Raw genomic sequence first — 115,343 nt, 5'->3', positions numbered from 1 at the left:
TAAGGTCATTTTTTTTGATTTTGAAAGAAATAAAAATATACCTTGAAGGGGTTGTAAAATGGATACTATATTGGATACAGATATTATAAGTGTTATAGAGAAAGCTGAAGCCTATTGTTTTAATGAAGACATAGAGATAAAGCTCGTTTATAAACTTTCTAATAAAACGTTAGAATTAATTTCAGAACGCTCAAAAGAGCTCTCTACATTATATTATGTAGATGTAGACATGCTAAGAACGCGTGCTGAAAATGGCTGTTTTATATTGAAGAAAGATGATAGAATTTATGGTCATATTTTTGTTCATGAGCACCAGGTAAAAGGGCATTCTGTTTACGAACGTACCTCGTTGTGGGTAGATCGCGACTGTCGAAATTATAACCTTGGGTTGTTATTAATGTCTAGAATGACCGAGTTGTTTTCTAATTCTTTTTTAATTTCGGTAGCACAAACTCCTAAAGTGCATCATTATAATGAGTTAATAGGGATGACTCATGTTACCTTAGCTAAAATGTCTGCGGGCTTGGTTGAGGAGCTAGAAAAACTGGGGAAATTAAGGGACGAGTTAAATTTCAAGTATTATGTTAATGAATGTTTTAAGTCTGAAATAGGACATTTAAAACAAATTTAAATTATAGAATAAGTTATACAAAATAATAAAATGAAAAAATTAGTAATAGCATATAGTGGAGGTTTAGATACATCGTATTGCGCAGTAAGTTTATCAAAAGAGTATGATGTACATGCTGTAAGTGTAAATACAGGTGGTTTTACAACTGAAGAAATTAAGCATATTGAAAGTAACGCTTATAAAATGGGCGTTTCAACTTATAAAAATATTGATGCCGTAGCTACATTTTACCAAAAAGTAGTAAAGTATTTAATTTTTGGAAACGTATTAAAAAACGGTACCTACCCATTGTCTGTTAGTGCCGAACGTATTATTCAAGCTATTGAAATTATTGAATATGCTAAAAGTATTGATGCCGAATATATTGCTCATGGTAGTACAGGAGCCGGAAACGATCAAGTACGTTTTGATATGATTTTTCAAACCTTAGCGCCAAACATTAAAATTATTACGCCAATTAGAGACCAAAAATTAACAAGACAAGAGGAGATAGATTATTTAAAATCTGAAGGTATTGATATGCCTTGGGAAAAATCTAAATACTCGGTTAATAAAGGCCTTTGGGGAACTAGTGTTGGCGGTGTAGAGACTTTAAAGTCTGAAAAACCTTTACCAAGCGAGGCTTACCCATCGCAATTAGAAAAAGAAGGTGAAGAAAAAGTAACGCTAACCTTTAAAAATGGTGAGTTTGTAGCGTTAAATGGCGAAGAAAATGCTCCGGAAGTTAATATAGAAAAGCTAAATAACATAGCTTCGGCTTACGCTATTGGTAGAGATATTCATGTTGGCGATACTATTGTTGGAACTAAAGGACGTGTTGGTTTTGAAGCTGCTGCTGCTTTAATTACAGTAAAGGCGCACCATTTGTTAGAGAAGCACACCTTAACAAAATGGCAATTACAGCACAAAGATTATCTGTCTAGTTTTTACGGCATGCATTTACATGAAGGTCAATATTTAGATCCTGTTATGCGCGATACAGAAGCCTTTTTACAAAGTTCTCAAAAAATGGTTTCTGGTAATGTTGTAGTGACTTTAAAACCTTACCACTTTTCTTTAGATGGTATTGTTTCAGATCATGATTTAATGTCTAGTAAGTTTAGTACTTATGGCGAAGAAAATAAAGCGTGGACTGCAGAGGATGCAAAAGGATTCATCAAAATTATTGGGAATCAAAATAAAATTTACAGACAAGTAAACTCATAAAACCTTGTAGGTCTCAAAAGAGAAATAAATTTCCAAAAAGACCGTCAGTTTTTTTAAGCGTTTAGGTCTAAAAGAAGTATAAAAAATGAAAAAAATTAAAGCAGGAATTATTGGTGGTGCTGGTTATACAGCAGGTGAGTTAATTAGGTTGCTAATTAACCACCCAGAAACCGAAATTGATTTTGTGTTTAGTACAAGTAACGCTGGCAATAAGATTAGCAAAATACATCAGGATTTAGTTGGGACTTTAGATTTAAAATTTACAGATACCGTAAACCCAAATGTTGATGTTTTGTTTTTATGCTTAGGTCATGGAAATTCTGTTAAGTTTTTAGAGGCTAATACGTTTTCTAAAAACACAAAAATTATTGATTTAGGTAACGATTTTAGGTTAGAAGCCGATAAGGTTTTTAATGGAAAAACATTTGTTTATGGCTTACCAGAGTTAAATAAAGATGCAATTGTAAGTGCTAATTATATTGCAAATCCAGGGTGTTTTGCTACGGCTATTCAATTAGGTTTGTTGCCATTGGCAGATGCTGGTTTACTTGGTAACGATGTGCATATTAATGCTGTTACAGGTGCTACGGGTGCAGGAACGTCATTATCTGCAACTACACATTATACGTGGCGAGATAATAACTTTTCGTATTACAAGCCGTTTACGCATCAGCATTTAGGAGAAATAAACCAATCGGTTAATCAATTGCAATCTAGCTTTAATTCCGAAATTATTTTTATGCCAAATAGAGGTAATTTTTCTAGAGGTATTTTTGCTACTATTTATACCGATTACGAAGGTACAGTAGAGGATGCAAAAGCGTTATACGAAGCATTTTATGCAGATGTTAAATTTACCTTTGTAGCTGATGATTTTTTACACATGAAACAAGTTGTAAACACCAATAAATGTTTGGTTCATGTACATAAACACAACGGGAAATTATTAATTACTAGTGTAATTGATAACTTATTAAAAGGTGCTTCTGGACAAGCAGTACAGAACATGAATTTAATGTTTGGATTAGAAGAAGCTTTAGGTTTAGGTTTAAAGGCAACTTATTTTTAGGGAGTTGATTTAGATTCAGTAAAAGGAAGAGTAGAGTAAAAGTTTGCGTTAATGCCTACGAGGTTTTTCTGCGTTAGGGATTGCAGTGGAAAGCCCATAGCCCGACGAAGGAGGTGCGAGGACTTGCAGCGTAAAGCCCGACCCTTGTGGTAACGCCATTATAAATTAAATAGATTCCCTTATTGAAGGGTGCGATAAAAGAGTTAATATGAAAGTAGCAATTATAGGAGCAGGAAGTTTAGGACAGTCTATTGCAAAAGGATTGGTAACGACAAATGCTTTAACAACGTTGTATTTAACGAAGAGAAATATAAGCTCTATTAAAGGGTTTGAGGAGTTTGATAAGGTTGAGCTTACTTCGGATAATGCTTTAGCTGTTAAAAATGCCGATATTTTAATTTTTGCGGTTCAACCGCGTCATTTTGAGGCTATTTTAAAGGATTTAAAACCGTTACTTAATAAAAATCATGTTATTATTTCGGTTATAACTGGTTTTGCAATTTCAAGAATTGAAGATATTGTAGGTAAAGATCGTTTTGTTGTTCGCGCTATGCCAAATACGGCGGCTTCTGTGGGGCAATCTATGACCTGTATTTCGGTAAATGACATGGCTAAGGCTAAAGTAGAATTAGCAAAAACTATTTTTGATTGTATGGGGCGATCTATGATAATTCCGGAGGAACAATTACAGGCAGCAACAGTTATTTGTGCTAGCGGAATTGCCTTTTGGATGCGTTTAATTCGCGCTACGACACAAGGCGCTATTCAGTTAGGATTTGAGGCTCATGAAGCGCATGAACTTGCTATGCAAACTTGTTTTGGGGCGGCTACGTTATTAAAAGAATCTGGCAAACACCCAGAGGAAGAAATAGATCGTGTTACAACACCTAGCGGCTGTACTATTGAAGGCTTAAACGAAATGGAACACCAAGGTTTAAGCTCGTCGCTTATTAAAGGAATTAACGCATCGTTTGAGAAAATAAACCAAATAAAAACCAAATAAAATGCCACTATTTAATGTTTACCCGTTATATGATGTAACGCCTGTTTCAGGAAAAGGTGTTTATGTTTACGATGAAAAAGGCACAGAGTATTTAGATCTTTACGGAGGTCATGCTGTAATTTCTATTGGACATGCGCATACAGATTATGTTGATGCTGTAGCATCTCAAGTCGCTAAATTAGGGTTTTACTCTAATGCAGTTCAAAATCCGTTACAGGTAGAGCTTGCCGATAAATTAGAAGCACTTTCGGGTTGTAAAGACTATGAGTTGTTTTTATGCAATTCTGGTGCCGAGGCTAACGAGAATGCCTTAAAACTGGCATCGTTTAAAACGGGGAAATCTCGTGTGGTTGCTTTTAAAAATGGTTTTCATGGTCGTACGTCGGCCGCTGTAGCGGCAACCGATAACCCAAATATTATTGCGCCAATTAATGCGCAGCAAAAAGTAACTATTCTTGAGTTAAACGATATTGAAGGTGTAAAATCAGAATTAGAAAAAGGTGATGTTTGTGCGGTTATTGTTGAGTTTATTCAAGGTGTAGGTGGTTTGGATGAAGGTTCTGCTGAGTTTTTTGAATCTGTTGATGCACTTTGTAAAGCAAATAACACCATGTTTATTGCCGATGAGGTACAGTCTGGTTACGGACGCTCAGGCAAGTTTTTTGCATTTCAGCACTATAATGTAACGCCAGATGTTATATCCATAGCAAAAGGTATGGGGAACGGTTTTCCTATTGGAGGGATTTTAATTCATCCAAATATTGAAGCTAAATTTGGCATGTTAGGCACTACTTTTGGTGGAAACCATTTAGCTTGCGCAGCAGGTTTATCGGTTTTAAACGTTATTGAAGAGCATAAGTTAATAGATAATGTAAATGAGATGTCGTGCTATTTCATGAAATTAGCCAAAACCATTCCGCAAATAAAAAATATAAAAGGAAGAGGGTTGATGCTAGGATTAGAATTCGATTTTGAAGTTGGAGAACTTAGAAAGAATTTAATTTATAAACACCATATTTTTACTGGTGGAGCCGCAAATAAAAAATTATTAAGAATATTACCTCCGTTAACGTTGAGAAGAGATCATATTAATATGTTTTTTGAAGCGTTGGTTGAAGCGTTGGTTGAGATTGAAGAAGCTGTAAACGTAAGCTAGAAAAATGAAAAACATTTTTATTCTAATCACATTGTTTTTTTCTCTAGGTGCGAAAGCACAATTTGGATTGTCGAAAGGGGAACTTTATGAAAAAGCTATTGTTTATTTTACAGATGGTACTTCAGAAAAAGGTTTAATAAAGAGAAGGTCATTTGGAGGAATTAAGTTTAGGGAAAATTTAGATTCTAAACCTGAGACTTACGACTCTAGTAATGTAACTGGTTATGATGATTTAACTACAAATGAGAAATATCGTTATAAGACAGTTGGTGATTTCACAATGTTAATGAAGATTGTTCAATTAGGTGAATTAAATTTATTTGTTGTTTATAAGTCCAGTGGTTCAATGCCAATGGGTATGGGAGTGGGAGGTGCAAATACGGGAATGCCAATGATGTCTATGGGTTACGGTGGAAGTAATGTGTACTACATTGAAAAGAATGATAATACCATTAACATTGGACGAAAAATAAGAAAAAATGAATGGCACTTATTTGAGGATTGTCCCGTTTTACTAGAAAAATTAAAACAAAAAGAGTTAAGTAAAGGAGCTATTGAAGATATCGTTGATTTCTATAATAGCAAATGTAATTAAGTAACTAAAAATGAACAAAACACTAAGTATACATAAACGTAATGCCGTATTAAATTCCATGAAGGAATTGGTTAAAGAACACGCACAAACTATCCTAGATGCTAACAAAATAGATATGGATAGCTATGATGATAGTGATTTGGCTATGAGTGATCGTTTAAAAGTTAACGATGCCAAAATAGAAGGCATGATTGAGTCTTTACGCCAGTTAGCAGAATTAGAAGATCCTGTAGGTGTAGAGCGTTTTAGCTTTACACACGATAATGGCATGCAAATTTATAATCGCACAGCTTCATTTGGTACGGTCATGATTATTTATGAGTCGCGACCAGATGTTACTATCGAAGCCGGAGGCATTGCATTCAAATCTGGAAACAAAATTTTATTAAAAGGCGGTAAAGAATCTTTAAATTCTAACTTAGCTATTGTAGATTTATGGCACAAGGCATTACAAGATAACGATGTAAGTACAGAATGGGTGGAGTATTTAAATTATAACCGTACCGAAACACAAGCGTTTTTAGAAAATCCAACGCAAACTTTAGATTTAATTGTGCCACGTGGTGGCGAACGTTTAATCGAGTTTGTAAAGCAAAATGCTAAATGTCCTGTAATTGTTAGCGGACGCGGAAATAACTTCGTGTATGTGCATAAACATGCCGATGTAGCTATGGCTCTCGATATTATTGTAAATGCCAAAACACAAAAAGTGTCTGGTTGTAATGCTGTAGATAAAGTATTAATCGATAATGATTTGCCAAATAAAGCACAGTTTATTGAAGATTTATTAGAACGCTTAGCATCACATAATGTTGAAGTTTTAGGAGATGATTCTTTAGCCAATTATAAAACGGTTAAGCAAATTGAAAACGACGATATTTGGTATAAAGAGTTTTTAGATTATAAAATCGTTATTGGAAGTATACCACATACCTTAGCGGCTATCGAAATGATTAATAAATACAGTGGAGGTCACTCGGCATCTATAGTAACAAGTGCACAAGGTGCTGCCGAAAATTTTATGGCTAGTGTAGATTGTGGTGCTGTTTATCATAATGCATCAACACGTTTTACAGATGGTTTCGAGTTTGGTTTAGGTGGCGAGTTAGCCATTAGTACCGATAAATTACACCAACGAGGACCAATTGGTTTACAGCATTTAGTCACTAATAAATGGTACGTTCATGGTAATGGGCAAATACGCTAATTAGGTATATCTTAATGGGTGTTTTAAAATAAGCAGGTGAAGTTTTAAATAATGAAGAAAAAACGCATTTTACTAAAAATTGGCTCTAACACGCTAACTAAAGAAACCAATAATTTATCGCGTGGTAAAATTGAAGATATTGCAAACCAAATACAAAAGCTTCAAGATACCCACGAGTTTATTATTGTAAGTTCTGGTGCTATTGCTGTGGCAAAACAATTTGTAAAGCTAGAAAGTCAGCGCGAAGAAGTGTTTGTAAAACAAGCCTTGGCATCTATAGGGCAGCCGCATTTAATACGAATCTATCAAGAAATTTTTAGAGAATATGGCTTGTTGAGTTCGCAATGTTTATTGTCTTATTCAGATTTTGAAAAGCAAGAAAGTAAAACCAATATTGTTAACACTATTAACGTGTTGGTAAACAATAACTACATTCCTATAATTAATGAAAACGATACCGTTGCCACCGACGAAATTAAATTTGGTGATAACGATAAATTAGGCGCCTTAACAGCATCCCTTTTAAATGTCGATTTATTTATAATTGCTACCAATACAAATGGTATTTATACCAAGGAATCTATGGAGAATGGAGCGCCTAAAACCATAAAAGAAGTTATAGATTTTGATGCCTTAAGAGCTCAAGTTGTAAACTCGAAATCTACGCATGGTAGTGGTGGTATGGAATCTAAAATAGAAGCGGCTACGGTAGCTAAAGCAGCAAATATTGAAACATGGATTGTAAACGGATTAGAGGATGATTTTATGCTAAATGCCATGGAAGATAAGGTGGCGTTTACTAAAATATCCTGTAAGGTTTCAAAAACCTTGTAGTAAAAAATTAAAGTTAAATTAAAAAGATACCCGCATAGGCGAGCATAAAATGAAAAATTACACGTCAATTAACGATATAGATAATATTAATACTTGGATTGAAGAAGCCAAAAAACTTAAAGCAAATCCGCTAGAGCATCAAGAATTAGGAAAAAATAAAACATTGGGTTTATTGTTTTTTAATTCTAGCTTACGTACGCGCTTAAGTACTCAAAAAGCAGCTTTAAATTTAGGTATGGCTCCTATTGTAATGAATGTTTCTGGCGACGCTTGGGGAATTGAGTTTGGCGATGGTACCATTATGAATGGCAATACAGCCGAACATATTAAAGAAGCTGCAGCCGTAGTGTCTCAATACTGTGATATTATTGCAGTAAGAGCATTTCCTACTTTAACCGATAAAGAAAAAGATAATAGCGAGCAGGTTTTAAATGCGTTTAAAAAATATGCTTCAGTGCCTATTGTAAACATGGAAAGTGCTACAGGACATCCATTACAAGGATTAACCGATGCGATTACCATTTCAGAACATGCTAAGGTTAAAAAGCCTAAAGTGGTTTTAAGTTGGGCGCCACATGTAAAGGCTTTGCCTCATGCTGTGGCAAATAGTTTTGCTCAAGCTATGCAAAAAATGGATGTAGAGTTTGTAATTGCTAATCCAGAAGGTTACGATTTAAATCCAGAAATTACTGGAGATACGCCAATTTATCACAATCAAGAAGAAGCCTTTAAAGATGCCGATTTTGTATATACTAAAAACTGGAGCTCGTATCAAGATTACGGAAAAGTAATCAATACCGATCCTAATTGGATGATTACTAAAGCTAAACTTGGCGATGCAAAATTTATGCACTGTTTGCCCGTTAGAAGAAATGTAGTGGTTGAAGATGCTGTTTTAGATACCGATAGTTCTTTGGTAATACAACAAGCAAACAACAGAACCTACGCAGCGCAATTAGTGCTTAAAAAGATATTAGAAGATTCATAGAAACTATTAACTAATGACTGTATTTCCTGTTATAACTTCTACGCTTTCGGCAAAAGAATTGGGAGCATTTGTACAAGGTAAATATCCATTACATGGGGATTTTGATTGTAAATTGTTCCGTACAGGAATGAATCACACGTATTTTCTTTCCAATAATGAAACGAAATATGTTTTAAGAGTTTACAGTCATAATTGGAGGTCTAAACCTGAAATTTCAGAAGAAATAACGCTTTTAAAGTTACTTCAGGAGAATAATTTAAGTGTTTCTTTTCCTATTCCAGATAGAAAAGGGGAGTATATTCAAGAAATAGAAGCGCCAGAAGGTAAAAGGTATGTAGTGCTTTTTTCGTTTGCTAAAGGAGAGAAAATCCGATTTCTAAAGGAGGAAACCTGTTTTAATATTGGGGCACTAATGGCCAAAATACATACACTTACCGAAAATAAAATCTTAAACCGTATTTCATATAATTATAAGTCACTGCTAGAAGAGCCTTACACGTATTTAAAAACGTATTTTACTGAAGATTTACCAGAAATGGAATTTATCAAAAACATAGATAGTTATTATCATGATAACGATTTTGAAAACCTTCAAAAAGGTAGCGTTCATTTAGATATTTGGTATGATAATATGGCGGTTAAAGAAACAGGCGATATTACCATTTTCGATTTCGATTTTTGTGGTAATGGCCCTCAAATTTTAGATGTAGGGTATTTTTGTTTTCAGTTGTTTAACATCGAAACGGATAAGACGACTTACGAACAAAAAAAGAAGCAGTTTTTAGCCGGCTATCAAAGTGTTAAGCGTATATCGGATGCCGAAATGAATTTTATTCCAAAAGCAGGATTAGCTGTTTTAGTTTTTTATCTTGGTGTTCAAGCTAAAAGGTTCGATTGGTCTAACATTTTTCTATCCGAAAATTACCTTAAAATGTTTTATATAGGTCGCTTAAAATCTTGGATAACATATAATAATATTGAAAAAACAATTGTAGTTTAATATACATGAAAGAAAAACTATCCATAGTAAAAATAGGAGGAAATATTATTGAAGATGAAAACGCTTTACAGGCATTTTTAAAATTATTTTCCAATTTAGAAGGCAAGAAAATATTGGTTCATGGAGGTGGTAAACGTGCAACACATATCGCTTCTAAGTTAGGTATTGAGTCTAAAATGGTAAATGGTCGTAGAATTACCGATGCCGAAACTCTTGAGGTTATTACCATGGTTTACGGTGGTTTGGTTAACAAAAATGTGGTAGCAAAACTGCAAGCTTTAAATACTAACGCTATTGGATTAACAGGAGCCGATGTTAACAGCATACAATCAGATAAGCGTCCGGTAAAAGACATCGATTTTGGTTTTGTTGGCGATGTTAAAGCAGTAGCTCATAAATCAATCGATAAATTAATTCAAGCCGATTTCACACCTGTTTTTTGTGCTATAACACACGACGGAAACGGGCAGTTGTTAAATACCAATGCCGATACTATTACCTCGCAAGTAGCCGTTGGCATGAGTGCGTTATACAACACTTCAATTTATTATTGTTTCGAGCTTAATGGTGTTCTAGAAGATATAAACGATAAAAACTCGGTAGTAAAACACATTAACACCAAAACCTATCAAGATTTATTAGCTAAAGGGATTATTGCAGATGGCATGCTACCCAAATTAGAAAACTGTTTCGATGCTTTACGTGGTGGTGTAAACTCTATAAATATGGGAAATACATCTATGCTAACGCAAGAAAATGATAATTTTACAACCATAACCCTATAATATGCCCATACAAGATTTAACACAAGATGCTATATCGCTATTAAAAAAGCTGATAGAAACGCAGTCTTTTTCTTCCGAAGAGGACAAAACAGCATTGCATATTGAAGATTGGTTTACACGTTATAAAATCGATTATAAACGCACAAAAAATAACGTTTGGGCAGTCAATAAGCATTTTGATGAAGACAAACCAACGCTATTGTTAAACTCCCATCACGATACGGTTAAGCCAAATTCGGCCTACACTAATAATCCGTTAGAGGCCTTTGTTCAAGATGGTAAATTATATGGTTTAGGAAGTAACGATGCAGGTGGTTGTTTGGTATCATTAATAGCAACATTTACCCATTTTTACAATCAGGAAAATTTAAAATATAATTTAGTTATTGTCGCTTCCGCGGAAGAGGAAAGCAGTGGTCCAAACGGGCTAAATAGTATGCTTCCAATTATCCCTAAGGTAGATGTCGCTATTGTTGGCGAGCCTACTTTAATGAATCTAGCCGTTGCCGAAAAAGGTTTGGTAGTTTTTGATGCCGTTATTGAAGGTACACCAAGTCATGCAGCACATCCAAATAATAATAACGCCATTTATAATACAATTGATGCGTTACAATGGTTTAAAGATTTTAAGTTCGAAAAAGGTTCTGAAGCTTTAGGCGATGTTAAGCTTACGGTAACACAAATTAATGCAGGCTCACAACATAATGTAGTGCCAGCACACGTCGATCTAGTGATTGATGTTCGTGTAAACGATGCGTATAGCAATGCTGAAATTGCCGAAATTTTACAAGAAAAAGCACCCGTTACAAGCATAAAAGCACGTAGTTTGCGTTTAAATTCATCTAGTATTCCTGTGGAACACGATTTGGTAAAAGCAGGCGTTGCTATGGGACGAACCACTTATGGGTCGCCAACCTTATCCGATCAAGCGGTATTAACCTGTCCGAGTTTAAAGCTAGGACCAGGCGATAGCACACGCTCGCATTCGGCAAACGAATTTATTTACGTAAATGAAATTGAGGAAGGTGTACAGATATATATTGAATTGTTGAAGAACGTACTTTTGGGATAGTATTTTCAATAGCTCCTGCGAGGTTTTAAAAACCTTGTAGGTGTAAACTGAAAACATAAATTAGATGTGCTAGAATTTAAAAACTTGACGCATCTTTAAAACAAATAGATAAATAAAAATGAAAGCGGAGATTTCTGCTTTCGCGGAAATTAAATAAGATTCCCGTCTTCGCGGGAATAACAAAAATTTACTAAAATGAAACTCTGGGATAAAGGCATATCAATCGATAAAAAAATAGAACAATTTACAGTTGGAAACGACCGCGAAATTGATATTCATATTGCAAAATACGATGTTATTGCATCAAAAGCACATGCCAAAATGCTTCAGAAAATCGGAATTATTTCGGTTGAAGAATTGGTAGAATTATTGGGCGGATTAAAAGTTCTTGAAGAGCAAATTGAAAACGGAACTTTTGTTATCGATGCACAATTTGAAGATGTACACTCAAAAATTGAATTTGAATTAACAAAGTCTTTAGGCGAAGTTGGAAAAAAAATCCATACCGCACGTTCTAGAAACGATCAAGTTTTAGTGGCTTGTCATTTATATTACAAAGAGAACTTAGGTGTTATTAAAGATAAAACAAAAACACTTTTTGAAACCCTTTTAGGTTTAGCTGACACTTATAAAGACAAGGTTTTACCGGGTTATACACATTTACAAGTGGCTATGCCATCATCATTTGGGTTGTGGTTTTCTGCCTATGCAGAACTTATGATTGACGATGTGTTTTTATTGGATGCCGCTATTAAAACGGTAGACCAAAACCCTTTAGGTTCGGCAGCAGGTTACGGAAGTTCATTTCCAATTGATAGAGAATTAACCACCAAAGAAATGGGGTTTGCAACACTAAAATACAATGTAGTGGCTGCCCAAATGGGACGTGGTAAAAACGAGCGAACTATTGCAGTAGCATTAGGTAGTTTATGTAATACCTTGTCACGTTTTGCTATGGATACGTGTTTGTACATGAGTCAGAATTTTGGCTTTATCTCCTTCCCAGATGAGTTAACAACAGGTAGTAGTATAATGCCACATAAAAAGAATCCGGATGTATTTGAGTTGATTCGTGGTAAGTGTAATAAAATCCAAGCCTTACAAGGTGAAATGGTATTAATAACCAATAATTTACCAAGTGGATACCATAGAGATTATCAGTTGTTAAAGGAAAACATGATTGCTGCTTTTGAAGAATTAAAAGATATACTTGATATTTTTAATTACTCGATTCAGCAAATTATTGTTAAAGATGTTGATGTAAATAGCGATTTATATAAGTACTTATTTACTGTAGATAATATTAATACGTTGGTTGTTGAAGGGCAAAGCTTTAGGGAAGCTTATCAAAAAATAGGCGGACAAGTACAAGATGGTACTTATGTTCCTGATACTTCTAAAAAACATACACACGCTGGTAGTATTCATAATTTATGTTTAGATAAAATTCGCAATAAGTTTCCTAAGTAGTTAGGTGGTATCGGACCCTAGAAATTTCAAGGATGCAGAATATTAAGATTGATAAATTTGTTTTATCTATTATTGGCGTAATCATGTTAGCTTATTTTTTTCCTGAATGGGGCGTAAGCAAAAGCAAAATTCCTATCGATACGATTAGTACGGTAGGAATTTCGCTTATATTCTTTTTTTATGGGCTTAAATTGAGTCCGGCAAAGCTTAAAGCAGGACTTAAAAACTGGAAACTACATCTTTTAGTGCAGAGCGCTACGTTTTTAATTTTCCCCATGTTAGTTTTGGGGTGTCGTCCGTTAATACAAAATGAAACCCAAGAAACTATTTGGTTGGCTTTCTTTTTTTTAGCGGCGTTACCATCTACAGTATCGTCGTCTGTGGTTATGGTGTCTATGGCAAAAGGGAATATTCCTGCTGCTATTTTTAATGCGAGTATTTCGGGAATTATTGGTATTGCATTAACTCCACTTTGGATGGGACTTTTTGTTAATGATGAACAAGCCGATTTCGATTTTACCGCCATTTACATTAAGCTTATTGTTCAAATTATATTACCTGTGGTTTTGGGGCTATTGTTACAACGGTTTTTTGGCGCTTTTGTACAAAAACATAATGCTAAACTTACCCTTTTTGATAAGTCTATTATCCTGCTTATTATTTACAAGAGTTTTGCAGAGTCGTTTACAGAAAACATTTTTAGTTCGGTATCGATATTAGATTTACTGTTTCTTTTTGTTGCGGTATTGCTATTGTTTTTATTGGTGTTTATAGTGCTAGGGTTTTTATCTAGAAAGATGAATTTTAACAAGGAAGACCAAATTACTGCACAATTTTGCGGTACCAAAAAATCTTTAGTACATGGTACAGTGTTTTCGAAAATTATTTTTGGTAATATGGCTACTATAGGAATCATTTTATTGCCTTTAATGCTGTTTCATGCATCGCAAATACTAATTATAAGTGTTTTGGCAACACGGTTGTCTAAACGGTTAGATTAAACGTAAATATATTTTGAAGGTATAGCGCAACCTGAATTTGAGCTTAGTAAATATGCGCTTGCTTATTTTTTATACAAGAAGGTTAGCGGTTACATGCGTTAGGGATTGGAGCATTGTTGAAGCTCTTTTTGTGTTGTTGCACCTATGCAACACAAAAAAGCGACTGCGGAAAGCCCGACCGCCTGCCCTGAGCATAGACGAAGGGTGGGGTAACGCCAAAAACACTTTCTGGAAAATTGCAATTTGCGTTTAGATAAAATAAAGACTAATTTTCCTAATTAATTTTTAAACCTGTAATTGATGAAGTCTTATATCTGTTTATGTTTTTTGTTTTTAATTGCCTTTAGCACAACGGCCCAAAATGAGATTTTAAATTTATGGGAAACCATTCCTAACCATAAGTATACTACAGAAAATGAGGCTATAGAAGTTAAAGATGTTAAACGTGTTTTTTTGACTAAAACACCAACTATTAAGGTGTTTTTACCATCGGAACGCAGTGCAAATGGTAGTGCTGTGCTTATTTGTCCTGGTGGTGCATACCGCTATTTGGTGTACGATTGGGAAGGTACAGATGTTGCAAAATGGCTAAATAGTAAAGGGATTGCGGCCTTTGTTTTAAAAAGCAGATTACCACTTTCAAAATCTTTAATTACGCCGCATGAGGCGCCTTTACAGGATGCGCAGCGGGCTATACGGTTACTTAGGGCCAATGCCGAAAAGTGGCACATAAAACCTAATAAAATAGGGGTTATTGGGTTTTCGGCAGGCGGACATTTAGCATCTACTTTAGGAACTCAATTTGATGCTCCAAATACCTTTAAGGAGCAGCCTTTGGATACCATATCGGCTAGACCAGATTTTGTGGCTTTAATTTATCCGGTAGTTACCATGCAGGATAATTTTACACATAAGGGGTCGCAAACTAATTTATTAGGCGCAAATGCGGATGATGCTTTAATAGCAAGATATTCCAATGAATTGCAGGTTACCAAAAATACACCACCTACGTTTTTAGTGCATTCTGGTGATGATGCTTCGGTTCCGGTGGAAAATAGTTTAAACTTATATAAGGCCTTAAAAGATAATGGTGTTCCATCGGAAATGCATATTTATCCGTACGGAGGTCATGGCTTTGGTTTAGCTATTGGACAAGGGTATTTACAATCGTGGACTGATAGATTTTGCGATTGGATGACGCAGCTGTAGGCTATTTTAATTTACAATCGAGGTCGGAAATTATGATATTAAAAAAAGCGCATTGGTTAGATGCGCTTTTTACGTTTTAGGATTTTCCGGCCAAATGTTTAGTTTAATTTACTTTTTGGTGACTAACTCAAAAAATTAAATGATGGTGGATTGTCCTAAATGAATGTTAGTGAAGTTTAGATTTGTTTCGTCTGGATTTTGTATAAAATCCTCTATAAAATCGCCCACTTTTGTGGTGCTTATATTATCGTATTTGTTATTTAAATCTGGTGTTGTAATGTGTAATTTTAATGATTTGCCTACACCTTCTCGCACTATAGCCGCTTCTTCATCTAACCCAAAATGATCTAGCAACATAGCCGCCGATAGTATTGAGGCAATTGGGTTTGCAATACCTCTGTTTGCTGCTTTGGTATATGCGCCGTGAATAGGTTCGAACATGGCGTGCTTATCGCCAATAGATGCCGATGCTAATAAACCAATAGAGCCTACAATTACACTAGCCTCTTCCGATAGGATATCTCCAAACATGTTTTCGGTTAAAATAACGTCAAATTGCCTGGGTTTTATAATAAGTTCCATGGCCGCATTATCAACATAAGTGCAATTAACACGAACATCTGGATATTGCGGTGCAATTTCTTTAACTATTCTGCGCCAAAGACGAGAGGTTTCTAAAACATTAGCTTTATCAACCAAGGTTAATTTACGTTTTCTAGATTGTGCTGCTTTAAATGCAGAATGCGTAACGCGCTCAATTTCGAAACGTTCGTATTTACAAATATCGGTAGCAATGTTTCCGTCGTCACTTAAGTGTCGGTCTCCAAAATAAATACCACTTGTTAATTCGCGATAAATAAGAATATTGGTATCCTTTATTTGCTTTGATTTTAAAGATGATTTACTAAGTAAATCGTCGTAAGCAATTATAGGGCGTATGTTGGTGTGTAAACCTAACTCTTTTCTAATGCCTAATAAGCCTTGTTCTGGACGAATTTTAGCATCAGGGTCATCATCATACTTTGTGTTTCCAATGGCTCCGAATAGAACAGCATCTGCGTTTTTACAGATATTAATAGTTTCTTCCGGTAAGGGGTTACCTGTTTTATCTATTGCGCATGCGCCAACTAAAGCGTTCTGAAATGTAAATACGTGGTTAAATTCCATGGCAACAACCTTCAAAACCTTAACGGCTTGTGCTGTTACTTCTGGACCAATACCATCACCTGGTAAAACGGCAATATTTAATTTCATCAATTTAGCTTTTAGTTATTCCCGCTAACGCAGGAATCTATTTTTATTTATGCCGAAATAATTTCTTTATATACTTTACTGTTTTCTATAATGATATGGATGTCTTTATCGTCCACTTCCTTTTTCTTATCGGCAAAATCTAAGAAATTAGTATAGATTTCATCCAATTGAAGTTTAGTTAATTCGTATCCAACGTTTTTTGCTCGGTAAGCTAGTGCAGCTCTACCGCTACGTGCTGTTAATACAATAGCAGATTCTGTTACTCCAACATCTTTTGGATCCATGATCTCGTAAGTTTCACGGTTTTTAATCACACCATCTTGGTGAATTCCAGAACTATGTGCAAAAGCATTAGCGCCAACAATAGCTTTGTTTGGTTGTGTGTAAATACCCATATTGTCTGAAACTAATTGGCTAATACCGTAAAGCATTTCGGTATTAATTCCTGTATCTAAGTTCAGGTAAGGGTGCTGTTTTAAAATCATTACAACTTCTTCTAAAGCTGTATTTCCTGCTCGCTCTCCAATACCGTTTATAGTACATTCAATTTGGCGTGCACCGTTAATAACACCTTCAATAGAGTTTGCTGTAGCTAATCCCAAATCGTTGTGGCAATGACAAGATAAAATAGCCTTGTCAATACCTCTTACGTTTTCTTTAAGGTATTTTATTTTTGCTCCATATTCGCTAGGTAAACAATATCCTGTAGTATCAGGGATATTTAATACTGTTGCTCCGGCTTTAATTACAGCTTCGCAAACACGTGCTAAATACTCGTTATCGGTTCTACCAGCATCCTCAGCATAAAACTCAACATCTTCAACAAACGTTTTTGCATAACTAACGGCTTTAACAGCACGTTCGATAATAGCATCTTGGTTCGATTTAAATTTGAATTTAATATGAGAATCGGAAGTACCTATACCCGTATGGATTCTTGGGCGTTTAGCATATTTTAATGCTTCGCCAGCAACTTTTATATCATTCTCTACAGATCGGGTTAAACCGCAAACTGTAGCGTATTTTATTATTTTTGAAATTTCTTCAACCGATTTAAAATCTCCAGGACTAGATACTGGAAAACCAGCTTCAATAACGTCTACTCCTAATAAATCGAGCTGTTCTGCAATAACTAGTTTTTGGTCAGTGTTTAGTTTACAACCCGGGACTTGCTCGCCGTCTCTTAGTGTAGTATCAAAAATTTGGACTTTATTATCAGACATTTATTAAAATATATTTTCGTATTGTTACACGAATTTATATTTTGGTTTTCTAAATACAGAACTTCATATATAATTATTACGATGTTTAACTATGTTTATATTAGCTTAAACAACTATAAATCAAGTGGTTAATACTGTTTTTATGACTATGACGAAAGAGCAAAAAGATAATTTATTTGTATTGATTAAATCGTTGTCTAAATCCGAAAAAAGGCAATTCAAGCTTTATGTTGGGAGATTAGGCGTTAATGAGGAGTCAAAGTTTTTAAAACTCTTTAATATTCTTGATAAAATTAATGTGTATGATGAGGCGGCTATTCTTAAAAAAGGCATCGTTAAAAAACAACAGTTATCTAATTTAAAGGCGCATTTATACAAACAGATTTTAATTAGTTTAAGGTTAAATCCATCGCATCAAGATATTCGTATTCAAATTCGCGAACAATTAGATTTTGCAACTATTTTATATCATAAAGGACTTTACAAACAAAGTTTAAAGATTTTAGATAAAGCAAAAAATTTAGCCATTTTAAATGAAGAAAAAAACGCAGCTTACGAAATTGTCGATCTAGAAAAAGTTATCGAATCTCAATACATTACACGAAGTATTAGTAGTCGTGCAGACGAGCTTACCGTGCAAGCCAAAGAGCTGAGTATGCAAAATGTATTGGCTAGTAAACTATCTAATTTGTCGCTGCAATTATATGGTTTGTTTTTAAAAATGGGCTACATTAAAAATGATGAAGACTATCAAATAATAACAAAATATTTTAACGATAGGCTTCCCAAATACGACATAAATAAATTAGGTTTCAGAGAAAAGCTGTGGCTTTACAAATCGTATTTATGGTATAGTTTTTTAACGGTCGATTTTTTGTCCTGTTATAAATACGCCTCAAAATGGGTCGATCTGTTTTACGATAATAAAGATATGATTGCCTTAAATCCTGTCTTTTTTCTAAAAGGAAATAATTACTTGTTAGAATCTTTATTTTACCTAAACAAACACGAAAAATTCAAATTCTCATTATTAAAGTTAGAAGCGCTAACCAAGGAAAAATGGTTTCCAACAGACGATAATATCGAGGGTTTAGCCTTTTTGTATATTTACAATAATAAATTTAATCTGCACTTCATAGAAGGTAGTTTCGAAGCCGGTTTGCCACTTGTAGAGGAGGTTTTAGAGCGCTTAAAAAACTATAAAAACCGTATAGATGAGCATCATATTATGGTGTTTTACTACAAAATAGCAAGTATGTATTTTGGGGCCGGCGATAATAAAAAATGCATATACTATTTAGAGAAAATTATAAGCAATAAATCCTTGCAAATGCGCGAAGATTTGTTGTGTTTCTCACGAATTTTAAATCTTGTAGCACATTACGAGGCTGGTTTAGATTATAATTTGGACGTTTTAATAAAAAGTACCTACAAGTTTTTAATTAAAATGGAAGATTTGTACGAAGTGCAAAAGGAATTTATCAAGTTTTTACGTGGTTTGGGCGATATTTATCCGCACGAGGTAAAAGGCGAATTCATCAAACTTCACAAAAAACTAAAAACCTACGAAAACGACCCATACCAAAGTCGTTCCTTTTTATATCTCGATATAATTTCGTGGTTAGAGTCTAAAATCGAAAACCGACCAATTGGCGATATTATTCGCGATAAATTTAATAACGCAAGCACCTAATTTTTTTTGGGCGCAACCCACAAGGGGTCGGGCTTTCACTACTCGCTCCCTCCTAAGGTCGGGGAGCTCAAACAGGCCGTTCAATCCCTTGCGCGGGCGTGTTAACTAAAGTAGGTTATAGAAATGCCAACACGAGGTTTATTTGTTTTAAATCAAAAAATACTCTTAAAAATTTGGATATTAACGTTACAGGTTCAATCTTTGCATTCACAAAGTTCAAACACGTATTGAAATGTTATCAAGAAAGGTGGAGGGATTAGACCCTTTGAAACCTTAGCAACCCTTTAAACTTATTAAAGAAGGTGCTAAATTCTACTTAAATTGCCAATTCATTTATTGGTATTTGGATAGATAACTCACAAATTACAGTCTGTAATTTCACATCTCTTTTTAACATTTTTCTACTAAATGCACTTTTTATAAGTGAATTTTGACTTTATTAAACTAATAATATAAAAAACTAGAAAAATGAGTGATCTTAAATTAGCAACAAACGCATTACACGCAGGACATGATGTAACAGCAAACGGAGGAACAAGAGCTGTACCAATTTATCAAACTACATCGTATGTTTTTAACAATTCGGACCATGCTGCAAATCTATTTTCATTAAAGGAACTAGGTTTTATTTATACACGATTAAACAACCCTACAAATCAAATTTTACAAGATCGTTTAGCGGCCGTAGAAGGTGGTATTGGCGCTGTAGTTTTTGCATCGGGAACCGCTGCTATTGCAACAGGTTTATTAACCTTATTAAAAGCAGGCGATCATGTTGTAGCCTCTAGTAGTTTATACGGCGGAACCTATAATTTATTAAATGTTACATTACCAAGATTAGGTATTACAACAACATTTGTAGATGCTTCAAATCCAGATAATTTTAAGGATGCCGTACAAAATAATACAAGAGCCTTTTTTGTAGAGTCTTTGGGGAATCCTAAGTTAGATGTTTTAGATTTAGAGGCTATCGCAGCACACTCTAAAGCAGCCGAAGTACCTTTTATAGTAGATAATACCGTAGCAACACCAGCTTTATTAAACCCTATAAAACATGGTGCTAATATTGTAATACACTCGTTAACTAAATATATTGGCGGACAAGGAACCTCGTTAGGTGGTGCTATTATTGATGCAGGTACTTTTAATTGGGCAAACGGAAAGTTTCCTGAGTTTACAGAGCCATCTGCAGGATACCACGGTTTAGTATATCACGACGCTTTAGGTGCAGCATCGTATACATTTAAATTAATTCTTGAAGGTTTAAGAGATTTTGGTGGAGCTATGAGTCCAACAAACGCTTTTAACATTATTCAAGGTTTAGAGACTTTACCAGTTAGAATTAAACAACACAGTGCCAATGCTTTAGAGCTTGCAAAATGGTTGGAAGCACAAGATGAAATTGCTTGGGTAAACTATCCTGGTTTAGAAAGCAGTAAATACAAAGCTTTAGCAGATAAATATTTACCAAAAGGTCAAAGTGGTATTGTAACTTTTGGACACAAAGGTGGCTACGATGCTGCTAAAAAAATAGCAGATAATACAAAATTATTCTCTTTACTGGCTAATATTGGTGATACAAAATCATTAATTATTCACCCAGGAAGTACAACACACCAACAATTGGATGAGGCACAACAAGCTTCGGCAGGGGTGTCTGGAGATTTAATTAGACTATCTGTTGGTATTGAGGATATCGAAGATTTAAAAGCCGATTTATTAGAAGCTTTTAAAACTATTTAATTAAAATAAAGAAAACAGACCTACAAGGTTTTTGAAACCTTGCAGGTCTTAAAGCATAACAGTAAGTATTTCTCCCCGAGCCTGCATTGAGCGCAGTCGAAAGAGGGAGGTTAGCAGGGGCTTCTATATGAAACACGAATTACAACATATTGATATAACAAACTTTACTACCGAAAGTGGTGTGCTTAACCAAAATATTAAGTTAAGTTATCAGGTTTTTGGAAAGCCTTTGGGTAGTGCGCCCATTGTTTTGGTAAATCATGCCTTAACGGGAAATAGCGATGTGGCTGGCGAAAATGGCTGGTGGCGCGATTTGGTTGGCGATGATAAGGTTATTGATACCAAGCTTTATACGGTTTTGTCGTTTAATATTCCCGGAAATGGTTTTGATGGTTTTGTTATTGATAACTACAAGGATTTTGTGGCTCGCGATGTGGCCAATATATTTTTAACAGGACTTAAGGAATTAAATACAGGGAAAGTATTTGCAACTATTGGCGGATCGTTAGGTGGTGGAATTGCATGGGAAATGGCAGTTATAAAACCTGATTTTACCGAGCATTTAGTGGTAGTTGCTACCGATTGGAAATCGACCGATTGGTTAATTGCAAACTGCCAAATACAGGAGCAATTCTTGTTAAATTCTAAGCATCCGGTACACGATGCAAGGATGCATGCCATGTTATGTTACCGCACGCCAGAATCTTTTAAAGAGCGTTTTCATCGTTCTAAAAACGACGAATTAGAGATTTTTAATGTGGAGAGTTGGTTGTTGCATCATGGTAATAAATTGCAAGAGCGTTTTCAGTTGTCGGCCTATAAATTAATGAATCAGTTGTTAAGGTCGATTGATGTTACTAAAGGCCGTTCAAGTAACTTTAATGTACTTGAAAATATTGAAGCCAAAATACATATTGTTGGTGTGGATTCGGATTTGTTTTTTACAGCTGAAGAAAACCGCGAAACCCATAAACAATTAGCATTAACGCATCCTAATGTAACGTACAACGAAATACATTCGGTACACGGGCACGACGCGTTTTTAATGGAATACGAGCAGTTAGAAAAAATTATAGAAGGCATTTTTGTGCCACACTCTAAAAGAAAACCTATGAAAGTATTAAAATTTGGAGGAAAATCGTTAGCCAACGGAAAAGGTTTAGAAACGGTACTTTCAATTATTAAAAATAAAGTGATTGCTGGCGAGCGCATAAGTGTTGTGGTTTCGGCAAGGGGTTCGGCAACAGACGATTTGGAGGCTATTTTAAATAAAGCCTTAACGGGCGAACCGTATCAAGACGATTTAAATGCCTTTAAGGCCTACCAAGTAGAACCTTTAAAAAGTATAGATTTTTCGGAAGAATTTTTGGTGCTAGATAAGTTGTTTGAAGGGGTTAGTTTACTACGCGATTATAGCAAAAAGACAAAGGATAATATTTTAGCTCAAGGCGAATTATTATCGGTAAAGCTTATTGCTAGTTTATTAAATAACCAAGGGGTTAAAGCAAAAGCAACCGACTCGCGCGAGTTAATAAAAACCGATGAAACCTTTGGTAATGCACAGCCATTATCGAAAATATCAAAAGAAAACACCAAGAACTACTTTAGCAAACATAAAGATGTAGTTAATGTGGTAACTGGTTTTATTGCTTCTAATTTAAAAAATGAAACAACCACTTTAGGGCGTAATGGAAGTAATTATACAGCGGCATTATTAGCTAATTTTTTAGATGCCGAAGAGTTACAAAATTACACCCATGTTAGCGGTATTTACACAGCAGATCCTGTGTTGGTTCCAGATGCTAAACAAATTAGAGAACTCTCGTTTAGCGAAGCTAACGAGTTGGCTAATTTTGGGACTTCGGTTTTACATGCTAAAACCATTATCCCTTTAGTTGAAAAAAATATTAATCTGCGTATTTTAAATACCTTTAATTCTGATGATGAAGGCACATTAATTACCGCAAGACCAAGCACTAAAGAAGTGACATCATTATCTATTTTAGATAATGTGGCATTACTGAATTTAGAAGGGCGTGGTCTTTTAGGTAAAATTGGTGTAGATGCTAGAATTTTTGGAGCGTTAAGTAAATATGGTATTAGCGTTAGTATTGTATCACAAGGATCGTCGGAGCGTGGTATTGGGTTAATTATTGATGCCGACCAAGCTACACAAGCGGTTATTGCTTTAGAGCGTGAGTTTGAAAGTGATTTTTACTCGCAAGATGTTAATAAAATTGATGTTGTAGACGATGTGGCTGTAATATCAATTATTGGTATTGAGTTAAGCTCATTCCACAAGCCATTTAATGCACTTATAAAAAACCAAATTACACCGTTGCTTTTTAATAACACGGTTACAGGAAAGAATGTGAGTTTGGTGGTTAAAAAGGCTCAACTGCATAAGGCTGTAAATGTTATTCATGGTGAGGTTTTTGGGGTTTCTAAAAAAATTAATATCGCCATTTTTGGTCATGGAGGTGTTGGTGGCGCTTTAATTAACCAGATTTTAAAATCGAAAGGCGACATTGAAAAACGAAAAGGTATAAGCTTAAATATTTTTGCAATTGCAAACTCTAAAAAGCTATTGCTAGATAAAAATGGAGCAGAAGCTAATTGGGAAAATGCTATTGCATCGAGCTCGTTTGAAAATTCGATAGAAGATATTCTTACCTATGCTAATAATCATCATTTAGAGAATTTAATTGCTGTTGATAATACGGCGAGTTCTACATTTTATAAAAATTATATTCCGTTGGTAAAAGCTGGTTTCGATTTAGTGTCGTCCAACAAAATTGCAAACACGATTTCGCACGATTTTTATACGGAATTAAGAACAGAATTAAAAAACAGCAATAAGCAATATTTATACGAAACTACGGTTGGTGCAGGTTTACCTTTAATTGATACTATTAAATTACTGCACGAATCTGGAGAGAATATTACAAGAATTAGAGGAGTGTTTTCTGGAACGTTGAGTTATTTATTCAATAATTTTTCGACTGAAGATAAACCGTTTAGTGAAATTATTCAAGAAACGGTTGATAAAGGGTTTACAGAACCAGATCCACGTGAGGATTTTTCGGGAAATGATGTGGCTAGAAAGTTATTAATTTTGGCAAGAGAGTTAGATTTGCAAAACGAATTTGAAGATGTTGAGGTGTTAAATTTAATTCCAGAAGCGTATAGAGATATTTCGGTTTCGGAATTTTTATCGCAATTACATGTTCTGGATGAGCAATACCAAAAGATAAAAGACGAGCAAGAGGCAGGACATGTGTTACGATATGTTGGTGATTTATCGGGCGATTTATCGCAGGATAAAGGCCTATTGGAAGTAAAATTAGTGTCTATTCCGGAAGATAGTACATTAGGACATGTAAAAGGAAGTGACGCTATTTTTGAAATATTTACAGAAAGTTATGGTGAGCAACCTATAGTTATACAAGGAGCAGGAGCAGGAGCAGAAGTTACTGCAAGAGGTGTTTTTGGAGATATATTGAGGTTGTCGAAATTAAACTAGTAATATAGATGTCTCGTTTTTTCGAGAATATGCTTTCCTGTGAGGTCTTAAAAATCTTGCAAGTATAGGTTGAAAATAATAAAATAGACCTACAAGGTGTTGGAAACCTCGCAGGTCGGTTAGTAGATAAAAAGAAAGTTTGCCTTATAGACAGACTTTGGCAAATAAGTGCATTAGGGATTGTAGCGGTATCCTTTTTTTTGCTGCCATAAATGGCAAAAAAAGATATAGCGGAAAGCCCGACCCTTTTGGGTAATGCCATAATAAAAATGATTAAAAAGAATAAAAGTGAGTAAGAAATTTGAAACTTCGGCGATACGAACACAGAGTGAAACGACACAATTTTCGGAGCATTCGGTGCCATTATACTTAACTTCTGGTTTTGTTTTTGACGATTCGGAAGAAATGCGAGCATCGTTTGCCGAAGAGAAGCAACGCGACTTATACAGCCGTTATAGTAACCCGAATGTTAATGAATTTGTAGATAAGGTGTGCGCTATGGAAGGTGCCGAGGCTGGTTTTGCTTTTGCTAGCGGAATGGCTGCGGTGTTCTCGACGTTTGCAACGTTGTTAAATGCTGGCGACCATGTGTTGTCTTGTAGTTCGGTTTTTGGTGCTACTCATGGTTTGTTTACAAAATACTTTCCGAAATGGAATATTGAATGTTCGTATTTTAATATAAACGAGGTTGATGCTATTGAAGGTTTAATACAACCCAATACCAAGTTTATTTATGCTGAAACGCCAACAAATCCGGGTGTAGATATTCTTGATTTAGAATTTTTAAGTGCTATTTGTAAAAAGCACAACATACTTTTGGTGGTCGATAATTGTTTTGCCACACCGTATTTACAAAACCCAATTAAACTTGGTGCCGATTTAGTAATACATTCGGCTACTAAATTAATGGATGGGCAAGGGCGTGTGCTTGGTGGCATAACGGTTGGTAGTAAAGAACTTATTAGAGAAATATATTTATTTTCTAGACTTACTGGGCCATCGTTAAGTCCGTTTAATGCTTGGGTGTTATCTAAATCGTTAGAAACTCTGGCGCTGCGCGTTGAAAAGCATTGTGAGAATGCCATTAAAATTGCTACGTTTTTAGAGGAGCACCCTAAGGTAACTTGGGTTAAATATCCTTTTTTAAAATCGCATCCTAAATACGATATCGCTAAAAAGCAAATGCGTTTGGGTGGTAATATAGTGGCTTTTGAGGTTGAAGGTGGTTTAAAAGGCGGAAAGTCCTTTTTTGATAGTGTAAAAATGTGTTCGCTTTCGGCAAACTTAGGAGATACTAGAACTATTGTAACGCATCCTGCAAGTACAACGCATGCTAAGGTTGAGCCAGAAGTTAAAAAAGCTGCAGGAATTACAGATGGTATGGTGCGTATTTCGGTTGGTTTAGAGCATGTTGATGATATTATTCAGGATTTAGAGCAGGCTTTAGGTAAATAATTCTTAACTAAAATATTTAGGTATCGTTTTTGCAAGGAGTGTATATAAAATTGCGATATTAATAAGTGAATTTTAATAATGTTGCAAAATGGCTTGGTGTTAATATAATACGTATAATTTATGAAACTATTAAAAATGATATTTGTACTTCTAATTTTCACATCCATATTTAGTTGTGGTTCAGATGATTCAAATGAAGAAGTAAAAGCCGTAGAGTTGAGTTTATCTTCAGTTTCTGAATTTACTGCAAATCAAGAATCGAAATCGATAACGGTAACAGCTAATTCGTATTGGTATACCCAAAATAATAATGATTGGATTACCCTTACACCTACAAACGGAACCAACAATGGGACGATAAATGTTTCGGTTTCGGCTAACTTAACGGAAGCTAAGCGTAGTGGAGTAATTAGTGTGATAAGTGATGATGTTACAAGAGATTTAACCATAACTCAGGCGGGAAAAGAACCTGCTACAGTAGGGTTGGACCCTAATAAAACACCCTCAGAAAATTTCGATTTATCTACATGGAATTTAAGTATACCGGTTAATAAAGGTAATGGTACGGCAACTACAATTACGGTGAGCCAGATTAATAATAAATACACTAACAGTACTTATTTTTATACAGCCAATGATGGCGGAATGGTTTTTAAATGTCCTGTCGATGGCTTTAAAACATCTACAGGTACAAGCTACACGCGAGTAGAATTGCGTGAAATGTTAAGAGGAACTAATACGAGTATAAGTACACAAGGCGTTAATAAAAATAATTGGGTTTTTGGTACAGCGCCAACTGCTGATAAAAATGCAGCTGCGGGATATGATGGCGAAATGAGTGCTACACTTGCCGTAAATCACGTAACAACTACTGGCGATAGCGGGCAAGTTGGTAGAGTAATTGTTGGGCAAATACATGCTAATGATGATGAGCCTGTGCGAATTTATTACAGAAAATTAAAAAATAACACTTTAGGGTCTATTTATTTTGCTCACGAACCTACCGATGGAAACGGAAGTGAACAATGGCACGAAATGATAGGTTCCAGAAGTAATAGTGCTTCTAACCCTGCAGACGGTATTGCGCTTAATGAAAAATTTAGCTATACTATTAAAGTGGTAGGCGATAGTTTAACGGTTACTATTATGCGAGAAGGTAAGGATGATGTGGTTAAAACTGTTGATATGACAAACAGCGGGTTCAATGTTGGCGGTCAATACATGTATTTTAAAGCAGGTGTGTATAACCAGAATAATAGTGGCGATGGAGATGATTATGTACAAGCTACGTTTTATGCTTTAGAAAAATCGCATACAACAGATTAATAACAAGTTTATAAAACACTTATATTAGCGTCATGCTATCTAAAAAAACAAAATACGGATTAAAAGCTCTAACGTTTATTGCTAGGAGTGAAGATGATATGCCGGTTCAAGTGGGTAAAATTGCTAAGAGCGAGCAAATACCTCAAAAATTTTTAGAAGGTATTTTGTTAACCTTAAGAAAGGCAGGGATATTAGGTTCTAAAAAAGGAAAACACGGTGGGTATTATTTAAGGAGTGAGCCTTCGGAAATAAAAATGACCGATGTTATGCGCGTTTTAGAAGGACCAATAGCTATGGTGCCCTGTGTGAGTCTTAATTATTACGAAAAATGTGATGATTGTCCAGACGAAACCCTTTGTAGCGTGCATAGACTTATGGTTGAGGTGCGCGATAGCACGCTTAATGTGTTCAGAAATACCACTTTAGCAGATTTGTCTAGCGTCGATTAATGAAAATATCTCAAAATTATCTCCTATTTTAAATAAAAATCTTCCTTTTACCGTAAAATTATTCCATTATTCTAAAAAGTTGTTAAAACTGTTTTTTGTATTATAAAATGTTTTACATTTGTAATCCCTACTAAATTGATAGGATTAATATAACTAATAAGAAATGATAGCGCAAATGTTATTAAAAAGTAAAGAAAAATCTACTTATAAAGAGGATGCTGTTGGAGAAAAGCCAATTAGAAGTGTAGCAAAAGCTTTAAGTTGGAGAGTAATAGGTACTTTGGATACATTAATAGTTTCATATATATTAACAGGAGAAATGGCTGTTGCAGCATCTATTGCTTCGGTCGATTTTTTAACTAAAATGGTATTATACTTTTTCCATGAGCGTTTATGGAATTCAATTAAATGGGGAAAATAAATAAAGAGATTATGTTTACAGAAACTCAAATAGAAGAATTAAATAAAAGCTTTGAAAAAGCAACGCCTACTGAAATTATTCAGAAGGCTTTCGAGCTTAATAATAAAGCCGTAGTAACCACTAACTTTAGGCCATACGAGGCTGCTATTTTACATGCAGTTAGCAGTGTAGAATCTAGTATTCCCGTGGTTTGGTGCGATACGGGTTATAATACACCACAAACATATAAGCATGCAGAGCAAGTTATTAAAGATTTAAACTTGAATGTGTCTTTATATGTGCCAAAACAAACAGCGTCTCATAGAGATGTTGTTATGGGAATTCCAAGTGTTGATGCTCCAGAACACGCTTTGTTTACAGAGCAGGTAAAATTGGAACCTTTTAAACGTGCTATGGACGAGCACAAACCTAACGTTTGGTTTACAAACTTACGCCAAGGGCAAACAGCATTTAGAAACAGTATTGGCATTTTTAGTTTAAGTAAAGACGGTGTTTTAAAGGTGAGTCCTTTCTATTTTTGGTCTGATGAAAAATTAGATGCGTATTTAGAAGAAAACAATTTACCAAACGAATTTAAATATTTCGACCCAACAAAAGCATTAGAAAATAGAGAGTGTGGTTTACACGCATAACTAAGTTTAAGGTTAAAAGTTTAGAATTGTTATAGTTAAAATAAATCCTAACAACTAAAAACCAATAACCAACAACCATAAAAAATTATGAAGAAAGATACATCAAATATCAATTCACTAGAAAACGAAGCGATTTACATCATGAGAGAAGTTGCGGCGCAGTTTGAAAAACCTGTGTTATTATTCTCTGGAGGAAAAGATTCAATAACTTTGGTAAGATTAGCTGTTAAAGCATTTTATCCTGCAAAAGTACCATTTCCTTTATTACATATTGATACGGGGCATAACTTCCCGGAAACAATTGAATTTAGAGATCGTTTATGTAAAGAATTAGGTTTAGAATTGATTGTACGTAATGTACAAGATTCTATTGATGAAGGTAAAGTAAAAGAAGAATCTGGTCGTTACGCAAGTAGAAATATGCTACAAACAACTACGCTTCTTGATGCTTTAGAAGAATTTAAATTTGATGCTGCTATTGGTGGTGCGCGTCGTGATGAAGAAAAAGCAAGAGCTAAAGAACGTATTTTTTCTGTACGTGATGATTTTGGTCAATGGGATGAAAAAAATCAACGTCCTGAATTATTTGATATGTTGAATGGTAGTATTAACCACGGACAAAATGTTCGTGTATTCCCAATTTCAAACTGGACAGAACTAGATGTTTGGTCGTATATAGAAAAAGAAAATATTGAGATTCCTTCAATTTATTTTGCACACAAACGTAAAGTCTTTTTAAGAGATGGCATGATCTGGTCTGCTGAAGACGATGTGGTTTATAGAGATGAGAATGAAGAAGTGATAGAAAAAATGGTGCGTTTTAGAACGGTAGGAGATATGAGCTGTACGGCAGCTGTATATTCAGATGCGGTTTCTATTTCTAAAGTAGTAGAAGAAATTAGAGATTCTACAATTTCTGAACGTGGTGCTAGAATTGACGATAAGCGTTCTGAAGGCGCCATGGAAAAACGTAAACAACAAGGGTATTTCTAGAAATGGTTAATAGTTTTTGGTTATTAGTTACTGGTAGCCAATCACATATCAAAAAAAAATATTAAAAAATTAAGTTACTGAAGTTTTATTGGTGTTTAGGATAATCAAACAACTAATAACAAACAACTAGTAATCAATAACAGCAAAAATGGAAGTATTAAAAATAGCAACAGCAGGAAGTGTAGATGATGGAAAAAGTACGTTAATAGGACGTATTCTTTATGATACAAAATCATTAACTTCAGATAAGTTAAAAGCCATTGAAGATAAAAGTGAACAACTAGGATACGATTATTTAGATTTTTCTTTAGCCACAGATGGTTTAATGGCCGAAAGAGAACAAGGAATCACCATTGATGTAGCACATATTTATTTTTCAACTAAAAAGAAAAGTTACATCATTGCAGATACTCCAGGTCACGTAGAATATACACGTAACATGGTTACAGGAGCTTCAACATCTCAGGCTTCTATTGTTCTAATTGATGCTAGAAAAGGTGTTATCGAGCAAACAAACCGTCACTTCTTTATTAATAATTTATTGAGAATTAAAGACGTCGTAGTTGCCATTAACAAAATGGATTTGGTTGATTATTCTGAAGAGGTTTACAATAAAATTAAAGCCGATTTCACAGAATTAATGAGTAAAAGAGATTATCAAGACCAAAAAATCACTTTCATTCCTGTAAGTGCTTTAAAGGGTGATAATGTTGTTAATAAATCTAATGAAATGCCATGGTATAAAGGTGAGGCTTTATTGGAGCATTTAGAGCAATTAGATAAGGCAGATATATTTAACTCTGGTACTCCGCGTTTCCCTGTGCAATATGTAATTCGTCCTAAAACTGAAGAATTTCATGATTACAGAGGATATGCAGGAAAAGTTTATGGTGGCGATCTAAGTGTTGGCGACGATATTATTGTGTTACCATCAAAAACGAGATCGAAAATTAAAGATATTTATTTCTATGATGAAAAGTATGAAACGGCTTCAAGACGTTCGTCTGTAACCATTACTTTAGAAAATGATATTAACGTAAGTCGTGGCGACATGATTGTTAAAGAAAACGATATACCAACCATCGATAAGCAATTTACAGCAAATGTTTGTTGGATGGATACCGATCAATTAACACCTGGAGGGAAATATATCATTCAACATGGTGTAAATAAAGTATTGGCTAAGGTTGATAGAATCAATCATAAGATTAACCCAGATTATTCTGGTTTTGAAAAGAATGTAACAGGGTTAAATATTAACGATATTGCTTCAGTGTCATTTAAATTAAATAAGCCAATTTTTTACGATCAGTTCAAAAATCATAGAACAAATGGATCTTTTATTATAATCGATCCACAATCTAATAATACAGTTGGAGCTGGATTTATTCAGTAAAAACAACAAAAAGTTTTTTTCTAATTAAGAAAAGTCAGGTATAGCATGCAAAGTTTTGAAACAGAAATAGAAAATCCAATCGTACAAAAGGATATCATAGATTTAGCCAATAAAATTGAGCTTTTTCATAATGGTAAAATAGACGAAGAAAAATTTAGAAGTCTTCGTTTAGCACGTGGTGTGTACGGTCAGCGTCAAGAAGGCGTGCAAATGATTCGTATTAAAGTACCATACGGAAAGTTAAAAAGTAATCAATTACGAAGAATTGCAGCTGTATCAGATGAGTATTCTCGTGGGCGTCTACATATTACAACCCGTCAAGATATTCAAATTCATTATGTGGATTTAAATAGAACACCAGAGCTTTGGGCCGAATTAGAAAAAGATGAGGTTACCGTACGTGAGGCTTGTGGAAATGTAGTAAGAAATGTAACAGCTTCTGAAACTGCAGGTATCGATGTAAACGAACCTTTTGATGTGTCGCCATATGCAGATGCATTATATAAATTCTTTTTACGTAACCCTATTTGTCAAGAAATGGGACGTAAATTTAAAGTATCTTTCTCATCAACCGACGAAGATACAGGATTGTCTTATTTACATGATATAGGATATATAGCAAAAACACAAAACGGCGTTCGCGGTTTTAAAGTTTTAGTTGCTGGTGGTTTAGGGTCTCAACCCCGTCATGCCGATGTGTTATACGACTTTATTGAAACCGATAAAATCATTCCAATTATGGAAGGTGTTTTAAGAGTTTTTGATCGTTACGGTGAGCGTAAAAGTAGAGCTAAAGCACGTATGAAATTCTTATTAAAAGATATCGGTTTAGATGCTTTTAAAGACTTAATTGCTGAAGAGCAAAAAGCTATCGAATTTAAAAGCGTTGCTATTGATGCTGATGCATATGTAGCTTCAAAACCAGTTTCAGTTGAAGCGCCTACAGCCGAAATTAAAGATCAAGAAGCTTTCGAATTATGGAAGTCTACCAACCTTATTCCTCAAAAACAGGAAGGTTATGTAGCTATTGGTGTTAAAGTATTATTAGGTGATTTTTATACAGATAAAGCACGTTTATTAGCTAATTTAGTGGATAAATATGGTGCTGGCGAAGTACGTTTAACATTACGTCAAAATATTGTTATTCCTTTTGTAAAAGAAGATTTAGTGCCATTTTTCTATCAAGAACTTGAAAAATTAGGTTTTGTAGAAGCTGGTTATAATAAAGCCGTAGATATTACTGCGTGTCCTGGAACAGATACTTGTAATTTAGGTATAGCAAGTAGTACAGGTATTGCTGTAGAGTTAGAGCGTATGCTTAAAGCAGAGTACCCACAATATTTAAAAAACCAAGATTTGGTTATTAAAATTAGTGGTTGTATGAATGCTTGTGGACAACACAATATGGCAAATATTGGTTTCCAAGGGATGACGGTTCGTACACCTGAAAAACTAGTAGCGCCTGCGTTACAAGTATTATTAGGTGGTGGTAACCAAGGTGATGGTAATGCAACTTTTGCAGATAAAGTAGTAAAAGTACCAAGTAGAAGAGGACCAGAAGCGTTACGCAGAATTTTAAATGATTTTGAAGCTAATGCAAACGGAAAGCCATTTGTAGAATATTATCAAGAAAAAGGAGAAAAGTATTTCTATGATTTCTTAAACGATTTACAAGATGCTACTAACTTAACTCAAGAAGATTTTATTGATTGGGGTGAAGAAGAAAAGTATGTAAAAGAAATAGGAATTGGAGAATGTGCTGGAGTAGTAATCGATTTAATTGCAACTTTGTTTTTTGAAAGTGAAGAGAAAATTGATAATGCAAAAGAAGCTTTTGAAAACGAAGTATATTCTAGTGCTATCTATTATGCTTACCAATCTTTAGTTAATTCGGCGAAAGCGTTATTATTAGCAGAGAATAAAAAGACGAATACGCATGCTGGAATTATTTCTCAATTTGATGAAATATTTGTTGAAACAGGAGGTATTGAATTAGGAACATCGTTCTCTGAGTTAATCTACCAAATCAATAAAAATGCGCCAACTAAAGAGTTTGCTTTAAATTACATATCTAATTCAGATAAATTTTTAGCAGCGGTTAGAGCATTTAGAGCAGCGCAACAAGAAGCATAAATTTTAAAATATTACATGAATATAAACACCCCAAAATTAACAGTAGTAGGTGCTGGTCCAGGCGACGAAGATTTAATAACCCTTAAGGCAATTAAGGCTATTGAATCTGCAAATGTTATACTGTACGATGCGCTTATTAACGAGTCGTTACTTAAATATGCTTCTAAAGATGTAGAGCTTGTTTTTGTAGGGAAACGCAAAGGGTGTTACGCATTTCAGCAAGATCAAATTAACGAGTTAATTGTAACTAAGGCCAAAGAAAAAGGGCACGTAGTACGCTTAAAAGGAGGGGATCCTTTTATTTTTGGTCGCGGAGCAGAAGAGATTGATTATGTTAGAGAGTTCGGATTGGAAACGTACGTAGTTCCTGGAATCTCGTCGTCTTTGGCAGTTCCTGCTTATCAAGGTATTCCGTTAACTAAAAGAGGAGTTTCAGAAAGCTTTTGGGTGGTTACAGCTACAACTAAAGATCATGCGTTATCTACAGATGTTGAGTTAGCAGCAAAATCGACAGCAACCATTGTAATTTTAATGGGTATGCATAAGTTAAAGGAAATTGTTAAGGTGTTTTATGCCGAAAATAAAAGAAATGTGCCGGTTGCCATTATTCAAAATGGTACACGAGATAATGAAAAAGTAGGTATAGGAACCATACGTAATATACAACAAGTTGTAAAAGAAAATGAACTAGCAGCACCAGCAATAATTGTTATTGGTGAGGTTGTAAAACATAGAGCGGTTTTAAATTCTATACAGCAAGCTGTTGAAAATAAATAGGCTATGGAAAGAAATAATTTATATCCTATTTTTTTAAAAGCTAAAAGCTTAAATGTGCTTATTATAGGCGGAGGAAACGTAGCTGAAGAGAAGTTAACGTTCTTGTTAAAGTCTAGTCCAGATGCTTGTGTAACAATGGTGTCACCTATGTTTAGAGAAGGTACATTATCTTTGGCTAAAACAGGAAATGTAACCTTAATTGAAAAAAAATACAAAAAAAAGTATTTAAAAGGAAAGCATATTGTTGTTGCAACAACCGATGTTCCTAAGGTTAATGTAAAGGTTCATAAACATTGCAGAAAAAGAAGCATTTTAGTTAATGTTGCCGATAACCCACCGTATTGCGATTTTTATATGGGTGGTATTGTAACCAAAGGCAATGTAAAAGTAGCGATTAGTACTAACGGAAAATCGCCAACAACAGCTAAACGTTTACGTCAGTTTTTTGAGGATGTTATTCCAGAAAATGTAGACGATTTAGTCAAGAATTTAAACGAGTATAGAAAAACAATAAAAGGTGATTTTGAAGAAAAAGTGGAAACACTAAACGAATTCACAAAAGGATTAATTGAAAAAAAAGAATCTTAGTAATGATTAAAACAGATATAATAATAATAGGCGCGGGGCCAACTGGATTATTCACAGTATTTGAAGCAGGATTGTTAAAATTGAAATGCCATTTAATTGATGCGCTTCCGCAACCAGGTGGACAATGCTCGGAGTTATATCCTAAAAAACCTATTTACGATATCCCTGGTTTTCCAGAAATTTTAGCTGGCGATTTAACCAAAAATTTATTAGAACAAGGTAAGCAGTTCGAGCCAGGTTTTACTTTGGGAGAACGTGCAGAAACGGTTGAAAAACAAGAAGACGGAACCTTTATAGTAACTACAAATAAGGGTACGCAGCATCAAGCGCCTGTGGTGGCTATTGCTAGTGGTTTAGGAAGTTTTGAACCTAGAAAGCCACAGCTTGAAAACCTTGCTAAATACGAGGATAAAGGTGTTGAGTATATTATTAAAGAACCAGAAGTATACCGCGATAAAGATGTGGTAATTGCTGGTGGTGGAGATTCTGCATTAGATTGGAGTATCTTTTTAGCAGACGTTGCAAAAAGCGTAACACTTATTCATAGACGTAGCGAATTTAGAGGGCATTTAGATTCTGTTGAGAAAGTACAGGAACTTAAAAATGCAGGTAAAATTAATTTAATTACACCTGCTGAAGTTACCGATATTATCGGTGATGGTAAGGTTGAAGCTATAGAGGTTAAGAAAAAAGATGAAGATGCTTTTATTTTAAAAACAGATCACTTTATTCCTTTATTTGGATTGTCTCCTAAATTAGGACCTATAGCTAACTGGGGCTTAGAAATTGAAAAAAATGCTATAAAGGTTAACAACGCATTAGATTATCAAACTAATATTCCTGGAATATTTGCTATTGGAGATGGTAATTTTTATCCGGGTAAACTAAAGTTGATTCTTTGTGGGTTCCATGAGGCTACTATTATGTGTCAAGCGGCTTATCAAATAATAAACCCAGGAAAGAAGTATGTTTTAAAATATACAACAGTTAGTGGTATTGATGGTTTTGATGGTTCTAGAAAAGAAGCGCCAAAAGCAGTTGTTCAAGCTATTAATTAGACAAATATTCTTGAAGTTGAGGTTAAAAAATAACCTTGGCGGATAGGGTGCATTAGGGATTGCAGCGTAAAGCCCACAGCCCGACGTAGGAGGTGCGAGGACTTGCAGCGTAAAGCCCGACCCAATAGGGGAATGCCAAAAATAAAATGATAATCCTGCAAGGCTTTAAAACCTTTGCAGGATTTAGTTTTTAAAATAGGAGGGATTTACAAGTATAAGTTTTACTTTTATTAACTGAAATTTAAAGCCCTTACCACAGCAAATTATTTAAAATGAAAAGCTACAACGTTTGCCTTAAAGACACTGCAAAAACATTCACGAAAAGATTGTTTTACTCTTTATTTGATTGTGAGCAAGAAGAAGCTCATGGCGATTATTTAGAAAACACGTTTGTTGAAATTGTGTCTAAATTAGAAATTGAGAACGGTAAAGAAATTTGGGAAACCTTTAAAACCCAATTACCAGAAATAAGAAAAAAATTAGATTTAGATGCTATTGCTTTTGAGAGTAATGATCCTGCATCCCATTCTTTAACCGAAATATACTTGGCGTATCCTGGTTTTTATGCCATTTCAATTTATAGGCTAAGTCATGCGCTTTATAAGTTAGGCGTGCACATACTTCCTAGAATGATGAGCGAGTATATTCATGGCATTACCGGTGTAGATATTCATCCTGGGGCAACCATTGGCGATTCGTTTTATATCGATCATGGTACCGGAATTGTTATTGGCGAAACCTCTATTATAGGGAAGCACGTTAAAATATATCAAGGGGTAACTTTAGGTGGTATTTCGGTTTCTAAGAGTTTAGCTTCCACAAAACGTCACCCAACAATCGATGATAATGTGTGCATTTATGCAAATGCCACTATTTTAGGAGGCGATATTACTATTGGAGCAAATAGTATTATTGGAGCTAACGTTTGGATTACAGAATCGGTGCCAGAAAACTCGTTAGTTACGTATCAAACAGAAATAAAAATAAGACCTAGAAAGAATGGAATTCAAGAATAGTATTATTGGTCAAATTGGCAATACGCCATTAGTGGAGGCAACACACCTTATTTCGAAAAAAGGTGTGCGATTGTTTTTAAAACTAGAAGGTAATAATCCAGGAGGAAGCGTTAAAGACCGACCTGCTTTTAATATGATTAATGAAGCTTTAAAACGAGGCGATATTAAAAAAGGTGGTACTTTAGTTGAAGCAACAAGTGGAAATACTGGAATTGCTTTAGCTTTTATTGCTAAGCTTTTAGGTTTAAAAATGGTATTAATAATGCCTGAAAACTCTACCGAAGAACGTGTTAAAACCATGCGTGCTTACGGTGCCGAGGTTATTTTAACACCGTCTGATGTTGGTATTGAAGGATCGCGAGATTTAGCATTTAAGCTTCGCGATGAAAAGGGGTATACTTTATTAAATCAGTTTGAGAATCCAGATAATTGGAAGGCACATTATAAAACTACGGGTCCAGAAATTTGGGAAGCTACAGCAGGACAGGTAACGCACTTTGTATCTGCTATGGGAACCACAGGAACCATAACAGGAGTTTCAACCTATTTAAAAGAAAAAAATAAAGACATAACTATTGTTGGTGCGCAACCAGCCGATGGTGCCAGAATACCGGGTATTAGAAAATGGTCGCCAGAGTATGTGCCAAAATTTTTCGATCCTAAAAACGTAGATATTGTGGTAGATGTATCGGAAAACGATGCCAAACAAACAACCATTAACTTAGCCAAAGAAGAAGGTGTTTTTGCAGGTATGAGTAGTGGTGGCTCTGTGTTTTGTGCTTTAACCATAGCTGAACAAATAGAGGAAGGTGTTATTGTAGCCATAATTTGCGACCGTGGAGATAGATACTTGTCTTCAAGCTTATTTGAATAGGTTGTTTTAGTACTTAAAAACTTTAATCGTGCTTGGAGTTCCGACAGCGTCGGAATCAGCGATTTTAGAAATAATGAGTCGTGATGTTAGTTGGATTCAGGATTTATGATTGAAAGTGCAACTGTTTTTTAAAACTAAAAATATAAAGTAATCAGCGAATGGTGCTTTAGTAATTTCCTTAAATCGTTTTAATTTTTTGGTTCGTTTTGCATCAAGGCAAAATGAATAGAAAAGATTTTTTTTTTTGAAGGATTGAAATGAATCCTGAATTTGGAAAGAATTATATAGAACGAATAGTGAAATTATATTTCTTAATTAAACCTATAAGTTCGAAAAAAGACCGCACAGGATAAGGAAAACAAAAATATAGTTAGTACTTTTGTACGCGAGTTCATTAACGTACTAGTGTTATCAAGAAAGGTAGAGGGATTAGACCCGTTGAGGCCTTGGCAACCCTTTATCTTTTAAAGAAGGTGCTAAATTCTACTAATACAAACGTATTGGAAAGATAACGAAAAGTAATCCTTCACTTTTCTTGATGACATGCAGATAATACATATCAAATGTCGAATATACAACAAGCATTAAAAGAACGAATTTTAGTTTTAGATGGCGCCATGGGTACCATGCTACAAGCGTATAAATTCACCGAAGAAGATTTTAGAGGCGAGCGTTTTAAAGATTACCCAACACCATTGCAAGGTAATAACGATTTGTTGTCTATTACACAGCCCGAAGCTATTAAAACCATTCATGGAAAATATTTTGAGGTTGGGGCAGATATTGTAGAAACCAATACGTTTTCTGGAACTACCATAGCTATGGCAGATTACCAAATGGAAGATTTGGTATACGAGTTAAATTTTCAGTCGGCTAAAATAGCCAAAGAAGTTGCCGATGAGTTTACAGCTAAAGAGCCTCATAAACCACGTTTTGTTGCAGGTTCAATAGGCCCAACAAACCGTACAGCAAGTATGTCGCCAGATGTAAACGATCCAGGTTATAGAGCAGTAACTTTCGATGAGTTAAGAATTGCATACAAGCAACAAATAGAAGCTTTAGTTGATGGTGGTGTTGATTTGTTATTGGTTGAAACGGTTTTCGATACGCTTAACGCCAAAGCAGCATTGTTTGCTATTGAAGAAGTTAAGGACGAACGCGGTATAGACATTCCAACTATGTTAAGCGGAACAATTACCGATGCATCAGGAAGAACCTTGTCTGGACAAACAGCCGAAGCCTTTTTAATTTCTGTGTCGCATATTCCGTTATTGTCGGTTGGTTTTAACTGTGCCTTAGGTGCCAATTTATTACAACCCCATTTGGAAGCTATCGCCAATAAAACCGATTTTGCTATTTCGGCGCATCCAAATGCAGGATTGCCAAATGCTTTTGGAGAGTACGATGAAACTCCAGAAGAAATGGGAGAGCAAATTGAAGAGTATTTAAAAAAGAATTTAATTAATATTATAGGGGGTTGTTGCGGTACATCGCCAGAGCATATTGGTGTTATAGCTAATATTGCCGCCAAATATAAACCACGCGAATTTGTAATTCCTGCGGAGGCAGGAATCTTATAAATAGGAGTTATGATTCTAGAGGTAGCCACATTACATATAAAGAAAGGACTTTCGGCAGAATTTGAAACTAGTTTTCAAGAGGCTGAAAAAATAATTTCTTCAATGAAAGGCTATATCTCGCACCAATTAAAAAAATGTATCGAGCAGGACGATAAATATATATTATTAGTAAACTGGGAAACACTTGAAGATCATGAAATCGGGTTTAGAACATCCGATGCCTACCAACAATGGAAAGCATTATTACATCATTTTTACGAACCGTTTCCAACAGTAGAACATTATGTTTAGTTATTGGTAGTTCGTTAATAGTTAATTGTTAAAAAATGAAATCATATATAGAACTTGATGTTTGGATTGAAGCTAGAAAGCTAGTTAGTCAAGTCTATCTAATAACTAATGATTTCCCAAAAGAAGAGGTGTATGGTATTACAAACCAAATTAGAAGGTGTTCGGTTTCAGTTCCATCTAATATAGCAGAGGGTTGCGGAAGACAAACACCCAAGGATATTATTCGTTTTTTGTATATCTCTAGAGGTTCTTTATATGAATTAGAAACTCAGTTATATCTTTCAAACGATTTGAAGTTTGTTTCAGAAGAAAAGTTAAATAATATATTATCTCAAATAGAAACTTGTAAAAAGTTGCTTAACGGATTTATCAATTATTACAAGAAATTATAAGTATGAGTGAGCCTAATAACCAAAAACGAGTAACAGTACACCAAAGTAAATACATGAAATTGTCTGGTTTAGAACCCTTGGTTTTAAACGAAAACAGCAATTTTATAAATGTAGGTGAACGTACTAATGTTGCAGGGTCTAGAAAATTTCTTCGCTTAATTAAAGAAGAAAAATTTGATGAAGCTTTGGATATTGCACGTCATCAAGTAGATGGTGGTGCACAGATAATTGATATTAATTTTGACGATGGATTAATTGATGGAAAAGAATCCATGATTCGTTTTTTAAATTTAATTGCTGCCGAACCAGATATTTGTCGTGTGCCTATTATGATTGATAGTTCCAAATGGGAAATTATCGAAGCAGGCCTTAAGGTTGTACAAGGTAAATGTGTTGTTAATTCGATTTCACTTAAAGAGGGCGAAGAAAAATTTATTTACGAGGCTAAACAAATTAAGCGTTACGGAGCTGCAGTAATTGTCATGGCTTTTGATGAAGTTGGACAAGCTGATAATTATGATAGACGAATAGAAATTGCACAACGATCGTATGATGTGTTGGTAAATAAAGTTGGTTTTCCTTCTGAAGATATCATATTCGATTTAAATATTTTTCCTGTAGCAACAGGAATGGATGAGCACCGCAGAAATGCTATCGATTTTATTGAAGCTACCCGTTGGGTGCGTCAAAATCTAGAAAATGTTTCGGTTAGTGGAGGTGTAAGTAACGTGTCGTTTTCATTTAGAGGGAATAACGGTGTGCGCGAAGCGATGCATTCAGTGTTTTTATACTATGCTATTCAAGCGGGTATGAACATGGGTATTGTAAATCCTGCTTTATTAGAGGTTTATGATGATATTCCAAAGGATTTATTAGAGCATATTGAAGATGTAATTTTAGATAGAAGAGACGATGCTACAGAGCGTTTACTTGATTTTGCTGAAACCGTAAAAGGATCTAAAAAGGAAGCTGGTGCAGATTTATCATGGCGTGAAAATCCATTGCAAGAACGCATTACTCATGCCTTAGTAAAAGGTATTGATGCTTTTATTATTGAAGATATTGAGCAAGCTAGACAAGAAGCAGTAACCCCAATCGATGTTATTGAAGGGCATTTAATGATTGGTATGAATGTAGTCGGCGATTTGTTTGGTGCCGGAAAAATGTTTTTACCCCAGGTTGTAAAATCTGCTCGTGTAATGAAAAAAGCAGTAGGCTATTTAAACCCGTTTATTGAAGCAGCAAAAACCGAAAAACAAGAGCCTGTTGGTAAAATATTAATGGCAACCGTTAAGGGCGATGTACACGATATTGGTAAAAATATTGTGAGCGTTGTTTTAGCTTGTAATAATTACGAAATTGTGGATTTAGGGGTTATGGTACCACCCGAAAAAATTATTGAAATGGCTATTAGTGAACGTGTAGATGCTATTGGTTTATCTGGTTTAATTACGCCATCGTTAGATGAAATGGTGTATTTAGCTAAAGAAATGCAACGTCAAAATTTTGAATTACCGTTACTTATTGGTGGTGCAACAACTTCAAAAGCGCATACAGCAGTTAAAATTGATACTCAGTATAATAACGCGGTTGTACATGTAAATGATGCATCGAGAGCAGTAACCGTTGTAGGCGATTTGTTAAACAAGAAAACATCGCATGCGTATGTTGCTAAAATGAAAGCTGATTATGATGAATTTAGAACCAAGTTTTTAAAACGCGGCAAAGAGAAATCATATATATCAATAGCAGAGGCAAGAAAAAGAAAATATAAAATAGATTGGGAAACTTCTGAAATTGTAAAGCCTAAGGAATTAGGTGTGCAGATTTTAAAGCAATTAAGCTTAAAAGAATTAGAACCTTTTATTGACTGGAGTCCGTTTTTTAGAAGTTGGGATTTACATGGTAAATTTCCAGATATATTAACTGATGAAGTCGTGGGCGAACAAGCCACGATCATGTATAAAGAGGCTCAAGAATTAATTAAAGATATTATAGCAAAACAATCTTTAAAACCTAAAGCTGTTTTTGGATTGTTTGAAGCAAACTCTATAAATGAAGATGATATTTCGGTAACTAAAAAAGGCCAAGAGCCATTTATTTTTAGGACTTTGCGTCAGCAATTAAAAAAGCGTGAAGGGATTCCTAATCATGCTTTATCAGATTTTATTGCACCAAAAGAAACGGGTAAAACCGATTATATAGGCGCATTTTGTGTTGGTATTTTTGGAGCCCAAGAATTAGCAGAAAGTTATAAAGCAAAAGAAGATGATTATAACGCGATAATGGTGCAAGCCATTGCCGATAGATTTGCAGAGGCTTTTGCTGAATATTTACATAAGCAAGTAAGAATCAAACATTGGGGTTATGCTGCAGATGAAGATTTAACGAATACCGATTTAATTAAAGAAAGTTATAAAGGTATTCGTCCAGCACCAGGATATCCGGCGTGTCCAGACCATTTAGAAAAGGAAACCATTTGGGAATTGCTAGAAGTAGAAAAACTAATAGGTGTAAAATTAACCGAGAGTTTAGCCATGTGGCCTGCCGCAGCAGTTTCGGGGTATTATTTTGGTAATCCTGAGGCTAAGTATTTTGGTTTAGGTAAAATTACCGACGACCAAGTAACAGATTATGCTACGCGAAAAGGAATAACAAAGGAGAAGGCAAGAAAGTGGTTGCACCCAACATTAGCCGAAGAATAATTAGAAGCCCCACCTAACCTCCCCATGGGGAGGAACTCTTACTGTTGTGCAAGAGTAAGTGTTCCCCTCCTTCGGAGGGGTTAGGGGAGGCTTTTAAAAGAAGAATAATTATGAAATTTATAGAATTAACTTTAGGAAGCTATGTGATATCTCATGGATATGACAATAAGAATAAAGAAGTTTTGCTGCATGTAAATTCGGATACATTTTCGAAGAAACTTGTGGCTGTGTCTAGAATAAAATCTGTTAGCGAAACCTATATTTTAACAGATTATACCGATGGTAGATGGATTTATTGGGAGTATAAAGAAAGCTTTGATGAGGTAACAAAAATGTTAGGTTAGCCTGCGTTAGGGATTGCAGTGTAAAGCCCACAGCCCGACGTAGGAGGTGCGAGGACTTGCAAGGTAAAGCCCGACCCTTGTGGTAACGCCCAAAAAAATAAAAAAGTAGCTTTAAGAATTCGTTTGTAAATTCGTGGCTAAGAAAATAGAATATTAACAATAAATAGATTCCTGCTTTCGCAGGAAATAGTAATGAAAGTAACAGACCATATAAAAAACGCTAACGGTAAAACTTTGTTTTCTTTTGAAGTGATACCGCCAAAAAAAGGAAAAAACATTCAGGATTTATACAATAATATAGACCCTTTAATGGAGTTTAAACCGCCATTTATTGATGTAACGACCTCTAGAGAGGAATATGTGTATATTGATAAAGGTAACGGACTTTTAGATAAGCGTATTACGCGAATGCGACCAGGAACAGTAGGTATTTGTGCGTCTATTATGCATAAGTATAAGGTGGATGCGATTCCGCATTTATTGTGTGGTGGTTTTACCAAAGAGGAAACGGAATATGTGTTGGTAGATTGTCATTATTTAGGTTTAGATAATGTTATGGCGCTTCGAGGAGATTCCATGAAAGACGAGCCTTATTTTAAACCGGTTAAAGGTGGAAATGCCTATGCTAGCGAGTTGGTAGAGCAAATTGCGACTTTAAATAGAGGACAATATTTGCATGATGATGTTGTTGTAGAGCATAATTCTGATTTTTGTATTGGTGTTGCTGGCTACCCAGAAAAGCACATGGAAGCGCCATCGTTAGTTACAGACTTAAGACGTTTAAAGGCTAAGGTTGATGCTGGTGCAGATTACGTGGTTACGCAAATGTTTTTTGATAATAACAAGTATTTTGAGTTTGTTGATAAGGCAAGAGAAATGGGTATTAATGTGCCTATTATTCCGGGCATAAAACCTATTGCTGTAAAACGCCATTTACAAATTTTGCCGCAGGTTTTTAAAATTGATTTGCCTCAAGATTTAATTGATGCGGTTGAGGGTTGTAAGGACAACCAAGCAGTAAGACAGGTAGGTGTGGAGTTTGCTATTCAGCAATCTAAAGAGTTGCGTGAAGCGGGTGTTCCTGTTTTACATTACTACTCTATGGGTAAAAGTGATAACGTAAAAGCCATTGCTCAAGCATTATTTTAATTATTGCTTTACTAGACCTCCAATATGAAATTATTTTTTAGTTGTGTTTTAAGTTTTATTAGTGTTATTGTTTTTGCTCAGGACAAAACAAACACGTCGTATGTGGATGTGAATTATTTTCGAGGAAATATTGCACTGCACAACAACGAAATTCTTCATTTAATTACGGGACATCCCGATGGTGTTATTTTAAGTTGGAATAAAAAAACGTACGGTTTTAAAGATTGGGAACAGCGTTTTAATTATCCAGATTATGGTGTGTCTTTTGCTTACCAAGACATGAAGAACCCTGTTTTAGGGAATAATTATTCGCTTTATGCACATTACAACTTTTACTTTTTTAAACGGAATGTAATGTTTCGTATTGGGCAAGGAATGGCGCATAACACGAATCCGTACGATAGAGAAACCAATTTTAAAAATGTGGCATTTGGGTCTAAATTTGGAAGTAGTACTTACGTGATGTTAAACTATAAAAAGGAGCGTATTTTTGATAGGTTTGGGTTGCAAAGTGGATTTTCGTTAATTCATTACTCTAATGCTAATGTAAAATCGCCTAATAATGGTACAAATTCTATAACCTTTAATCTGGGTTTAACGTATAGTTTGGCAGATAAAGATTTAGAATATCAACATACGTTAGATAAACAAGCAGATCAAGATTTCTCTGAGCCTATTAAATATAATGTGGTATTTAGAGCGGGCATTAATGAAAGCGATATTTTTGGAAGCGGGCAATACGCCATGTATGTAGCATCTGCTTACGCTGATAAACGGATTAATAAATCGAGTGCGTTGCAATTAGGAACCGATGTGTTTTTCTCTAACTTTTTAAAAGAGTTTATTTACTACAGAAGTGTTGCTTTTCCTGAGGATGGACTTACGGGTAACGAAGACCATAAACGTGTTGGTGTTTTTGCTGGGCATGAATTATTTATAAACAAAACATCACTTATTACGCAGTTGGGGTATTATGTGTATTATCCTTTCGATTTTGAAGGACGTGTTTATACTAGACTAGGCTTGAAACGTTATTTTGCTAACAAATGGTTTGGTGTTATGTCGTTAAAATCTCATGGTGCAAAAGCTGAAGGAGTCGAATTTGGAATTGGTGTACGATTATGAAAAAGTTGATTTACATACTATTTTTAATTGTTGGTATTGCTTGCGATAGTGAAGATGCTGGCGATTGTTTTCAAAAAACCGGCGACATTTTACAACAAGAAGTTACCGTTGCAAGTTTTACTAAAATTCTAGTAAATCGAGATGTTGAGCTAGTTATTAAACAAGATGCTACCCAAAGTGTTATTATTGAAACCGGAAAGAATTTATTAAATGATGTTACTGCCGAGGTTGTAGATGGCAGATTAACCTTAACCGATAATAATACTTGTAATTATGTTAGAGATTATGGTGTTACTAAAGTGTATGTTACGGCACGTAATATTACCGAAATTAGAAGCTCGACACAATTTGATATTAGTTCTGATGGGGTTTTAACGTATCCGGAGTTAACTATTTTATCGGAAGATTTTGGAGCTCCGGGTTCTTTTAATGTAGGCGATTTTAGGCTGCAAATTGATAATGCAAGTTTTAGAGTGGTATTTAATAACTTATCGGTCGCTTATGTTACCGGACAAACTGATAATTTGAGCGTAACCTTTGCATCTGGAACATCCCGTTTTGAAGGGCGCAATTTAGAGGCTCAAACAGTGAGTGTGAATAACAGAGGTTCAAATGATATGATTGTGAACCCACAACAAGAAATTACTGGAACAATATCGGGTATTGGAGATGTTATTTCTGTAAATACACCTCCAATTATTAATGTGGAAGAACTTTATAGAGGTCGATTAATTCTGGAATAAATTTACCGCCTGTTTTGCTATTTCTAACTCTTCGTTTGTTGGAATGACCAAAACTTTTACTTTGGAAGCTTCAGAGTTAACAGTAGTCAATTTACTTGGGCGTATTTTATTTTTTTCAAGATCTAAGTTGATGCCTAAATAATCCAAATCTGTACAAACAAGTTCTCGCATTTCTGGCGAGTTTTCGCCAATTCCAGCGGTAAACACAATAGCATCCAATCCGTTTAATATGGCGGTATAGCTCCCTATGTATTTTTTAATACGATACGCATTCATTTGTAAGGCCAGCTTACAGGCTTTGTTTCCTTTTTCAGCTTCCGCTTGAATATCTCTTAAATCACTATAACCAGTTAGCCCTAACATGCCGCTTTTTTTCTGTAAAAGGGTGTTAATCTCATCCAAACTATAATCTAGTTTTTTTGCTAAATGAAAAATTACAGAAGGATCGATAGCGCCACTTCGTGTGCCCATAATTAAGCCGTCTAAAGGAGTTAAACCCATAGAATGGTCAATGCTTTTACCATTTTTTATAGCGGTAATACTACAGCCGTTTCCTAAATGTATGCTTATTATTTTAGAATTTTGTTTGCCTAAATATTCAATTGCTTTTTCTGATACGTATTTATGACTTGTGCCATGAAACCCATATAGGCGGATTTTGTATTGTTCTGAAAACTCATTAGGAATGGCATATTTGTAAACATGCTCGGGTATAGTTTGATGAAATGCGGTATCAAAAACGGCAACTTGCTTTGCCTTAGGGAATACAATTTCGGCAACTTCAATACCTTCAAAATTAGCAGGATTGTGCAATGGCGCTAAACTAAAAAGGTCTTTTATTTTAGCTTTTACAGATGGCGTGATTTCGGTTGTTTTATTAAATGATGCACCACCTTGAACCACACGATGACCCACAATATCAATACCATCTGCCGATTTTATAATACCCGTTTCTTTATGTAGTAATTGTTTAGATAGTAATTCTAAACCTACTTTATGGTTGGGTATAGCTTCAATAACCTCAATAGTATTGCCATTTGTTTTGAATATGAATTTTGCATCGTTAAACCCAATGCGCTCAATTAAGCCAGAACATAAAATAGTGGCTTTGGGCATGGCGAACAATTGAAATTTTAAGGAAGAACTTCCTGAATTTAAAACTAATACTTGCATATATTAAAAATCTTGAGCTTGAATGGCGGTTATAATTACGGTGCTATAAATATCGTCGGCAGTACAGCCTCTACTTAAATCGTTTACAGGTTTGTTTAAACCTTGTAGCATGGGGCCAATAGCTAAAGCTCCTGTTTCTCGTTGTACCGCTTTGTAAGTGTTGTTACCTGTATTTAAATCTGGAAAAATTAAAACGCTTGCTTGTCCTGCAACTTCCGAGTCCGGTAATTTACTTTTACCAATACGCATATCTACTGCGGCATCGTATTGAATAGGCCCTTCAATTTTTAAATCTGGAGCCTTTGCTTTTGCAATTTCTGTAGCTTTTCTAACGCGTTCTACATCTTCACCTTTACCAGAAGCACCAGATGAATATGATAACATTGCAACCTTAGGTTCTACGCCAAAATCTTTAGCAGTTTTGGCAGATGAAATGGCTATTTCGGCTAGTTGCTCTGCATTTGGGTTTGGGTTAATGGCACAATCTCCAAAAATGGAAACGCGGTCTTCTAAACACATAAAGAATACTGAAGAGACAATATTTACGCCGGGTTTAGTTTTTATAAATTGTAACGCAGGACGCAAGGTATGTGCTGTAGTATGAATGGCTCCGGAAACCATACCATCGGCATGTCCTTTATAAATCATCATGGTTGCAAAATACGACACATCGGACATGGCATCTCGAGCCATATCTAAGTTAACGTTTTTATGTTTTCTTAGTTCATAAAACGTATTTACATAGTCCTTAAAGTGCGGTGAGTTTTGAGGAAAAACAATATTAACGTCTTCTATGTTTAACGGTATATCGTAACGTATAAGGCGTTCGCGTATTTTATCTTCCTCGCCAATTAAAGTTAAATCGACCACACGAGCATCAATTAAACGGGCTGCTGCACGTAAAATACGTTCGTCGTAGCCTTCGGGTAAAACTATATGTTTTTTATCTTTTAATGCACGCTGCAGTAAATTGTACTGAAACATTCTTGGGGTGAAAATACCAGATTCAAAAGTAACTAAGTCCTCAGCTAATTTTTCTGTGGCTACATGTTTTTCAAAAGTAGCAATAGAGGTTTCAATTTTTTCGGTGTTTTCGGCATATATTCTAGAACGTATTTTACCTATTGTGTTGGTTACATAAAAGGTGCCCGCTTTAACGCTAATTATAGGTACAACACTAGATAATCCCTCAATTAATTTCAGAATAGGTTCTTCTGGAATTAAACCACCTGTTAAAATAATACCTGCTATTTTTGGATAATTTTTAGAGATGTTGGCTTGCAGCGCCCCTAAAATAATATCTGCTCTGTCACCAGGTGTAATTACTAAGGCATTTTCTTTTAAATGCGTTAAGTAGTTACGTAATTGCATAGCTCCCACGCTAAAATTTTCGGCTTGGTTATTTATCATATCCTCGCCAAAAAGAATCGTGCCATCAAGTTTTTTAGAAATTTCCTTAATGGTTGGGCTTGCTAAACTTTTAATTTTTGGGATTACCGTAATATCGGTTCCACTATTAATTCTAGCTTTTAAAAGCGATTTTAAAGTGCTAACATCGTTAGGATTAATTTTATTGGTCATTAAAGACAGCACTTCAACTTCTCCTTTAAAGGTGTCGTGAGCTAATTGTACATTATCGACAATCTCCGATAAGGATTTTCCATCACCTTGCGAAACAATGATGGCTGGTAATCCTAAGTTTTTAGATATTAGAAGGTTAATGTCTAATTCTAAACTCGAGTTTTCATGCGAAAAATCGGTACCCTCAACCAAAACAAAATCAAAGTGGTCTTCTAGGTATTTATATTTTTTTATGATTTCGTCAATAACATCGCCCGATTTTCCTTTGTTGTATAAATCTAAAACCTGGCTTCTGGTGTAAGCAAAGGTTTTTTTATAATTAATATCAAGTTCAAAATAGGAAATCACAGTATTTATATGATTATCCATTTCACCGGCTTTTGTGTCTTCAATAATTGGTCTAAAGTATCCTACTTTGGCAGTTTTACCTAATAACATACGCATTAAACCTAGTACAACAACCGATTTACCGCTATTAGGTTCGATGGTTGCTACATAAATTCCTTTGCTCATTGTATTTGTTTAAGGATGAAAAAATACTAGTAGACTACTTTTAAGACTCTAGCATTTAAAATCATTTCGTTTAAAATTTCGTCTTCAGACAAAAATAAAACTTGAGTAGCCATTTAAAGATGATAATTATCATAAATTGGTTAACCAGTTTTAAAAACAAAGAAGAAATATATTACTTATTTCTGAATTAACAGGTGTTATACGTTGGTTAATTCTCTAAATAGAGTTTCTAAACTTGTGTTCTTTTGATTAAGTTGAAGAATTTTTAACTGGTTATCGTGCGCAAAATCAAAAACATGCGAGCGCATATCTTCTGCGGTTTTAAAAGTGATTTCGTAAACAAAACCATAGGTGTTTATCGCTTTTTCAACCTTAGGTAGTTTTAGTAAAAAAGCATCCTCAACACGGTAATCGAACTCCACAATAACCACTTGTTCTTTTTCGTCACGTAAATCCTTTAGCTTTTTATCTGCTACTATTTCGCCTTTATTAATAATAATAACACGATCGCACATGGCTTCAACCTCTTGCATAATATGTGTAGAAAGAAATACAGTTTTGGTGGCACCTATAGATTTAATAAGGTTTCTAATATCTACTAATTGGTTTGGGTCTAAACCGGTTGTTGGTTCATCTAAAATTAAAACCTCGGGGTCGTGCAGTAAGGCATTGGCTAAACCTACTCGTTGGCGATACCCTTTAGAAAGCTCTCCAATTTTTTTGTGAGCTTCGGGTGTTAGGCCAGTTAATTCAATGACTTCATCTATACGGTTTTTGCTAACACCATAAATGTTTGCATTGAAGCTTAAATACTCTTTTATATACTGCTCTAAATATAAAGGGTTATGTTCGGGAAGGTAACCAACACTCTGCTGTACGGCTTTGGTGTTAGTTAAAATATCAAAACCATTTACCTTAACCGTACCTTCATTGGCATTAAGGTAGGTGGTTAAAATTTTCATCATGGTAGATTTACCTGCGCCATTAGGTCCCAAAAAACCAACTATTTCTGGTTTACCTACCTTAAAGGAAATGTTATTTAAAGCTTTTTGTTTACCGTAAATTTTAGATATGTTATTAACCTCAATAGACATAATTAAATTAATTTGTTCAAAAATAAATGATTATATAATGTAAAGTGATATTTACTATAAAATCTTTAAAACTTTTCAGAAAAGATAAAAAAAGGTTTTAATGTATTTTGATTTCTTAAATAATTAATTACTTTAGCCACTCAATTATGACAATGACAACAGGTTATACATATTTTAGCAACTATTTCTATTTCTTTTTTAGCAAAAGAAACGAGACGCTGTATGTATAATTTATAGGTATAAATTAAAATATGAGTCTCGATGAAAATCGAGACTTTTTTTTGTTTAACCTTTAATGCATTGAATACGAATTATAGGTAAATAGAATTAAAAATTAAGTTTTGATAAACAAAGTAGCCATACAAGGTGTAATAGGATCTTTTCATCACATTGTGTCGCAGGAGTTTTTTAGTAACCCTGTAGATGTTATAGAGTGCATGACTTTTGATAGAGTTGTAGACGCTTTAATTACTAAGGAATGTGATGCTGCCATTATGGCTTTAGAGAATTCTATTGCGGGTTCTATAATTCCTAATTATGCATTAATTGATAAGTATGGTTTACATATTGTTGGTGAGCATTATTTGGATATACAGCATAATTTAATGGTGTTGCCAAATCAAAATATTGCAGATATTAAGGAAGTGTATTCACACCCAATGGCCTTGTTACAATGTAAAGAGTTTTTTAAGCAATATCCGCATATTAAACTGGTTGAAGATAAAGATACTGCCGAGGTAGCGCGACGTATACAAGAAAAAAATATATCAGGAATTGGTGCTATTGCTAGTGTTAAAGCAGCCGAAATTTTTGAGTTAGATATTTTAGCACATAGCATACAAACCATTAAGCATAACGAAACTCGTTTTGTAATTGTAAAGCGCAAAAATGCTGAGGTATTAGAAAGTGAAATAAATAAAGCTTCGGTTAAATTTGAAGCGAACCATAAACGAGGGAGTCTCGCTACTATTTTAAATGTAATGAGCGATTGTAAGCTGAATTTAACAAAAATTCAATCCTTACCCATTGTAGAAACCCCATGGAAGTATGCGTTTTTTGTGGATGTAACTTTTGAAAATTATTTAGACTTTAAAAAAGCAAAATCTGTAATTGACATTATGGGCGACGATTTTAAAGTGTTAGGAGAATATAAAAATGCCAAGATATGATTGAACCAGCTAAAAGGTTACAAACGGTTGAAGAATATTACTTTTCGAAAAAATTAAGAGAAGTAAACTTGCTTATTGCAAACGGAAAACCTGTTATAAACCTAGGTATTGGGAGTCCAGATTTACAACCACCAAAAAAGGTATTATCTGCTATTTCTGCAAGTTTTGAAAATCCAATAGCTCATAAATACCAGAGTTATCAAGGATTACCAGAACTTAGAGATGCCATATCGCGTTTTTATAAAACTCAGTTTTCGGTAAATATTAGTCCAAGTACAGAGGTTTTACCATTAATGGGAAGTAAGGAAGGTATCATGCATATATCTATGGCCTACTTAAATGAAGGCGATGAAGTTTTAATTCCTAACCCTGGATACCCAACATACCAATCGGTTACAAAATTGGTAGGTGCTAAAGGTGTGCTTTACGAGTTGGATGAAGCGAATAATTGGATGCCAGATTTTAAAGCTTTAGAAAGCCAAGATTTAAGTAAAGTTAAAATAATGTGGGTTAATTATCCGCATATGCCAACAGGTGCAAAACCTACAAAATATGTTTTTGAAGAGTTAGTAGCATTTGGTAAGCGTCATAATATTTTAATAGTTAATGATAATCCTTATAGTTTTATTTTAAACGACGCCCCTAAAAGTATTTTAAATGTTGAAGGCGCAAAAGATGTGTGTTTAGAGTTAAACTCTTTAAGTAAAACCTTTAATATGGCCGGATGGCGTGTAGGAATGGTTTTAGGATCTAGCGAGCATATTAGTAATATATTAAAGGTAAAAAGTAATATGGATTCTGGTATGTTTTACGGCATACAAAAGGGCGCTATTGAGGCTTTAAAATGTTCTAGCATGTGGTTTGCAACTTTAAACAATGTGTACAAAGAGCGTAGAGATTTAGTTTGGCAATTAGCCGATGCCTTAAATTGTACTTACGATAAGGAAGCAACAGGACTTTTTGTTTGGGCAAAATTACCTGCGTATTTAAAGGCTGAAGAGTTTATTGATTTAGTATTAAAAGAGAACCATATTTTTATAACGCCAGGAACTATTTTTGGAACCAAAGGCGAAGGTTATATTAGGTTTTCTTTATGCGCATCGACCGAAGTTTTAGAAGAAGCTATAGCACGTGTTAAGTAGTATGAAAAATATATACGCCATAGGAGTAGGTTTAATTGGAGGTAGTCTTGCTATTGATATCAAAAAGCATAATCCGGATGCGATTATTCATGGTATTAGTAGAAAAGATGCCACACTAGAAAAAGCCTTGGAACTCGGTTTAATTGATAAAAAAGCAACTTTAGACGATCTAGGAAATGCCGATTTGGTTATCGTGTCTATTCCGGTGGATGCTACTGTTAAATTGCTACCAACCATTTTAGATAAAATATCTGATACTGGTTTAGTGGTTGATGCAGGTTCTACTAAAGAAGCTATTTGTAAAGTGGTTGAAAACCACCCAAAACGTCGTAACTTTTTAGCGATGCATCCTATTGCAGGAACAGAACACTCTGGACCAACAGCGGCTATTGAAGGTTTGTTTATAGGGAAAACTAATATTGTATGTGAGGTTGAAAAAACAACATTTAAGCTGCAGGAAAAAGCATTAAAGTTGTTTACAGATATTGGTATGCGCATTCGTTATATGAACCCAAAGGACCATGATAAGCACATTGCTTATGTATCGCATTTATCGCATATTAGTTCGTTTATGCTAGGTAAAACGGTTATTGATAAGGAACGTAATGAGCGCGATATTTTTGATATGGCAGGAAGTGGATTTGCATCTACGGTGCGTTTGGCTAAAAGTTCGCCCGAAATGTGGACACCAATTTTTAACCAGAATAAAGATAATGTTGTTGAAACGTTAGAGGAATATATAAACAATTTGACGCATTTTAAGGAGTTAATGAAAAGTGATAACTTTGACGAGATTTTTAATGAGATGCAAAATACTAATCGCATTAAAGATATATTGAACGGGATTGTTTAAAGGAGGTTAGAAGACTAAAGTTTACGGATGTGCCCGCGTTAGGGATTGAACGGCATGTTTGAGCTCCCCGACTTTTTAGGAGGGAGCGAGTAGTGAAAGCCCGACCCTTGTGGTAACGCCCAATAGAAGAGAATAAAAGAGTACAAAATAAATAGTAAATGAAATAGCTTAAGCAGCTAAATATTAAGTAAAAATGGAAAACACAAAAAAAATGAGAACCTGGTTAGATGATTTAAATTTAGATCATCCGTTAGTAATTGCAGGTCCATGTAGCGCAGAAACAGAAGAGCAAGTATTAAAAATTGCTCACGAATTGAAAGACACAGATGTAAGCTATTTTAGAGCTGGGATTTGGAAACCAAGAACTAGACCTGGAATGTTTGAAGGTGTTGGTGCTTTAGGTTTGAAATGGTTACAAAAAGTAAAGGCTGAAACAGGTATGAAAGTGTGTACGGAGGTTGCTAATGCGGCTCATGTAAAATTGGCTTTAGAGCATGATATTGATTTATTATGGATTGGTGCACGTTCTACAGTGTCTCCTTTTATTATGCAAGAAATTGCTGATGCTTTAAAAGGTACTGATAAACCTGTATTAATTAAAAATCCAGTAAATCCAGATTTAGCTTTATGGTTAGGTGGTATTGAAAGAATTTATACGGCTGGTGTTAAAAATATTGGTGCAATACACAGAGGTTTTTCTACTTACGAAAAAACGAAATATAGAAATACTCCAGAATGGCAATTGGCTATCGAGTTTCAAAATAAATATCCTGATATTCCTTTAATTAACGATCCGTCGCATATTACAGGAAAAAGAGATATGATTTTTGATGTATCGCAAACGGCTTTAGATTTGAATTTTGATGGTTTAATGATTGAAACGCACTACGATCCTGAAAATGCGTGGAGTGATGCTGCACAACAGGTTACGCCTTCTACTTTAGTTCAAATTATGAAAGATTTGAAAATTAGAAAGGAATCTAACACTGAGGCAGAATACAATAGTTCTTTAGATAATTTAAGAGCTCAAATTGATATTGTTGATAATCAAATTCTTGATTTATTAGGAAAGAGAATGAAAACTTCTGACAGCATTGGTGCCCTTAAAAAGCAAAAAAACGTTGCTGTTTTACAATCTAAACGTTGGAACGAGATTTTAGGTAAAATGGTACTTGAAGGTGAGCAACATGGTTTAAGTGAAGAGTTTATCTTGAAAATGTTTAAAGCGGTTCATCAGGAATCTATTAATCATCAAGAAAAAGTGATTAACGGATAAGATAATCTGTTAAATAAATTCTATAAAAAATGCCTCGCTTTTAGTGAGGCATTTTTTTTATGGTAACTTTTTATTGTTGCAGGCTTTTACATTTTTAAAGCCTGTTGTAGTATTAATAAATTACTATTTAGTATAAGGTATACGTCTAGATACTTTTCTCATTAACACGTTAATTAAATCTTGTGCGTCAGAACCTAAAGATCCTTTAATCTTTTTTAAATAGTTGACTACTAATTCATCATCAGTAGTGCTAGTAAAATCCATATTCATAGTCGCGGTATTTGTAGCAAACATTCCCCCAGTTAATACAGCAAGTCCAATAGCTGCACCATTTGACATCGGTTTGTTTGTTTCGTAACTACCTGTGATAATTGTTTCAACACCAAGAATTTCACCTAATTCACTTGGCAAATATTCATCATAAGAATGAATATCAATACCGTTTTTCTTTAATATAGCATTTGTTCTAGTTGGGTTTTGAACATCAACTAATAAAGAGCCTCTTTTTTTTCTAGTTAAAAACCAAGAGTGCATTCCTTTTTGAATATCTAATGCTTCATTTTTACCCATTTCAATAATTTGCTCAGGCGTAAAGTCTTTTAATTCTTTTGGTCTTAGTTTAACTTGAACTTTCAATGGTAAAATCGCTATTGTTTTTGTGTTTGCAACATAAGTGTCTGCATCTTTATGTACATACAATTTTGTTTGTGCATTGATACCGAAAATAAAAGAAAAAATAAAAATACAAGGTAATAAGTTTTTCATGTTGTTTTTTGTTTGAAATTAAGGTGCTAATATAAAAATACTCTTACCTTTTTAGCTACTAAAGATTAATAAGTTTTTTAGTAAGAGCCTAGACGTACATTAAAATTCATTTATAATGGAGTATTGGATGAAAAGTTTATTGTTAACGGAAAACGATTATCTCCTAAAAAAGCAATTATAGGTTAATGTAAATCAATTAAAAAATTGTTATTTTGTAGTATAATCTAATGAATGACAGGACACGTTTATAAATCTACAGGAAGTTGGTACACCGTTAAGACCGAATTGGGCCATACTTACGAATGCCGTATTAAAGGTAAATTCCGTCTTAAAGGTATAAGAAGTACTAATCCTATTGCGGTTGGCGATGTAGTAGATTTTGAATTAGAAACGGATAACAATACAGAAACTGGTGTTATTCATAACATTCACGATCGGGTTAATTATATCGTTAGGAAATCTGTTAATTTATCTAAGCAAACCCATATTATTGCTGCCAATTTAGATCAGGTATTCTTAATGATTACTATTAATAATCCGCCAACCCTTACAAGTTTTATTGATAGATTTTTAGTAACAGCCGAAGCGTATTCTATTAAAACGGTTTTGCTATTTAATAAGATTGATACGTATGATGAAGAAACTTTAAATGAAGTTCGTTACTTGGCGCATGAATACCGCCAAATAGGTTACGAGTGTATTGGAGTATCTGCAACTACAGGTAAAAATGTAGATAAAGTAAAAGCCTTAATGCTTGGCAAAACCAGTATGTTTTCTGGCCATTCTGGAGTTGGAAAATCGACATTGGTAAACACTATAGAACCTACTTTAAATATAAAAACCAAAGAGATATCTACACAACATAGCCAAGGGCAGCATACCACAACATTTGCAGAAATGTTCGATTTAAGTTTCGATGCCAAAATTATTGATACGCCAGGTATTAAAGGTTTTGGTGTGGTGGATATGGAACGCGAAGAAGTTGGAGATTATTTTCCGGAAATATTTAAGCTTAAGCAGGATTGTAAATTCAACAATTGTTTGCATTTAAAAGAGCCCAAATGTGCTGTAAAGGACGCTTTAGAGAATGAAGAAATTGCATATTCGCGCTATCGAAGCTACGTGCAGATTTTAGAAGGTGAAGATGAGCATTATAGAACGGATATTTGGGATAAAGAATGAAAGTAGTTATACAAAGAGTCACTAAAGCTAGCGTAACGATTGAAGGCGAAAAAGTAGCCTCGATAGAAAACGGACTTCTAATATTACTAGGTATAGTGAATGAAGATACTCCAGAAGATATTAAATGGCTATCCAACAAAATAGTAAACCTAAGAATTTTTGGAGACGAAAACGGCGTTATGAATATGTCGCTAAAAGATACTAATGGCGATATTATTGTAGTAAGTCAGTTTACTTTGCAAGCGTCAACCAAAAAAGGAAACAGGCCAAGTTATATTAAAGCCGCCAAACCAGAAGTGGCCATACCGCTTTATCAAGATTTTGTAAATCAAATAGAAAAAGATTTAGGTAAAAAGGTTCAAACAGGGCAATTTGGAGCAGACATGAAAGTTGAGCTTTTAAATGATGGTCCGGTTACTATAATAATCGATTCGAAAAATAAAGAGTAATGGCATCTTTATTTGGGCACGGTATAGTTGGTTTTACAATAGCAAAAGTTATTGATAATAAAAACCTAAAATGGTTAGTGCTAGCCGCGGTGTGTTCTGCAATTTTACCCGATTTTGATGTTATTGCCTTTAAGCTAGGTTTTGCTTACGAGCATCCTTTAGGGCATCGTGGCTTTACACACTCCATACTATTTGCTGTACTTTGGGCTTTATTATTAATGCTTACTATAGGCAAGAAAAATAAGCTCATTTGGTTTTTAGTTATTTGTCTTTCTATGATTTCACACGGTGTTTTCGATGCTATGACTTCTGGCGGAAAAGGTGTTGGGTTTTTTATTCCTTTTAATAATAAGCGATTCTTTTTTCAGTTTAGAGACATATTAGTGTCTCCACTTGGTGTTGAAAACTTTATTTCTTCTAGAGGTGTAGCAGTGCTATTTAGTGAATTTAAATATATTTTTCTGCCTTGTTTTTTAATATTGGCTATTCGGTTTTTAGTTTGTAAACTAAAAAACATGTATTACAACGAAATATGATTTTTCTTATAGAAAAATAATTATAAAAATAATATATTCCGTTTTTAAATGTTTTTTCTACAATTCTATGAGCTTTAAAAATCTTGCTGTATTTTTTCTTTACCTTATTTCTTTTCAACTTTTTTCGCAAGAAAACCTATTAACAAGCTTTACTATTCGGCCAAACCTGAGTAAAAATGCTAATGCTGTAGTTCGCTCTAGTCATGTGCAAATTGATTTAAAGTCTTCGAGCGAAATGCATATTTTAGAAAAAACTATTGTTACAGTTTTAAATAAAGAAGGTGATGATGCCATAAACACGTATGTGCATTATGATAATAATGTAAATATAAAAGACCTAGAAGTGCTTGTTTATAATGATTTTGGATCTGAAATTAAAAAAATAAAGAAGAAGGATTTTAAAGATGTTAGTGCTGTTGATGGCGGTACATTATATTCAGATTCAAGAGTGAAATATTTAGATTATACACCAATTGGATATCCTTATACTATGGTGTTTACTTCTGAAGTTGTAAGCACTACTACGGCTTTTATTCAATCATTTATGCCTGTTAATAATTATTTTTTAAGCGTTGAAAAAAGTAGTTATCAAATTAATTTTCCAACAGATTTGACAATAAGATCCAAGGAGAAAAACTTCCTTGATTTTGATTTGGAGAAAGAGGAGTTAGATGGTTCAATTTCCTATAACGTTAAAAATATTGAAGCCATAAAACCAGAAAGTTATGCGCCTGCATTTTTTAATATGGCTCCAAAAATCTTAGTGACATCCAATCAGTTTAATCTGGAAGGCGTTCAATCTCACGTAGAGAATTGGAATGATTTTGGAAAATGGATGTATCATGATTTAATAAAAACCACACACGATTTACCAGCTAGTACCATAACTATGATTCAAGAACTAGTTAAGGATGAACCAGATGATATTGCTAAAGCAAAAAAAATATATAAATACGTACAAGATAAAGTTAGATATATAAGTGTGCAAGTAGGTATTGGCGGATGGAAACCCTTTAATGCATCCGAAGTAGATAGGTTAGGTTATGGTGATTGTAAAGCTCTAACAAATTATACCATGACCTTGTTAAAAGCTGTGGGTATTGAGTCTAACTACACCGTAGTTTATGCCGGTGATTCACAAAGAGATTTAGAGAAGGATTTTGCTGCAATGCAAGGCAATCATGCGATTTTAAATATCCCTACAGCGCAGGATGATATTTGGTTAGAGTGTACTAGTCAAAAATTGCCTTTTGGTTTTATTGGAGATTTTACAGATGATAGAGATGTGTTAGTTATTTCGCCAGATGGAGGAGAAATTAAACACACCAAAAAATATAAGGTCGAGGATAATTTACAAACCATAAAAGGAAATTATAGTATCTCTAATGATGGAACACTAGAAGCAAATGCCATTATAAATTCTAAAGGCATTCAATACGATGATAAATATTGGGTTGAAACAGAAACAGAACGAGATTTAGATAAATATTATAAAAAACGTTGGCGTTATATAAATGATATGTCCATTAATAATATGGCCATTGAAAACAATAAAAAAGATATTGAATTTATTGAGCATGTCGATTTTAAAGCAGCAAATTACACTAAAGTTATAGGCAATAGAATGTTATTAACCATTAACGCATTAAATAGAAATATACACGTGCCAGATCGTTATAGAAACAGGAAGTTTCCTCTTAAAGTAAACAGAGGTTTTAAGGATATAGACGAAGTTGAAGTTGCGCTTCCCTCAGAATATAAAGTAGAGGCGTTGCCTAAAAGTGTATTAATAGAAAACAAGTTTGGATATTATAAAACAGAAATCCTTGTAAAGGATGAAAGCAAACTTGTTTATAAACGAGAATTTAAAATAAATGATGGCGAGTTTCCCAAGGAAGACTATAGTGGTTTTCGAGACTTTTATAAAACAGTATTAAAACAAGATAATGCTAAAATTGCCTTAATTAAAAAATAACCAACCAATAACTTATGAGAATTATTACCATTTTATCCTTCCTATTAATATCGGGAACAACTTTTTCACAAGATTTTAAATTTGGAAAAGTGTCTAAAGAAGAACTTCAAGAACAAGTTAATCCTTTAGATTCAGCGGCCAATGCGACGTATTTATATAAAAACAGACATACTTTTTTTCAATATAGCCAAGGCGAAGGTTTCCAACAAATAACAGAAGTTCATGAGCGTATTAAAATCTATAACCAAGAAGGTTTTGAGTACGCAACAAAACAGATACGATTACATGTTAATGGCGGTAGTAAAGAAAAAATATCAGGACTTAAAGGGTATACTTATAATTTAATTAGCGGAAAGGTTGAAGATTTTAAACTAACCAAAGATGGGATTTTTGATTCTGAATTAAATAAGTATGTAAACCAGATAAAGTTTACAATGCCAAAAATAACACCAGGTACTGTTATAGAATACAAATATAGAATTGAATCTCCTTTTATTTCAAATGTCGATGATTTTATATTCCAAGAAGATATTCCAATTAAAAAGCTTGAAGCAAAATTTGAAGCTCCAGAGTATTTTAATTTTAAAGTAAATACAAAAGGGTATTTATTAATAAAACCTATAGTAAGTTCTGCAAGAGATAAAATAACTTTTGTTAATAAATCTAGATCTGATGCGACTACTACTGCGGTAAGAACTGATTATTCTAGTTCTAGTTTAGAATATAAAATAAACGAAGCAACATATAGTCTGTCAAATATTTCAGCATTAAAAAATGAGCCTTATGTAAATAACATGAATAATTACAGGTCTTCGGTGAAATATGAGCTTTCTTATATTAAGTTCCCTAATAGCGCCATAGAATACTATTCAACTACTTGGGAGGATGTTGTAAAAAAGATTTATGAAAGTTCTAGTTTTGGTGCCGAACTTGATAAAAAAGGGTATTACGAAAAAGATATTGATGCACTAATAGGTTCCGTTTCCGATCCAGCTAAAAGAGCGGCATTAATATTCAATTATGTAAAGACTAATATGAAATGGAATGGGTATTACGGTTACTATACAGATAACGGAGTAAGAAAAGCCTATAAAGAGCAAGTAGGTAATGTTGCAGATATAAACTTAATGCTTACCTCTATGTTACAGCATGCTGGTTTAAGAGCGTATCCAGTATTAGTAAGTACAAGGCAAAATGGTGTGCCTTTGTTTCCAACCAGAGAGGGCTACAATTATGTAGTAAGTTATGTGAAGTTTGATGATGGCGGGGTTTTATTGGACGCTACCAGTGAGTATAGTGTGCCAAATGTATTGCCTTTTAAAGCGTTAAATTGGCAAGGTAGAATTGTTGCAGAAAAAGGAGGTTCTACCTTAATAGATTTGTATCCAAATGAACAATCTAAAAATAATATTGCCATGATGCTTACGCTAAATAATAACGGAGATATTGATGGTGGTTTTAGAAGCGTTAAAACCAATCACAAAGCATTATCATTTAGAGAAAAATACATAGATGTTAATAAAGAGGACTATTTAGAAAAACTAGAAAATAAATATAACGGTTTAGAGATTTCAGATTATACTGTTAAGAATGACTTGGATTTATCTAAGCCAGTTATGGAATCTTATAAATTTACAAAGGAAAGTCAGGCAGATATTATTGGCGATAAAATATATTTTTCACCGTTATTCTTTTTAAGAACTAGCGAGAATCCTTTTAAAATTGAAAAAAGAGAATTTCCTGTAGATTTTGGTTATCCATCAAACACAAGTTATCGCGTTATTATTACCATACCAGAAGGTTATAAAATAGAAAGTCTTCCAGAACCAGGAGTGTTTACTCTTCCAGATAATTTAGGCATGTTTAAATATAATATTACAGCGCAAAGTAATAAGGTGCAATTGGCAGTAGAGACACAGATTAGCACGTCAATCATATCACCTATTTATTATGATGCTTTAAAAGCTTATTTTAGTAAACTCGTAGAAAAAGAAGCCGAACAAATAGTTTTAACAAAAGGATAATGAACATACAAAACGCACAAAAAGAAGTAGATGATTGGATAAAGGAACATGGTGTTCGCTATTTCAATGAACTTACAAATATGGCGCAACTTACCGAGGAAGTTGGTGAGGTGGCACGAATTATTGCTAGACGCTATGGCGAACAAAGCGAAAAAGAAAGCGATAAAGACAAAGATTTAGGCGAAGAACTTGCCGATGTTATGTTTGTTGTGTTATGTTTAGCTAACCAAACCGGAGTCGATTTACAAAGTGCTTTCGATAAAAGAATGGATAAAAAAGGAAAACGCGACCACGATAGGCACCATAATAACGAAAAATTGAAATAACTATTTTAGAATGGTATGTGGGCAGCCTTTAGGCGAAACCTAGAAAAAAAGACTAATTAACTTAGCATTAATCTCCATTATGGAGTAAATTTGCGACTTCTTTTAAATTAGAATTTTAAGAATATGCACTTTACACTTCAAAAATCTAAAATAGCCCAAAAATCTGCTGTACAAATAACAGGTTCAAAAAGTGAATCTAACAGATTGTTATTGTTACAAGCCTTATATCCTGAGTTTAAACTAGAAAACGTTTCAAACTCTGATGATAGTAATTTAATGACAAACGCATTAAGTTCACAATCAGAAGTTGTCGATATTCATCACGCAGGTACGGCTATGCGCTTTTTAACGGCATATTTTTCAATTCAAGAAGGTAGAGATACCATTCTTACTGGATCGAAAAGAATGACAGAGCGCCCAGTTAAAATTTTGGTTGAAGCCCTACAAGAATTAGGAGCCGAAATTAGTTATGAAGCTAACGAAGGCTATCCGCCAATAAAAATTAAAGGCACTAAGCTTACAAAACACAAAGTATCCTTAAAAGCCAATGTAAGTAGCCAATACATATCGGCATTACTGCTTATAGCATCAAAGTTAGAAAACGGCTTGGAGTTAACTTTAGAAGGCGAAATCACGTCCATTCCATACATAAACATGACCTTAAGTCTGTTGGACGAAATAGGCGTAGAGTCGTCATTTGTAGGAAATGTAATAACAGTAAAGCCAAATACTAAAAAGTTAGCACCTAAAACGCTAACCGTAGAGTCAGATTGGTCATCAGCGTCCTATTATTTCAGTATTGTAGCTTTAAGCGATGTGGGTACAGAAATTAAGTTATCATCGTACAAATCAAACTCTTTACAAGGCGATTCGGCTTTAGTAGAAATTTATAAACACTTTGGTGTATCTACCGTGTTTAACGGAAATTGGGTAACATTAAAAAAGGAATCCTCTAACTTAGAACCTCTAACGTTAGATTTAAAAAACGCTCCAGATATTGCCCAAACTATAGCAGTAACCTGTTTTGCATTAGGTATGCCATGCGATTTAGTAGGCCTACATACCCTAAAAATTAAAGAAACAGACAGACTTGTAGCATTAAAAACCGAGATAGAAAAATTAGGTGGCCAAGTAAAAATTACAGACAAATCTTTACATCTATCGGCTGCAAACTCAATAAAATCAATGGTAGCTATTGCAACCTATAACGACCACAGAATGGCAATGGCATTTGCGCCTTTAGCACTTAAAACATCAATAGTAATAGAGGATGCCATGGTAGTTTCAAAATCGTACCCAACTTTTTGGGACGATTTAGAATCCATTGGTTTTAAAGTTGAAAAATAATTTTAAAGCTTAAGTTAAATTGAGGTTTGCGTTAGGGATAGTAGTGGATAGCCCACAGCCTGACGAAGGAAGTGCGAGGACTTGTAACGTATAGCCCGACCCTTGTGGTAACGCCCAAAACACACCTTTTTTAATAATAAACAGTCATTTACTTGACAACCCCTATGTTCAGATTGTATATTTGCGCTTTCTAAATATTAATAAAAACTAAAACATGAAATTATCACACTTCGGTTTCGAATTACCAGAAGAACGACTAGCTGAGTATCCTGCAGAAAACAGAGACGAATCTCGTTTAATGGTACTTAATAGAAAAGAACAGACTATTGAGCATAAAATGTTTAAAGATGTTATTGACTATTTTGATGAGGACGATGTCTTAGTTTTAAATAACACTAAAGTATTTCCTGCACGACTTTTTGGAAACAAAGAGAAAACAGGAGCAAGAATCGAGGTGTTTTTATTAAGAGAATTAAACGAAGAGCAACGCCTTTGGGATGTTTTAGTAGATCCAGCACGTAAAATAAGAATTGGTAACAAACTTTATTTTGGTGATGACGATACTTTAGTAGCCGAGGTAATAGATAATACAACATCAAGAGGGCGTACATTACGTTTCCTTTACGATGGGTCTTACAGAGAATTCCGTATTAAATTAAATGAGTTAGGCGAAACACCACTTCCTAAGTACATAAAAAGAGATGTAGAGCCAGAAGATGAGGCGCGTTACCAAACTATTTTCGCTAAAAACGAAGGAGCAGTAGCAGCACCAACAGCAGGACTTCACTTTTCTAGACACCTATTAAAACGTTTAGAAATAAAAGGTGTTAATTTTGCCGAAGTAACATTACACGTAGGTTTAGGTACTTTTAATCCAGTTGAGGTAGAGGATTTATCTAAACATAAAATGGATAGCGAAGAGCTTAAAATAGGACCAGAAGCCGTAAATATTGTAAACAGAGGTTTAAAAGAAAAACGTCGTATTTGCGCCGTAGGTACTACAGCGGTTCGCGCCGTAGAAAGTGCAGTATCAACTAATGGCCAGTTAAATGAGTACGATGGTTGGACAAATAAATTCATTTTTCCACCTTATGAGTTTACAATTCCAAACGCAATGATAACCAACTTCCATACGCCAAAATCAACGTTGTTAATGATGGTTTCAGCCTTTGCAGGTCACGATTTTATAAAACGCGCTTACGACGAGGCAATTAAAGAAGGATACAACTTCTATAGCTACGGCGATGCCATGTTAATCATATAATAACAAAGTATATTAAATCATAATAAGCCTCTTTTTTAAGGGGCTTTTTTATGGGTAATAATTTGGGCATTCCCCAAGGGTCGGGCTTTACGCTGTATCTTTTTTTGCCATATATGGCAGCAAAAAAAGGATGTCGCTACAATCCCTAATGCGGGTGTATTTGCTGTATAAGTTAAGTTGAACTTGTTTTTGGTAGGTTCGTTTAACGACTTGATATGAAATCGTTTTAATGTTTTATATCTGATGTTAAACGAAGGTAGCGGAAATTTTTTACAAAGTCAAGTCGTAAACTGCATGGGGATTACAAATTTGCAGCTAAATATAAATTATTTTAAGCGAAACTTATCAAAATTGAAAAAGGGAATATAAGTTCATATATAAGAGTTTCCTCCTTTAGAGGATTAAGGAGGCTTTTTTCCTTATTTTTGCATCCAAATGGAAATCAAGAAAAAAGACATACGCGCATTAACCAAAGAGCAACTAAGAGAATTCTTTGAGAAAAATGGAGATAAAGCCTTTCGTGGTAATCAGGTTTACGAATGGTTATGGCAAAAAGGAGCGCATAAATTTGAGGATATGACGAATGTTTCAAAAGAAACCCGTCAAATGCTTGAAGATAACTTTGTAATAAACCACATTAAGGTCGACCAGATGCAACGCAGTTCAGATGGTACCATAAAAAACGCCGTTCGCCTTCACGACGATTTAATAGTAGAGTCTGTTTTAATACCAACAAAAACAAGAACAACAGCCTGTGTATCCAGTCAAGTAGGTTGTAGTTTAGATTGTAAGTTCTGTGCAACATCACGTTTAAAGCGTATGCGTAATCTAAATCCAGACGAAATTTACGATCAAGTAGTAGCTATCGATAACGAAAGTCGTTTATATCATAATCGTCCCTTAAGTAATATTGTGTTTATGGGTATGGGCGAACCACTCATGAATTATAATAACGTTATAAAAGCTATCGATAAAATTACTTCGCCAGAAGGTTTAGGGATGTCGCCAAAACGTATTGTAGTATCAACATCTGGTGTGCCAAAAATGATTAAAAAAATGGCCGATGATGATGTTAAGTTTAAATTAGCCGTATCTCTGCATTCTGCTATAGATGAGGTTAGAACGTCTATTATGCCTTTTAACGCTACCTTTCCGCTTAACGATTTAAGAGAAGCATTGCAATATTGGTATGCTAAAACTAAAAACAGAATTACTTACGAGTATGTAGTTTGGGATGGTATAAACGACAAAAGAAAAGATGTAGATGCCTTAGTCGAATTTTGCAAATTTGCACCAAGTAAAGTAAACATTATCGAGTATAATCCTATAGACGATGGCGAGTTTCAACAAGCACAATCTAAAGCGATAGATATGTATGTTGAGGTTCTAGAAAGTAACCATATAACCGTAACAGTAAGACGAAGCCGAGGTAAGGATATTGATGCCGCTTGCGGGCAGTTAGCTAATAAATCTTAAAAAAAAAAGAACTGCATTTGCAGTTCTTTTTTTAACTAAACTAAAAATTAGTTTTTTGTAATTTTAATTGTGGCAGATCGCCCTTCAGATTTCAAGTTTAGAAAATACAAACCTTGCTTTAGTCCAGTTAAATCAATAGAATTGTTTACTATTTTATTGGATTTAATATTCAAAACTGTTTGCCCTAGTTGATTAATTATTAGAGCTGAGTTTATGACATTTTTCGTGTCTATTTTAATAATATCAAGCACAGGATTTGGGTAAGCCTTAGTTATTTTGAAGGTGTTATCATTTACAGATAATGAAGTTGTGTACGATACCTCAAAATCATCAACTGCAATTTGGTACTGATTAGTACAATCATAATGCCTTATATAAATTCCAATATTTTTACCAGCAAATGAAGCAGGAATTTCTGCGGTAATATCTTTAGCGGTTCCATCACCACCAGCAGTTAAGGTTTCTTCATATATTAGGATATCTCCTGCGGTTTCATCATCGTTGTCATATACATAAACAGCAAATTTTTCGGCAAAGTCGGGCGAAAATAGTGCAGCAACTTTCATTTTGTAAGATATCGTTACGGCATCACTAGCTACGGCAATAATAGGCGTAAACAGTATGTTATCCGGTTGAAGGGCACCAGCAGTTGAATTCCAAGATTCAGAATAAAATATGGCACCAGAACTAAATCCTAAAGATTCTCCACCGCCAGTGTATACGCTCCAGTTGTTTCCGTCCTCATCGCTATCTAAAATACCCCAATCGGCTGTTGCATAATCTTCCGAGTCAGATGACCAAGCTACTGTTTGAGCATTAAGAGATATTGTTATAATTAAAAATAAAAGAGATAAAGTAATTTTTCGCATATTATATAATTTAAAGTTATTGATTAAATTATGTTTTTTATCTTACAAAGAAGCATTTTACCGATTAATAACATTTATTTTTGTTGTAATGTAAAATTAATTTTTGTCTGTTTTTGTTTCAAGATTATAGCATAGATATAACAGAATTAGTAGATTTGCTAAAACTGTAATTATATTTGAAAGTAGTAGAACAAATTAAGCAGCCTATAGCCTATGAAATGGATCTTTTCGAGCAAAAGTTTCAGCTTTCTATGTCTAGTAAGGTAGCATTGTTAAATAGGATTACCCATTACATTGTAAACCGCAAAGGGAAACAAATGCGACCAATGTTTGTTTTTTTGGTAGCTAAAATGGTTTCTAATGGCGAGGTTAGCGAGCGTACTTATAGAGGGGCTTCGGTAATCGAGTTAATACATACCGCTACTTTAGTGCATGATGATGTGGTTGATGACAGTAATCGCAGACGTGGTTTTTTCTCGGTAAATGCACTCTGGAAAAATAAAATAGCTGTTTTAATTGGTGATTTTTTATTGTCTAAGGGCTTGTTGTTATCTATTGATAATAATGATTTTGATTTGCTTAAAATCATTTCAATAGCTGTGCGAGAAATGAGTGAAGGCGAATTACTTCAAATAGAAAAAGCTAGAAAACTAGATATTACAGAGGATATCTATTATGAAATTATAAGGCAAAAAACTGCAACCTTAATTGCGGCATGTTGTAGTTTGGGAGCGGCTTCTGTTAAACCAGATTCAGCACACGTAGAGTCTATGCGTAAGTTTGGCGAGTTAATTGGTATGGCATTTCAAATAAAAGATGATTTGTTTGATTATGGCGATACACAAATTGGTAAACCTACAGGTATCGACATTAAAGAACAAAAAATGACGTTGCCTTTAATTCATGTGTTAAACCAAGCTTCAAAAAAGGATAAAAAGTGGCTAATTAATTCGGTTAAAAATCATAATAAAGATGCAAAACGCGTTAAAGAAATTATCGCCTTTGTAAAAGATAATGGTGGTTTGGACTACGCGGTTACCAAAATGAAGACATTTCAAGAAGAAGCGCTTCAGCTACTCGAAAGTTTTCCGGATTCAGATTATAAAAGTTCACTTAAACTTATGGTGAATTATGTTATTGATAGAAAAAAGTAGTCTATTGCTGCTGCTGCCCTTGTTGCATAACTTCTAAATTTCGTTTGTAGCTATTATTTGTTGTCGAAGTATTAAATACAGGAGTGTCTACAATAGCATTTTTAGTAGTTTTAACTTCTACACTTACTTCCATTTCTGCTTCAACGCTACCTTTATAAACGCCTTTTACCGGAGAACAATCGCTATAATAGCGCCCCACAGCAATCCTTACGTGGTTTTCGTTAGCTATGGCGTTATTTGTAGGGTCTATGCCTAACCAACCGTAAAACGGAATATAGGCCTCAACCCAAGCGTGAGTAGCACCTGCTCCTCTAGTAATAGTATTATTAGGGCAAATGTAACCGCTAACATAACGTGCCGGCATGCCTAACATTTTTACCATTTTTAATAACACGTTGGTAAAATCTTGACATACACCGGCTTGCAGTTCCCAAGCTTCTTCAATAGGTGTGTTTACATTGGTTATACCAGATTTGTACTCAAAATTATCATGTACATATTCACATAACTCAAGTACCGCTTTAAACGGCGATTTGGTTTTAAGCATTTTATCTAAAATGATGTCTTTAATGTCTTCACATCCATTAAAGGCTTTAAATTTAGTGTAATCAATAAATTCAATGGTGTTTTTTATACGGTTTAATTCTTTCCATTGCGATGCAATATCTGCGCTATCGTCTGGATAAATTCGTTCGGTTGTATGAACTTCAATGTCCGATATTATACTTAATTCACTATGTGGTTCAGTAACCATAAAAGTGCCTACACGGTTGTTAAAGAAATCTATAAAAGTTTCAATATATGGGTTATTGGTTACAGATATTAAATGAGATTCTACCTTTTGGTATTCATCATTTATGGGATGTAGCCTTAATAATGTAGCACCATCAATTACTGTACTGCTATAAATGTATTTGGTAATATGTTTAATATAAAATGTGGCCATAAGGTTTAGAATCAATTGTTTTGAGAAAAGTAAACGGCATTAATGTTTAAAGAAATATTTCTAATATCTTCCTTTATATCACTAATAAAACTAGTTAGTCCTTGGTTATTAATATTTTCAATGGTGGTATATTTAATGGTGCTTTCAAGTTTTCCTAATAAAAAATCTATTTTATTTTTTTCTAGTTCTTTGCAATCAATTAACTGATTAATGTGTTTATTAAGTTTATTTATACAATAATAAACCGATCTAGGAAATAACTTATCTTGAAATACCATACTTATAACGTGCTCTTCGTTAAATGTCGATTTATGCGTTTTCAAATACAGTTGATATCCACCAATAGAAAGCAATAAGTTTTTCCAGTAAAAACTTTTTTCCAAAGCATCGGTTGTGTTACTAATATCTATAAGTTTAAGCGAAGTAAAATCTGATATAAGTATTACACGTTCTAAATATTTGCCTATATTCATAAAGTAATATGATGGGCCACGCTCTTGGGTAATATCGGAGGTGCCATAATATACAAGGTGATAATTTCTTAAATCTTCTAAGAATTGAACAGGGTCTTCTTCGAGTTTTTTTGGTAAATCGTTCTTTGTAAGATAGAGATAGTAATTATTAATGCATAACCAAAGCTCTCTAGAAATATGTTCTTGAACACTTCTTGCATTTTCTCTGGCTTTAGTTACAATATTTAAAATTGAATTAGAATTTTCTGTGTTTAGCACCATAAATTTAATGCACTCCAAAGAGTCCTCAGTGTAAAATTCATTATCATAGGTTGTAAATGTTTTCATTATTGGTGTCCAAGAAAATAATTCGGGAGAGTCTTGGTTGGCGTAATAGTTTACTTTAAGTAAACTTAAAATGCCGTTTCCTCGTTCCATATATCTATCTAACCAAATAAGATTATTTGCTACTCTACTTAACATATATTAACTTTTTTAAAAGAATTATTCTATTACCCATGTATCTTTACTACCTCCACCTTGCGAGCTATTAACTACCAACGAACCTTTTTTTAGGGCTACTCTGGTTAGTCCGCCAGGGCAAATATCTATACCATCTTTACCGGTTAAAGCAAATGGTCGTAAATCGATACAGCGAGGCGATAACTTACCATCAATATAGCAAGGCGCTGTTGAAAGGCGTAAAATAGGTTGTGCTATAAAGTTTTCAGGCTTTTTCTTTACGTTGTCTAAATAGTCTTTTATTTCCTCCTTAGTAGCTTCGTGTCCCATTAGCATGCCGTAACCTCCACTACCATCAGTCTTTTTAATTACCATGTCTTTTATGTTTTTAGTAACATAGTCAAGCTCATCTGGTCTGCCTAATTGGTAGGTTTCAATGTTTTTCAAAATAGGTTCTTCCCCTAAATAATACTTTATCATGTCGGGTACGTAAATGTAAATTGCTTTATCATCAGCAATACCAGTTCCTGGTGCGTTAACAATATTTACATGACCTTTTCTATAAGCTGCCATAATTCCGGCAACTCCTAAAACACTTTTTTCATTAAATTCTAAGGGATCTAAAAAATCATCATCAACACGTCTGTAAATAACATCTACTTGTTTTAAACCGTTGGTGGTTTTCATATAAACATAATGATTTTTTACAACTAAATCACTTCCTTCAACCAACTCAATACCCATTAATCTCGCTAAAGTAGTATGCTCATAATAAGCCGAATTATAAATACCTGGTGTTAGTAAAACAATATTAGGTTCTGGTTTATTTGATAGCTCTTTAAGCTTTTTATATAATAAATTAGGATAGTTGGATACCGATCTTACATTACTTTTAGGTAGAATACCAGGAAACAAACGTTTAGAAATTTCTCTGTTTTCTAACATATAACTTACACCAGATGGTGTTCTTAAATTATCTTCAAGGACATAAAATTCACCATCGTTATTTCTAATTAAATCGACTCCAGAAATATGTACATAAATATCGTGAGGTACTTTTACACCTTTCATTTCACGTAAATAATTGGGGCACGAATAAATTAACTCTCCTGGTACTATGCCGTCTTTTATTATAAACTGCTCATTATAAATATCCTTTATAAATAAGTTTAAAGCTTTAAGACGTTGCTTTATACCAGACTCAATTTTATTCCATTCGCTAGATGTTATAATTCTAGGAACAATATCAAAAGGGAATATTTTTTCTATACCTTCATTATCATTGTAGACCGTAAAAGTAACACCTTGACTCATAAATAGTTGTTTAGCAAGGTCTTCTTTTTTTGTGAGTTTTTCTGAAGAAGTGTTTTCTAAGTACGTTATAAATTCTTCGTACTGCGTTCTAAACACAGAACTATCGTTATACATTTCATCCCATGTCTTAGGGAGTAAGTCGTATGAAGAAAATAAATCGGTCTTGGCCATAGTTTTACGTTTTCTTAAATGTAGTAATATTTTGTGCAATATTTAAAAAATTATGAACTTGATTGAAAATAAATTAGTGATTTATAATTAATGTTGAAAATAATTTTAATTCTGCTATTTTTATATGAAGAAATTATGATTTATTTATTATTTGAGTGTTAAGAGGCAAATTTTTATAAAATCCTAAATCTGGGATTGGAATAGGTTTTTTTAATTCTGAATTGATTTGTTGAGATTCAACTTTATAGCCTTTAATTACAAAGCGTTTATAAGATTGATAATGTTTAGTTGAATAGTTTTAATACCACCATTTTTTTAATTACTTAAGGCGTTTAACTTAAAAAATGTATTATTTTATATTACTTTTACATGCACTAAAAACATAATCTTTTGATATCACCATCTTCCATTGATCAAGTATTTGAAACCGCCCGAGTAGAGGAGGTTATTGGGGATTTTGTTCAGCTTAAAAAAGCAGGAAGTAATTTTAAAGGGTTAAGTCCTTTTAGTGATGAGCGTTCTCCAAGTTTTATGGTATCGCCAGTAAAGCAGATTTGGAAGGATTTCTCGACGGGAAAAGGTGGTACTTCTGTGTCCTTTTTAATGGAGCATGAGCATTTTACTTATCCAGAGGCGATTCGGTATTTAGCTAAAAAGTATAATATTGAATTAGATGAAACCGAGCAATCTGATGAGCAGAAAGAAAAAGCTAACGAACGCGAAAGTCTGTATTTAGTAAGTGAATTTGCAAATACTTATTTCCAAAAAGTACTACATAAAACCGACCAAGGACGATCTATTGGTTTAAGTTATTTTAAAGAGCGTGGTTTTACAGAAGAAACCATAAAAAAATTCGATTTAGGGTATTCTCTTAACGAGTGGCAAGCTTTTACAGACGAGGCCTTAAAGCAAGGGTATAATATAGATTTTTTAGCCAAAACGGGACTTACAATTGTAAAGGAAGATAAACGTTTCGATAGGTTTAAGGGACGCGTTATGTTCCCTATTAAAAGTATGAGTGGTCGTGTTTTAGGCTATGGCGGACGTATTTTAATTGCCGATAAAAAGGCTGCAAAATATGTAAACTCGCCAGAAAGTGATATTTACCATAAAAGTAAAGTGCTTTACGGTATTTATCATGCTAAGCAAAGTATTGCTAAAGAGGATAATTGTTATTTGGTTGAAGGTTATACCGATGTTATTCAATTTCATCAAACAGGAATTCATAACGTGGTGTCTTCATCGGGTACGGCTTTAACCTCAGAGCAAATTAGATTAATAAACAGATTAACAAAAAATATAACAGTACTTTTTGATGGCGATGCGGCAGGAATGCGAGCGTCACTTAGAGGTATCGATTTAATTCTAGAACAGGGCATGAATGTTAAGGTCTGTTCATTCCCAGAAGGCGAAGATCCAGATAGTTTTGCTAGACAAAATACATTGGAGGAGCTTACGCTGTATTTAAATGAAAACGCTAAAGATTTTATTCAATTTAAGGCGTCTATTTTGTTTGAAGATTCAAAAAACGACCCTATAAAAAAGGCTGATACGGTAAGAGATATTGTTAATAGTATATCTAAAATTCCAGACCGTATAAAAAAAGAGATTTATATACAGGAATGTGCTAGAATTATGGATTTGAGTGAAGAGGTGCTTTTTAGTACGTTAGCTCAAATGGATAAAAAGGAATCGCAAGACGACCATAAAAAAGGAGCTCCCGAGCAACAGGCTTTTGATGTTATTAAACACCACCAAGAACCAGTTGAAAAAGTTGATGTACAATATCTGTTAGAGCGAAAAATAATAGAAATATTATTGCTTTACGGAAATAAAACTGAAGACTTTGAAGATTTAGTTTTAAAGGAAAATGAAAAGGGCGAATTGATTCTAGAGCCTATTATTCAACAGGCTAAAGTATTCGAAAAAATATTTTTAGATCTTCAAGAGGATGAAATGCAATTTACAAATGCGCATTTTAAAACAATGTACTATACTATTATAGACCGTTTAAATCAAGATAAAAATTTTGAGTTAAAAACATTTGTGAATTCTGTAGACCAAAATATGGCTAATGAAATTACAACTATTTTAATGGACGATGAGCGCTATGCCTTGGATGATTGGAATAGGATGAATATTTTTCCTAAGCAAAAAATGAATAGTGTTGCGCAGTTGGTAAGTGAAACTATATTGAGTTTACGTTGCTTTTTAATAGATTTAAAAGTAAAAGAGTTTCAGCAGGAAACCCTTAAAAACAAAATAGACTCGAATAGAAATATACTTGAAGAAGTAAAAGACTATTCGGGCCTAAAAATGTTACTGTCTAGAAAACTAAACAGAGTTTTGTAGCTAATTGCTATACTTGTTGACTAAGTTTAGCTTGATTTACTAAATCAACTAAATTAGTAACTTTAAGTTTTCTCATTAAACGAGCTTTGTACGTACTAACTGTTTTTTCGTTAATATCTAACTCTTTAGAAATTTCTTTGTTCTTTCTACCTATGGTAAGAAGTTTTAATACTTCGGCTTCTCTTGTAGAAAGTTTTTTGTAAAAATTCCCACCTTTATTAACTCGAGTACCAAACGCAAGTTGTTGCGTTAAATCGTTACTTAAATGAATGCCACCTTCATGAACTTTTAAAATGGCTTCATTAATAGTAATCACATTTTCAGATTTGTTTATGTAACCTGCAGCGCCTGCTTTAACGGCGTTTATGGCATAAACTTCTTCGGGTTGCGAACTAAGAATAATGGTTTTAATATCCGGGAAATCATTTTTTAAATAACGTAATACTGTTAATCCGTTTAATTTCGGAAAATCAGTTTCTGTTAAAATGATGTCTACTGGATTTTTCTTTACAAAATCTAAGATGGCTTCGCCATCATCTACACTTCCAACAATCTTGATGTTGGATGATGCTGAGAATAGGACTTCTAGTCCCTTCCGCGTAATTGGGTGGTTGTCTGCTATTAATAATTTTATCATAATTGTACAGCTTATTTTTTAATTAACTAATTGAGAGAAAGTTATGTTGAGAGATATAAGCTGTGGTAAATGTAATACTTTTTTAAATATTCTGCAAAAATTACAACAAATTACGAGGAATTTCGCATATAGGAATAGGAACCATCTTATGCTTATTATTGTTGTTATAGCGCTTGTAAATATTAAAAACTTCTTGCTCTCTACCATTAAAATCATTGGCAGTTTTGCCTTCTTCATCCATGTTCATAGCCCATTCTAATTCTGGGTAAGATGCACCTATTTGGTCTTCATCGCTTCTTGCATCACCAAATAAACCATCGCTAGGTGAAGCTTTCATTATAGATTCAGGAACTTCTAAAATTTCACCTAAGTTGTATACTTCAGATTTCATTAAGTCGGCAATAGGGCTTAAATCTACACCGCCATCACCATATTTAGTGTAAAAACCAACACCAAAATCCTCCACTTTATTACCTGTTCCAGCAACTAATAATCCGTAAAGTCCGGCGTAGTAATATAGCGTTGTCATTCGTAATCGAGCACGTGTATTGGCTAAAGCCATATCTACTGTGGCCTGTTTGCCTTCCAAAGATACTTCGGTTTTAAATTCTTCAAAAACAGGTGTTAAGTCGGCACGTGTGGCATCAACATTAGTAAATCGGGTTTTAAGTTGTGCAATATGCTCGTTGGCACGACTTACATGACTTTCTGCTTGGTGTATTGGCATTTCAACACATAAAACACGAAGTCCGGTTCTTGCACACAGGGTTGAGGTTACAGCAGAGTCAATACCTCCAGAAACTCCAACTACAAAACCATTTACGCCAGCTTTAGTGGCATAATCTTTTAACCAATTTACAATATGATTTTCAACTTTTTCTGTTTGCATATTAAATGAATTTATATGTAATAATACCAATAAAATTTTAAAATGACATACTGTTATTTTTACTTATTTAATAAACCAATGAAATAGGAAACATAAGCATAGCATAAGTTATAGTTCTAGGTTATTATAAAATAGGTGTAAAATAGAATATAATTATATGCCTTATTTTGAATCTTAATAGGTATAACAGTACCTTTGCAAACAAAAATAACCCAAACGTTCAATTTATAAAAATTTATGACGTTTAAGTTTTCTATGAAATCTATAATTTTATTTTTATTGGTAATGTTGATGGTTGTTTCTTGTAAAAAAGAAAATGCCCTTGAAACTGAGATTGCTAAAATAAACACTGACGTTAAAATTGAACGTTTTGATAGATTGTTTGCCCAGGTAAACTCAGGTACACTATCCAATTTAAAAACAGCTTATCCTTTTCTGTTTTCTGAAAAATATACCGATTCTTTTTGGTTGTCAAAAAAAGCAGATACCTTACAAATTCAATTATTTAATGAGGTTGATAAAGCCTTTTCAGATTTTAATAGCACTGAGGGGGAAATAGAATCTTTATTTAATCATTTAAAGTATTACTATCCAGAATTTAATCCGCCTCGAATCATTACCATAACAAACGATGTGGATTACAGAAATAGTGTTATTGTAACCGACACTATTGCCGTTATTGCTCTAGATTCTTACCTAGGTAGCGACCATGAATTTTATGGCGGAATAGCCAATTATTTAAAGGCAAATTTTAATAAAAATCAATTGGTTGTAGATCTTGCAAATGCCTATGCCGAAAAGTATACATACCACCCAAAGCGTAAAACCTTATTGGACGAAATGGTTTACTATGGTAAACTTTTATATTTTAAAGATGTTATGTTGCCTTTTAAAACTGAAGCGGAACGCATTGGTTATACCGAAGAAGATATAAATTGGGCTATGGCTAACGAAAGTTATATTTGGCGATTTTTTGTAAGTCGCGAATTACTGTTTAGTACAGATACCAAATTACCTCGACGCTTTATAAATCCAGCGCCATTTTCTAAATTTTATTTGGAAGAAATTGATGCCGATTCGCCTGGGCGTTTAGGGCAGTATATAGGTTGGCAAATTGTTAGGGCATATATGAAACAAAATGATGTGTCTTTAAAAGACATGTTAATGAAAAGTACCGAAGATATTTTTAATAACTCAAAGTTTAAACCACGTAAGTAATGGCAAATACAACAACATCAAAAATAGTATTAAATGTTGAATTAGATGAAAATAGGGTGCCTGAAAAATTGCATTGGACAGCACAAGATGGCGGTGTAACTAACGAGGAAGCTAAAGCTATGATGCTTGCCGTTTGGGATGCCAAAGCTAAAGAAGCTATGCGTATAGATTTATGGACAAAAGATATGCCTGTTGATGAGATGAAAATATTTTTTCATCAAACCTTAGTGGCTATGAGCGATACTTTTTTAAGAGCGACTCAAGATGATAAAATGAGTGCTACAATGAAAGATTTTTGCGATTATTTTGCCGAAAAACTAGAGTTGAAAAAGTAAGCCGAATTTAAAAATTCATGGCTAATCCAAAACCTCTACCATTGGCTATAATTTTAAACTCAGGTTTAAAAGTAGTACTCGATGTTGGGTTTATAGAGGCATTGTAAAGCTCTACTGCTTGATTAATTTTTTTATTTGAACGCGTCGAAATTGGTATAGCCACAGCTATAAGTCCTGCTCCAATACCGGCTAATGTCCAATTTACTTCGCCGCCACCTAACGAGGTGCCTATTGGCCATCCTATTAATCCGCCACCAACAAAGCCTAAAACACCAGATAAGCTACGGTTTGTTCTTCCTTTTTTTATCAATTTATAAGCATCCGTATTGGTCTCAATTATGGATGCTAAATCGCCAATAGATATAAGTTCATTATTATACGTGTACTTGTAGCCCCCAAATACTTTTTCGGTGTCAATTTTTTGAGCATGTGTAAAGGCAGTAAAGGATAAACTGATTACGAATATTATAAGATAATTTTTCATGTAGATAAGTTTAGGAATAGGTTATACTTGGGGTCTGTTTAATTGTGTATTACAAATATATAGAATTATTTTATCCTTATTTACTAAATAAAATAATGGATAATTTAGGACAGATTAAGGTCCAGTGTTTTTTATATCTTTTTTTAAATGATCGAGATACAAAATGCCGTTCAAGTGATCTATTTCATGCTGAAATATTACCGATGTAAATCCACTAACGGTTTCTGTTTTATGTTCCGAATTCATAGTATCGTAGTCGATTGTAATAGAAAGCGATCTAGAATCTAATGTTTCAGAGCGATTTGGAATAGATAAACAGCCTTCTTTTACTGTTTGCTTTTTTTCAGAATAAGAAACAATTTTAGGATTCAAGTAGACTTCAAAAGGAAACTCTTCTTTATCAAAACGTTGTACCCAAATAATGTTTTTTAATATACCAACCTGTGGCGCAGCAATGCCAACACCTAATGATGAACTATTTCTTACCGTGGCATAAAGCCGATTTATAAAAGTTTTTAAAACCAGGTCTTTACTATTTGGTTTTATATAAGCACTTTTCTTTCTTAATAATAAGGAATCGTTTATGTTATTTATCTTGTAAACACGCATAGGTTTTAAGCTATCGGAATTCATAATTAATGCTGTTTCCTTGAGAGAAAATGATTTTTTAAACGCATTCCTCGAGCTAGAACAACTAGTTATAACTAAGCATACAATAAGAATTTTGATTGTTTTATACATGCACGAGATTTTAAATTAACTAGTATGGAAACGTAAGCGTACTATAATTAATATCAATTATCGGTTACCACTCGTTTATTCGGTTGGAATCTAGTTTTACGAATATAAAAATAAGAATTGTAAAGGCCCAAAGTCCAGATCCACCATAGCTAAACATAGGTAACGGAATACCAATTGTGGGGATTAAGCCCATAACCATACCAATGTTTATGAAAAAGTGAATAAAGATAATAGAGGCAACGCCATAGCCATAAACACGACTAAACTGCGATTTTTGTAACTCTGCTAAATGTAAAATACGGAGTAGGAGTAAAACGAATAAAATAACAACCAATGCACTACCTACAAAGCCCCACTCTTCGCCAACTGTACTAAAAATATAATCGGTGTGTTGTTCGGGTACAAATTTACCTGTAGTTCGTGTGCCTTCCATAAAACCTCTTCCTGTAAACCCTCCCGAGCTTATTGCCTTTTCAGATTCATTTAGGTTATAAGCAAAAGTACGTTTCATTTGCTCTAGCTTTTTTGGGTCTTTTTCTAAGCGTAACCACAGACTTATTCGGTCTTGTTGGTGTGGTTGTAAAATACTTTGGTAAAAGAATTTTACACCAAACGATACGGCTATCGCAGCTACTAAAATAAAGACAGATTGAAAAACACGTAACTTAATCTTACTTAAAAAATGAAACGCTATTACAAATATTAAGGCTGTAATAGTTGCTACAAGAGCTCCAAATTTTAGGGATAATATAGAAAGTAAAAGTATCGAAATACCTATGGTTAAATAGTATTTAGGCAACCCTTCGCGATACAAAACAAAAAAGAAGGCACCATAAACAATAGTGCTACCTGTATCGTTTTGTAACAAAACTAAAATAGCAGGAATAATAATAATAATAAAGGTTTGAATTTGATCTTTAAGAGTGTTTATATTCGTGTTTAAATCACTTACGTATTTGGCTACTGCAAGCGCTGTAGCTGTTTTTGCAAACTCACTTGGCTGAATAGTCATACCGCCAATACCATACCATGAGGTCGCACCATTTACGTTTTTACCAAAAATAAAAAGCCCGACTAAAGAGAGCATCGAAATAATATAAATAATACTAGAAAAGCGTTCGTAAAATTTGGCATCTACTGCAAGTAATAAAATTACCAAACCAAAGGTTAGAAATATAAATACAAGTTGCTTTCCAAAGGGTTGCGAGAAATCAAAATAATCTACCGTTACACCTATATGTGAAGCCGATAAAATATTTAACCAACCAAAACCTACTAAAAGAAAGAAAAGAATAATGGTAATCCAATCAAATTTAAAATGTCTGTTAGTATTCCTAACCATCAACTTTCAGCTTTATTAATTCGGTTTAACTCTTTCTTTAAACGGTAGTATTCTTGTTCTTCAACAATTTGTAATGTGGTATAACCATTAATACCAAAAGACTCTCCCGAAAATGGTTTAGCATACTCGTTTTCTAAAGTATGTCTTAAAAGCCAATCTTCCATATCCTTTCTAGTGGTGTGGCCTTTTATATGTTTTTCAATCATTAAACTGGCTATCCTTCCGGCAAACCTGCTTCCCCAATATCCGTTTTCAACAAAAACAGCAATGGCTATTTTGGGGTTGTTTTTTGGAGCAAATGCTAAAAAGATAGAGTGGTCTGTTAATTGTGTTTTTACGCTATCAATTTTTACGAAATTTTCAACTGTTCCTGTCTTTCCACAAATATCAATATCCTTAATTTGTAAACTTGCAGCGGTTCCTTTTTTGTACACCTGCAGCATGCCTTCAATTACAGGCTCGAAATTATCTCTGTCTATGGTTGTGTATTTTGGTTGGGTAAACTGTTCTGGTAACGTTTCGCCTTCAATATTTTTTATAATGTGCGGTGTAAAATAATAGCCTCTGTTAGCAATCGCTGCCGCCATATTTGCCAACTGAATTGGTGTAGTAGCAACTTCACCTTGCCCAATTGCGTTTGATATGGTGTACGTAGAGTAAAACGTATTAGGATAAATAGTTTTGTAATAGGCTCTATCTGGAATTCTACCTTTCTGGCCTACAAATAAATCGTTATTTAAAAAGTTTCCTAACCCAAAGCTTTGTGCATGCTTACTCCAGTTGTCTATACCTTCGGAGGCATTGCCATTTTTATCTAAAATTTTTCTGTAAGTCGTAGCAAAATAGGCATTGCAAGAGCGTTGTATACCACCTATCATGTCGTTTCTTGTGCCTCGGTGGCAGTGGCATTTCATAAATCGATTGCCATATTTGTAACCCGCATAACATGTAACGGTTTCCTCTGGAGTTACAACACCTTCTTGAAGCGCAATTAATGCATTCATTAATTTAAAAGGAGATCCGGGTTCGTAAACACCCTGTAAACTTCTATTAAAAAGTGGTTTTGCAATGGAGTCGTTGTAAAGTTTAGTAAAGTTTTTAGAGCGGTCTCTACCAACAAGAAGATTAGGGTCGTAGGTTGGAGCGGCTACCATAGATAAAATTTCGCCCGTTGCGGGTTCTATCGCTATAACGCCACCACGTTTGTTTTGCATTAACAATTCACCATAAGCCTGTAACTGTGCATCAATGGTTATAGTAATGTCTTTTCCTTGTTCGGGTATGGTATCAAATTTACCACCTTTATAAGGGCCTATATTTTTGTTAAATCTATCTTTCTGAATAAATTTTATCCCCTTAACACCTCTTAGTGTTTTTTCATAAGAAGCTTCAATACCTTGTTTTCCTTTTAAATCGCCCATTTTGTAATATGGGTCTCGTCTTATATCGCCATTGTTAACTTCTCCAATATCGCCTAATACATTTGCGCCAATAGTGGTTTCGTAGTCTCTTAAAGAACGCTTTTGGATATAAAAGCCTTGAAATTTTCGCATTTTTTCTTGAAGAACAGCATAGTCTTCCTTTGAAAGGTGCGATACAAAAACCGAAGGTAATCGAGGAGAATAATGTCTAGCTTTCTCGTATTTTTTTATAAACTGTGATTTGTCAATTTTCAACAATTCACAAAATTCTAGGGTGTCTAATGGTTCAACTTCACGAGGAATAACCATAACATCATAAGAGGGTTGGTTAGCCACTAACAGCTCGCCATTTCTGTCATATACAAAACCACGTTTAGGGTAATCGTAAACCTTTCTTATGGCATTATCTTCATACAAATCATGCCCGCTAGAATTATATATTTGAAGGTAAAACAACCTTGCAATAAATAATAAGCCAACAGCAATTATGGTAATGAAGAGTAAAAATTGTCTCATTTAGTTTTTCTACTAAAAATTATAGTTACGATAACACTTAATAAAATAGTGAATATACTTGAGAATAACGTTTTTTGAAGGATTAATAGTATTCTAGAAACACTAAAAATTTCCAACGAAAATAAAACAATATGATGCAGTACAGTTAACAGCGTAAAATAGGTGAGTTTGGAGCCGAATTCTACTGTGTTAAATTTAATACTTTGGTGCTCGTAAATCATCCCGAAAGACGATTTTAAAATTACAGGTCTCGCGTATGCAATAAATACACAAGCACCGGCATGTATGCCGCCTGTGTCTAAAAACATGTCTACGGTTAAACCTAATAAAAAACTTAATAAAATTAATACAACCCGGTTGTTTTTAACAGGAAATAAGGCAATAAATAGGATGTAGATATACGGATTTATATACCCCAAAAAGTTTATATGATTCAGTATTAAAACCTGTACAAATACTAATACTAAAAAGCGGACGGTATGTATAGAGAAAATACTATTCATTAGTTACCTAGTAGATTAGAGATTTCTTCTTTATTAGCGTTTTCTATAATGTACACATGCTCAATACTAGTCATGTCATTAAACAACCTAACGTTAATTTCGTAATAATTCTCAGCTTGGTCTAGCTTAAAACTTTCAATGGTTCCTACAGGAACGCCTTTAGGAAATATGGAGGACTGCCCAGAAGTTATAATAGTATCTCCAGCTTTTACTTTGGCTATTTTGGGTATATCGATAAGTTGTGTGAATTTAGAATCTTTACCATCCCAAATTAGCGACCCTAAATGATTTGTTTTTTTTAACTGCGCACTAATGCTGCTTGTACCATTTAAAATAGAGATAACGGTAGCGTAGTTGCCACTAGTTTTATCAATAATACCAACAATTCCTTTGGATGAGATTACACCAAAATCTTGTTGAATGCTATCATTTATCCCTTTGTTTATAGTTAAAACATTGTTGTTTAACGAATAGCTGTTTTTTATAATATTTGCGCTGTAAAATCTATAATCCTCGCTAAATGTAAGGCTGTCAATAAATATTGAATCGGCGTTATTGTTAACGTTTAAAAGTAGTTTTCTAAGCCTTTTGTTTTCGGCGGCAAGTAATTCGTTTTGGGTTTTTAAGTTAAAATAGCCTGTAACGTTATTAGCCGAATTATAAACACCTCCGGTTAAAAAATTAGCCGAATTAATAAACTTACTTTTATGGTAGGAGTGCGATTGTATTGTGAATAAAAGCGAAATGCCAAACAGCAACAAGAACAACAAAAAGTTTTTGTTTCTTATTATAAAATTAATAATTTGTTGCATGGGGCTGCCTCTTTTAAGCTATTACTTTATCAATACACTTTTGTATTTAGGTAAATTTTTAAGTGTAATACCAGTACCTCTTACAACGGCGCGTAAAGGATCTTCCGCAATGTAAACCGGTAAATCTGTTTTTTGCGATAAACGCTTATCTAAACCACGTAACATAGAGCCACCACCCGCTAAGTAAATACCTGTGTTATAAATATCGGCAGCCAATTCTGGAGGCGTTTGCGATAAGGTTTCCATAACCGCATCTTCAATACGAAGTATAGATTTATCTAAAGCCTTAGCAATTTCTCTGTACGATATAGAAACTTGTTTTGGTTTTCCTGTTAACAAATCACGACCTTGAACACTCATGTCTTCTGGAGGTAATTCTAAATCTTCAGTAGCAGCACCAATTTGAATTTTTATTTTTTCGGCAGTACGCTCACCCACATAAAGATTGTGTTGTGTACGCATGTAATAAACAATATCGTTCGTAAAAACATCACCTGCAATTTTTACAGATTTATCGCAAACAATACCACCCAAAGCAATAACAGCAATTTCGGTAGTACCACCACCTATATCAACAACCATATTACCTTTTGGTTGCATAATATCCACACCAATACCAATAGCCGCAGCCATAGGTTCGTGTATTAAGTAAACTTCCTTGCCATTAACACGTTCTGCACTTTCTTTTACCGCACGCATTTCAACCTCTGTAATTCCAGAAGGAATACAAATAACCATACGTAAAGCAGGAGTAAAAAACTTCTTTTTTAAAGCCGGTATGTTTTTAATAAACATACTTATCATCTGCTCCGAGGCATCAAAATCTGCAATTACACCATCCTTAAGCGGTCTAATTGTTTTAATATTTTCATGGGTTTTGCCTTGCATTAAACTCGCTTCTTGGCCAACGGCAATAATTTTACCAGAAATCCTGTCGCGGGCTACTATAGAGGGTGCGTCAACAACAACCTTGTCGTTATGAATAATAAGTGTGTTTGCAGTACCTAAATCTATTGCAATTTCTTCAGTTAAGAAATCAAAAAATCCCATGTGCTATTAAATATTTTATATGGTTTAAAAACGAATCCCGTAAATGTAATAAAAGTTACTAAATATATGACTTTTAACCGGTTCAAATTCTTGTCAAAATAATGTCACTGTTTGTTATACGTTATTCATCGGTTTTTAGACTATTGTTTTAAAATTATGGCGTTACCTAAAAAGGTCGGGCTTTCACTACTCAATCTTTTTGTTTTTTTTTAAGGAAAAACAAAAAGGATTTCAAACATACCGTTCAATCCCTAACGCGCTCCGGTGTGCTAAAAACTTAAAACTTATTAAAAATTCAACACGTCAAGGAGCAACATTAATTTTGTATTAGTGTTTAAAATGACGTGTACCTGTCATTACCATAGCAACCCCATTATCGTTACAATAATCAATACTTAATTGATCTTTAATAGAACCACCTGGCTGAATTACCGCATTAACACCTGCATTTTTAGCAATTTCAACACAATCCGGAAACGGGAAAAAAGCATCACTTGCCATTACAGCTCCGTTTAAATCAAATTTAAAAGTTCCTGCTTTATGTATAGCTTGCTCTAAGGCATCAACACGACTTGTTTGTCCTGTTCCGCTAGCACATAATTGTTTGTTTTTAGCTAAAACAATAGTGTTAGATTTTGTGTGCTTACAAATTTTAGAAGCAAAAATTAAATCGTCTATTTGGTCTTGTGTAGGTGCCGTATTGGTAACGTTCTTTAAACCTTCAACAGTATCAGTAATGTTATTTCTTTCTTGAAGTAAAACACCGTTTAAACAGCTTCTTACATTCATTTTAGGCATTTCAACGTCATGAATTTCTAATAAAATTCTATTCTTTTTGCCTTTTAGTATCTCTAAAGCATCAGCAGCAAAAGAAGGAGCAATTACAACCTCACAAAATAACTTGTGAATTTCTTCGGCCGTAGCAGCATCAATTTCTTTGTTACTAATTAATACACCACCAAAAGCAGAAACAGGATCGCCAGCTAAGGCATCAACATAAGCTTGGTGTAAGGTGTCGCGTTGTGCTAAACCACATGCGTTGTTGTGTTTTAAAATGGCAAATGTAGGTGCATCATTTTTAAACTCTAACATTAAGTTAACCGCCGCATCAACATCTAATAGGTTGTTGTAACTTAATTCTTTACCGTGAAGTTTTGTAAATAACTCATCAAAATTCCCAAAAAAGAATCCTTTTTGGTGTGGGTTTTCGCCATAACGTAACACTTTACCTTTAGTTTCGCTAATTTTTAACGCAGCTTCCTCATGGTTTTGGTTAAAGTAGTTAAAAATAGCTGTGTCGTAATGCGACGATACGTTAAACGCTTTACCAGCAAAACGTTTTCTGTTTTCTTCAGAAATTGAACCATTATTTTCGGAAATCAATTCTAAAAACTCTGCATAATCATCAACAGAAGATACACATATAACATCGGCAAAATTCTTAGCTGCCGCTCGTATTAAAGAAATACCTCCAATATCAATTTTTTCAATAATATCTTGTTGGCTAGCTCCAGATGCTACAGTTTTTTCAAACGGATATAAATCGACAATAACCACATCAATTTGCGGAATTTCATATTCTGCTAATTCGGCAACATCACCATCGTGGTTTTGTCTGTTTAAAATTCCTCCAAAAACTTTTGGGTGTAAAGTTTTTACACGACCACCTAAAATAGAAGGGTAAGATGTTACATCTTCCACCGGAACAACTTTTATACCTAAATCGTTAATAAATTTTTCTGTACCACCTGTAGAATAAATGGTTACCCCTTGTTTATCAAGCTCTTTTACAATAGGCTCTAAACCATCTTTACTAAATACAGATATTAATGCCGACTTAATAGTTTTTTCGTTGCTCATTGGTACTTTTTTAAAGTTTTAGAATGAAATTTTGTTATTTAATAGCGTTTTTTGCTAAAGTTTGTAATTATTCGCAAAAGTAGGTATTTCATTCAATAAAATAAGCGCCTAATTCTTAAAAAAGACGCCCTTTTTTTAACGAAATCGCGAAGTTGTTAACAAGGAAATGAAAATTTAAAAATTGAAGTCTTTATAGCCTTTAATCTTTATGTTTTTTAAGCAGGGAGTTTTAATAAAGTATCTCTGCTATTTTTTTATTTACAAATTCTAAAAAGCGTTCATCTTTTTCTGTAAACGGATCTATGGTATTCGAGTCGATATCAATCTGTCCAATATTTTCGCCATTCACAAAAATAGGCACAACAATTTCAGATTTTACGGTTATACTACAAGCAATATAATTGTCTTGAGCCGCTACATCTGGTACCACAAAGTTTTGATTACTAACAGCCACCTGACCGCAAATGCCTTTGCCAAAAGGAATAACCGTATGGTCTGTTGGTGCGCCAACATATGGGCCTAAGTGTAATTCTTCTTTAGTGCCGTTTCTAAAGTAAAAACCAACCCAATTGTAATACTCCACATGCTTTTCAAGTAATTCGCAAATAGCTAAAAGGCGTTCGTCCACCGTTTTTTCAGAATTGGCTACTATGGTTTCTATTTGTGGTTTTAATTTTTCTAAAGACATAACTGTTAAAGTTTTTGGTAAAAGTATTTAAAAAGGTGTAATTTCGATATTCAGTTTTAAAATTTATTTTTGAAGGCACTTTTTGTAAAATACAAGTCGGTAATAAAATTTATCCTTACGTTTTTGTTGGTTTATACCGTATTATCGGTAGGCTATAAGCTGTATTTACAGTTTTCGGACGGGTCTAAATTTTATCCAGATTATTTCACGCATTTAGTAGCGGTGCAAACCGAAAACGTATTAAACAATTTGGGTTATCCTACGCAAGTACTGCCGCATCCAGATGAGCCATCCATGAAAGTGTTATTAAATGGAAAGTACTTAGCAAGAATTATAGAAGGTTGTAATGGTTTTAGTGTAATAATCTTATTTATATCGTTTGTTGTTGCCTTTTCCGGAAAGCTAAAAACAACGCTATTTTACATCCTTTCGGGTAGCGTTTTATTATATGTTGTTAATTTATTACGTATTGTAGTTTTAACCATTGGTTTGTATTATTATCCCGAATATAAAGATGTCTTGCACGCTGTGGTTTTTCCTGGTATAATTTACGGTATGGTGTTTTTATTGTGGGTTTTTTGGGTAAACCGCTTTTCTAAATTAAATAAAAAGGATGCATAAAGTTATAACAACCATATTGGTTTTAGTGTTTGTTGTCCTGTTGGTTTTAATACGGTTTTACGAAGGTGTATTGTTTTACGATCCGTATTTAACTTTTTTTCAAAATGACTATTTGTATATTGATAGTCCGCGACGCGAAATAGCAAAATTAGTTGGTTTTACAACGTTGCGCTATGCTTTAAACACAGTAATTTCATTGGCTATTTTGTTTGTTGTTTTTAAAGATAAAAGCATTATAAAATTTTCTGCTTTAATTTATGTTATAGCCTTTTTAGTGCTTATGGTGTTTTATCTTTATTTTGTAGTTAACCCAAGGCAGGAAGATTATTATTTGTTTTTTAATATCCGTAGGTTTTTAATTCAGCCAATTCTTTTAATTCTGCTATTGCCAGCGTTTTATTATCACAAAATTAAAAACTGAATCTTCCTAGTACTTTCTAAAACCGAAGTGTTAATCATTTTATAAATGGGCTGTAGAGTCTCGAATTTTTCGTAATTTTGCAGCGTGATAAAAGTACTATTACATAAAAGTTTTTCGGCCTTAATGGCATTACTCGTATTGTTTTCGACGGTATCTTTTACCATCGAGAAACATTTTTGTGGTGATGTTTTAGTAGATGTATCTATGTTTGCTGATGCCGAAAAGTGCGAAATGGAAGCTTTAGAAGTGCTTTTAAAGAAAACATGTTGTAAAGACGAGATTGATGTTTTTAAAGGACAAGATGAATTAACAGTATCTACCTTTGAAGATTTAGACTTTGAAAAACAGCAATTTCTTGCAGCTTTTACATACAGTTATATAGATTGTTTTGCGAGTTTACCAAAACAAACTATTCCTCATAAAGATTATTCTCCACCTAATTTGGTCACCGATATTCAGGTTCTAGACCAAGTTTTCATTATTTGATTTATAGATTTTTTTAAGCCTCATAAGTAAGGGGTTTTAAGGTTTTCGCTGTCGCGGAAATATAAAACGATTTATTAATTCAAATAAATTTCAAAATGAAACATACATATACAGTTACAGGTATGACCTGTAATGGATGCAGAACCTCTGTTGAAAGCAAATTAAATGCGATTGATGGTGTTACAAAAGCATCAGTAGATTTAGAAACCACTGAAGCCGTTATTGAAATGAATAAGCATATTGCTTTAAAGAAAATTCAAAACGCCTTACCTGAAAAATATACTATACTAGAAAAAAAAGCGTCTAATGTTTTCAATACGGCTTCAACACAGGTAGAAGCAGAAAAATCAGAATTAAAACAACTCTTTCCTTTGTTTTTAATATTTGGTTATATTATTGTGGCTTCCGTTTTACTAAACTACAAGCCTTGGGATGCAAGTGGTTTTATGCTCGATTTTATGGGCTTATTCTATATTGTGTTTAGTTTTTTCAAACTCCTCGATTTAAAAGGTTTTCCAGAATCATTTAAAATGTACGATCCGCTAGCTAAAGCAATTCCTGCTTATGGTTGGGTTTATCCTTTTATAGAATTGGGGCTTGGTGTTATGTTTTTAATGCGCATCGAAATTTTATTTGCATTAATAATTACTTTAGTTGTTTTAGGAATTACCACTATTGGAGTAACAAAAACATTGCTAGATAAAAAGTCTATACAATGTGCCTGCTTAGGAACGGCATTGAAACTCCCTATGACTAAAGCTACTTTTATTGAAAACAGCATTATGATTGTAATGGCTGTGATTATGTTATTATCGAATTAATATAAAACGGTGTTAGCCTTTGCGTTAGGGATTGAACGGCATGTTTAAGCTCCCGACCTAAGGAGGAGCGAGTAGTGAAAGCCCGACCCCTTGTGGGTAACGCCCAAATTAAATTTATTAAGAATGAAAAAAATTATATATATAGTTGTAATGCTCCCGGTTTTGCTGTTTTCGCAAGATAATATAACAGGAAAAATACTTGATGCTTACGATAAAACCAGAGAAATAGGGTTGGCAGGAGCTAACGTTTATTGGCAAGGTACAGAAGTTGGAACGGTAACCGATATTGATGGTAATTTTTCGCTATCGTACAAGCCAGAATACCGGAAGCTTATTATAAGTTACGTTGGTTTTAAAACAGATACATTAACTGTTAATGCGCCTAAAAAAATTAAGCATTGGTTGCAACCTAGCGATAATTTAGATGCCGTTATGGTAAAATCTAGAAAGCAAACCACCGCGAAATCGTATTATAAATCGGCTAATGTTATTAATGTGAGTAGTGCAGAGTTGTTAAAGGCGGCTTGTTGTAATCTTTCGGAGAGTTTTGAAACAAACCCTTCTATAGACGTTAATTTTGCCGATGCTATGACGGGAACACGACAAATTAAAATGCTAGGGTTAACGACCCCTTATATTTTAATTGCCACCGAAAATATCCCGTCTATTCGTGGGGCATCGCAAGCCTATGGTTTAAGTTTTATTCCTGGAACTTGGGTGGAAAGTATTCAAATTACCAAAGGTGCCGGTAGTGTTGTTAATGGGTTTGAAAGTATTGCTGGCCAAATTAATGCCGAATTGGTTAAACCATCTACCGACGATAAATTGTTTGTTAACTTATACGGCGCATCTAGCGAGCGGTTGGAGCTTAATACACACATAAACACTAAGGTGAGCGATAAATGGCATACGGGTTTGTATATTCATGGTAATACACATAATGGTGAGCATGATGTTAATGATGATGGCTTTTTGGATATGCCAAAATTTAATCAAATTAACCTGATGAATCGTTGGCAATATACCGATACAGAAAAGGGTTTTGTAAGCTTTGTTAATTTGAAGTTTTTAAATGATGAAAAGCAAATGGGCGAGTTGGATTTTAATCCAGATACCGATAAGCTAACAACCAATAATTGGGGTGGCGAAATTAATACGAAACGTTATGAGATTTCTACTAAGTTTGGTTATGTTAACCCGGAAATTCCGTGGCAAAGTCTTGGGGTGCAAACGGCTTATAGTAGCCATAAACAAGAATCGTATTTTGGTTTAAATACTTATGATATTACACATAACAGTTTGTATGCAAATGCTATTTATAACTCTATAATTAGCGATTCTAGACATAAAATAAAAACAGGAATTAGCTATACTTACGATCATTACGACGAGTTTGTAAATGCGGGGGCGTTAGATGCAGATTTTGAAAGAACCGAAAACTCGGTAGGTGCGTTTTTTGAGTATAGTTTTGATAATTTAGAGCTGTTTAATCTTACTGCAGGTGTGCGAGTGGATCATCATAATTTGTTAGGTGAATTTATAACACCACGAGTTCATGCACGTTATTCGCCGTGGAGTAAATCGGCCTTTAGAGCATCGTTTGGTAGAGGGAAACGAAGTGCTAATATTTTTACCGAAAACCAACAAATGTTCTCTACATCTAGACAAATTAATATACTAGATACTGGAGGAAGTGTGTATGGTTTAGACCCTGAAATTGCATGGAATTATGGCGTATCTTATTTACAAGGTTTTAATCTTTTTGGCAGGAAAGCAGATATAACTTTAGATTATTATAAAACCGATTTTAAAAATCAAATTGTAGTAGATTGGGAAACCCCTACCGAGATAAATTTTTATAATTTAGACGGAAAAAGTTTTGCAAATAGTTTTCAGGCCGAATTGAATTATAATGTTTTTGAGCATGTAGATTTGCGAATGGCTTATAAATTTTATGATGTAAAAACCGATTATAATTCAGGCAGATTAGAGCGCCCGTTAACATCTAAACATCGATTTTTTACAAATATTGGATACGAGACCGAACATAACGAAACAAAACTCGATTTCTGGAAGTTTGATGCCACCTTTAATTGGTTAAGTGACCAACGTTATGCCAATACAAGTGCGAATCCTACCCAGTATCAATTGCCCGAGCGAACACCAACGGTTGCAACTTTAAATGCGCAAATAACCAAGGTGTTTTCTCCAAAATTTGAAGTATATTTAGGAGGTGAGAATATTACAAATTTAAGACAGTCTAATCCTATTTTAGGTGCAGAAGACCCTTTTGGTGCGAATTTTGATTCTACCTTTGTATATGGCCCCATTTTTGGAAGCATGTATTATGCAGGCTTGCGATTTAAACTTCGTTAGAAAAATAGAAGTTTAAATTAATAACTAGAAAATTAATTAAGAAGACCTCTAACGAGGATATTAAAAATATTAAATAATTAAAACATGAAAAAACTATTAGTAATAGCTTTAATGCTAACCGGAACATTAACATTCGCACAAAACAAAAATGCCAAAGCATCAATAGAGGTGGATGGTATTTGTGGTATGTGTAAAGCACGTATTGAAAAGGCATGTTTAAATACAAAAGGCGTAAAGTTTGCAGATTGGAGTATAGACACCCATGAGTTGAAATTAATTTTCGACGACCGTAAAACAAGCGTTGCTACAATAGAAAAGCAAGTGCTTGCTGCTGGACACGACACTAAAGTATTAAAGGCAACAGATGAAGCTTATGCTACTGTGCACCCTTGTTGTAAATATCGTGATGAGGCGGTAATTGACGACCATGCACCAAAAAAAGAAGAAGAGCATAAGCATGAAGAAGGTGACGACCATAATCATAACCACTAGAGTATAACCTTTATGCCTAAAGCGCAATATCGTATTTATGTGATAGAATTATCCAAACGGGTGTATACTGAAAATGCTAAGTTTCGTGCAGCAAATCCGCAATTTAATGGCGTATTAGAATGTTTGTATGTAGGTATGACAAGTAAAACGCCTAAAGAAAGATTCATCCAACATAAAACAGGGTATAGAAATAAGAAAGGCTATAAGTTGTCGTCCAATATTGTACAGAAATATGGATCGTATTTAAGACCTAGTTTGTACAATCATATCGATCCTATAAGTTCTAGAGCCGAAGCTTTAAAAATGGAAGAAGCATTAGCTTTAGAGTTGCGTAGAAAACGTTATGCGGTTTGGTTTAATTAAAAATTGAAATATATAAAATAAAAAAGCCTTTGATGAAAATCAAAGGCTTTTAAGTTTATAAATTGACAGGAGTCAATGTGTATGGGTATTCACCATTACATCATTCCTGGCATTCCGCCACCGCCCATTGGAGGCATAGCAGGAGCATCTTCTTTAATATCTATTAAAGCACACTCTGTTGTTAGAATCATTCCAGCTACCGAAGCTGCATTTTCTAAAGCAATGCGAGTTACTTTTTTAGGATCGATAATACCAGCTTTTAGCATATCAACATATTGTTCAGATTTAGCATCGTAACCAAAATCTTTTTTACCTTCTAATACTTTATTGATAACTACAGAACCTTCGCCTCCAGCATTTTCAACAATAGTTCTTAAAGGAGCTTCAACAGCTTTATTTACTATTTGTACACCAGTAGTTTCATCTAAATTATCAGTTGTAATTTTTGCTAAAACAGATTTTGCTCTAACTAAAGCAACACCACCACCAGCAACAATACCTTCTTCTACAGCAGCTCTCGTTGCGTGTAAGGCATCATCAACACGGTCTTTTTTCTCTTTCATTTCAACTTCACTTGCAGCACCTACATAAAGTACAGCAACACCTCCAGCTAATTTAGCTAAACGCTCTTGTAGTTTTTCTTTATCGTAATCTGAAGTTGTAGTTTCAATTTGAGATTTAATTTGGTTTACTCTAGCTTTAATATCTCCAGCTTTTCCAGCACCATTAACAATAGTTGTATTGTCTTTGTCTACAGTTACTGTTTCAGCAGTACCCAACATGCTTAAATCTGCATTTTCAAGAGTAAATCCTCTTTCTTCAGAAATTACAGTTCCACCAGTTAATATAGCGATGTCTTCAAGCATTGCTTTACGTCTGTCTCCAAATCCTGGAGCTTTAACAGCTGCAATTTTTAAACCACCTCTTAATTTGTTTACTACTAAAGTAGCTAAGGCTTGTCCGTCTACATCTTCTGCAATGATTAATAAAGGACGACCAGATTGTGCAACTGGTTCTAATATTGGAAGAATTTCTTGTAAGTTAGAAATCTTTTTGTCAAATAATAAAATGTATGGATTTTCTAAATCAGCAATCATTTTATCAGCATCAGTTACAAAGTAAGGAGATAAGTATCCTCTGTCGAATTGCATACCTTCAACTACGTCAACATAAGTTTCCATACCTTTAGCTTCCTCAACAGTAATAACACCTTCTTTACCAACTTTACCAAAAGCTTGAGCGATTAACTCTCCAATAGTATCGTCGTTATTTGCAGAAATAGCAGCAACTTGTTTTATTTTTTCAGAAGAATTACCAACTTTTTGAGCTTGCTTTTCAAGATCTTTAACAATGGCTTCAACAGCTTTATCTATACCACGTTTTAAATCCATTGGGTTAGCACCAGAAGCTACGTTTTTTAAACCTTCTTTTACAATAGCTTGCGCTAATACAGTAGCAGTAGTAGTACCATCACCAGCTAAATCGTTAGTTTTAGAAGCTACTTCTTTTACCATTTGAGCACCCATGTTTTCGTGCTCGTCTGCCAATTCAATTTCTTTTGCTACAGATACACCATCTTTAGTTACAGAAGGAGCACCAAAGCTTTTAGAAATAATTACGTTACGTCCTTTAGGACCTAATGTTACTTTTACTGCATTGGCTAATGCATCTACACCACGTTTTAAACCGTCGCGTGCTTCAATATCAAATTTTATGTTTTTTGCCATAATGAAAATTTTTTAAAATTTTTAAATCTCAATTGTCATACTTTAAAAATGCCAAAATTGGAATTAGAAAGTTTTATTGAGAATTTTTGGAATTTTGTTTTTTTATTTTTTTGGAATTTGCAATTAGATAATTGCCAGTATATCACTCTCACGCATGATTAAATAATCGCTACCTTCAAGTTTAAGTTCTGTTCCTGCGTATTTTCCATATAAAACGGTGTCTCCAACTTTAACTGTAATAGGCTCATCTTTTGTTCCTGGGCCAGCAGCAACTACAGTTCCTTTTTGTGGTTTCTCTTTTGCATTATCTGGAATAATAATTCCTGAAGCTGTTTTGGTTTCGGCTGCAGCAGGTTCAATAAGAACACGATCTGCTAAGGGTTTAATGTTTAATGCCATTTTTATATAGTTTTTTATAATTTATATTAATGATTAAGTAAGGTGCTAAAAATGTGCCATTACTTGTTAACTGACAAACTTGCAGAAACAAAAAATGCCAACTCTATAAGTTGGCATTTAATTGTTTGTTTTTATGCTAATTACTCTGCTGCCGAATCCTCTGGAGTTGCAGTCGTTGTGTCATTTGTTGTTGGTACAGCTGGTAAAGGTTGTGTGCTTTGTGCATCGGTATCTAAAGCTTTAGATTCTATACCTGCATTCCCTCTATCAATTGCAATGTTTGAAACTAGTATTAATACTAATAACAAAGTTGCTAATGTCCATGTACTTTTATCTAAAAAGTCGGTTGTCTTTTTTACACCACCTAATTGTTGTGTACCGCCACCACCAAAAGATGATGATAATCCGCCACCTTTAGGGTTTTGAACCATAATTACAACGATTAGCAAAAATGCTACAACTACTATAAGGACTAAAAATATTGTAAACGTACTCATTATTCTCTATTGTTTTGTTCTTGTATGTGCTCTACAGCTTTAATTTGGTTTGCAAAGAAACTACTTTTTTCTGGATATTTCAAACTTAAAATTTTATAAGATTGAATTGCTTTTTTGTAGTTTTTTTGTTCAACATAAATACGTGCTAAAGTCTCGGTCATTAAAGCCTCTGGCTGTATCATTTGTGCATTTGCCAAATTCCCTTTGGAAGGTGCCGTTTTATCAGGGCTTATTTTTGGGTTTTTGGCAATAAATTTATCGATAAGTTGAAACTTTTCAGCTTTTGCTAATCCTTTTGAAGGTTTAACTTCTACAGGTCTTTCTTCTTGTGTGTTCGTTTCTTTTTCTTGCTCGCGTTCTATAGGTTTAAATTGAGATAACTTTAACCACTCATTAAAGGAATGTGTTTCTTTTTTGTCAAATTGAAGCGGTTGACCAAGGTTCAATAAGTCTTCGGGTGTTGCTTCTTGAGTTTTGTTTTCCTTGGTGGCATTTTCAATATCTTTTGATTCATCTGGTTTAAAACCCGTGAATTTTTTAGGTCTATATTCTTTAGGTTCGAATAAAGCAGGGTCTAAAACACCATCGGTATCTTTAATTTGTTGTTTTAAAATATCGTCAATAGTAACGTTTCGGTTAACCGAAATGTCTTCAACATTTACAGGGATGCCTTTTAAGTTTTCAGTATTCTTTTTAATGGCCTTAGAGATTTCATTTTGAATGAAAGCTTCAGATGTTATATAATCGAATAAAATACTACGATCGGTTGTGTAAGCTGCCGTGGTTTTAAGTTCTTGATTGTATGAAATACTACTTTGGTTTTTTAATCCTTTTAAGTGTATAGCGCGTGCCGCTTGAAAATAGGGGAACCTTTCAATAATAGATTTTACAGCCTCCGTTTGCTCATGAGAAATAACTTGAGGGTGATGTAAAATATATGTAAAATCTGTTTGGTTCATTGGTTATACCTTAATTTATTGCTTTTATGTTATTTATTAATAACTACCATTTTGCTAATGTAGCGTTAAATATATCTTGAGTAATACGCTCAAAAATTTCTTCGTGTGCTGTTGTTTTTACGCTTCCTATTAATTGTGTGCTAGCAGGATAGTCATAGAAAAAAGAAAAGCTTTGTTCTAAATCGTCTTCTTCTTTTTTGGTGTTGAAAAAACGAAGTTTAACGCTAATGGTTAATCTGTTTTGTGCTGCTGTATTTGACGACGTAGCTGTAGTAGGTGAGATTCTATAATCTGTAATTTCACCTTCATAAATTAAATCGCCTCTAGATGGGTTTAAAGTTAAATTGGTTTGATTTAAAATATAATCTTCAAGTTCTATTTTAAATTCGTTTTCTAAACCTGGTTCTACAAGTAACGATGTGTTTTCAAATCGGTTTACCTGAAAAGTTTCTGTACCAGGAGGAATTGATGCTCCAGTAAATGAATATATGCCACAGCTAAAAAAAGTTATGGTTAATAGAAGAATAATGATGTATTTTGTGTGTTTCATTTGTTAAATCGATGTATAACTTGCGTTATTTGTGATTATTAGAGTATTGTTGTAACGATTAACTTTGTTTATTGTTATAAATCGAACTGCTTAATTTTTCGATAAAGTGTACGTTCGCTAATACCTAATTCTTCGGCTGCTAATTTACGTTTTCCGTTGTGACGTTCAAGCGATTTTTTAATTAATTCTAATTCCTTATCGTGTAATGAGAGCGTTTCTTCCTCTTCAATTTCTTCGGCAAAGTAATATTTATCTTGAACAGGTGTTGGAGTATCTTTACTTGAATTATGTTCTGTAATAGCGATGAGGTCGTTGTTTGAGTTAGCTTCTTTAAAATCGATATCCTCATCATCGTTATCGCCATAAATTTTTTGAATCAGGCTTTCGTTATTTTTTTCAACATCTTTTACGTTGCCGTTTTTCATGAGTTCCATAGTCAACTTTTTTAAGTCGTTTAGGTCGGCTTTCATGTCGAAAAGTACTTTGTATAAAATTTCGCGTTCGCTACTAAAATCGCTTTCCGATTTAGATGTTTTAATAACAGCAGGCAGGTTAGTGCCCGACGAAGCAGGTAAATAACCTTGTAATGTTGATGCGCTTACCGTACGGTTTTGTTCTAAAACAGAAAGTTGTTCGGCTATATTACGCAATTGACGAATGTTTCCGCCCCAACGATGTTTTAATAAAACTTGAATAGCATTATCAGTCAGTTTTATTGTTGGCATTTTATATTTTAATGCAAAATCGCTGGCAAATTTCCGGAATAAAATATGAATATCCTCTTGTCGCTCTCTAAGTGGTGGCAAGTTAATGTCTACCGTACTTAATCTGTAATATAAATCTTCACGAAATTTTTCTTTTTCGATAGCTTCAAACATATTTACGTTTGTTGCGGCTACAATACGAACATCTGTTTTTTGAACCTTGCTAGATCCTACTTTTAAAAATTCGCCGTTTTCCAAAACACGTAATAAACGTACTTGAGTTGTTAATGGTAATTCGCCAACTTCATCTAAAAAAATGGAGCCACCATCGGCAACCTCAAAATAGCCTTCGCGAGTTTGTGTTGCTCCTGTAAAGGCTCCTTTTTCGTGCCCAAACAACTCACTGTCTATAGTGCCTTCTGGAATGGCACCACAGTTTACAGCAATGTATTTGTTGTGTTTTCTATGAGATAATTGATGGATTATTTTTGGAATACTTTCTTTTCCAACACCACTTTCTCCAGTAACTAAAACCGAGATATCGGTAGGCGCTACTTGTATGGCCTTTTCGATAGCGCGATTTAGTGCTTGGTTATTACCAATAATTCCAAAACGTTGTTTTATAGCTTGAATTGATTCCATAATAATTACCCATTAAATGGGAATCTTTTTAGTTAATTTTTACTTGCTTTCTTAATAAGCTTTTTAAAATATTTTGTCATTTTAGTTTCGTTTTTATTTGAATCTAAAATGTTTTTATTGTTCATGTCTAATATGTAAATATTTACAATTGGTATTTTGATATGAGTGATTTTACCATTTAGATGTTCTTGTTTTTTATCATAATGTGAATCGTATATAATCAAAGTACCACCTTCGGTATTTATATTTTTTAGGGCTATATTTTTCCATAAGTAGGTTACTCCTAATTTACCTTTTGATGCTTCGTTAAATAGACCAAATTTTTTATTTAATAAATTTATAAGTTTATTAGAATTAAAAGAAAGGTTAGATGCTAGAGTTTTAACTTTTATAGTGTTAGTAATTGCAAGGTAATTGGTGTTAACCGTGTTTAGCTCTAGGTTAACTTGAGCGTAATTAGTTGATAATACAAATGCAAACCCTAAGAATAACACTATACTTTTACTCATACATAATACATTTAAGTGTTTTGTGAGAACCCTACAGCTTCTCCAATAAGCGTTGCACTTGTACAGTTAGTAACTTTTACATTTACAAAATCGCCTACTTTATAATGGCCTTTTGGGAATACACATACAATACTTTCTGAGGTACGACCAGACCATTGCTGATCTGATTTTTTAGATTCCTTTTCAATAAGTACTTCAACTGTTTTACCCAACCATTCTTTGGTTTTAATTTCGCTGTGAATACGCTGCAAGTCTACAATATCTTGTAGTCTACGTTTTTTTGTATCCTCTGGAACATCATCTTTCATATTTCTGCCAGCCATAGTTCCTGGGCGTTCAGAATATTTATACATGTAACCAAAATTATATTTTACGTATTTCATTAAGGAAATAGTATCTTGAAAATCATCTTCAGTTTCGGTTGGGAATCCGACAATCATATCTTGACTGATGGTGCAATTAGGTATGATTTCTCTAATGTTATCAATTAATTCCATATACTCTTCTCGGGTATGTAAGCGATTCATTTCTTTAAGAATACGATTACTTCCACTTTGCACGGGTAAATGAATATGGTTACAGATGTTTTGATATTTAGCCATGGTTTTAACCACATCTAAAGTTAAATCTTGAGGGTTTGATGTTGAAAAACGAATACGCATTTTAGGTTGTGCTTTGGCACAGATTTCTAATAGGTTAGAAAAATTTACCGAAGTTGCTTTTTGCATATCGCTGGCTTTTTCGAAATCTTTTTTAAGGCCGCCACCATACCATAAATAGCTATCTACATTTTGCCCAAGTAGAGTAATGTCTTTGTAACCTCTGCTCCAAAGGTCGTTAACTTCTTCAATAATACTTTGTGGATCTCTACTACGTTCTCTACCGCGAGTAAAAGGTACCACACAAAAAGTACACATATTATCGCAGCCACGAGTAATGGATACAAATGCAGAAACGCCGTTGGTGTTTAAACGCACCGGCGATATATCTCCATAGGTTTCTTCTTTAGATAGGATAACGTTTATAGCATCTCTACCTTCGTCTACCTCGGCAAGAAGGTTTGGTAAATCTTTGTAGGCGTCTGGTCCAACTACTAGGTCTACTATTTTTTCTTCTTCAAGAAATTTAGTTTTTAAGCGTTCGGCCATACAACCTAATACACCAACTTTCATGTTTGGGTTATGGTCGCGTTTTACTGCGTTATATTTTTCAAGGCGTTTACGTACGGTTTGTTCTGCTTTATCGCGAATAGAGCAGGTGTTTACTAGAACCAAATCGGCTTCTTCTAGGTTTTGTGTGGTGTTAAAACCTTGATTAGCCATTATAGATGCAACAATTTCGCTGTCGCTAAAATTCATGGCGCAACCGTAGCTCTCGATAAAAAGTTTACGTTTGTTGCCTTCTTTTTTGTCTATAACTAAAGATTGGCCTTGTTTATTTTCGTCTATTGTCTTTTCCATAGTGTGTCGATATTTCTACCGGGTCAATAAGTATGCAAAGATACAATAAATTTACATTTAGTGACAAAGTGGCAGTTTGATTTTATATCTTATTTTGAACTGTGATTTTTTAAGTTTTGTTGGGTTGTGTTAAGCGGTTTTGAGTAAGCGCGCAAGGGATAGTATTGGATAGCCCACAGCCCGACGAAGAAGGTGCGAGGACTTGCAACCTTTCGACTAAGCTCAAGACAGGCTTTTAGCCCGACCCTTTTGGGTTGCGCTATAAAAAAACTTATATTATATACGCAACCTTTTTATGTTTTTACATCTTTATTAAAAACACCTTGTTTATGAAATTTAAGTACCTTTTACTATTATCTCTGCTTGTTTCTGTTTGGTCTTGTGATAATAATGACGACGACGATTATGAGTTTGTACAAGTTGCAACGCCGCAATTAATGAGTAAGACTGCTTTTAGGAGCGCCGTAAAAATTGATGCGCCTAAAAGTATTGAGGCGGTTGGTAAAATTTATGTGTATCGAAATTATATTTTTATTGGCGATGTAGATAATGGAATTCATATTATTGATAACTCAAACCCCGAGTTACCTGAAGCTATAAAATTTATTAAAATCCCTGGTAACGAGGATATCTCGGTTAAGGATGGGTTTTTATATGCCGATAGTGCAACCGATTTGGTTGTTTTTGATATTAGGGATATTAATAATGTTGAGTTTGTTGAACGGTTGGAAGATGTGTTTAATGTTTATGATTACGCTGTTCCTGTTGAAGCTCAAGTTGTAGATTATGGTAAGTTTGATTATAATGAAGATATAATTGTAGGATGGACTTTGGCCACCGAGCGTCGTAAAAAAAACACAGATGTTATGTTTTTTGATGGCGATGTGTTAGCTTCTAATGTGGAGTCTGTAACGGGTGTAGGTGGTTCCTTAGCGCGTTTTCAAATTGTAAATAAGTACTTGTATGCGGTTGGTAATTATGAAATGTCTATTTTTAATATTCAGAATTTAAAAGAACCAGTCCTTGAAAATACCACGTATGCGGGATGGAATATAGAAACTATGTTTCAGGCCGATGGGTATTTGTATTTAGGTAGTACGAATGGTATGTATATTTATAGTTTGGATAACCCGAATTTGCCTGAGTATGTTTCGGAGTTTACGCATTGGGAAGGTTGCGATCCGGTTGTTGTAGATGGCGACTATGCTTATGTAACGCTACGTGGCGGTAATGCTTGTGGACAACTGGAAAGTGTGCTAGAGGTTATCGATATTAGCGATAAAACAACACCTACATTAGCGCAACGCTATACCTTAGAGAACCCTTATGGTTTGGGAGTAAAGGAAAATATGCTTTATGTGTGCGATGGTACGGCGGGTTTAAAACTATTTAATAGAGAAAGCCCTAAAGATTTGGTGTTGGTAAAAACTTTAAAAAATGTACAGGCTAAAGATGTTATTCCTTTGGAAGAAAGCTTGCTAATGATTGGCGATAACACACTCTATCAATATGAATATAAAGAAAACGATGTTAATTTAATTAGCGCTTTCAAACTAAACTAAGCTAAATAAATGTTGTTTCAAATCTGCTTACGGGCAGATTTTTTTATGTATAATTGCAACTTGTTTGTAAGTTAATATACTTACAGTTTTTCTAACCAAATTATTATAGTATGAATGTTATTGATACGCTTTTAGGTAAAATTGAACAGGCTAAAGATCTAGATTTTGGGATTATTTTTAGTGAATCTATCGAGTTATTTAAAAAAACGTGGTTACAAGGGTTTTTAATGCTTTTGTTTACCATGTTAATTATGTTGCCTTTAATTATTGTGTTTTATATACCATTAATAGGTATGGTTATAGCACAGCAAGAAAACGGTTATGCAGATAGCAGTGGCATGGAAGGTTTCTTTGCCGGTATGTCTGCCTTATACATATTGTTTATTATAGTTGCAGTACTTGTTTTAGGCTCTGTAACGTTTGCTATTAATGCTGGTTTTTACAGAATAATGAGAAAACTTGATAATAACGAGCAAGTGGTAACTCCAGATTTTTTCTATTTTGTTAAGAAGCAATATTTAGGGAAAACGTTTATGATTACGCTTGCTACAATAGGAATTGCTATACCATCGGCGTTACTTTGTTATATACCTTTATTATATGCCATGGTGCCATTATCATTTTTTGCAGTGTTTTTTGCTTTTAATCCAGATTTAACGGTAGGCGAAATTATAAAGGCAAGTTTTAAATTAGGAACAAAAAAATGGCTTATTTCATTTGGTTTAATAATTGTTTCGGCATTGTTAGCTAACATAGTAGGGTATTTATTATGTGGTGTTGGGTTGTTGTTTACAACCGCTTTTACTTATCATCCTGTATATTTGATTTATAAAAATGTAATAGGATTTGATGAGCATAGTGCTATTGATGAAATAGGAACTACAACAATAGAATAAAAAAAATAAATTTGTTTATAGGAAAAAGCCTGATTTTACTATGTTTAAATCAGGTTTTTTTGTTTCGATAATACACAGTTAATCCATAAAATGCTACAGGTAAACTTTTTTTGATATACATTTGTAGCTTCAAAAAATGAAGTATGGCGAAGAATTTAGTGATAGTGGAGTCACCTGCAAAGGCAAAAACCATTGAAAAATTTTTAGGAAAAGATTTTAAAGTAGAATCTAGTTTCGGGCATATTGCCGATTTACCTTCCAAGGAATTAGGGGTTGATGTTGATGGTGATTTTAAACCCAAATACGAAGTTTCTAAAGATAAAAAAGCAGTTGTTAAAAAACTGAAGGACTTAGCTAAAAAAGCCGACATGGTTTGGTTAGCAAGTGATGAGGATCGCGAGGGTGAGGCTATTGCGTGGCATTTAGCCGAAACTTTAAAACTGGATAAAGACAAGACGAAACGTATTGTTTTTCATGAAATTACTAAAGGAGCTATTTTAAAAGCTATTGAAAACCCAAGAAGTATTGATTACGATTTGGTAGATGCACAACAAGCGCGTCGTGTTTTAGATAGAATAGTAGGTTACGAGTTATCGCCAGTACTTTGGAGAAAAGTAAAAGGTGGTTTATCTGCAGGTCGTGTACAATCTGTATCTGTGAGATTAATTGTTGAAAAGGAACGTGACATTCAAGGGTTTACTCCAGAAGGTTCATATAGAATAGATGCAGAATTTTCTAATGAAGATGGGCAAACGTTTAAAGCTAAGCTTCCAAAGAATTTTTCTACGAAAGCCGAAGCTAAAAAATTCTTAGAGCAAAACGCTTCAGCCGATTTTAAGGTTGCCGATTTAACTAAAAAACCAGCAAAAAAATCGCCTGCTGCACCGTTTACAACGTCAACGTTACAACAGGAAGCGTCAAGAAAGTTATATTTTTCAGTAAGTAAAACCATGACCATGGCGCAACGCCTATACGAAGCCGGTTTAATTACTTATATGAGAACGGATAGTGTAAATCTATCAGACGAAGCTAAAAAAGGAGCCGAAGCAGAAATTATTAATGCTTATGGCGATTCTTATAGTAAACCAAGAAATTATAAAGGTAAAGCTAAAGGTGCTCAAGAGGCGCATGAGGCTATCCGTCCAACCAATTTTGCAACGCACTCTGTAAATATAGATAGAGATCAAGCGCGTTTATACGATTTAATCTGGAAACGTGCCATTGCCTCTCAAATGAGTGAGGCCGAATTGGAAAGAACTAATGTTAAAATTAGTGCTTCAACGCATAAAGAAACATTTACAGCCAATGGAGAAGTAATTACTTTCGATGGCTTTTTAAAAGTGTATTTAGAAGGTACCGATGATGAAGATGTAGAGCAAGATGGTATGCTTCCAGCAATGAAAACTAACGAGACATTGCTTAATAATTATATATCGGCAACAGAGCGTTATACGCGTCCGCCAGCAAGATATACCGAGGCTTCTTTAGTTAAAAAGCTAGAAGAGTTAGGTATTGGTCGTCCGTCTACTTACGCACCAACTATTTCGACTATTCAAAACAGAAATTATGTTGAAAAAGGTACTGTTGAAGGTGTTGAGAGAAGTTACGCTCAGCTTACTTTGCAAGAGGGAACTGTTAAAGATGTGACTTTAAGCGAAAAAGTAGGGTCAGATAAAGGGAAGTTGGTGCCAACTGATATTGGAATAATTGTAACCGACTTTTTGGTAAATCATTTTGACGCTATTTTAGATTATAATTTTACTGCTAAGGTAGAAGCCGATTTTGATGAAATAGCCGAAGGAAATGTAGATTGGACAGAAATGATGAAGTCTTTTTACAAGGAGTTTCATCCTGTTGTTGAGGATGTTAAGGAAAATGCCGATAGAGAATCTGGAGAACGTATTTTAGGAGAAGATCCTAAAACGGGAAAACGTGTAAGTGTGCGTTTAGGTAAGTTCGGTCCAATGGTACAAATAGGTACTGTTGATGATGAGGAGAAACCGCAATTTGCTAGTTTAAGTCCAGACCAACAGCTAAATACAATTACCTATGAAGAAGCTATGGATTTGTTCCAGCTTCCTAAAACTCTAGGTAAATTTGAAGATGAGGAAGTTACCGTTAATAATGGACGTTTTGGACCTTATGTAAAGTTTGGAGAAGCTTATGTATCGCTTCCTAGAGGTACAGATCCTTTAAGTGTAGAGTTAGACGATGCTATTGTTTTAATTAAAGAAAAGCAAAAAGCAGATGCTCCAATTTACATGTACAAAGATTTACCAGTACAAAAAGGAAAAGGACGTTTTGGACCATTTATAAAATGGAACAATATGTTTATTAACGTAAACAAAAAATACGATTGGGATAATTTATCTGATGATGAAATTGTTGAATTGATTGAAACAAAAATTCAAAAAGAGATTGATAAGGTTATTCATAATTGGGAAGATGAAGGCATACGCGTTGAAAAAGCACGTTGGGGCCGCCATAATGTTTTAAAAGGCAAAGTGAAGGTAGAGTTGGCTAAAACGGTTGATGTTACCGATATGACCTTGGATGAGGCTAAAGCTATTATAGAAGCTAATACGCCTAAAAAGAAAGCAAGAAAACCTGCGGCTAAAAAGAAAGCACCAGCTAAAAAGAAGCCAGCAGCAAAAAAGAAATAAATATAAATGAATTTTAATTTTTTAACTCCAGTTTCAGATGCGGTTCTAGCTCATAACGAGCTTTTGTCTGCGCAAGCTCTTGGTCGTAAAATTAAAATTCATTCGGTTCAAAATGGAATTCCAGATCTTGATGGTGTTAAAATAGCCATCTTAGGGGTTTTAGAAAATCGGAATGATATTAATTATATAGGCGAAGAAATTAATCTTAACGAAATAAGAAGATCATTTTATAGCTTATTTCCGGGTAGTTGGAATACTTCAATAGCAGATTTAGGCGATATTGACAAAGGCGAAAGTGTAGAAGATACTTATTTTGCTGTAAGAGAAGCGATAACTATTTTAGTTAAAAAAGGAGTGATTCCTATTATACTTGGTGGATCGCAAGATTTAACTTATGCTAATTATAGAGCTTACGATAATTTAATCCCTATGGTTAATATTGCAAATGTAGATTCGCAATTTAACTTAGGAGATTCCACTAAACCAATAAAAAACAATAGCTTTGTTGGTAAAATAATATTGGACCAGCCTTATAACCTGTTTAACTATGCAACCATTGGTTATCAAACCTATTTTAATTCGCAAGAAGAAATAGATTTGATGGAAAACTTATATTTTGAGTCTTATAGGCTCGGAACCGTTTCTAACGATATTACTGTTGTTGAGCCGGCTTTAAGAGATGCAAATATTGTTAGTATAGACTTATCTTCGGTAAAAGGATCGGAAGTAAGTGCAAAACAAAAATATTCGCCAAACGGTTTAGATGGTAAAGAAATATGTGCTATAGCGCGATATGCGGGCATAAGTAATAAAGTATCTTCGTTTGGTATTTATGAATATAGGCCGTCCAAGGACGATGAGCTTACCTCAATGTTGGTAGCTCAAATGTTATGGTATTTTGTTGAAGGGGTAAACTATCGTGTTAATGATGATGATTTTTCAGAGGATAGTAATTATCAAAAATACATTACTTTAGTCGAATCAGAGGAATTGATTTTTTACAAGAGTAATAAAACCGGTAGATGGTGGATTGAAATTCCTTTTTTATCAAATGTTAATAATAAATTAAAAAGACATACGTTATTACCATGCATGCACCAAGATTATCTTGACGCCTGTAACAATGAATTGCCAGACAGGTGGTATAAAGCATTAAAAAAGAATAGCGTTTAAAGAATAGAATTTAGTTGAAATACCAATTTCATCGTTTAAAAGCTGAATTTTTACGACGAAATGTTATTTTTTTGGATAAAAAGTTGTTTTATTAAAAATATATAAATATGTTTACGCTCTCAATAATGAAGCTTAAAATAATTAACCTCAAGTTTTCTATGAATATTAAGAAATTTATATTGTTAACCTCAGTTTTTGCAATGTTAGCAAGTTGTGGCTCTAAAAATAGAGGCGAACTAGTTGGTGTTCAAGGAAAAAAGTGGCATCCAGAGAAGCCTTTTGGCATGGAGCTAATTCCTGGAGGCGCATTTATAATGGGTAAGGCGGATGATGATCTTGCAGGAGTGCAGGATGCTCCTTCTAAAACTGTTACTGTTAGAGCCATTTACATGGATGCTACAGAAATTACAAACAGCGAGTACCGTCAGTTTGTAAACTGGGTAAGAGATTCTATCGTTAGAATGAAACTAGCCGTATTAGCAGACGAAGTGGGTTTAACTCAGGCGGATGAAGGTACTATTGGCGAATTTGCATTTAGTGATGCAGACCCAGAAAACATGTCTGTTTACGAAAAATACATGTATGACAATTATACTGGTTTAGGGCCAACAGGCTACGAAGGCAGAAAAATTAATAAAGACATTGATTTAATCTTTGATACTTCAGAGTATTTAGACGAATACTATGCCGAGGTTATGGATACCATGTATTTACCTTTAGAAGAGTCTTACAATGGGCAACGTACATGGGATGTTACTAAATTTAAATTCCAATACAGCCACATGGATATTCAAGAGGCTGCGAGAAATAGAGGTGTTAAGCGTAGTGATGTTATTATAAAAGAAGAATTAGAAATTTATCCTGATACAACAGTTTGGATTAGAGATTTCGCATATTCTTATAACGAGCCAATGCATAACGATTATTTCTGGCATGATGCTTATAGCGATTACCCTGTTGTAGGTGTAACTTGGAAACAAGCTAAAGCATTTTGTGAGTGGAGAACGATAAACAAGAACTCTTACCAAAAATCTAAAAAAGGAGCTCAAATGGTAAATACATTTAGATTGCCATCTGAAGCTGAGTGGGAGTATTCTGCTCGTGGTGGCCTGCAAGCTGCAACCTATCCTTGGGGAGGGCCTTATACAAAAAGTGATAGAGGTTGCTTTATGGCAAACTTTAAACCTGTAAGAGGAGATTATGCAGCGGATCAAGCGTTATATACAGTAGAAGCAAAATCTTACGAGCCAAATGATTATAATTTATATAACATGGCTGGTAACGTATCAGAATGGGTGAATGCATCTTACGATCCTTCATCTTATCAATATACATCGAGTATTAACCCGAGTGTAAATGATAGTGAAAATAAACGAAAAATTGTAAGAGGTGGATCGTGGAAAGATGTAGCCTACTTTTTACAAGTAAGTTCAAGAGATTATGAATACGCTGATTCCGCAAGGAGTTATATAGGATTCAGAACCGTGCAAGATTATATGGGGACACAAGTAACTAGTAACGGTCAATAAAAGTTTAATCCAAATCAATTAATAATAATTATATTAACCTACTTAAGTAAAAAAAAACCTACTTAAAACTAAAATCTAAAATTATGGCAAGTTCAAGAGCAAAAAAGAAATTTATGGGAATGGCTTATGGCCTAGGAGCAGCAATTGTAATCGTTGGTGCCCTATTCAAAATCATTCACTTTGAAATAGGACCTTTAACAGGTAACGTTATGTTAACTATAGGTCTGGTAACAGAAGCAATTATTTTCGCATTATCAGCATTCGAACCTATTGACGAAGAAGTTGATTGGTCTTTAGTATATCCAGAATTAGCAGGAGGAAAAGCTAGTGCAAAAGCTGGAGCTGGAAATGAAGATGCTCAGGGATTGTTATCTCAAAAATTAGATAACTTATTAAAAGAAGCAAAAATTGATGGTGAATTAATCGCTAGCTTAGGAGAAAGCATCAGAGGATTTGAAGGCGCTGCAAAAAACATGTCGTCTACAGTGGATTCTGTTGAAGCAACTAAGAAATATGGTGAAGAGTTATCTTTAGCAGCTGCTCAAATGGAATCATTAAACAGCTTATACAAAGTGCAGTTAGATAGTGCAACTAAGCAACAATCTATCAATGAAGAGTCTGTTGAAAACGCCGCAAAATTAAAAGAGCAAATGCAATCTTTAGCGTCTAACTTATCATCATTAAATGGTGTTTATGGAGGTATGTTATCTGCAATGAATAAATAATTAGGAGTTAATAAATAATCCCAAATTAAAATTAACCAAAAAACCTAATTAAACATGGCAGGAGGAAAAGAAACCCCAAGACAAAAAATGATTAATCTGATGTATTTAATATTTATAGCGATGCTAGCTTTAAATATGTCGAAAGAAGTGCTTTCAGCCTTCGGATTAATGAACGAAAAGCTTACGGAATCTAACCAAGCAACAGAAGCAAGAAATGCTAGTTTTGTTGCAAGTTTAGATGTGAAAGCGGAAGATCAACCAGAAAAGTACAAGCCTTTAAAAGCTAAAGCTGATCAAATTGACGATTTAGCGCATAAATTTGATGCCTATTTAGAAGGCTTAAAAGGTAAAATGACTGCTAAGTTGGAAGACAAGAAGGATTATGAAATTATGGATAAGGCTGATTACCTAGACCAAAATTTCTTTAAAGGCGGTATTGTTACTAAAGAAGGAAAAGAGTTTTTAGCTCACATGAAAGGTTTTAGAGAAGGTGTTGCAAACATCTTAGCAGGCGAAAAGGGTATGGAGTCTGTAATAAAACAAGTAAACGATAAGTTTAGCACTGCTGAAGTTGAAAATAGAGACGGCATTAAAGTGGATTGGTTAGATTACCACTACAAAGGATTTCCTTTAGTGGCTTCTTTAACTAAAATGACTCAGCTACAATCTGATATTAAAACTACAGAGTCTGAAATATTATCAAATATGTTAGCAGGAACACTTTCGAGTGAGGTGTCAATGACAAACTATACTACCTTAATGGAAACTTCAAAATCAGCTTACTTTAATGGTGAGCAGTTTGATGGACAAATTGTATTAGGTCGTAAAGATGCATCTACTAAACCAAGTAGAGTTGAATTAACTTTAGATGGTAGAAAGCTTTCTCCAAACCAATATTCTATTGAAGATGGTAAGGTTAAGTTAAAAATAGGAACAGGTGGAGTTGGCGAACATAAGATTGAAGGTAAATTAATCTTTGCTCAAGATGGTGAAGAAATTGAAGTACCTGTTAAATCTACATTCGCAACTGTAGCAAAGCCAAATTCTGCTACAATCTCAGCAGATAAAATGAATGTTGTTTATAGAGGTGTTAAAAACCCAATGACTATTTCTTTTGCTGGTGTTCCAGATAATAAAGTAAGTGCTAGTGCTCAAGGATTATCTAGAGGTTCTGGTAGTAGCTATGTAATGGATGCTACAAAAATTAAAGGTAGAGAAGTTACTATCAACGTAACTGGTACATTACCAGATGGTGGAAAAGTAACCGATAATGCTAAATTTAGAATTAAAGATTTACCAAAACCAACAGGTACAATTAGAGGTGAAGATGGAGCTATTAAAATGCAACGTAACAGTCTTAAAATTTCTACTATTGGTGCTAAATTTGAAGATTTCGATTTTGAATTACCTTTAAGAGTTTCAGGATTTAAATTTAAAGTTCCTGGACAGCCCACAATAAATGTTAAAGGAAATAAGTTAGATAGTAGAGCTCAAGCTGCTTTAGCAAAAGCTAAGCGTGGATCTGGAGTGCAAATATTTGATATTGAAGCTAAAGCAAGTGGTGTAAGTGTTATACTTAAAAAAGTATCACCAGTTTTTGTAGAACTTACAAATTAAAAAATCTGTTAGAGATAACTTTAAATAAACAAAGGTTATCTCTAGCAATTAGAATGTAAAATAAAAATTAAGATGAACGTAAAAAGTTTTTTATTAACCGTTGCTACTGTTTTTACAGTATCGAGTCTATTCGCACAAGCAAATATTCTTAATGCTAAAAGTCCTGAAGAAATTGGGGTAAGAACGGAGTCTCAAAAAGCAGTCGACAATGACAAGCCTTTAGAATATGGGTATGTTGATGATAGAGATATTCTTTTTTCTAAGATGACTTGGGAAAAGATTGTGCTTGATGAGCGTGCAAACTTTCCACTATACTATCCAATTGATACAAACAATATTGGTAGTGATAGAAGATCGTTGTACGACGTACTTATGAAAAACATAAAAAACGGAAAAATAGAAAACATTTATGATGATTCTTATTTTACAACAAAACGTACGTTAAAAGATATTCAAGGCGCATTAACTATGATTGATACTACCGAGTATGGTATTGAACAATTAAATGCTGGTGAAACCTTATCTGCAGAATACATTAACAAAAGAGAAATTACAGCTGCTGATATTAGAGAATATCATATTAAAGGTCTTTGGTATTTTGATAAGCGTCAAGCGGAGATGAAGTACAGACTTTTAGGAATTGCTCCTGTAGCTCCAGATGTTAACTTTATTGATGACTCAGAGCCAGATTTAGTTCCTTTATTTTGGGTGTTTTTCCCTGATGCTAGAGAAGTGCTTCACGAAGCAAAATCTTTTAACAACAAAAATAGTTCGATGCCATTTTCTTTTGATCACGTGTTGAACGCAAGACGTTTTCAAGGATATATTTTTAAAGAAGAAAATGTGCAAAATGATAGAGCTATATCAGAATATGTATCACAAAATGCTTTAATGCAATTACTTGAATCTGAAAGAATCAAAGATAAAATTAGAGATTTTGAATTAGATATGTGGACGTATTAAGCCATAATAGTCTTATAAAATATTAAAAACGCCCACTTTTTAGTGGGCGTTTTTTTTATGCCTAAAATTACTTTGAGTTCTTTTTTTAAACATTCTAACTATCTTTGCGCCCAATATGGAAGTAGATTATATTATTGTTGGTATTGGAATTGCTGGTATTAGTTTTTGTGAGCAATTAAGAGCAAATGGTAAGTCGTTTGTGGTTTTTGATGATTGCTCTCAGCAATCATCTTCAGTTGCGGGTGGTTTATATAATCCTGTGGTTTTAAAACGCTTTACTTCAGTATGGAAAAGTACCGAGCAATTAGATATTGCGTTACCACTTTATGCAGGGATCGAGAAGCGATTAAACTTAAAGTTGGATTATAAAATTCCCGTGTTCAGAAAATTTGCTTCGCTAGAAGAACAGAACGATTGGTTTTCGGCTTCGGATAAACCATTGTTAACAAGATATCTTTCTACGAATATTATTAAAAATATAAATAAGGCTATTGATGCTCCTTTTGGTTTTGGTGAAGTTTTAGAAACGGGTAGGATTGATGTTAATACCATGATTAAAGGCTATAAAGCTGAACTTACAGAAGGTAATATCCTTATAGAGTCTACCTTTAACTGTGAAAGCTTACATATTACTGATGAGGCTTTAGGCTATAAAGATATAACAGCCAAGTATATTGTGTTTGCAGAAGGCTCTGGTATACGTTTAAATCCGTTTTTTAATACGTTACCACTAAATCCAGCTAAAGGTGAATTGTTAACCATACATGCTCCTAATCTAAATATAGACTTTGTTTTAAAAGCTGGCGTGTTTTTAATTCCGTTGAGCGATGATTTATATATTGTTGGAGCGACCTACGAGTGGAAAGATTTAACGTATAAAACTACTATAAAAGCTAAGGAGGCACTTTTGGAAAAGTTGGATAAGCTTATAAATTGTCCTTATAAAGTTGTACAGCAAGTAGCGGGTATTAGGCCAACGGTTAAAGACAGACGACCATTAGTTGGTAGCCATACTATACACCATAATATGTACATACTAAATGGCCTTGGAACACGTGGTGTAATGATTGGGCCTTATGTGGCTAAACAACTGTATGGATTTATAGAGGAAAACAAACCTCTTGATAATGAAATTGATATTAAGCGTTTTAACTTATAATTTTGTTTAGTGCTGCGTTAGGGATTGTAGTGTAAAGCCCACAGCCCGACGAAGGAGGTGCGAGGACTTGTAATGAAAAGCCCGACCCTTTTTGGGGTAACGCCCAAAATATTATTTTTTCTTTAAGGTTTTATCGTAACTCATAAAAAAGTTTATCCAAATGTTCCTTGAAACTCTCATTATTATGGGCATAAAAACGACAAGCGTAACTATTATAGAAATAAAAATACCATTAAGGCTAGCGTTAAAAACGTAAAGGCTAATAATAAAAGCGGCAAAAGCAAAAGCTATACCTACGGCGTAACTAACATACATGGCACCGTAAAAAAATGAGGGTTCAATCTTATATTTTGTGCCACAGTTGCTGCATTTTTCGTTCATGGTTAATGCTTCGGTTAGAATATAAGGGTTAGTATTAACGTACATAGATTCTTCATGACACTTTGGACAAGTTCCGGTTAAAATGCTATATAATTTTGATCCTTTTTTAAACATATAATTTAGTGTACTTTTGCATGCGAAATTGCAATACAAAAATACTATTTTATTAATAACGTATTGTTACAAAAGTTACATTTCTATGATGAATATCCATAATTTATCGATTTCTTTTCAAGGAGAATACCTTTTTGAAGACATAACATTTAAACTCGGTAATGGCGATAGAATTGGGCTTATTGGAAAAAATGGCGCTGGAAAATCTACAATGCTTAAAATTTTATCGAAAGAAATGGAGCCCGATACTGGCCAAATTGCTGCCGATAAAGAACTTAAAATAGGCTTTTTAAAGCAGGATATTGATTTTGTTTTAGGTAGAACGGTTTTAGAAGAATCGTATGAAGCGTTTACCGAAATAAAAGTGCTTGAAGCTAAAATGGAAGCTGTTAATACGCAATTAGCAGAACGTACCGATTATGAAAGTGAAGGCTATAACCAGCTCATGATTGATATAAACGAGTTGCAGCACCAATATGAAATTCAAGGTGGTTACAATTACCAAGGCGATACCGAAAAAATACTGCAAGGTTTAGGTTTTAAACGTGAAGATTTTAATAAGCTTACCGATACTTTTTCGGGTGGCTGGCGTATGCGTATTGAACTAGCAAAATTATTATTGCAGAATAATGATATTTTACTTTTAGATGAGCCAACCAACCACTTGGATATTGAATCTATTATTTGGTTGGAAGGATTTTTAAGAAATTATGCAGGTGCAGTGGCTATTGTATCGCATGATAAAATGTTTTTGGATAATGTTACTAATAGAACTATTGAAATTTCTTTAGGGAGAATATACGATTATCCAAAACCGTATTCTAAGTTTTTAGTGTTGCGTGAAGAATTGCGAACCCAACAATTGGCGTCGCAAAAAAATCAGCAAAAGCAAATTGAGCAAACCGAAAAGTTAATTGAAAAGTTTCGAGCTAAAGCATCAAAAGCGACTATGGCACAATCGCTTATTAAAAAGCTTGATAAAATTGATAGAATTGAGGTTGATGAAGATGATAATAGTGTAATGACCTTAAATTTCCCGGTATCTATAACACCAGGAAAAGTTGTAGTTGAAACCAATAAGATTTCTAAAACCTATGGTGATAACCAGGTTTTAAAAGAAGTTGATTTACTTATTGAGCGCGATAGTAAAACCGCTTTTGTTGGTCAAAACGGACAAGGGAAATCGACTTTAGCCAAAATTATGGTTGGCGATATTAAATATGATGGTGAATTAAAACTTGGGCATAATGTACAAATAGGATATTTTGCTCAAAATCAAGCAGAGTATTTAGATGGAAATAAAACCGTACTAGATACTATGATTGATGCCGCAAATGAAACCAACCGTAGTAAGGTTCGAGATATTTTAGGATCGTTTTTATTTAGAGGCGACGAAGCCGAAAAATATGTGCGTGTACTTTCTGGAGGAGAGCGTAACCGTTTGGCTTTAGCTAAGTTGATGCTACAACCGTTTAATGTGCTTATAATGGATGAGCCAACAAACCATTTAGATATAAAATCTAAAAATGTATTAAAGGATGCTTTAAAGCGCTTTGAGGGTACTTTAATTTTGGTGTCGCATGATCGTGATTTTCTACAAGGTTTAACAAACTTAGTATATGAGTTTAAGGACCACAAGCTAACGCAGTATCTAGGTGATATTGATTATTATTTAGAAAAACGAAAAGTTGAAAACTTAAGAGAGGTTGAAAAACGTACGGTAGTTAAGGAAACGCCAAAGGTTAAAAAACAACAGTCTTACGAAGATCAAAAAAAATTAAAGTCACTTAATAATAAGTTGAGTAATATTGAGTCTAAAATTAACCAGTTAGAACGCGAAATAAAGGCAATTGATTTAGAACTCGAAATTAATTATGAAGAAGTGACCTCTAAACCAAACTTTTTTGATGATTATCAGAAAAAGAAAACTGATTTACAAGGTTTTATGGAAAAATGGGAAGACATTCATCTAGAAATTGAAGAGTTCGAAAATTAGTAATTTTTTATGTTTTTTTTAACGTTTATCGCTTAAACTATAGGCTAATTTTGCGTGCATACTTATCAAAACTCTGTGTATGCGCAAAATTATACTATCCATTATTGGCTTATTGCTAATAGTAGCCTCTTTTTTTTATGCTAAAAAATTAATAGCAGATAAAAACAGACCAAAACCTGTACAAGCAAAAGTTGTAAAAACTGTTTTTACAGATACTATTCAAAACAGTGTAATTCCAATTGTTATTGCTGCAAATGGAAGTTTAGAAGCCAAACGCAGATTAGAAATTTATGCCGAGGTACAAGGTATATTTAAGCAAGGAAGTAAGTTATTTAAGCCAGGGCAAGAATACAGAGCTGGACAAACTTTAATTAAAGTGGATGCAGCAGAGTATTATGCAAGTGTACAATCTGCTAAAAGTAATCTCTACAACTCCATTGCTGCAATTATGCCAGATTTACGTTTAGATTTTCCTGATATTTTTAATAAATGGCAAAACTATCTTTCTAGTTTCGATTTAAATAAAACAACACCTAAGTTGCCTGAAATGACTTCCGATAAGGAGAACTATTTTATTACAGGAAGAAGTATAGTTTCTAATTACTACAATGTAAAAAATTTAGAGCAACGTTTAGCCAAATATAGTATTACTGCACCGTTTTCAGGTATTTTAACTGAAGCTTTAGTTACCGAAGGTACATTAATTAGAAGTGGACAAAAACTAGGGGAATTTATAGATCCATCCGTTTACGAAATGGAAGTTGCTGTTAGTAAAATCTATGCCAACTTACTTAAAGTAGGAGAAGATGTTGCTTTAAATAATTTAGATAAAACCGAAAATTACAAAGGAAAAGTATCTCGTGTAAACGGAAGCATAGATCCAACAACGCAAACCATTACAGCTTATATTGAAGTTAAAAATACAAACCTAAAGGAAGGTATGTACTTAGAGGCTAATTTAAATGCGAAGGAGGAAAGTGATGCTATAGAAATAGATAGAAACTTATTACTAGAAACGCAACAAATTTACGTTGTAAAAGATACTTTGCTAGATGTTATAGATGTAAA

The 115,343-nt window shown here is 34.1% G+C and carries 104 protein-coding genes and 2 riboswitches (1 of these 106 cut by a window edge); of the genes, 74 read left to right on the top strand and 30 right to left on the bottom strand.

Annotated features, from left to right (window positions below; genetic code table 11):
• Positions 1-58: 58 nt before the first annotated feature.
• The 15 genes from HNQ90_RS10620 to HNQ90_RS10550 all read left to right on the top strand — a co-directional run bounded on the left by HNQ90_RS10620 (position 59) and on the right by HNQ90_RS10550 (position 15,226).
• Positions 59-631: a GNAT family N-acetyltransferase gene (locus tag HNQ90_RS10620; protein WP_144115776.1), complete on the top strand. Its 573-nt coding sequence runs from the start codon at positions 59-61 to the stop codon at positions 629-631.
• Positions 632-661: 30 nt separating this feature from the next.
• The gene (locus HNQ90_RS10615; RefSeq protein WP_144115775.1) at positions 662-1,837 is read left to right on the top strand and encodes an argininosuccinate synthase; all 1,176 of its coding nucleotides are present in this window, start codon (positions 662-664) and stop codon (positions 1,835-1,837) included.
• A gap of 85 nt (positions 1,838-1,922) precedes the next feature.
• Positions 1,923-2,906: an N-acetyl-gamma-glutamyl-phosphate reductase gene (gene argC, locus HNQ90_RS10610; RefSeq protein ID WP_144115774.1), complete on the top strand. Its 984-nt coding sequence runs from the start codon at positions 1,923-1,925 to the stop codon at positions 2,904-2,906.
• 208 nt (positions 2,907-3,114) lie between these two features.
• Positions 3,115-3,909, top strand: a complete 795-nt coding sequence (proC, locus tag HNQ90_RS10605) for a pyrroline-5-carboxylate reductase (RefSeq protein WP_144115773.1) — start codon at positions 3,115-3,117, stop codon at positions 3,907-3,909.
• 1 nt (position 3,910) lies between these two features.
• A complete protein-coding gene (locus HNQ90_RS10600; protein WP_144115772.1) occupies positions 3,911-5,065 on the top strand; it encodes an aspartate aminotransferase family protein in 1,155 nt (384 codons plus the stop codon).
• Positions 5,066-5,069: 4 nt separating this feature from the next.
• On the top strand, positions 5,070-5,660 hold the full coding sequence (locus tag HNQ90_RS10595) for a hypothetical protein (RefSeq protein ID WP_144115771.1): 591 nt from the start codon (positions 5,070-5,072) through the stop codon (positions 5,658-5,660).
• Between the two features lie 10 nt (positions 5,661-5,670).
• Complete coding sequence (locus HNQ90_RS10590; protein ID WP_144115770.1) at positions 5,671-6,867, top strand: glutamate-5-semialdehyde dehydrogenase; 1,197 nt, start codon at positions 5,671-5,673, stop codon at positions 6,865-6,867.
• A 51-nt stretch (positions 6,868-6,918) separates the two neighbouring features.
• Entirely contained in the window at positions 6,919-7,701 is a 783-nt protein-coding gene (proB, locus tag HNQ90_RS10585; protein WP_144115769.1) for a glutamate 5-kinase, read from the top strand.
• Between the two features lie 49 nt (positions 7,702-7,750).
• Positions 7,751-8,689, top strand: coding sequence for an N-acetylornithine carbamoyltransferase (locus tag HNQ90_RS10580; RefSeq protein WP_144115768.1), 939 nt, complete (start codon positions 7,751-7,753; stop codon positions 8,687-8,689).
• Between the two features lie 13 nt (positions 8,690-8,702).
• Complete coding sequence (locus HNQ90_RS10575; protein WP_144115767.1) at positions 8,703-9,689, top strand: phosphotransferase; 987 nt, start codon at positions 8,703-8,705, stop codon at positions 9,687-9,689.
• Between the two features lie 5 nt (positions 9,690-9,694).
• Positions 9,695-10,474 carry an acetylglutamate kinase gene (argB, locus tag HNQ90_RS10570; protein ID WP_144115766.1) on the top strand — a complete coding sequence of 260 codons (780 nt, stop codon included), beginning with the start codon at positions 9,695-9,697 and terminating at the stop codon, positions 10,472-10,474.
• A gap of 1 nt (position 10,475) precedes the next feature.
• A complete protein-coding gene (locus HNQ90_RS10565) occupies positions 10,476-11,546 on the top strand; it encodes a M20 family metallo-hydrolase (RefSeq protein WP_144115765.1) in 1,071 nt (356 codons plus the stop codon).
• Positions 11,547-11,741: 195 nt separating this feature from the next.
• On the top strand, positions 11,742-13,016 hold the full coding sequence (argH, locus tag HNQ90_RS10560) for an argininosuccinate lyase (protein WP_144115764.1): 1,275 nt from the start codon (positions 11,742-11,744) through the stop codon (positions 13,014-13,016).
• Positions 13,017-13,048: 32 nt separating this feature from the next.
• Positions 13,049-14,017: a bile acid:sodium symporter family protein gene (locus tag HNQ90_RS10555; protein WP_144115763.1), complete on the top strand. Its 969-nt coding sequence runs from the start codon at positions 13,049-13,051 to the stop codon at positions 14,015-14,017.
• A gap of 300 nt (positions 14,018-14,317) precedes the next feature.
• Positions 14,318-15,226 (top strand): alpha/beta hydrolase, encoded by a 909-nt coding sequence (locus HNQ90_RS10550; protein ID WP_144115762.1) that lies wholly within the window; start codon positions 14,318-14,320, stop codon positions 15,224-15,226.
• A 135-nt stretch (positions 15,227-15,361) separates the two neighbouring features.
• Here HNQ90_RS10550 and leuB read toward each other — a convergent pair whose 3' ends face one another.
• Both leuB and HNQ90_RS10540 read right to left on the bottom strand, forming a co-directional pair.
• The gene (gene leuB, locus HNQ90_RS10545) at positions 15,362-16,480 is read right to left on the bottom strand and encodes a 3-isopropylmalate dehydrogenase (protein ID WP_144115761.1); all 1,119 of its coding nucleotides are present in this window, start codon (positions 16,478-16,480) and stop codon (positions 15,362-15,364) included.
• A gap of 47 nt (positions 16,481-16,527) precedes the next feature.
• On the bottom strand, positions 16,528-17,703 hold the full coding sequence (locus HNQ90_RS10540) for a 2-isopropylmalate synthase (protein ID WP_144115760.1): 1,176 nt from the start codon (positions 17,701-17,703) through the stop codon (positions 16,528-16,530).
• A 148-nt stretch (positions 17,704-17,851) separates the two neighbouring features.
• On the opposite strand from HNQ90_RS10540, the gene HNQ90_RS10535 reads away from it, so the two are divergent.
• From HNQ90_RS10535 to HNQ90_RS10420, 24 genes are all read left to right on the top strand, one after another.
• Positions 17,852-19,396, top strand: a complete 1,545-nt coding sequence (locus HNQ90_RS10535; protein WP_144115857.1) for a hypothetical protein — start codon at positions 17,852-17,854, stop codon at positions 19,394-19,396.
• A 232-nt stretch (positions 19,397-19,628) separates the two neighbouring features.
• A riboswitch (SAM riboswitch) is annotated at positions 19,629-19,754 on the top strand.
• A 110-nt stretch (positions 19,755-19,864) separates the two neighbouring features.
• The gene (locus HNQ90_RS10530; RefSeq protein WP_144115759.1) at positions 19,865-21,139 is read left to right on the top strand and encodes an O-acetylhomoserine aminocarboxypropyltransferase/cysteine synthase family protein; all 1,275 of its coding nucleotides are present in this window, start codon (positions 19,865-19,867) and stop codon (positions 21,137-21,139) included.
• Positions 21,140-21,266: 127 nt separating this feature from the next.
• A complete protein-coding gene (gene thrA / locus HNQ90_RS10525) occupies positions 21,267-24,662 on the top strand; it encodes a bifunctional aspartate kinase/homoserine dehydrogenase I (RefSeq protein ID WP_144115758.1) in 3,396 nt (1,131 codons plus the stop codon).
• 282 nt (positions 24,663-24,944) lie between these two features.
• Positions 24,945-26,117, top strand: a complete 1,173-nt coding sequence (locus HNQ90_RS10520; RefSeq protein WP_144115757.1) for a trans-sulfuration enzyme family protein — start codon at positions 24,945-24,947, stop codon at positions 26,115-26,117.
• 120 nt (positions 26,118-26,237) lie between these two features.
• The gene (locus HNQ90_RS10515) at positions 26,238-27,443 is read left to right on the top strand and encodes a polysaccharide lyase family 7 protein (protein ID WP_144115756.1); all 1,206 of its coding nucleotides are present in this window, start codon (positions 26,238-26,240) and stop codon (positions 27,441-27,443) included.
• Between the two features lie 32 nt (positions 27,444-27,475).
• Entirely contained in the window at positions 27,476-27,892 is a 417-nt protein-coding gene (locus tag HNQ90_RS10510) for an RrF2 family transcriptional regulator (protein WP_144115755.1), read from the top strand.
• A 163-nt stretch (positions 27,893-28,055) separates the two neighbouring features.
• The gene (locus HNQ90_RS10505; protein ID WP_144115754.1) at positions 28,056-28,313 is read left to right on the top strand and encodes a DUF2061 domain-containing protein; all 258 of its coding nucleotides are present in this window, start codon (positions 28,056-28,058) and stop codon (positions 28,311-28,313) included.
• Positions 28,314-28,324: 11 nt separating this feature from the next.
• Entirely contained in the window at positions 28,325-28,945 is a 621-nt protein-coding gene (locus HNQ90_RS10500; protein WP_144115753.1) for a phosphoadenosine phosphosulfate reductase domain-containing protein, read from the top strand.
• Positions 28,946-29,032: 87 nt separating this feature from the next.
• On the top strand, positions 29,033-29,938 hold the full coding sequence (gene cysD, locus HNQ90_RS10495; protein ID WP_144115752.1) for a sulfate adenylyltransferase subunit CysD: 906 nt from the start codon (positions 29,033-29,035) through the stop codon (positions 29,936-29,938).
• A gap of 148 nt (positions 29,939-30,086) precedes the next feature.
• Positions 30,087-31,334 carry a sulfate adenylyltransferase subunit 1 gene (locus HNQ90_RS10490; protein ID WP_144115751.1) on the top strand — a complete coding sequence of 416 codons (1,248 nt, stop codon included), beginning with the start codon at positions 30,087-30,089 and terminating at the stop codon, positions 31,332-31,334.
• 45 nt (positions 31,335-31,379) lie between these two features.
• Positions 31,380-33,467, top strand: a complete 2,088-nt coding sequence (locus HNQ90_RS10485; RefSeq protein ID WP_144115750.1) for a HEPN domain-containing protein — start codon at positions 31,380-31,382, stop codon at positions 33,465-33,467.
• Between the two features lie 15 nt (positions 33,468-33,482).
• On the top strand, positions 33,483-34,244 hold the full coding sequence (gene cobA / locus HNQ90_RS10480; protein WP_144115749.1) for a uroporphyrinogen-III C-methyltransferase: 762 nt from the start codon (positions 33,483-33,485) through the stop codon (positions 34,242-34,244).
• 3 nt (positions 34,245-34,247) lie between these two features.
• Positions 34,248-34,832 (top strand): precorrin-2 dehydrogenase/sirohydrochlorin ferrochelatase family protein, encoded by a 585-nt coding sequence (locus HNQ90_RS10475; RefSeq protein ID WP_144115748.1) that lies wholly within the window; start codon positions 34,248-34,250, stop codon positions 34,830-34,832.
• Between the two features lie 2 nt (positions 34,833-34,834).
• On the top strand, positions 34,835-35,890 hold the full coding sequence (locus tag HNQ90_RS10470; protein WP_144115747.1) for an NAD(P)/FAD-dependent oxidoreductase: 1,056 nt from the start codon (positions 34,835-34,837) through the stop codon (positions 35,888-35,890).
• Between the two features lie 272 nt (positions 35,891-36,162).
• Positions 36,163-36,906 (top strand): serine O-acetyltransferase EpsC, encoded by a 744-nt coding sequence (epsC, locus tag HNQ90_RS10465; protein WP_144115746.1) that lies wholly within the window; start codon positions 36,163-36,165, stop codon positions 36,904-36,906.
• Positions 36,890-37,780 carry a cysteine synthase CysM gene (cysM, locus tag HNQ90_RS10460; RefSeq protein WP_144115745.1) on the top strand — a complete coding sequence of 297 codons (891 nt, stop codon included), beginning with the start codon at positions 36,890-36,892 and terminating at the stop codon, positions 37,778-37,780. The genes epsC and cysM overlap by 17 nt, the downstream gene beginning before the upstream one ends.
• A 405-nt stretch (positions 37,781-38,185) precedes the next feature.
• Positions 38,186-38,295, top strand: a riboswitch (SAM riboswitch).
• Positions 38,296-38,343: 48 nt separating this feature from the next.
• The gene (locus HNQ90_RS10455; RefSeq protein WP_144115744.1) at positions 38,344-39,360 is read left to right on the top strand and encodes a homocysteine S-methyltransferase family protein; all 1,017 of its coding nucleotides are present in this window, start codon (positions 38,344-38,346) and stop codon (positions 39,358-39,360) included.
• A gap of 9 nt (positions 39,361-39,369) precedes the next feature.
• Positions 39,370-39,651 (top strand): antibiotic biosynthesis monooxygenase family protein, encoded by a 282-nt coding sequence (locus tag HNQ90_RS10450; RefSeq protein WP_144115743.1) that lies wholly within the window; start codon positions 39,370-39,372, stop codon positions 39,649-39,651.
• A 35-nt stretch (positions 39,652-39,686) separates the two neighbouring features.
• Entirely contained in the window at positions 39,687-40,043 is a 357-nt protein-coding gene (locus HNQ90_RS10445; RefSeq protein WP_144115742.1) for a four helix bundle protein, read from the top strand.
• Positions 40,044-40,045: 2 nt separating this feature from the next.
• Entirely contained in the window at positions 40,046-42,748 is a 2,703-nt protein-coding gene (gene metH, locus HNQ90_RS10440) for a methionine synthase (protein ID WP_144115741.1), read from the top strand.
• Between the two features lie 110 nt (positions 42,749-42,858).
• Positions 42,859-43,092, top strand: coding sequence for a hypothetical protein (locus HNQ90_RS10435; protein ID WP_144115740.1), 234 nt, complete (start codon positions 42,859-42,861; stop codon positions 43,090-43,092).
• 192 nt (positions 43,093-43,284) lie between these two features.
• Complete coding sequence (metF, locus tag HNQ90_RS10430; protein WP_092851070.1) at positions 43,285-44,241, top strand: methylenetetrahydrofolate reductase [NAD(P)H]; 957 nt, start codon at positions 43,285-43,287, stop codon at positions 44,239-44,241.
• 24 nt (positions 44,242-44,265) lie between these two features.
• Positions 44,266-45,366, top strand: coding sequence for an acyloxyacyl hydrolase (locus tag HNQ90_RS10425; protein WP_144115739.1), 1,101 nt, complete (start codon positions 44,266-44,268; stop codon positions 45,364-45,366).
• Positions 45,363-46,109 carry a head GIN domain-containing protein gene (locus HNQ90_RS10420; protein ID WP_172625832.1) on the top strand — a complete coding sequence of 249 codons (747 nt, stop codon included), beginning with the start codon at positions 45,363-45,365 and terminating at the stop codon, positions 46,107-46,109. Before HNQ90_RS10425 ends, HNQ90_RS10420 begins: the two co-directional genes overlap by 4 nt.
• Here HNQ90_RS10420 and HNQ90_RS10415 read toward each other — a convergent pair.
• The 3 genes from HNQ90_RS10415 to gldA form a co-directional block, all read right to left on the bottom strand.
• Complete coding sequence (locus HNQ90_RS10415) at positions 46,095-47,282, bottom strand: acetate/propionate family kinase (RefSeq protein WP_144115738.1); 1,188 nt, start codon at positions 47,280-47,282, stop codon at positions 46,095-46,097. The two genes, HNQ90_RS10420 and HNQ90_RS10415, sit on opposite strands and share 15 nt — an antisense overlap.
• A gap of 3 nt (positions 47,283-47,285) precedes the next feature.
• Positions 47,286-49,376 (bottom strand): phosphate acetyltransferase, encoded by a 2,091-nt coding sequence (pta, locus tag HNQ90_RS10410; protein WP_144115737.1) that lies wholly within the window; start codon positions 49,374-49,376, stop codon positions 47,286-47,288.
• A gap of 197 nt (positions 49,377-49,573) precedes the next feature.
• Positions 49,574-50,470, bottom strand: a complete 897-nt coding sequence (gene gldA / locus HNQ90_RS10405; RefSeq protein WP_144115736.1) for a gliding motility-associated ABC transporter ATP-binding subunit GldA — start codon at positions 50,468-50,470, stop codon at positions 49,574-49,576.
• 341 nt (positions 50,471-50,811) lie between these two features.
• On the opposite strand from gldA, the gene HNQ90_RS10400 reads away from it, so the two are divergent.
• The 4 genes from HNQ90_RS10400 to HNQ90_RS10385 all read left to right on the top strand — a co-directional run bounded on the left by HNQ90_RS10400 (position 50,812) and on the right by HNQ90_RS10385 (position 54,910).
• Positions 50,812-51,639, top strand: coding sequence for a prephenate dehydratase (locus HNQ90_RS10400; protein ID WP_144115735.1), 828 nt, complete (start codon positions 50,812-50,814; stop codon positions 51,637-51,639).
• Positions 51,636-52,781 carry a pyridoxal phosphate-dependent aminotransferase gene (locus HNQ90_RS10395; RefSeq protein WP_144115734.1) on the top strand — a complete coding sequence of 382 codons (1,146 nt, stop codon included), beginning with the start codon at positions 51,636-51,638 and terminating at the stop codon, positions 52,779-52,781. The genes HNQ90_RS10400 and HNQ90_RS10395 overlap by 4 nt, the downstream gene beginning before the upstream one ends.
• A 1-nt stretch (position 52,782) precedes the next feature.
• Complete coding sequence (locus tag HNQ90_RS10390; RefSeq protein WP_144115733.1) at positions 52,783-53,634, top strand: prephenate dehydrogenase; 852 nt, start codon at positions 52,783-52,785, stop codon at positions 53,632-53,634.
• Positions 53,635-53,827: 193 nt separating this feature from the next.
• Positions 53,828-54,910 carry a bifunctional 3-deoxy-7-phosphoheptulonate synthase/chorismate mutase type II gene (locus HNQ90_RS10385; protein WP_144115732.1) on the top strand — a complete coding sequence of 361 codons (1,083 nt, stop codon included), beginning with the start codon at positions 53,828-53,830 and terminating at the stop codon, positions 54,908-54,910.
• A gap of 123 nt (positions 54,911-55,033) precedes the next feature.
• Here the strand turns inward: HNQ90_RS10385 and HNQ90_RS10380 are convergent, their stop codons facing one another.
• Positions 55,034-55,675 carry a hypothetical protein gene (locus tag HNQ90_RS10380; RefSeq protein ID WP_144115731.1) on the bottom strand — a complete coding sequence of 214 codons (642 nt, stop codon included), beginning with the start codon at positions 55,673-55,675 and terminating at the stop codon, positions 55,034-55,036.
• A 231-nt stretch (positions 55,676-55,906) separates the two neighbouring features.
• On the opposite strand from HNQ90_RS10380, the gene rsgA reads away from it, so the two are divergent.
• The 9 genes from rsgA to rlmN all read left to right on the top strand — a co-directional run bounded on the left by rsgA (position 55,907) and on the right by rlmN (position 66,254).
• A complete protein-coding gene (rsgA, locus tag HNQ90_RS10375) occupies positions 55,907-56,857 on the top strand; it encodes a ribosome small subunit-dependent GTPase A (RefSeq protein ID WP_144115730.1) in 951 nt (316 codons plus the stop codon).
• Positions 56,854-57,306, top strand: coding sequence for a D-aminoacyl-tRNA deacylase (gene dtd, locus HNQ90_RS10370; protein ID WP_144115729.1), 453 nt, complete (start codon positions 56,854-56,856; stop codon positions 57,304-57,306). The genes rsgA and dtd overlap by 4 nt, the downstream gene beginning before the upstream one ends.
• Complete coding sequence (locus HNQ90_RS10365; protein WP_144115728.1) at positions 57,306-57,842, top strand: metal-dependent hydrolase; 537 nt, start codon at positions 57,306-57,308, stop codon at positions 57,840-57,842. The genes dtd and HNQ90_RS10365 overlap by 1 nt, the downstream gene beginning before the upstream one ends.
• A 67-nt stretch (positions 57,843-57,909) precedes the next feature.
• Entirely contained in the window at positions 57,910-59,817 is a 1,908-nt protein-coding gene (locus HNQ90_RS10360; protein WP_144115727.1) for a DUF3857 domain-containing protein, read from the top strand.
• A 14-nt stretch (positions 59,818-59,831) separates the two neighbouring features.
• On the top strand, positions 59,832-61,841 hold the full coding sequence (locus HNQ90_RS10355) for a transglutaminase domain-containing protein (protein ID WP_144115726.1): 2,010 nt from the start codon (positions 59,832-59,834) through the stop codon (positions 61,839-61,841).
• Positions 61,841-62,167: a nucleotide pyrophosphohydrolase gene (locus HNQ90_RS10350; RefSeq protein ID WP_144115725.1), complete on the top strand. Its 327-nt coding sequence runs from the start codon at positions 61,841-61,843 to the stop codon at positions 62,165-62,167. Before HNQ90_RS10355 ends, HNQ90_RS10350 begins: the two co-directional genes overlap by 1 nt.
• A gap of 123 nt (positions 62,168-62,290) precedes the next feature.
• Positions 62,291-63,514: a 3-phosphoshikimate 1-carboxyvinyltransferase gene (locus HNQ90_RS10345; protein ID WP_144115724.1), complete on the top strand. Its 1,224-nt coding sequence runs from the start codon at positions 62,291-62,293 to the stop codon at positions 63,512-63,514.
• Positions 63,515-63,728: 214 nt separating this feature from the next.
• A complete protein-coding gene (gene queA, locus HNQ90_RS10340) occupies positions 63,729-64,778 on the top strand; it encodes a tRNA preQ1(34) S-adenosylmethionine ribosyltransferase-isomerase QueA (RefSeq protein WP_144115723.1) in 1,050 nt (349 codons plus the stop codon).
• 435 nt (positions 64,779-65,213) lie between these two features.
• The gene (rlmN, locus tag HNQ90_RS10335) at positions 65,214-66,254 is read left to right on the top strand and encodes a dual-specificity RNA methyltransferase RlmN (RefSeq protein ID WP_144115722.1); all 1,041 of its coding nucleotides are present in this window, start codon (positions 65,214-65,216) and stop codon (positions 66,252-66,254) included.
• Positions 66,255-66,301: 47 nt separating this feature from the next.
• Here the strand turns inward: rlmN and HNQ90_RS10330 are convergent, their stop codons facing one another.
• Positions 66,302-67,123: a T9SS-dependent choice-of-anchor J family protein gene (locus HNQ90_RS10330; protein WP_144115721.1), complete on the bottom strand. Its 822-nt coding sequence runs from the start codon at positions 67,121-67,123 to the stop codon at positions 66,302-66,304.
• A gap of 176 nt (positions 67,124-67,299) precedes the next feature.
• Here HNQ90_RS10330 and HNQ90_RS10325 point away from each other — a divergent pair, with 176 nt between their 5' ends.
• The gene (locus HNQ90_RS10325) at positions 67,300-68,277 is read left to right on the top strand and encodes a polyprenyl synthetase family protein (RefSeq protein WP_144115720.1); all 978 of its coding nucleotides are present in this window, start codon (positions 67,300-67,302) and stop codon (positions 68,275-68,277) included.
• A gap of 1 nt (position 68,278) precedes the next feature.
• On the opposite strand, the gene HNQ90_RS10320 is transcribed toward HNQ90_RS10325, so the two are convergent.
• Genes HNQ90_RS10320 through HNQ90_RS10310 form a run of 3 tightly spaced genes read right to left on the bottom strand, consistent with a single transcriptional unit; the run spans position 68,279 to position 71,622 of the window.
• Positions 68,279-69,223, bottom strand: coding sequence for a transglutaminase family protein (locus HNQ90_RS10320; RefSeq protein ID WP_144115719.1), 945 nt, complete (start codon positions 69,221-69,223; stop codon positions 68,279-68,281).
• 11 nt (positions 69,224-69,234) lie between these two features.
• Positions 69,235-70,158: an alpha-E domain-containing protein gene (locus HNQ90_RS10315; protein WP_144115718.1), complete on the bottom strand. Its 924-nt coding sequence runs from the start codon at positions 70,156-70,158 to the stop codon at positions 69,235-69,237.
• Positions 70,159-70,179: 21 nt separating this feature from the next.
• Positions 70,180-71,622 (bottom strand): circularly permuted type 2 ATP-grasp protein, encoded by a 1,443-nt coding sequence (locus tag HNQ90_RS10310; RefSeq protein ID WP_144115717.1) that lies wholly within the window; start codon positions 71,620-71,622, stop codon positions 70,180-70,182.
• A 390-nt stretch (positions 71,623-72,012) separates the two neighbouring features.
• Here HNQ90_RS10310 and dnaG point away from each other — a divergent pair, with 390 nt between their 5' ends.
• Positions 72,013-73,974, top strand: a complete 1,962-nt coding sequence (gene dnaG / locus HNQ90_RS10305; protein WP_144115716.1) for a DNA primase — start codon at positions 72,013-72,015, stop codon at positions 73,972-73,974.
• 7 nt (positions 73,975-73,981) lie between these two features.
• Here dnaG and HNQ90_RS10300 read toward each other — a convergent pair whose 3' ends face one another.
• Both HNQ90_RS10300 and nadE read right to left on the bottom strand, forming a co-directional pair.
• Positions 73,982-74,611, bottom strand: coding sequence for a response regulator (locus HNQ90_RS10300; protein ID WP_144115715.1), 630 nt, complete (start codon positions 74,609-74,611; stop codon positions 73,982-73,984).
• 100 nt (positions 74,612-74,711) lie between these two features.
• Positions 74,712-75,500, bottom strand: a complete 789-nt coding sequence (gene nadE, locus HNQ90_RS10295; protein WP_144115714.1) for an NAD(+) synthase — start codon at positions 75,498-75,500, stop codon at positions 74,712-74,714.
• A 255-nt stretch (positions 75,501-75,755) separates the two neighbouring features.
• On the opposite strand from nadE, the gene gldB reads away from it, so the two are divergent.
• Entirely contained in the window at positions 75,756-76,718 is a 963-nt protein-coding gene (gene gldB / locus HNQ90_RS10290) for a gliding motility lipoprotein GldB (protein ID WP_144115713.1), read from the top strand.
• Positions 76,718-77,053 carry a gliding motility protein GldC gene (gldC, locus tag HNQ90_RS10285; protein ID WP_144115712.1) on the top strand — a complete coding sequence of 112 codons (336 nt, stop codon included), beginning with the start codon at positions 76,718-76,720 and terminating at the stop codon, positions 77,051-77,053. The genes gldB and gldC overlap by 1 nt, the downstream gene beginning before the upstream one ends.
• Positions 77,054-77,060: 7 nt before the next feature.
• Here gldC and HNQ90_RS10280 read toward each other — a convergent pair whose 3' ends face one another.
• The 9 genes from HNQ90_RS10280 to HNQ90_RS10240 form a co-directional block, all read right to left on the bottom strand.
• On the bottom strand, positions 77,061-77,537 hold the full coding sequence (locus HNQ90_RS10280) for a hypothetical protein (RefSeq protein WP_144115711.1): 477 nt from the start codon (positions 77,535-77,537) through the stop codon (positions 77,061-77,063).
• A 114-nt stretch (positions 77,538-77,651) separates the two neighbouring features.
• Positions 77,652-78,170 carry a peptide deformylase gene (gene def, locus HNQ90_RS10275; protein WP_241678335.1) on the bottom strand — a complete coding sequence of 173 codons (519 nt, stop codon included), beginning with the start codon at positions 78,168-78,170 and terminating at the stop codon, positions 77,652-77,654.
• Between the two features lie 172 nt (positions 78,171-78,342).
• Positions 78,343-79,620, bottom strand: coding sequence for a rod shape-determining protein RodA (rodA, locus tag HNQ90_RS10270; protein ID WP_144115709.1), 1,278 nt, complete (start codon positions 79,618-79,620; stop codon positions 78,343-78,345).
• Positions 79,620-81,557, bottom strand: a complete 1,938-nt coding sequence (gene mrdA, locus HNQ90_RS10265; RefSeq protein ID WP_144115708.1) for a penicillin-binding protein 2 — start codon at positions 81,555-81,557, stop codon at positions 79,620-79,622. Before mrdA ends, rodA begins: the two co-directional genes overlap by 1 nt.
• Positions 81,554-82,060 carry a rod shape-determining protein MreD gene (locus tag HNQ90_RS10260; RefSeq protein WP_144115707.1) on the bottom strand — a complete coding sequence of 169 codons (507 nt, stop codon included), beginning with the start codon at positions 82,058-82,060 and terminating at the stop codon, positions 81,554-81,556. The genes mrdA and HNQ90_RS10260 overlap by 4 nt, the downstream gene beginning before the upstream one ends.
• Positions 82,060-82,872, bottom strand: a complete 813-nt coding sequence (mreC, locus tag HNQ90_RS10255; RefSeq protein ID WP_144115706.1) for a rod shape-determining protein MreC — start codon at positions 82,870-82,872, stop codon at positions 82,060-82,062. The genes HNQ90_RS10260 and mreC overlap by 1 nt, the downstream gene beginning before the upstream one ends.
• A gap of 21 nt (positions 82,873-82,893) precedes the next feature.
• Positions 82,894-83,922 carry a rod shape-determining protein gene (locus HNQ90_RS10250; protein WP_019388210.1) on the bottom strand — a complete coding sequence of 343 codons (1,029 nt, stop codon included), beginning with the start codon at positions 83,920-83,922 and terminating at the stop codon, positions 82,894-82,896.
• A gap of 327 nt (positions 83,923-84,249) precedes the next feature.
• A complete protein-coding gene (purH, locus tag HNQ90_RS10245) occupies positions 84,250-85,782 on the bottom strand; it encodes a bifunctional phosphoribosylaminoimidazolecarboxamide formyltransferase/IMP cyclohydrolase (protein ID WP_144115705.1) in 1,533 nt (510 codons plus the stop codon).
• A 229-nt stretch (positions 85,783-86,011) separates the two neighbouring features.
• Positions 86,012-86,470, bottom strand: a complete 459-nt coding sequence (locus tag HNQ90_RS10240; RefSeq protein WP_144115704.1) for a GAF domain-containing protein — start codon at positions 86,468-86,470, stop codon at positions 86,012-86,014.
• A gap of 69 nt (positions 86,471-86,539) precedes the next feature.
• Here HNQ90_RS10240 and xrtF point away from each other — a divergent pair, with 69 nt between their 5' ends.
• From xrtF to HNQ90_RS10205, 7 genes are all read left to right on the top strand, one after another.
• Entirely contained in the window at positions 86,540-87,091 is a 552-nt protein-coding gene (gene xrtF / locus HNQ90_RS10235; RefSeq protein ID WP_144115703.1) for an exosortase family protein XrtF, read from the top strand.
• Complete coding sequence (locus HNQ90_RS10230) at positions 87,084-87,512, top strand: exosortase F system-associated membrane protein (RefSeq protein ID WP_144115702.1); 429 nt, start codon at positions 87,084-87,086, stop codon at positions 87,510-87,512. Before xrtF ends, HNQ90_RS10230 begins: the two co-directional genes overlap by 8 nt.
• Positions 87,513-87,596: 84 nt before the next feature.
• On the top strand, positions 87,597-87,998 hold the full coding sequence (locus tag HNQ90_RS10225) for an HYC_CC_PP family protein (protein WP_144115701.1): 402 nt from the start codon (positions 87,597-87,599) through the stop codon (positions 87,996-87,998).
• A 95-nt stretch (positions 87,999-88,093) separates the two neighbouring features.
• The gene (locus tag HNQ90_RS10220) at positions 88,094-88,819 is read left to right on the top strand and encodes a heavy metal translocating P-type ATPase (RefSeq protein WP_144115700.1); all 726 of its coding nucleotides are present in this window, start codon (positions 88,094-88,096) and stop codon (positions 88,817-88,819) included.
• Between the two features lie 123 nt (positions 88,820-88,942).
• Positions 88,943-91,195 carry a TonB-dependent receptor gene (locus tag HNQ90_RS10215; protein WP_144115699.1) on the top strand — a complete coding sequence of 751 codons (2,253 nt, stop codon included), beginning with the start codon at positions 88,943-88,945 and terminating at the stop codon, positions 91,193-91,195.
• 84 nt (positions 91,196-91,279) lie between these two features.
• Positions 91,280-91,687 carry a heavy-metal-associated domain-containing protein gene (locus HNQ90_RS10210; RefSeq protein ID WP_144115698.1) on the top strand — a complete coding sequence of 136 codons (408 nt, stop codon included), beginning with the start codon at positions 91,280-91,282 and terminating at the stop codon, positions 91,685-91,687.
• A gap of 12 nt (positions 91,688-91,699) precedes the next feature.
• Positions 91,700-92,050 (top strand): ribose-5-phosphate isomerase, encoded by a 351-nt coding sequence (locus HNQ90_RS10205; protein ID WP_144115697.1) that lies wholly within the window; start codon positions 91,700-91,702, stop codon positions 92,048-92,050.
• Positions 92,051-92,145: 95 nt separating this feature from the next.
• On the opposite strand, the gene groL is transcribed toward HNQ90_RS10205, so the two are convergent.
• The 8 genes from groL to miaB all read right to left on the bottom strand — a co-directional run bounded on the left by groL (position 92,146) and on the right by miaB (position 99,497).
• On the bottom strand, positions 92,146-93,777 hold the full coding sequence (gene groL, locus HNQ90_RS10200; RefSeq protein WP_144115696.1) for a chaperonin GroEL: 1,632 nt from the start codon (positions 93,775-93,777) through the stop codon (positions 92,146-92,148).
• 123 nt (positions 93,778-93,900) lie between these two features.
• Positions 93,901-94,176 carry a co-chaperone GroES gene (locus HNQ90_RS10195; RefSeq protein WP_144115695.1) on the bottom strand — a complete coding sequence of 92 codons (276 nt, stop codon included), beginning with the start codon at positions 94,174-94,176 and terminating at the stop codon, positions 93,901-93,903.
• Between the two features lie 140 nt (positions 94,177-94,316).
• The gene (gene secG / locus HNQ90_RS10190; RefSeq protein ID WP_144115694.1) at positions 94,317-94,673 is read right to left on the bottom strand and encodes a preprotein translocase subunit SecG; all 357 of its coding nucleotides are present in this window, start codon (positions 94,671-94,673) and stop codon (positions 94,317-94,319) included.
• Entirely contained in the window at positions 94,673-95,632 is a 960-nt protein-coding gene (locus HNQ90_RS10185) for a hypothetical protein (RefSeq protein ID WP_144115693.1), read from the bottom strand. Before HNQ90_RS10185 ends, secG begins: the two co-directional genes overlap by 1 nt.
• Positions 95,633-95,675: 43 nt before the next feature.
• Positions 95,676-96,182 (bottom strand): LPS assembly lipoprotein LptE, encoded by a 507-nt coding sequence (gene lptE, locus HNQ90_RS10180; protein WP_144115692.1) that lies wholly within the window; start codon positions 96,180-96,182, stop codon positions 95,676-95,678.
• Between the two features lie 74 nt (positions 96,183-96,256).
• Positions 96,257-97,528: a sigma 54-interacting transcriptional regulator gene (locus HNQ90_RS10175; protein ID WP_144115691.1), complete on the bottom strand. Its 1,272-nt coding sequence runs from the start codon at positions 97,526-97,528 to the stop codon at positions 96,257-96,259.
• 32 nt (positions 97,529-97,560) lie between these two features.
• Positions 97,561-98,037, bottom strand: coding sequence for a hypothetical protein (locus HNQ90_RS10170; protein WP_144115690.1), 477 nt, complete (start codon positions 98,035-98,037; stop codon positions 97,561-97,563).
• Between the two features lie 11 nt (positions 98,038-98,048).
• Positions 98,049-99,497: a tRNA (N6-isopentenyl adenosine(37)-C2)-methylthiotransferase MiaB gene (miaB, locus tag HNQ90_RS10165; protein WP_144115689.1), complete on the bottom strand. Its 1,449-nt coding sequence runs from the start codon at positions 99,495-99,497 to the stop codon at positions 98,049-98,051.
• Between the two features lie 329 nt (positions 99,498-99,826).
• Here miaB and HNQ90_RS10160 point away from each other — a divergent pair, with 329 nt between their 5' ends.
• The 9 genes from HNQ90_RS10160 to HNQ90_RS10120 all read left to right on the top strand — a co-directional run bounded on the left by HNQ90_RS10160 (position 99,827) and on the right by HNQ90_RS10120 (position 111,784).
• Entirely contained in the window at positions 99,827-101,059 is a 1,233-nt protein-coding gene (locus HNQ90_RS10160) for an LVIVD repeat-containing protein (RefSeq protein ID WP_144115688.1), read from the top strand.
• Positions 101,060-101,169: 110 nt separating this feature from the next.
• Positions 101,170-101,955, top strand: a complete 786-nt coding sequence (locus HNQ90_RS10155) for a hypothetical protein (protein WP_144115687.1) — start codon at positions 101,170-101,172, stop codon at positions 101,953-101,955.
• 143 nt (positions 101,956-102,098) lie between these two features.
• A complete protein-coding gene (topA, locus tag HNQ90_RS10150) occupies positions 102,099-104,618 on the top strand; it encodes a type I DNA topoisomerase (RefSeq protein WP_144115686.1) in 2,520 nt (839 codons plus the stop codon).
• Between the two features lie 6 nt (positions 104,619-104,624).
• Complete coding sequence (locus HNQ90_RS10145) at positions 104,625-105,791, top strand: formimidoylglutamase (RefSeq protein WP_144115685.1); 1,167 nt, start codon at positions 104,625-104,627, stop codon at positions 105,789-105,791.
• A gap of 164 nt (positions 105,792-105,955) precedes the next feature.
• Positions 105,956-107,320, top strand: a complete 1,365-nt coding sequence (gene porK, locus HNQ90_RS10140; RefSeq protein ID WP_476724879.1) for a T9SS ring complex lipoprotein PorK/GldK — start codon at positions 105,956-105,958, stop codon at positions 107,318-107,320.
• An 83-nt stretch (positions 107,321-107,403) separates the two neighbouring features.
• Positions 107,404-108,045: a type IX secretion system motor protein PorL/GldL gene (gene porL / locus HNQ90_RS10135; RefSeq protein ID WP_144115683.1), complete on the top strand. Its 642-nt coding sequence runs from the start codon at positions 107,404-107,406 to the stop codon at positions 108,043-108,045.
• Positions 108,046-108,099: 54 nt separating this feature from the next.
• Positions 108,100-109,662 (top strand): type IX secretion system motor protein PorM/GldM, encoded by a 1,563-nt coding sequence (gene porM, locus HNQ90_RS10130; protein ID WP_144115682.1) that lies wholly within the window; start codon positions 108,100-108,102, stop codon positions 109,660-109,662.
• A gap of 72 nt (positions 109,663-109,734) precedes the next feature.
• Positions 109,735-110,625: a type IX secretion system ring subunit PorN/GldN gene (porN, locus tag HNQ90_RS10125; protein WP_144115681.1), complete on the top strand. Its 891-nt coding sequence runs from the start codon at positions 109,735-109,737 to the stop codon at positions 110,623-110,625.
• 115 nt (positions 110,626-110,740) lie between these two features.
• Positions 110,741-111,784, top strand: a complete 1,044-nt coding sequence (locus HNQ90_RS10120; protein ID WP_144115680.1) for an NAD(P)/FAD-dependent oxidoreductase — start codon at positions 110,741-110,743, stop codon at positions 111,782-111,784.
• A gap of 111 nt (positions 111,785-111,895) precedes the next feature.
• Here the strand turns inward: HNQ90_RS10120 and HNQ90_RS10115 are convergent, their stop codons facing one another.
• The gene (locus HNQ90_RS10115) at positions 111,896-112,279 is read right to left on the bottom strand and encodes a DUF983 domain-containing protein (protein WP_144115679.1); all 384 of its coding nucleotides are present in this window, start codon (positions 112,277-112,279) and stop codon (positions 111,896-111,898) included.
• Between the two features lie 85 nt (positions 112,280-112,364).
• Between HNQ90_RS10115 and HNQ90_RS10110 the strand changes: the two genes are divergently transcribed.
• Positions 112,365-114,275, top strand: a complete 1,911-nt coding sequence (locus tag HNQ90_RS10110) for an ABC transporter ATP-binding protein (protein WP_144115678.1) — start codon at positions 112,365-112,367, stop codon at positions 114,273-114,275.
• A 79-nt stretch (positions 114,276-114,354) separates the two neighbouring features.
• Positions 114,355-115,343: the 5' portion of an efflux RND transporter periplasmic adaptor subunit gene (locus tag HNQ90_RS10105; protein ID WP_144115677.1), read on the top strand. It continues 145 nt past the right edge of the window; 989 of the gene's 1,134 nt are visible here — the first part of the coding sequence; it begins with the start codon at positions 114,355-114,357; its stop codon lies beyond the right edge, outside the window.

Origin of the sequence: Algibacter amylolyticus, assembly GCF_014202225.1 — a bacterium.
Lineage (GTDB): Bacteria > Bacteroidota > Bacteroidia > Flavobacteriales > Flavobacteriaceae > Algibacter_B > Algibacter_B amylolyticus.
Note: the sequence above shows the minus strand (reverse complement) of the source record. Positions and strands in the feature narration are given on the sequence as shown.

Bases quoted from the DNA above. Each gene is read 5' to 3' on its own strand.
- HNQ90_RS10310 (WP_144115717.1), bottom strand. From the start codon at position 71,622: ATGGCCAAGACCGATTTATTTTCTTCATACGACTTACTCCCTAAGACA.
- miaB (WP_144115689.1), bottom strand. From the start codon at position 99,497: ATGGAAAAGACAATAGACGAAAATAAACAAGGCCAATCTTTAGTTATA.
- HNQ90_RS10540 (WP_144115760.1), bottom strand. From the start codon at position 17,703: ATGTCTGATAATAAAGTCCAAATTTTTGATACTACACTAAGAGACGGC.
- HNQ90_RS10145 (WP_144115685.1), top strand. From the start codon at position 104,625: ATGAATTTTAATTTTTTAACTCCAGTTTCAGATGCGGTTCTAGCTCAT.
- HNQ90_RS10155 (WP_144115687.1), top strand. From the start codon at position 101,170: ATGAATGTTATTGATACGCTTTTAGGTAAAATTGAACAGGCTAAAGAT.
- gldC (WP_144115712.1), top strand. From the start codon at position 76,718: ATGGCAAATACAACAACATCAAAAATAGTATTAAATGTTGAATTAGAT.
- HNQ90_RS10455 (WP_144115744.1), top strand. From the start codon at position 38,344: ATGTCGAATATACAACAAGCATTAAAAGAACGAATTTTAGTTTTAGAT.
- porM (WP_144115682.1), top strand. From the start codon at position 108,100: ATGGCAGGAGGAAAAGAAACCCCAAGACAAAAAATGATTAATCTGATG.
- HNQ90_RS10450 (WP_144115743.1), top strand. From the start codon at position 39,370: ATGATTCTAGAGGTAGCCACATTACATATAAAGAAAGGACTTTCGGCA.
- topA (WP_144115686.1), top strand. From the start codon at position 102,099: ATGGCGAAGAATTTAGTGATAGTGGAGTCACCTGCAAAGGCAAAAACC.
- HNQ90_RS10530 (WP_144115759.1), top strand. From the start codon at position 19,865: ATGAGTGATCTTAAATTAGCAACAAACGCATTACACGCAGGACATGAT.
- HNQ90_RS10115 (WP_144115679.1), bottom strand. From the start codon at position 112,279: ATGTTTAAAAAAGGATCAAAATTATATAGCATTTTAACCGGAACTTGT.
- gldB (WP_144115713.1), top strand. From the start codon at position 75,756: ATGAAATCTATAATTTTATTTTTATTGGTAATGTTGATGGTTGTTTCT.
- argH (WP_144115764.1), top strand. From the start codon at position 11,742: ATGAAACTCTGGGATAAAGGCATATCAATCGATAAAAAAATAGAACAA.
- cysM (WP_144115745.1), top strand. From the start codon at position 36,890: ATGGAATTCAAGAATAGTATTATTGGTCAAATTGGCAATACGCCATTA.
- nadE (WP_144115714.1), bottom strand. From the start codon at position 75,500: ATGCAAACAGAAAAAGTTGAAAATCATATTGTAAATTGGTTAAAAGAT.
- HNQ90_RS10250 (WP_019388210.1), bottom strand. From the start codon at position 83,922: ATGGGATTTTTTGATTTCTTAACTGAAGAAATTGCAATAGATTTAGGT.
- HNQ90_RS10415 (WP_144115738.1), bottom strand. From the start codon at position 47,282: ATGCAAGTATTAGTTTTAAATTCAGGAAGTTCTTCCTTAAAATTTCAA.
- HNQ90_RS10365 (WP_144115728.1), top strand. From the start codon at position 57,306: ATGGCATCTTTATTTGGGCACGGTATAGTTGGTTTTACAATAGCAAAA.
- rlmN (WP_144115722.1), top strand. From the start codon at position 65,214: ATGGAAATCAAGAAAAAAGACATACGCGCATTAACCAAAGAGCAACTA.
- HNQ90_RS10565 (WP_144115765.1), top strand. From the start codon at position 10,476: ATGCCCATACAAGATTTAACACAAGATGCTATATCGCTATTAAAAAAG.
- HNQ90_RS10475 (WP_144115748.1), top strand. From the start codon at position 34,248: ATGGAAAGAAATAATTTATATCCTATTTTTTTAAAAGCTAAAAGCTTA.
- HNQ90_RS10490 (WP_144115751.1), top strand. From the start codon at position 30,087: ATGGAAGTATTAAAAATAGCAACAGCAGGAAGTGTAGATGATGGAAAA.
- HNQ90_RS10260 (WP_144115707.1), bottom strand. From the start codon at position 82,060: ATGAATAGTATTTTCTCTATACATACCGTCCGCTTTTTAGTATTAGTA.
- thrA (WP_144115758.1), top strand. From the start codon at position 21,267: ATGAAACACGAATTACAACATATTGATATAACAAACTTTACTACCGAA.
- argB (WP_144115766.1), top strand. From the start codon at position 9,695: ATGAAAGAAAAACTATCCATAGTAAAAATAGGAGGAAATATTATTGAA.
- mreC (WP_144115706.1), bottom strand. From the start codon at position 82,872: ATGCAACAAATTATTAATTTTATAATAAGAAACAAAAACTTTTTGTTG.
- HNQ90_RS10425 (WP_144115739.1), top strand. From the start codon at position 44,266: ATGAAATTATTTTTTAGTTGTGTTTTAAGTTTTATTAGTGTTATTGTT.
- HNQ90_RS10210 (WP_144115698.1), top strand. From the start codon at position 91,280: ATGAAAAAACTATTAGTAATAGCTTTAATGCTAACCGGAACATTAACA.
- HNQ90_RS10590 (WP_144115770.1), top strand. From the start codon at position 5,671: ATGAACAAAACACTAAGTATACATAAACGTAATGCCGTATTAAATTCC.
- HNQ90_RS10555 (WP_144115763.1), top strand. From the start codon at position 13,049: ATGCAGAATATTAAGATTGATAAATTTGTTTTATCTATTATTGGCGTA.
- metF (WP_092851070.1), top strand. From the start codon at position 43,285: ATGAAAGTAACAGACCATATAAAAAACGCTAACGGTAAAACTTTGTTT.
- HNQ90_RS10215 (WP_144115699.1), top strand. From the start codon at position 88,943: ATGAAAAAAATTATATATATAGTTGTAATGCTCCCGGTTTTGCTGTTT.
- HNQ90_RS10185 (WP_144115693.1), bottom strand. From the start codon at position 95,632: ATGAACCAAACAGATTTTACATATATTTTACATCACCCTCAAGTTATT.
- HNQ90_RS10360 (WP_144115727.1), top strand. From the start codon at position 57,910: ATGAGCTTTAAAAATCTTGCTGTATTTTTTCTTTACCTTATTTCTTTT.
- dtd (WP_144115729.1), top strand. From the start codon at position 56,854: ATGAAAGTAGTTATACAAAGAGTCACTAAAGCTAGCGTAACGATTGAA.
- HNQ90_RS10600 (WP_144115772.1), top strand. From the start codon at position 3,911: ATGCCACTATTTAATGTTTACCCGTTATATGATGTAACGCCTGTTTCA.
- HNQ90_RS10390 (WP_144115733.1), top strand. From the start codon at position 52,783: ATGAAAAATATATACGCCATAGGAGTAGGTTTAATTGGAGGTAGTCTT.
- HNQ90_RS10350 (WP_144115725.1), top strand. From the start codon at position 61,841: ATGAACATACAAAACGCACAAAAAGAAGTAGATGATTGGATAAAGGAA.
- HNQ90_RS10595 (WP_144115771.1), top strand. From the start codon at position 5,070: ATGAAAAACATTTTTATTCTAATCACATTGTTTTTTTCTCTAGGTGCG.
- HNQ90_RS10240 (WP_144115704.1), bottom strand. From the start codon at position 86,470: ATGTCTTTAGAAAAATTAAAACCACAAATAGAAACCATAGTAGCCAAT.
- HNQ90_RS10580 (WP_144115768.1), top strand. From the start codon at position 7,751: ATGAAAAATTACACGTCAATTAACGATATAGATAATATTAATACTTGG.
- HNQ90_RS10170 (WP_144115690.1), bottom strand. From the start codon at position 98,037: ATGAGTAAAAGTATAGTGTTATTCTTAGGGTTTGCATTTGTATTATCA.
- HNQ90_RS10395 (WP_144115734.1), top strand. From the start codon at position 51,636: ATGATTGAACCAGCTAAAAGGTTACAAACGGTTGAAGAATATTACTTT.
- groL (WP_144115696.1), bottom strand. From the start codon at position 93,777: ATGGCAAAAAACATAAAATTTGATATTGAAGCACGCGACGGTTTAAAA.
- HNQ90_RS10535 (WP_144115857.1), top strand. From the start codon at position 17,852: ATGACGAAAGAGCAAAAAGATAATTTATTTGTATTGATTAAATCGTTG.
- rodA (WP_144115709.1), bottom strand. From the start codon at position 79,620: ATGGTTAGGAATACTAACAGACATTTTAAATTTGATTGGATTACCATT.
- HNQ90_RS10205 (WP_144115697.1), top strand. From the start codon at position 91,700: ATGCCTAAAGCGCAATATCGTATTTATGTGATAGAATTATCCAAACGG.
- HNQ90_RS10315 (WP_144115718.1), bottom strand. From the start codon at position 70,158: ATGTTAAGTAGAGTAGCAAATAATCTTATTTGGTTAGATAGATATATG.
- HNQ90_RS10330 (WP_144115721.1), bottom strand. From the start codon at position 67,123: ATGCGAAAAATTACTTTATCTCTTTTATTTTTAATTATAACAATATCT.
- purH (WP_144115705.1), bottom strand. From the start codon at position 85,782: ATGAGCAACGAAAAAACTATTAAGTCGGCATTAATATCTGTATTTAGT.
- metH (WP_144115741.1), top strand. From the start codon at position 40,046: ATGAGTGAGCCTAATAACCAAAAACGAGTAACAGTACACCAAAGTAAA.
- HNQ90_RS10380 (WP_144115731.1), bottom strand. From the start codon at position 55,675: ATGAAAAACTTATTACCTTGTATTTTTATTTTTTCTTTTATTTTCGGT.
- HNQ90_RS10280 (WP_144115711.1), bottom strand. From the start codon at position 77,537: ATGAAAAATTATCTTATAATATTCGTAATCAGTTTATCCTTTACTGCC.
- HNQ90_RS10485 (WP_144115750.1), top strand. From the start codon at position 31,380: ATGCAAAGTTTTGAAACAGAAATAGAAAATCCAATCGTACAAAAGGAT.
- HNQ90_RS10220 (WP_144115700.1), top strand. From the start codon at position 88,094: ATGAAACATACATATACAGTTACAGGTATGACCTGTAATGGATGCAGA.
- HNQ90_RS10230 (WP_144115702.1), top strand. From the start codon at position 87,084: ATGCATAAAGTTATAACAACCATATTGGTTTTAGTGTTTGTTGTCCTG.
- gldA (WP_144115736.1), bottom strand. From the start codon at position 50,470: ATGTCTATTGAGGTTAATAACATATCTAAAATTTACGGTAAACAAAAA.
- HNQ90_RS10355 (WP_144115726.1), top strand. From the start codon at position 59,832: ATGAGAATTATTACCATTTTATCCTTCCTATTAATATCGGGAACAACT.
- porN (WP_144115681.1), top strand. From the start codon at position 109,735: ATGAACGTAAAAAGTTTTTTATTAACCGTTGCTACTGTTTTTACAGTA.
- HNQ90_RS10345 (WP_144115724.1), top strand. From the start codon at position 62,291: ATGCACTTTACACTTCAAAAATCTAAAATAGCCCAAAAATCTGCTGTA.
- mrdA (WP_144115708.1), bottom strand. From the start codon at position 81,557: ATGAGACAATTTTTACTCTTCATTACCATAATTGCTGTTGGCTTATTA.
- cysD (WP_144115752.1), top strand. From the start codon at position 29,033: ATGAAGAAAGATACATCAAATATCAATTCACTAGAAAACGAAGCGATT.
- secG (WP_144115694.1), bottom strand. From the start codon at position 94,673: ATGAGTACGTTTACAATATTTTTAGTCCTTATAGTAGTTGTAGCATTT.
- HNQ90_RS10615 (WP_144115775.1), top strand. From the start codon at position 662: ATGAAAAAATTAGTAATAGCATATAGTGGAGGTTTAGATACATCGTAT.
- queA (WP_144115723.1), top strand. From the start codon at position 63,729: ATGAAATTATCACACTTCGGTTTCGAATTACCAGAAGAACGACTAGCT.
- HNQ90_RS10420 (WP_172625832.1), top strand. From the start codon at position 45,363: ATGAAAAAGTTGATTTACATACTATTTTTAATTGTTGGTATTGCTTGC.
- HNQ90_RS10110 (WP_144115678.1), top strand. From the start codon at position 112,365: ATGATGAATATCCATAATTTATCGATTTCTTTTCAAGGAGAATACCTT.
- cobA (WP_144115749.1), top strand. From the start codon at position 33,483: ATGAATATAAACACCCCAAAATTAACAGTAGTAGGTGCTGGTCCAGGC.
- proB (WP_144115769.1), top strand. From the start codon at position 6,919: ATGAAGAAAAAACGCATTTTACTAAAAATTGGCTCTAACACGCTAACT.
- pta (WP_144115737.1), bottom strand. From the start codon at position 49,376: ATGAGCAAAGGAATTTATGTAGCAACCATCGAACCTAATAGCGGTAAA.
- HNQ90_RS10300 (WP_144115715.1), bottom strand. From the start codon at position 74,611: ATGATAAAATTATTAATAGCAGACAACCACCCAATTACGCGGAAGGGA.
- HNQ90_RS10510 (WP_144115755.1), top strand. From the start codon at position 27,476: ATGCTATCTAAAAAAACAAAATACGGATTAAAAGCTCTAACGTTTATT.
- HNQ90_RS10505 (WP_144115754.1), top strand. From the start codon at position 28,056: ATGATAGCGCAAATGTTATTAAAAAGTAAAGAAAAATCTACTTATAAA.
- HNQ90_RS10320 (WP_144115719.1), bottom strand. From the start codon at position 69,223: ATGGCCACATTTTATATTAAACATATTACCAAATACATTTATAGCAGT.
- proC (WP_144115773.1), top strand. From the start codon at position 3,115: ATGAAAGTAGCAATTATAGGAGCAGGAAGTTTAGGACAGTCTATTGCA.
- HNQ90_RS10385 (WP_144115732.1), top strand. From the start codon at position 53,828: ATGGAAAACACAAAAAAAATGAGAACCTGGTTAGATGATTTAAATTTA.
- HNQ90_RS10120 (WP_144115680.1), top strand. From the start codon at position 110,741: ATGGAAGTAGATTATATTATTGTTGGTATTGGAATTGCTGGTATTAGT.
- HNQ90_RS10500 (WP_144115753.1), top strand. From the start codon at position 28,325: ATGTTTACAGAAACTCAAATAGAAGAATTAAATAAAAGCTTTGAAAAA.
- HNQ90_RS10445 (WP_144115742.1), top strand. From the start codon at position 39,687: ATGAAATCATATATAGAACTTGATGTTTGGATTGAAGCTAGAAAGCTA.
- lptE (WP_144115692.1), bottom strand. From the start codon at position 96,182: ATGAAACACACAAAATACATCATTATTCTTCTATTAACCATAACTTTT.
- HNQ90_RS10620 (WP_144115776.1), top strand. From the start codon at position 59: ATGGATACTATATTGGATACAGATATTATAAGTGTTATAGAGAAAGCT.
- epsC (WP_144115746.1), top strand. From the start codon at position 36,163: ATGAAAAGCTACAACGTTTGCCTTAAAGACACTGCAAAAACATTCACG.
- HNQ90_RS10575 (WP_144115767.1), top strand. From the start codon at position 8,703: ATGACTGTATTTCCTGTTATAACTTCTACGCTTTCGGCAAAAGAATTG.
- HNQ90_RS10470 (WP_144115747.1), top strand. From the start codon at position 34,835: ATGATTAAAACAGATATAATAATAATAGGCGCGGGGCCAACTGGATTA.
- rsgA (WP_144115730.1), top strand. From the start codon at position 55,907: ATGACAGGACACGTTTATAAATCTACAGGAAGTTGGTACACCGTTAAG.
- HNQ90_RS10175 (WP_144115691.1), bottom strand. From the start codon at position 97,528: ATGGAATCAATTCAAGCTATAAAACAACGTTTTGGAATTATTGGTAAT.
- def (WP_241678335.1), bottom strand. From the start codon at position 78,170: ATGAATTCCGATAGCTTAAAACCTATGCGTGTTTACAAGATAAATAAC.
- argC (WP_144115774.1), top strand. From the start codon at position 1,923: ATGAAAAAAATTAAAGCAGGAATTATTGGTGGTGCTGGTTATACAGCA.
- HNQ90_RS10195 (WP_144115695.1), bottom strand. From the start codon at position 94,176: ATGGCATTAAACATTAAACCCTTAGCAGATCGTGTTCTTATTGAACCT.
- leuB (WP_144115761.1), bottom strand. From the start codon at position 16,480: ATGAAATTAAATATTGCCGTTTTACCAGGTGATGGTATTGGTCCAGAA.
- HNQ90_RS10550 (WP_144115762.1), top strand. From the start codon at position 14,318: ATGAAGTCTTATATCTGTTTATGTTTTTTGTTTTTAATTGCCTTTAGC.
- HNQ90_RS10160 (WP_144115688.1), top strand. From the start codon at position 99,827: ATGAAATTTAAGTACCTTTTACTATTATCTCTGCTTGTTTCTGTTTGG.
- HNQ90_RS10515 (WP_144115756.1), top strand. From the start codon at position 26,238: ATGAAACTATTAAAAATGATATTTGTACTTCTAATTTTCACATCCATA.
- HNQ90_RS10435 (WP_144115740.1), top strand. From the start codon at position 42,859: ATGAAATTTATAGAATTAACTTTAGGAAGCTATGTGATATCTCATGGA.
- porL (WP_144115683.1), top strand. From the start codon at position 107,404: ATGGCAAGTTCAAGAGCAAAAAAGAAATTTATGGGAATGGCTTATGGC.